Raw genomic sequence first — 113518 nt, forward strand, 5'->3', positions numbered from 1 at the left:
TGCTCCAGCGCCGCCTTCAGGTTTTTCTCTTGCTGCCCACCCTGCTGGCGTTGGCTTTCCTGCTCTTTTTGCAACTGCGTCAGCTGCTGTTGCAGTGCCCCTAGCGCCTTGGCGGCTTCGGCCTTCTGCTGTTCCAGTTCAGCGGCGGCCGCTTTTCGGTCCTGTTCATAACGCTGGCGCGCTTTATCGTTGGCAGCTTGCGCCGCCGCCAGTTTCTCCTGCCAAACCTGTTGCTGCGCGTTATCAGACTGTTTTGGCAACGCCGCCAACCGTTGCTCCAGCGATGCGATGCGTCGATCCCGCTCCTCGGTTTGCTGCTTTTGCCGCGCTAACGCCGCTTGCGCCTCGGCGATTTGCGCCTGAGCCTTACGCTCCTGCGGCGTCAGGTTCAGCGCCTGTCGCACGCCGCTGGCAAAGTCGCTCAACGCGCTCAGATCGGGCGCCGGAGCCGGTTTATCGGCAGCCGCCAGGGAAGACGCGACGCGCAACGCGGTCAGCTCCTGCTGCAGTGATTGAATGGAAGCCTGCTGTTGCTCCAGTCGGGCATCTTTCTCGCGCAGCGCCTTTTGCCACTGCGCCAGCTGCTGCTTCTTCGCCGTCGCCTCACGCGTTTGAACCTGGCGGGATGCCGACTTCTGGGGGGCCTGGGGTTGCGTGACGGCGGCATCAGCCTCCGCGGCCGGTGCATCCTGCCGCTGGTAGCGCTCGGCAAACTGCAATAACGCCGGCACATCGTCATCCGCAGCGGCCACCGCCGGCGCAAACGCCAACGGTATCATCAGGCTCAGTAACGCCTTTCTCGCACGCGGGGTCATTGGGTGCGCTCTCCACGCTCAGCCAGACCGGTCATCATGGCAGAACTGATGTCTGCGCACAGACGGCTGGTGCGATAACGATACAGGGCGTCAACGGTTTCCTGCGTCCCCGTGTTGACCCGCTGACGCACCCCGGCATACTGCGCGGCGCCGCCCATCAAAGCATCGAATTCGCGTTTGAATTTTTGGTATTTTTCGTTATCCATGCCGCGCATGGCATCCAGCTCGCGCTGGCACTGCTGCATGCGTTCGGCCTCACGTTGCCGTTTGTCTTGCTCCGCAATTTCTTCTGCGCTGGGGGGCTTACTTAAGGTAGAAACAGGCCGCTTGGTGGTCTGGCAGCCGGTCAGGGCCAAGGTCAGCAAAAGCGCAGCGGTCAAACAGTGTGCCGTTCGGGTCATTATCGTTATCTCCTTGTAAAGTCCGCCGTCGACGTGCTCTGTGGCTGCGCCGACGGCTCTCCTCATTGGTGCTGTGATGTTCCGGCCATAAAAACCGGCGGTGAATAGGTATAGAAATGCAGACGCGGTGATGAACGGCAGAGCGCAAATCATTCACCACGCCAATACATACCAAAAAAATCATTTAATATTATGATATTTAAAGGATTTTAACTCATAAACTTATCAGCAGGGCATGACGAGCGCAAGAGAAGAGATGGCGCCTGACCGACCGATAAACAGCGCAGGAACGGGCGCGGTGTCTTTACAAAGTAACAAGCTAATCCATGCTCCGAACACCGCAGCCTGACCTTCATACTGTATCAGCGCCCAACAAACCTCATCGGCTTTTTAAAACGTCCACCCTGATTGAGAATCATGTTGCCAATCAACAGGAGAGATATCATGGGCAATATGATTAGTGTGAATAACATCAGTGAATTGCGTAATCTGACACCCGCGACAGACGATCAGATTGTCTTTTTAGTTTCTCACTCCGCCGGACGTTTCGCCGGCGGCGGCGAATTCTATTATGCGAAAACGGATACAACCAGTACGGACAATAACGGTACCGTAGTGGTTACTGCAGACGGAGCCCGCTGGAAACGACTGGACACTAAGCTTACCTTCGATCACTTCGGCGCCGATCCCAGTGGCACTTTCGCCTCTGACGCGGCAATCAGCGCGACATTAAACTATGCCGCGAGTTTAAAAAACAAAGTGGTCTATGCTTCGGAAAATGCTCAATATCTGCTGACCAGCACTCAACCTATCAACGTCGCAAATGGCGTCACAGTCAGAGGATCCCGCCGCGGTATTGCTCAAGGCCCTGCAAGTCTTACAAACAATGGCCCTAATCGGGCAGGCCTTGCTGACGATAGTGCTTTCATCATCAAAAAGCCGGCAGGTACGGTTTGTTTCGCCTGCGATAAGAACGTTGTCTTTGATGGTTGGTCGTTCCTCTATCCAGATCAGAAATATACTGCCACCCAGCCGGAGGCGTTTGTTCCATACGGAGCCACCATTACCGCAACCGGCGCTCTGTCAGTCGCCAACTGCCGTTATGTAGGCGCCTATGATTTTGTTGAAGCTCGTGGAGAAGCCAACAGCTTTGAGAATATCTACGGTTGGGCAGTACGCTGCGACTACAGGGTTTATGAAAGCAGGGACATCAACAGATTTACCAATGTTCACGTCAATGCCAACGTCGTGCGCCCGACAGAAAACGCGGTGACTGCCTCTATCGCCGTAGCCGGTTCTTGTGCTTTCAATCTCGATCGCCACGACAATACGTTTATGGTGAATGTGTTCTCTTATGGCAAAAAGATCTTTATCAAAACTACAACACAAGGAACCTCCTATTTAGGCGGCCTTAGCCTGAGCAATTTCATGGCAGACAGAAATGGTACCGGAATTGATATCGACTCGGATTCCTCCGCCAATATTCAAATCTCCAACGGTTCTTATATTAATGACTATGGTGATATCGTTGGAGGGTTCCTGGTATTAAGAAAGTCTACTGGCCAATCAAATATCACCCCAGTGCAAATCAGCAATGTTAACTTCGCTACCGCTAATGGACCGAAGGGTTCACTCTCCCCTCAGGCCATTCGCTTCGAAGCGAACGGCGGGTATCAACTTTCATTCAGCAACACCGTCATGCCAATGTGGACGAACGGCAGTCTGAACAATGAAGCGGGTTACAACATTCTTAGAGGCACACTGAGCATTGCGCAACGCAGCTATCAGCTACATGCGGCTCCGCTAAATTGTTTGACGAACAGCAATATGATCGCCATCGGTGCTGACAAACAGCCTGTAGGCTGGTTTATTGATGGAAATCTGACGGCGGATAGCAATACCCTGACGGCCAATGGCGACAACCCGGCTTATAAAGGTTTGGGCCAGCGCATCCATCGGAGCATGGGATTAAGGACATTCTGGGCCATCGCATCCTATATCGGTGAACAATCTACCGCACAAGCCTCGACCGGTATCTGGGCCCGTTCATTCAACGATGACTACACTGACACGATCGAGAGCAATAATGCCATCCCCTGGATGCGCATCGGGAACCTCTATTATGCGCGGTTTGTCATGAATAATAACCGCACCATCCACGATATCCTGATCAATCCCGGTAACGGCAATAATACAGTGCGCATTTTAGCCTGCGGCATTAGCCCGGGTGAAATCTTTGACTTCTCGCCTGACACGTTGCAATAGTCTCTCGCGGCATAAAAAAGCCCCGGCAAAACGCCGGGGCCTGGTACTTGCGTGATCGCCGAAGGCTCAGTGACACGCAAAGGGGTCTTACGGCCCGGAAACCGGTTTTCAAACGCGGTTAGCTGCGTGTTTATGCGCTTTGCGCCAAGGGGTCAACCAAGGCCAGCGCGTTTTTCATCGCCTCCACCATTTCGCCATCCACGCAATAATGGCTAAATTCGTCAAACTCGTTATCGGAACACATGGTGACCCCCGCCTTGCGATAACGCATGGTCGATGGCACCAGATGGCCGGAAGAGCTGTGCAATTCATGCAGGCCGATATCGACAAACTTGTGCAAATTGCTCAGACGCACGCCGGCGCCCGCCATGATCACCGGGCCCTGGCTGGCCTGACGCAAATCACGCAACAGCGGCAGGCCCAGTTCGGCGCTCTGCTGTTGACCGGAAGTCAGAATGCGCGCCACGCCCAGGTCGGTCAGTTGCTCCAGCGCCACCATCGGGTTTTGGCACATGTCGAATGCGCGATGGAACGTGACGGCCATCCCCTCGCACAACGCCATTACCTCGCGCATGCGCGGCAGATCGATATGCCCTTCTTCGTCCAGCATGCCGACGACCACGCCGGGGAATCCCAACTCACGGATCTGGCGGATATCCTGCTTGATCACCTCGAAATCCACCGCGCCATAACAGAAATCGCCACCGCGAGGGCGTACGATCGGATGAACCGGAATCGAAACCCGTTCCCGCGCCAAACGCAGCGTGCCATAACTCGGCGTCAATCCGCCCTCGCTCTGGCTGGCGCATAACTCGATACGATCGGCGCCCGCCCGTTCGGCCGTTAGCGCGCAGTCGACGCTAAAGCAACAAACTTCCAGTTTTATCATTGTCACCCCCAGATAACGGCCAACATACGGCGGCAATTGTTCATTTCTTCATTTCTCACGTAGGCTCATGCTTAGGCATAAACCGGCTCAGGGTTGTAACTATGGCATTCAATTTTGATCAATGGGTAGACCGCAGTCACAGTGACAGCGTTAAGTGGGATAAATATCGCGACCGCGACATCATTCCGCTGTGGGTCGCCGACAGCGACTTCGCCTCCCCGCCGGCGGTCATCGACGCCTTGCAGCGGCGCGTGGCGCACGGCGTGTTCGGCTACACGCACCCATCCCCCGATCTTCTTGAGGTTTTTACCCGCCGCATGGTAGAGCGCTACCGCTGGCACATCAAGCCTGAATGGATCCTTTTCCTGCCCGGCCTGGTGTGCGGCCTGAACCTGTGCGTGCGCGCCTTCACCGAAGAACATCAGAGCACGCTCGCGCCCAGCCCCATTTATCCGCCATTTCGCAAAGCGGCCAAATTCGCCGGGCGCAAGCACCTCTCGGTACCGCTGGCGGCAGCAGGCCAACGTTGGGTGCTGGATTTTTCCGCGCTGCATGGGCAGCTCAGCGGCAATGAGAAGCTCCTGCTGCTGTGCAACCCGCAAAATCCCGGTGGCACCGTTTATCGTCGAGAAGAGCTGTCGCGGCACCATCAGTTCGCCCGCGAGCACGATTTAATCGTCTGTTCGGATGAAATCCACTGCGAATTGCTGCTTGAACCCGGCGCACGGCATATTCCTTTCGCCACCCTGAACGAAGACGCGGCCCAACGCAGCGTGACGCTGATGTCGCCGTCAAAGGCGTTTAATCTCGCCGGGCTGGGCGCCTCGATAGCGATCGTCCCTAATGAGGCGCTGCGACAAAAGCTGAAACGCGCGCGCAGCGGCATCGTGCCGGAGGTCAATCTGCTGGCGCTGGTCGCCGCCCAAGCGGCCTATCAATACGGGCAACCCTGGCTGGACGAGCAGTTGATTTATCTGCGCGCCAATCGCGATCGGGTGACAGAGCGCATCAACGCCATGCCGGGATTGAAGTTGTTGCCGATTGAAGCCACCTATTTGGCCTGGATCGACTGCGGTGCGTTGCCGGTGGACAATCCGCATCAGTTCTTCGAGCGCGCGGGCGTTGGATTAAGCGCCGGTTTGGATTTCGGCGATCGGCGCTTTGTACGACTGAACTTCGGTTGCCGGCGGGCTCTGCTCGATGAAGCGCTCGATCGCATGGCGCGGGCCTGCGCCACGCTGTTCGACTAGTCTTGCTCGCTGGCGACAATGTCCCGAATGGAGTAAGGATGAAACTTGATCGTGACCGTTCCATCGGTGATGGCCAGCGTCGGGTTCGGCAACCGCTCGCCCTCGCCTTTTGGCGAGCTTTGCTTCAGTTTGATCCCCGGCGCCAGCAACGCTTCATCAGCGAGATGGCTCAGCGCGCGGGCGTGCAACGTCTGCGGATCGCCGCTCAGCACTAGCTCGACATGTTCCCACCCTTCATGCGGATACCGTTTCTCCCCGGGATACGGCAGCTCGACGCAATCTATCCGCCACGGCCCCACGGCCAGCGGCTGCTGTAAATCAAACAGACAGATAGGCCGCCCGTTGATCATCGATTCGGACAACAGTGTCCCGCATTGCATCAATCCCTGGCGCCAGCGTTCGGCGGTAGCGTTCTGGTGACAGCGCAAGGAAATGTGATCGGCGGTAAACGAGGACAGGTCAAGCTGCAATCTGGCGGCGAATTGTTGCAACGCCTGCTCGAAACGCGGCAGGTCGAGCCTCAGATCGTCAAGCTCGGCAATGGCCTGCAAGGGATTGGTCATAGAAACCTCAAAACAACGAGCGCAAAGTTAAAGGCCGTAATTTACACGGTGGCGACGGCGCTCGCCAGAGTGGCGAGATTTTTCAGCGGCAGTACAGCATAATTTTCGGTTCTGGATGGGGGACGAAAAACCCAGCGCTTATTGAGATGGCAGCTTATTAATTCGGCAATTAAATAAAAAATAGGATTTTTCGCAGGAAATTATATCATTTCCTTATGACAGTAAGATTTAAGTTATTTTGCACAAAACCCTCCGCCACCTGCGGGCTAAATCGATTGATATTTTTCGCTTAATCAAACCTCACCCACTTATATAAGTCACACAAAACATGAAGTTTAACCAATTGTAAACAAAGAGAATGCCGCGCAAAAAATGATGGAAAACTAAGGATTATCTTAATTTAATGCCGGGCAATTGATTCACTCACTCAACTCGGCTACTTTGGGGGAAATTTAAATTAGAGATGATCATTATGTTATTGCTGACGATATCCTTGGTGTTGATAATTATCGCCGTATACGCCATCTACCGTCATTTTAAATCTCGCAGCACCAATACGCTGGATTCCGGTCGCCGCAATAAAAAACGCTAGCCCCTCATTTTTTCCACCGTATATCTTCTCTCGGTTGTCCATCTTTTATCCCCACGGCAATAACGTGCGCCTCCGCAACTGTTTCATCGCTGCGGTCGCGCCAACTGCTGACGGGCTCCCTCAGATCGGTTACAATTGCAGGCTGTTTTGTGGAGGTCGCCGCCGCCCGCGCGCCGTTGGCCACCACCGTTGAATCCCTCGGGGGCTGGTTTCGGCCCCTCGTTCGTCATTAAGGTAACCCGGTGAATATTCAGGTTCTTCTTTCAGATAAAGTCAGCCAGGCGCTGATCGCCGCTGGCGCGCCAGCCGATTGCGAAGCGCAGGTCCGCCCATCCGCCAAGGCGCAGTTTGGTGATTACCAGGCCAACGGCGTGATGTCAGTCGCCAAAAAGCTGGGCATGCCGCCCCGTCAGCTGGCGGAAAAAGTGGTGCAACTGCTGGATCTCGGCGACGTCGCCAGTAAAGTGGAAATCGCCGGCCCCGGCTTTATCAATATCTTCCTGAACAGCGACTGGGTCGCCCGCCAGGCCGACCAGGTGCTGAACGCACCGAAATTGGGCATTGCGCCGGTTGAACCGCAAACCATCGTTATCGACTATTCCGCGCCGAACGTGGCGAAAGAAATGCACGTCGGCCACCTGCGCTCCACCATCATCGGCGACGCCGCAGCGCGTACTCAGGAGTTTCTGGGCCATAAAGTGATCCGCGCCAACCACGTCGGCGACTGGGGCACCCAGTTCGGTATGCTGATTGCCTACCTGGAAAAAATGCAGAATGAAAACGCCAGCGATATGGGCTTGTCCGATCTCGAGCAGTTCTACCGCGAAGCCAAGAAGCATTACGATGAAGACGCCGAGTTCGCCGAGCGCGCACGCGCTTACGTCGTGAAGCTGCAGGGCGGCGATCAATACTGCCTGAAAATGTGGCGCAAGCTGGTCGACATCACCATGGCGCAAAACCAGCTGACCTATAACCGCCTGAACGTCACGCTGACCGAAGACGACGTGATGGGCGAAAGCCTGTATAACGCGATGCTGCCGGGCATCGTCGCCGATCTGAAAGCCAAAGGGCTGGCGGTGGAAAGCGAAGGCGCCACCGTGGTGTTCCTCGACGAATACCAGAACAAGGACGGCGACCCGATGGGCGTCATCATCCAGAAAAAGGATGGCGGCTACCTCTATACCACCACCGATATCGCCTGCGCCAAGTATCGCTACGAGACCCTGGGCGCCAATCGCGTGCTGTATTACATCGATTCCCGCCAGCATCAGCACCTGATGCAGGCCTGGACCATCGTGCGCAAAGCCGGTTATGTGCCGGAGTCCGTCTCGCTGGAACATCACATGTTCGGCATGATGCTGGGCAAAGACGGCAAGCCGTTCAAAACCCGCTCAGGCGGCACCGTGAAGCTCTCCGACCTGCTGGATGAAGCCATCGAACGCGCCGAGCAGTTGATCGCCGGCAAAAACCCGGACATGCCGGAAGACGAAATGAAGACCATCGCTCGCGTGGTCGGTATCGGCGCGGTGAAATACGCCGATCTGTCGAAAAGCCGCACCACCGACTATGTTTTCGACTGGGATAACATGCTGGCCTTCGAAGGCAATACCGCGCCTTACATGCAATACGCCTATACCCGTGTGGCATCGGTATTCAAACGCGCCGGGATCGACGAAAGCAGCCTGACGCTGCCGCTGACCCTGACCGAAGAGCGTGAAATTGCGCTGGCCACTCGCCTGCTGCAGTTCGAAGAGGTGCTCACCGCCGTCGCGCGTGAAGGCACGCCGCACGTCATGTGCAGCTACCTGTACGATCTGGCCGGCTTGTTCTCCGGCTTCTACGAGCACTGCCAGATCCTCAACGCCGACAGCGAAGAAGCCCGTCAGAGCCGCCTGAAGCTGGCGCTGCTGACCGCCAAAACGCTGAAAACCGGCCTGGATACGCTGGGCATCGAAACCGTCGAGCGCATGTAAACCGCGCCGCGCGGAAAAGCAAAAAGGTCGCCGTGGCGACCTTTTTTTTTTACGCTTTCACTCGGCTCAGACGACCCGGCGCGCGAAATCACGCGGGCGGAAACCCAACCCGGCCAGCACGCCGAAGTAGGCTACCACACCAGCCACCACCACCGCCGCCAAGCGCAGCAAACGCTCCAGCATGTTGCCCTGATCCCAGGCCGGCATCAGCCACATCAAGCCAATCAGCACGGCCGACATCACCAGTACGGCAATCACCAGCTTGGTGAGGAACAGCGCCCAACCCGGCTGTGGCTGGAAGATTTTCTGCTTGCGCAGCTGCCAATACAGCAGCGCGGCGTTCAGGCAGGCCGCCAAACCGATCGACAGCGCCAGGCCGGCATGCTTCAGCGGACCGATAAACGCCAGGTTCATCACCTGCGTCATGATCAGCGTAATGATGGCGATCTTGACCGGCGTTTTGATGTCCTGACGCGAATAAAAGCCCGGCGCCAGCACCTTAACCACGATCAGCCCCATCAGCCCCACCGAGTAAGCCACCAGCGCGCGTTGCGTCATCGCCGCGTCAAAGGCGCTGAACTTGCCGTACTGGAACAGCGAGACGGTCAACGGTTTGGCCAAAATACCCAGCGCGATGGCGCTCGGCAGCGCCAGCAGAAAGCACAGGCGCAGCCCCCAATCCATCAGGCGCGAGTACTCGTCGTGGTTGCCGCTCGAGAAGCTTTTGGCCAGCGACGGCAGCAGGATGGTGCCCAATGCCACGCCCAGCACGCCGGAAGGAAACTCCATCAGGCGGTCGGCATAGTACATCCAGGACACCGAGCCGGACACCAGGAACGATGCGAAGATCGTGTTGATGATCAGCGAGATTTGGCTGACCGACACCCCAAGGATCGCCGGCCCCATCTGGCGCATCACCCGCCAGACCCCGGCGTCGCCCAATTTGATGCGCGGCAGCACCAGCATGCCGATCTTGCGCAGGTGCGGCAGCTGATAGCCCAGTTGCAGCACGCCGCCGACCACCACCGCCCACGCCAGCGCCAGCACCGGCGGGTGGAAATACGGCGCGGCGAACAGCGCGAAGCCGATCATGCTGACGTTAAGCAGCGTTGGCGCAAAGGCCGGGATCGAGAAACGGTTCCAGGTATTGAGGATCGCCCCCACCAGCGAGGCCAGCGAAATCAATAGAATATAGGGGAAGGTAATGCGCAGCAGCGCCGACGTCAGCGCAAACTTGTCGGGCGTATCGGTAAAGCCCGGCGCAGTGATATAGATCACCCAGGGCGCGGCCAGCATCCCCAGCACCGTCACCACCGCCAGCACCAACGTCAACAGCCCGGAGACATAGGCGATAAAGGTGCGCGTCGCTTCCTCGCCCTGCTGGCTCTTATATTCCGCCAGGATCGGCACGAAAGCCTGCGAAAATGCGCCTTCGGCAAAGATACGACGCAGCAGGTTAGGAAGTTTGAACGCCACGAAGAAGGCGTCCGTTGCCATGCCGGCCCCGAACACGCGCGCGACGATCGCATCGCGGGCAAAGCCCAACACCCGCGAAAACATCGTCATCGAGCTGACGGCAGCCAATGATTTGAGTAGGTTCATGTGGTTGTCTGATAGGTACCGTAAATATCAACGCCTGCAACAGCAGGCGTCAGTGAAACAATCGGCTCAGTTTACGCATCCGGAAAAGAATAGCTACCGCCATATGTTACATAGAGTTATCGCGTAACAAACGCTCGACCACCCGCTGCGCAACCAGCGCCTGCTCGCCGCCGGTTTCCGGCGCGCTCTGATTGGCGACGGCGCAGAGGAAATGCCGCACAGCCCCGTCGAAACCGCGTTGCACCAGCGTGCTTTGCCAACCCGGCACCGGCTGTTCCAACTCGCCCTGCGCATCTTCGCGCAGCCAGTGGCGCATATCGGTCAACTGATACCGCGCGCCGTCTGTCACCGCCTGCACGCTTTCGCGCTGGCTGCCGCCGCGGCGATGCATACTGGTCGTCACCAGCGTATCGCCACAGGCGAAGTGGTGCTCGGCGTACAGCATCTCGCCTGCAGCGTTGGCGCGCACGCTGCCGCTCAGCAGTTGCTCGCCTCCGCCCGCCAGCCACAGGGCGGTGTCCACCACGTGCAGGTAATCATCCAACAGGGTAAAACGCAGATCGTGAGGGCCGACGCTGTCCGCCCGATGTTTATCCATGCGAATGGAGGCGGGCTGATTCATTTGCTGCTTGAGTTGGCGGTAAAGCGGCGCGAAACGGCGGTTGAACCCCACCATCAGCGTTTTGCCCCGCCGCTCGGCCAGCTCAAGCAACTGCTCGCCCTGCTCCAGCGTTTCCGCCAGCGGCTTATCGACGTAAACATGTACGCCACGGTTAAGCAGCTCGCCAATGACCGAAAAATGGCTGGCGGTGCTGCTGTGGACAAAGACCGCATCGCACTGTTCGGCCAAGCTGTCCAGCCGAGGGAAACAGGCCATGCGGTAGCTGTCGCACAGCGGCTGCGCTTTCTGTTGATTAGGCGAGAAGCCGCCCACCAGCGTCCAGTCCGCCGCCTGACTGAGGATCGGCAGGTAGGCCTTCTGCGCGATGCTGCCCAGCCCCACCACGCCCACGCGCAATTTAGTCATGCGTTTCCCTCGCCAACAGTTGCTGCACCTGCCGTTTCAGCTCCGCCACGTCGTTTTCCAACGCGCTGACCCTGGCGCTCAATTCACCGTCGATCTCCGACTCGAGCGCCGGCGGCGCCTCATCGATTGGCCCGCTGAACAGATGCATGAAGCGGCTTTCGCGCTTGCCCGGCTCGCGCGCCAGGCGCACCACGAACGGGCCGTCTTCGCGCGTGGTCAACTGCTGCAGCACCTGTTCGACCTCGCTGACATCGCTGAACTCGTGCATTCGGTTGGTGCGCGTGCGCAGCTCGCCCGGCGTTTGCGCGCCGCGCAGCAGTAAGGTGGCGATCACCGCCAGTTCGGCGGGAGAGAGCTTCAGCTGGCCAAACTCGGAATTGCAAAACCGCTGCTCGTATTTCACGACCCGATTGCCGAACCCGCTGAGGGTGCGCAGGAAATGTTTGCGCAGCAACAGATCGAGGAGTTGCTGCACCTCGCTTTCGCTCAGATCCATCACCGGCTCGCGGTTGGTCTTTTGGTTACAGGCCAGGGTAATGGCGTTAAGCGAAAGCGGGTATTGGTCCGGCGTCGTCACCTGTTTTTCCAACAGGCAGCCGATGACCCGGGCCTCTTTGGCGTTCAATTCATATTTCATCGTTTGGCCTCAACGTGGGGGTAGCCACTCTTTATTGGTGTATGCCGTCAAAACGTGGTCTTGCCACTTGCCGTCGATCAGCAGGTAATCTTTGGCGTAACCTTCGCGTTCGAATCCCAGACGCGTCAGCAATGCGCCGCTGCGCTGGTTATGCGGCATATAGTTGGCCATGATGCGGTGCATGCGCTGTTGGCGCAGCATATAGCGGATGGCGGACTGCAAGGCTTCGAACATCAACCCCTGCCCCTGCCATTTCTCCCCCAGCGAATAACCGAGGAAGCAGGCGTGAAACGAACCGCGCAACACGTTGCTGAAGTTCGCCACGCCGCGGACTTCCTGCTCTTCCGGATCGAGCAGGATAAAATAGTAGGCGCTGCCCTGCTTTTGCATTTCAGCGATCATCCCCAGGCGCGCCTGCCAGCCGGACGGATAACAATGGCTTTCATCGCGCACCGGCTCCCAGGGTTTGAGAAAGGTCCGGTTCTCGGCATAATAGTCCGCCAGACGATAGGCGTCCCGTTCATGCACTAAACGGACCACCATCCGGTCGGTAGTAAGACGTACTTTTGGCGATGCAGAGCGGTAGCCGAACATCATTTCCCCCGCGGTCAAAACGGTTCGATAAGAAGTATTTATTAGGAAGCCTCGTGGATAATTATCCGACGCCAATCTGAGGCCATGACTTTATGTTGCCAATAGCGCCTCAGAACCGCGCTCCCTTGCATTCAATATAACCGTAGGCCGCCCCCGAGGTAAAATACCGGCCGCTCAGTAAATCGCCGAATACGCGTTTTACGGCGTTTTTCCGCCAATTTTGCAGTTCAGGTAACACCTTGACGATAAAAAAATATTATCTACTCCGCCCCTGTCGCCGTCCGCCAATTGGGTAGAGAATGGTGGGGTTGCCTTCCCCCTCTCTCTTAATTGCTCATGGTGATGCATGTCTCTGGTGTCGCAAGCGCGCAGCTTGGGTAAATATTTTCTGTTGCTCGACAACCTGCTGGTGGTTTTAGGCTTCTTTGTCGTGTTCCCGCTTATTTCGATCCGCTTCGTCGATCAGCTGGGATGGGCGGCGCTGATCGTCGGCATCGCGCTGGGTTTGCGTCAGTTGCTGCAACAAGGGCTCGGCATCTTTGGCGGCGCGGTCGCCGATCGCTTTGGCGCCAAGCCGATGATCGTCACCGGCATGCTGCTGCGCGCCGCCGGTTTCGCCACCATGGCGATGGCCGATGCGCCGTGGATCCTGTGGTTCTCCTGCGCGCTGTCGGCCCTCGGCGGCACGCTGTTCGATCCGCCGCGTACCGCTTTGGTGATCAAACTGACCCGTCCGCACGAACGCGGCCGCTTTTTCTCGCTGTTGATAATGCAGGACAGCGCCGGCGCGGTAGTCGGCGCGCTGATCGGCAGTTGGCTGCTGCAATACGATTTCCACTTTGTCTGCTGGGTCGGGGCGGCGATCTTCGTGCTGGCCGCCGGCTGGAACGCCTGGTTACTGCCGGCTTATCGCATCTCCACCGTGCGCGTGCCGATGAAAGAAGGCATGTTGCGGGTCGTGCGCGATCGCCGCTTCCTCACCTATGTCCTGACGCTGACCGGCTACTATATGCTGGCGGTACAGGTGATGCTGATGCTGCCGATCGTGGTCAATGAAATTGCCGGCTCACCGGCGGCGGTGAAATGGATGTACGCGATCGAAGCGGCGCTGTCGCTGTCGCTGCTCTATCCGCTGGCGCGTTGGGGTGAAAAACATTTTCGGCTTGAACAACGCCTGATGGCGGGCCTGCTGCTGATGACGCTCAGCCTGCTGCCGATCGGCCTTGCCAGCAGCCTGCAAGGCGTGTTCACGCTGATCTGCTGTTTCTATCTGGGTTCGATCATCGCCGAGCCGGCGCGCGAAACGCTCAGCGCGTCGCTGGCCGATCCGCGGGCGCGCGGCAGCTACATGGGCTTCAGCCGCCTCGGGCTGGCGTTGGGCGGTGCGTTGGGATATACCGGCGGCGGTTGGATGTACGATACCGGGCGGATGATGAACATGCCGGAGCTGCCCTGGCTGCTGCTCGGCGCCGTAGGCTTCGCCACGCTGCTGGCGCTGTACTGGCAATTCAGCCCGCGGCGCAACGCGTCGGTGATACTGCGCGGCGGCTAACGCCATAGAAATCCGGCCGAATCGGCAACAGCTGCTATCCTGTTAGTAAAAACACCCACAGGAGCCCGTCGGCATGAGCGAAGAAGCCAAATTACCGCAACTACTCGAACATATGATACTGAACTTGCGCATGATTTATGCGCGCTCCACTCTGGTGGAAAAGGCGCTGGCGCATATCCTCGCCAGCGACGCCGGCCTGAAAAACGATATTATCAAACAGCTGCAAGTCGTCACCGCCGCCAACGAACGCGATCAGATCGATTTGGAACAAGCCCGCATTCACCTGATCGATGTGCTCAACTCGGTACCGGTCAAGAAATAGCACTCCTCGCCCGCGCCTGTTGCGCGGGCAATATCGCAATAACGCACCATCCAACACACGCGTTTCAAGACAGCCTCGATAAGCTGTGGTAACTATTGCTGTTAAAACCTGACAACCCGGAGCAAGCATGAAACTGTTCATTTACGATCATTGCCCATTCTGCGTTAAAGCCCGCATGATTTTCGGCCTGAAACATCTGCCGATTCGCCTGGTCACGTTGCTCAACGACGATGAGACGACCCCGTTCAATCTGATTGGCAAAAAAATGGTGCCGATCCTGATCAAAGACGACGGCGAAGCGATGCCGGAAAGCCTGGATATCGTGCGCTATGTCGATGGCTTGGACGGCAAACCGGTGCTGACCGGCCGCACCACCCCGGCCATCGCCGAGTGGTTGCGCCGGGTCGACAGTTATGCGGCCAAATTGCTGTTGCCGCGTATTGCGCATGCCGATTTCGAAGAATTTGCCACCGACAGCGCCCGCCGTTACTTTATCGATAAAAAGCAGGCGTCAATCGGTAATTTCGCCGAGCATCTCGCCAACAGCGCCGATTTGATCGCCGAACTGGAGGCCGACCTGCAAACGCTGTCACCGCTGATCGTCTCCGCCGACGCCGTGAACGGCGAGCTTTCTGAGGACGATATTCATCTGTTCCCGCTGCTGCGCTCATTGTCGATCGTCGCCGGGGTTGCCCTGCCGGACAACGTGGAAGCCTACCGCAACCGCATGGCGCAGCGCAGCGAAGTGCCGTTGCTGCTGGATATGGAACAATAACGTTCGACAGTCACAAAAAGGATATGGCGTACTGATGCTGAAAATGGTGCTCGCCACCGCTCGCGATCGGGCGCGGCTGAAGGAAATTACTTCCGTTCTGATTCGTTATGGTTTGCAAGACGTTCTGCGCCTGCTGGGCCTGGGGGCGTTGCTGCGTGGCGCCCGCAGTGAGCCCGCACGGCAGAGCGCGCAGCCCCTTCCTCAGCGGCTGCGCGAAGCGCTCGAGGCGCTCGGCCCAACCTTCGTCAAATTCGGCCAGATCCTGGCCACGCGTTCTGACCTGCTGGATCCGGCCTGGACCGACGAACTGGATCGTCTGCACAGCCAGGCGGCGGTGTTGCCATGGGAAATGCTGGCGCCGCAGATCATCGCCGATCTCGGGGATGATCCCGAGCAGCTGTTTGCCGAATTCGATCGCACACCGCTGGCCGCGGCGTCGATGGCGCAAATTTACCGCGCGCGCCTGCACAGCGGCGAACAGGTAGTGGTGAAAGTGCTGCGCCCCGGCCTGGCAAAAACCATTCACGCCGATCTGCGGCTGCTGGCCTCGCTGGCGGAAACCGTGGAGCAGCAGAGTCAGGCGCTGGCGCGCTATCGACCACGGCAGATGGTCAGAGCGCTGGCGACGGCGCTCAATCATGAACTGGATTTGACCCATGAAGGGCATAACTGCGATCGCGTCGCCGGCATGTTTGCGCGTGAACCCGACGTGGTCGTGCCGAAAATCTATTGGCAATGGTCTTCTCCGCGTCTGTTAGTGCAGGAATACTTGCCCGGCACCGCGCCGGAGAACCCCCGGCAGTTGGCGGAAGCGGGATTTGACGGCCCGCTGCTGGCGCGGCGCGGCGCCCGCGCCTTTATGAGCATGGTGCTGGAGCACCGGCTGTATCACGCCGATCCGCACCCCGGCAACGTGATGGCGCTGAGCGGCGATCGCGTCGGCTTCATCGACTTCGGCATGGTGGGCCAGCTGTCCGAACGGCGGCGCAACCAGTTGCTCCTGCTGCTGCAGGCCATCGCCGATCGTCAGTCCGAAGGCATCGTCAACACGCTGATCGCCTGGTCGGACAGCGAACCGCTGGATCTGATGGACCTGGAGCTGGCGGCGCAAAACTTTCTCGACAAGCAGGCCGCCGCCTCCCTAACGCTCGGCAAAGCCCTCACTGACCTGTTGGTGATGGCGCGTGAGCACCAGCTGGCGCTGCCGCCGGATCTGGTGCTGCTGTTCAAGGCCTTAATCACCGCCGACGGCGTGCTGCACCGGCTGGATCCGGCCTTTGACATCGTCGCCACGCTCAAACCGATGCTGCAACAAACGGTGCTGCAACGCTATGCCCCTGACGCCGTGCGCCAACGACTCTTGGCCCTGGGCGGGGAAGCGCTCGACGCCGGAGAGGAGCTGCCGCAAACCCTGCGGCTGTTGGTGCGCCGCCTGAAACGCGGGCAGCTCAATGCCGACATTAACGTCAAGAACCTCGGTCAGTTGAGCAAAGCGCTGGAGCGCAGCGCCGTTACCCTGGCCATCGCCATCGTCACCGCCGCTTTTGCCCTGGGGCTGGCGCCTTATCTGATGCATTCGTCGCTGCGGCTGTGGGGCATTCCGCTGTTCCCGCTGTTGGGAGGCGCAGCCTGCCTGGCCGGCGTGATCCTCTTGGCGCTGCGATTACGGCGCTGACGCTTTCGGCGTTATCCGATAGGTCTCGCCCTGTTTTACGCGCACTATTCCCGCCATACCGCCGCCTGCCGTTTTCACGCGCAGGCGGAGCGTTTATAATGATTAATCAATTATCTGCAGCACTTTTCGCCAGCAGTCGCAATGAGGCATTAATGAAGAAGATCCTGATGGGCGCAGCCGCCCTGCTGTTCGCCGGCGTATTGGCCGGTTGCAATCAACTGACCCAGTACACCCTGAGTGAGCAGGAAGTGAATGACTACCTGCAGAAACATAACGACTATCAGAAGCAAATCGGCGTGCCCGGCCTGCTGGACGCCAACATCGTGCTGACTCAGTTGCAAAGCCAGATCGGCCGCAGCGAACCGGGTAAAGTCACCCTTTCCGGCGACGCCAAGGTCAACATCACGTCGATTCTCGGCCCGCAGACCGCTGATCTGAAGCTGACGCTGAAGGCGCAGCCGGTTTATGACCGGGCGCAGGGCGCCATTTTCCTGAAGGACATGGAGCTGACCGATTACAGCGTGCAACCGGAAAAAATGCAGACGGTGATGAAAGCGCTGACGCCGTATCTGAACCAGTCGCTGAAATCCTACTTCGACCAAAAGCCGGCTTATGTGCTGAATCCTGACAACAGCAAAACCGAAGCGCTGGCGAAAAAACTGGCGAAAGGGTTGGAAGTGAAACCGGGGGAATTGGTGATCCCGTTCAGCGACTGACGCCGCCTGAGAACATCAAGCCCGCCGCTCGGCGGGCTTTTTACTGCCGGGAAAGCGTTACTGTGGGGCGCTGTAGGCGATTTCGCCGGTGTTGCAGTTGAGCGTCACGTTGTAGGTTTTATCTGCCTTGGTGCCACGCACCGTCAACGGCACCTGCCATACCTGATCCTTGCCGCTGATGGCATCCGGGCTAACCCAGGCAATCGGCGTTGCGGTACCCAGCAGCTTTTTGTCCGACTCCCAGCGCGTAATGCGGTTCTGCAAGAAGTCGCGCTTGACCTGGGCGGCGATATCCGCCGGCTGCAGGCCCGCACACTGCCCCACCTTGGCGGCGCGCTGTTCGTGATCCTGCGCCCACACCGTCGTCGATGCTCCCATCATGGCCAACAAGGCGATAGCCAAACCCGTTTTTTTCATATGTCCTCCCGTTGTGATTAGCGCTATCCGGGCGCCCATCCCTGGCTCACAACAGGGCTTCGGCAAAGGGTTACCGTTTGACGAACTCAATGACAAACAGCGCATCCAGGCCCGGATAGATTTCCTTGATCACCTGCTTCAGTTCGCCGAGCGACATGTTCTCCTGCTGTGCGTGGCGTTCGGTCAGCGCATCCAGGCGCACCGGCGTTACCGACAGCACTTCGATAAAGCAGAAAAATACGCCGTCCTCATTGCGGCTAACGCGCAATACCTCGCCCGGTTCAAAATGCGATTCACTGGCATCCCGAATGGTGATGGTTTTACGCCCGGCCAGAATGTCTTGCTCAAAGCGGCTGAAGAAAGTTATTTCACGGCTCATTTTAGATCCTTTTTCATCACAACACCGCAACATAAGTCATTATGCCGCCTGCTTTTCTGACGCAGATCCCTCTTTTGGGGTAGAGTCCGCTTTTTTCGCTTTGCTTTCCGCCGGTTTCTTGAGGGTTTCCGCCGGCGATGCGCCGCGCAGAATCAGGCCCAGCGCATCCTTGTTTTCCGCCAGGAAGAAGCTCAGCCCTTCGCGCTGTTCGTCATCCAGGTTCAGCGGCGCCTGCTGCAGCCACTCCCCAAGGTTGTCCGCCAGATCCAGCATTTTGTCGTAGGCGTCGGCTTCTTTCTTGCTCGCGAAAGTCATTTTTTCCTCACCGTTTCTCACCACCACATATTTAACTTCAACCGCCATGCGTGCGTCCTCAAATACTCAAATTACTGTTATTATATACAGTATAAATAGATCGTGGCGGGAAGGCAAACCGCCGCCCGCCTTCGGCTTATTTCAGCAGCCGCACCTTGCAGCTTTTGCCTTTGATTTTGCCCTGCTGCAACTGTTGCAGCGCCTTGCGCGCGCTGGCTTTGCGGATCGCGACATAGGCATGCACCGGGAACATATCGATCTTGCCCACTTCCGCCGCCGTCAGCCCGGCATCACCGGTCAGCGCCCCGAGAATATCGCCGGGACGGATCTTCGCCTTGCGGCCGCCGTCGATGCACAGCGTCACCATTTCCGCCTCCAGCGAGCCGTTGGCCGCCCCGCTCAGCTCGGACACCGGCGACCAGTCGACGTTCATATGCAGATAGTCTTCAATCGCGTGCGCACGCGCCATTTCCTGCGGCGTGCACAGGCTGATCGCCAACCCGCTCATGCCGGCGCGGCCGGTACGGCCAATACGGTGCACATGCACTTCGGGATCGAACGCCAGCTCGTAGTTGACCACCAGCTCCAGCTCTTTAATATCCAGCCCGCGTGCGGCGACGTCGGTCGCCACCAATACCCGGCAACTGCGGTTGGCGAAACGCACCAACACCTGGTCGCGGTCGCGCTGTTCCAGATCGCCATGCAGCGCCAGCGCACTGATGCCGCGGGCCTCCAGGGCCTCAAGCACCGTCTGACAGTCGCGCTTGGTATTGCAGAACACCACGCAGGACGCGGGTTGATGATAGCGAATGGCCGACACCAGCAGCGCTGGGCGCTGATCGCGCGTGGTCTCATAAAAGCGTTGTTCGATGGAGGTCTGCGCTTCGCCATCGCCCACCTCGACGCTCAGCGGCTGGCGTTGAACGCGCGCGCTGATGCGCTCGATGCCTGCCGGGTACGTGGCGGAAAACAGCAGCGTCTGACGTTGCGGCGGCGTATAGCTGATCACATCGTCGATGTCGTCGGCGAACCCCATGTCCAGCATGCGATCGGCCTCATCCAGCACCAGCACCTTCAGCTCGTCCAGCTGCAGCGTTTTCTTGCGCAGGTGTTCCTGGATACGGCCCGGCGTCCCCACCACGATGTGCGGCGCATGCACCAGCGAATCGAGCTGCGGCCCCATCGGCTGGCCGCCGCACAGCGTCAGGATCTTGATGTTTTGCGTAAAACGCGCCAGGCGACGCAGCTCTTTGCTCACCTGATCGGCCAGCTCGCGGGTGGGACAGAGCACCAGCGCCTGCGTGGCGACCTGACCGACGACGATACTGTTCAGCAGACCAATGCCGAAGGCCGCCGTTTTACCGCTGCCGGTTTTCGCCTTGGCGCGCACGTCCCGCCCTTGCAGGATGGCGGGCAATGCGGCGGCCTGTACCGGCGTCATTTCGGCGTACCCCAGTTCGTTGAGGTTGGCCAACTGTTCGGCTGGCAGCGGCAGGGAAGAAAAAGAAACTGTGCTCACGGCGATAACTCTTATGTGACGAATGGAATGGCGGCGCGCCCGCAGGTAAGCGCCGAATCAGCGGTAAATGATAACAGAGATGGGCGGCGTTACGGGGTGCGGGCATAAAAAAACCCGCCGGCGGCGGGTTTCTTGGCAACGCAGTCGTTAAATCGCAACGACGTTGGCTGCGGCTGGGCCACGTTGGCTGTCCTGGATGGAGAACTCAACCTGCTGGCCTTCAGCCAGGGTCTTGAAACCATCGCTGACGATAGCGGAGAAATGAACGAAAACGTCTTTAGAGCCGTCGGCAGGGGTGATAAAGCCGAAACCTTTGCTTTCGTTGAACCATTTAACGTGACCAGTGATCTTGCTCATTTGTGTTTCCTTTACTTGATAAACCTGCCTTGACGGCACGAGACGCGAAAACCTTTAAATAAGTAGGCCTTCTTTCGCCGTCGGTTATTAACGCACAATCGCTCATACAGGGCAAATATTTCTGTTTGTTATAAAAACAGCCAGTTAGCAACAAAACCGGCGCGGCGGCTGCGCGCGCAATCGTTTTCGTATATACTGCCCGCCGATCATCAATCCGCTTACTTTCACCGATCCAGGTACGAAACTATGTTAACGATTGGAACCGCCCTGCGCCCTTCCGCCACCCGCGTCATGTTGCTCGGCTCCGGCGAGCTGGGTAAAGAAGTCGCCATTGAATGCCAGCGCCTCGGTCTGGAGGTGATCGCCGTCGATCGCTACGCCGATGCGCCGGCCATGCATGTGGCGCACCGCAGCCACGTCATCAATATGCTGGACGGTGACGCGTTGAAAGCCGTCATCGAACACGAGCGGCCGGACTATATCGTTCCCGAAATCGAAGCGATCGCCACCGCCATGCTGGTCGAGCTTGAACGCCACGGCCACCGCGTAGTGCCCTGCGCCGAAGCCACACGCCTGACCATGAACCGTGAAGGCATCCGCCGTCTGGCGGCGGAAGATCTCGGTCTTCCCACCTCCAGCTACCGCTTTGCCGACAGTGAAATCGCTTTCCGCCAGGCGGTTGAGCATATCGGCTACCCGTGCATCGTCAAACCGGTGATGAGCTCTTCCGGCAAAGGCCAGAGCCTGATCCGCACGCCCGAACAGCTGCAAAGCGCCTGGGATTACGCCCAACAGGGCGGCCGTGCCGGCGGTGGCCGGGTGATCGTCGAAGGGCTGGTAAGATTTGATTTTGAAATTACGCTGCTGACCATCAACGCCGTGGATGGCGTGCATTTCTGTGAGCCGATCGGGCACCGTCAGGAGGATGGGGATTACCGCGAGTCCTGGCAGCCGCAACGCATGTCGGCTACGGCGCTGAGCCGGGCCCAGGCTATCGCCGAGAAAGTGGTGAAGGCCCTGGGGGGCTTCGGGCTGTTCGGCGTGGAGCTGTTCGTCTGTGGCGACGACGTGATCTTCAGCGAAGTGTCGCCACGCCCACACGATACCGGCATGGTCACGTTGATTTCACAGGATCTGTCTGAGTTCGCCCTGCACGTGCGCGCGTTTCTCGGTTTGCCGATCGGCGCTATCCGCCAGTTCGGCCCTTCCGCTTCGGCGGTGATCCTGCCACAGCTCACCAGCACCGATGTGCGCTTCAGCGGATTGGAAAACGCGCTGAGCGGGCACAACCAGCTGCGTCTGTTCGGCAAGCCGGAAATCGCCGGCCAGCGCCGCCTGGGTGTAGCGCTGGCGACGGCGGACACCACGGAACTCGCGGTGGAGCTGGCGAAACAGGCCGCCGCCGCCGTAGCGGTCAACCGCTAAAACTGACGGGGCCGCTTGCGCGGCCCCGATAACATCAATAGTCTTCGTCTTCTTCAGCATCGTCATCCCGCGACGCCTCCGGCGCGGCATCCTGCTGTTCGTCTTCGTCATCGAACAGCACCGCGACATGAGCGCCCTGATGCTTCTCACGAATTTCCTGCGCAACGCGAGCAATGGCCTCACCGCTGCTCATGCCCTGTTCCATCAGCTGATGGATGCGATCCGCCGCTTCCTGCTGCTCCGCGTGGCTCAGTAATGGCATACCTGCATGCATGTGTCGTTCTCTCCGGCAAAAGGGAGAAGGAGTATACGCGCTAACGCGGCGGATCCCAACGTCTTGTGCCTCAGGCCGGCTGTGAACAGCCGTTATCGTTGCGCCACTGCTTTAAACGGTGCCGCCACAGCATGACATGCCACCCCTGCTTCACGCCGCGCGCATTGGCGAGCATCGCTCTGTCGATGCCACGTTGGTAAAACTCTTCGGTAATCTGATTCTGAGCGGCCGGATCCGGCTCACGGCGAATGCTGTGGCAAATCCCCAGCGCTTCACGGGTGATCTGCCAATGAAAAGCCGGCCGAATGGCGATGGTGCTCGCATAACGCAGGTTGAGCCGCTCCAGCATTTCGACGATTTTCATATAGTGGCGCTGATAATCCACGTTAGCCTTGCCGGTGCGGCGGCGATTGCTGATCGACTTGTCGTGCACCCGTTGGCGGTACAGCGGCGTGCTTAAATATTTGACCCGCTTGGCATTAAACATGACCTCCGTCGTCCAGGGAATATCCTGGTGATGTAAGCCCGGTTCAAAATAGAGCCGATGCTGGCGGATAAAATCGAGACGATATATTGCCAACCACACAACGTGAATAAACTTTCGCGATTTCAACGCGCGTTCGAACCATTGAACGCCAGTGATAACATCAGTGGTGCGTAAACGCTCCTGAGGAAAAATCGGCTGCAATTCGTCCTCGCTGGCAAAATAGCGTTCGCCATTGCATTGCATCACGTCTAATTGGTGCCGTTCGGCCTGCTCGAGCAGCGTGGAATACATTTCCGGCGCCAACAGATCGTCAGCGTCGGGAAACGCCACGTATTTTCCTCGGGCAACGGCGAGCCCGGCATTACGCGCATTGGAAACGCCGGCGTTCGCCTGATCGATAACCCGAATATGCGGATGCGCCGCCGCATAGCGGTGGGCGACCTCCCCCGAACCGTCGGTGGAACCATCGTTAACGATGATCACCTCCAACCGCTGTTCTCGTTGGGCAAGCAACGAAGCCAGGAAAGGTTCTAACAGTTCTCCCGCATTGTGCATCGGGACAATGACGCTCAGCATTAACGACATAGGCAGCTCTTCAATAATAATGTAACAAAATGATAATTTTATTTTTTTGAAAAATAGCAATCGCTTCAGCGCCCGAGCGAAATATGACGCGAACATTCACATTTCCGCCGCGAGCCAAATAAGATTCATCTTGTTTGTCTTTTCATGCTTTCTACAAGAAAAGCGTTCCACAACAAGGAATAACTTTCACAAGACGGCCACCTTAAAAAACACAGGCAAAACCGTTTCGCATCGCCCGCTTAATAAAAGCGAGCAACAATAAAAGTGTGAAATTAACGAGTTGTCTTTATATTTCTCGGGTCTTGCGCCCTCGGTGAAAAATGCTTCCAGTTATTTTGACGTTAAATTTTTAACATATCGAAGTATAAACAATGGCGCAAAAAATGCCTTATTTCAGGTTTATTGAACTGCCGTTTATGTGAGGTGTGCTGCATGTCTCGCCTGGCAAAACATGCATGCCATGGCCGTCTATGGCACACTAGCCGCCAGATATTGCCGTCTTCACAGCCAGGTTTATTGACGTTCATGAGCGTAACCGCCCCAAACATAAAGTCTTTGCCCTACCATCGCAGCGCCCTGATGACGCTTTTTGCCCCGCTTTCATCGCGGCCTTGGGCGATGCTGCTGCACTCAGGCTTTGCCGACCATTCGCACAACCGCTTCGATATTCTGGTCGCGCAGCCGCGCATTACTCTCACGACTCATGGCGCCACCACAGAAATCGCAAGTGACGACGTAACAATACGGTCGCAACAAGATCCGTTTGAGTTGTTGCAACAGCAGATGGTGGCGCAAGGTTGGCAACCGGCCTTTAATCCGGATCTGCCGTTTCAGGGCGGCGCCCTGGGGCTGTTCGGCTACGATCTTGGGCGGCGGGTGGAAAGCTTGCCGCAGTTGGCCGAAGCCGACCTCGCCTTACCGGACATGGCGGTGGGCATTTATGACTGGGCGCTGATCGCCGACCACCGGCTGCAAACGCTGACGCTGCTCAGCTATGGCGACGTGGAACAGCGCTGGCGCTGGCTCAATAGCCAAACCGCGCCTGCGGCACGCCCTTTCACACTGCTGAGCGATTGGCGCGCCAATATGAGCCGGCAGCAGTACGGCGAGAAGTTCCAACGCATTCAGCACTACCTGCGCAGCGGCGACTGTTACCAAATCAATCTGGCGCAGCGATTCTCCGCAGACTATCAGGGAGATGAATGGCAGGCGTTTTGCCAATTGAGCGCCAGCAACCGCGCGCCGTTCTCCGCGTTCTTGCGTCTGCCTCACAACAGCGTGTTGAGCGTTTCTCCCGAGCGCTTTCTGTGGCTGGAGCAGCAGCGCATCCAAACCCGCCCGATCAAGGGCACGCTGCCGCGGCTGGCGGACGCGGAACAAGACGCCGCACAGGCTCGTCGTTTGGCCGGTTCGCCCAAAGATCGCGCTGAAAACCTGATGATTGTCGATCTGCTGCGCAACGATATCGGCCGCGTCGCCCAGCCCGGCAGCGTGCGCGTGCCGGAACTGTTCATCGTGGAGCCGTTCCCGGCGGTGCACCACCTGGTGAGCACCATCACCGCAACCCTGCCGGACACCGCCTCGGCGACCGAACTGCTGCGCGCCTGCTTTCCCGGCGGCTCGATCACCGGCGCGCCCAAGGTGCGGGCGATGGAAATCATCGAAGAACTGGAGCCGCAGCGTCGCAACGCCTATTGCGGCAGCATCGGTTACCTGAGCGCCTGCGGCACCATGGACACCAACATCACTATTCGCACGCTCGTCACCGAAAACGGCCGCATCCATTGCTCCGCCGGCGGCGGCATCGTGGCGGACAGCCAGGAACAGGCGGAATATCAGGAGACCTTCGACAAGGTTGGCCGCATTCTGCCGCAGCTCGGGGAGTGCGCCCAATCGTGATCCCACCAAATGCACCGGCCTCACTGCACGCCTTTATCAGCCGTTTCCAACTGCAGCTGCCGCAGGCGGCGCAGATCTCGCACAATGTGCGCCCGGCCGCGGTGCTGATCCCGATCGTCTGTCGCGCCGAGCCAACGCTGCTGTTGACCCGCCGCGCCGACTCGCTGCGCAAACATGCCGGCCAGGTGGCCTTCCCCGGCGGTAAAACCGACGCTGAAGACGGGTCGGCGATCGTAACGGCGCTGCGAGAAGCGCAGGAAGAAGTGGCGATACCGCCGCAGGCGGTTACCATACTCGGCCAAATGGCGCCGCTCGACAGCAGCACCGGATTTCAGGTCACGCCTATCGTCGGCCTGGTCTCGCCGGACGTGCAGTTCCGCGCCAACGAAGGCGAAGTGGCTGACGTGTTTGAAATGCCTTTGCGGGAGGCGCTGACCCTGTCGCGTTACTACCCGCTGGACATTCATCGCGCCGGCCATACGCACCGGATTTACCTTTCCTGGTACCACAGCCAGTTTATCTGGGGGCTGACCGCCGCCATCATTCGCCGCCTGGCGCAGCAAGTCAGTATTTAGCCGGCATTGCGTGATCTGACTCGCAATCTGGCACGGTTGCCGGCCTCCGCTGCGGGTAAAGCGATCGAAATCACTTCATTTGATCGCTTTTTCAACTACCGTTCCGGTTGAATGGTTTTAAAAAAACTGTAAACCCTCTCTTAAACCTTACGAAATACCTGTAAAATACCACCGCCCGAGATAAACCACTGTAGAAACAGGGATTAAGCCGGCGGCGTTCAGCAAGGAAAGCTGGCGCGATTACCGTTAATGGAGCTTGGGCGAAAGCGGATGCCCCGCACAAGGGTTCGCCCCGGGTAATCAGTAAAAAAAGCGACACCACGGATTATTTAATTTCATGCGAAAAAGGCAGCCGAACCCGCACGGCCCTTTTACAATATCGCTGTTCCCTGCGCGGTTTTTAACCGCCGCAGCCATAACAATACGTCTCTTTAAGGAGTTTTAGCGTGATTAGCGTTTTCGACATGTTTAAGATCGGCATCGGCCCGTCCAGCTCTCATACGGTTGGACCGATGAAAGCCGGCAAACAGTTTGTCGACGATCTGGTAAATAAAGGCCTGATGCCTTCTATCACGCGTGTTGCCGTAGACGTTTACGGCTCACTCTCATTGACCGGCAAAGGTCACCATACCGATATCGCTATCATTCTCGGCCTGGCCGGCAACATGCCGGACACCGTCGATATCGATAGCATTCCGGGTTTTATTCGCGATGTAGAACAACGTCAACGCCTGATGCTGGCCAACGGCCTGCATGAAGTCGATTTCCCGCGCGACGGCGGCATGGTCTTCCGCAGCGACAACCTGCCGCTGCACGAAAACGGCATGCAGGTCCACGCCTTCGCCGGCGATAAAGAAGTGTACAGCAAGACCTATTACTCTATCGGCGGCGGCTTCATCGTCGATGAAGAGAACTTCGGCAAGGCCGCCGAGCAAGAACTGCAAATGCCTTATCCGTTCAATTCCGCGCGCGAAATGCTCGACCACTGTCGCGATACCGGGCTGTCGCTGTCCGGCATGGTGATGCAGAACGAACTGGCGCTGCACAGCAAGCAAGAGATCGACACCTACTTCGGTAACGTCTGGCAAACCATGCGCGCCTGCATCGATCGCGGTCTGAACACCGAAGGCGTGCTGCCGGGCCCGCTGCGCGTGCCGCGCCGTGCCTCCGCGCTGCGCCGCATGCTGGTGGCGTCGGACAAACTGTCCAACGATCCGATGAACGTGATCGACTGGGTCAACATGTTCGCGCTGGCGGTTAACGAAGAAAACGCCGCCGGCGGCCGCGTCGTCACCGCGCCGACCAACGGCGCCTGCGGCATCGTGCCTGCCGTGCTGGCTTACTACGATCACTTCATCGAGTCCGTCAGCCCGGACATCTATATCCGCTACTTTATGGCGGCGGGCGCCATCGGCGCGCTGTACAAGATGAACGCCTCCATTTCCGGCGCCGAAGTCGGCTGTCAGGGTGAAGTCGGCGTTGCCTGCTCCATGGCGGCGGCCGGCCTGGCCGAACTGCTGGGCGGCAGCCCTGAGCAGGTATGCGTGGCGGCGGAAATCGGCATGGAACACAACCTGGGTCTGACCTGCGATCCGGTCGCCGGCCAGGTGCAGGTGCCGTGCATTGAGCGCAACGCCATCGCCTCGGTCAAGGCGATCAATGCCGCCCGCATGGCCCTGCGCCGCACCAGCGAACCGCGCGTTTCGCTGGATAAGGTGATCGAGACCATGTATGAAACCGGCAAAGACATGAACGCCAAGTATCGAGAAACATCACGCGGCGGCCTGGCTATCAAGGTGCAATGCGACTGACCGACAACCCCGCCACCTGGCGGGGTTTTTTATGGGTAATCAATTCATTGAGCGTTTTTGTGACAATGTCACCAGAAAAAATCCTGCATTTTTCTCATCGATCCGGCGGTTAGCCTGCAAATTGACCTTCTGTTTTGCCAAATCGAAATAATTTACTGAGTTACCATCAATCTTGTATAACCTCAGGCTAGAATTAGCCGAGCGCAACTTAAGGATCTATGGCCTGACCGTGACTCGGAGCTGGATTACCGAACAAGGATTTACCGGATGTTGATGACCCACCTCGCCGCGTCCCAATATCGTTACTACCGTTGGCTGCTGGCCGGAGCGGTGGGCGCGGCTATTCTGTTGGTATCGCTGTATACCCGTTACTATCAAGAGGTCAAAAGCATCGAGCAGAGCCAGCAAACGTTGGCCACCCGCACCGTCGGCAAGATTGACCAGCTGCTGTCCCCCGCACAGCTGCAGGCGGAACGCAGTATGGACATGCTGGAACAACCCTGCGAGAACGTCTCATCGACCCTACGCTTTCGCGCTGCGCAAAATCAGGCGCTGCGCGCCATGCTGCTGGTAAAAAATGGCGTCATCTACTGCTCCAGCCTGTTTGGCGCCCGTCATTATCAGTTGGCCGCCGTGCTGCCGATTTTCGTCAACAGCAACGTCAAGCTGGCGCTGCGCCCTTCGTTGGCGGTGAGCAAAGGACTGCCCACGTTGGTGATGTGGACACCCTCCCCCGGCGATAGAACCAGCGGCGTTCTGCACGTCTTCAATATCGAGCTGTTATCGAACTTTTTACTCGAACCGCAGGAGCCTTATGTTCAGCGAATGGTGCTGAACGTAGCCGACAGCAGCCTGGAATACGGACGCCGTGAAATCCTGCGCCGCGACACCCTGACCAACGATCTGCGTTACACCGCCGGTTCCGAGCGGTACCCGTTCTCGATTTCGCTGTTCGGCCCGCAGGTCGGCATGCTGGCGTTTTCCGCACTGCCGCGCCATATTCCTCTGGCGCTGTTGATCAGCCTGCTGGCGGCCTATGTGGTCTACCTGCTCACCGCTAACCGTATGAGCCTGTCTTATCACATCGGCCATGCCATTACCCACCGGGAGTTCCGCGTTTACTGCCAACCGATCATTCACAGCGATACCGGCCGCTGCGCCGGCGTCGAGATGCTGCTGCGTTGGAAAAAGAAACGGCAGGGGTGGATCTCGCCCGACGTGTTTATCCCGCTGGCCGAGCAGCATGAGCTGATCATTCCGCTGACCCGCTATCTGATGAACACCGTGACGGAAAATCTGCAGCTATTCCCGCCGCGGCCGTCGTTCTATATCAGCATCAACGTCGCGGCCGAACATTTTAAAACGCTCAACATCATCGACGATATCCGCCAGATTTGGCTGCCGGCGCACCCAATGCCGTCACTGATGCTGGAGCTGACCGAGCGCACCGCGCTGTCGGCCATCCAGCATGACCAGATCCGGACGCTGAAAGACATGGGTATCATGCTGGCCATCGACGATTTCGGCACCGGCCACAGTTCGCTGAGCTACCTGAAAAACCTCAGCCCGGACGTGTTGAAGATCGACCGCGGGTTTACCGCGGCCATCGGCACCGACGCGGTAAACGCCACGGTGACCGACACCATCATTACGCTGGCGCAGCGGCTGAAGCTGAAGTTGGTGGCTGAAGGGGTAGAAACGGCGGAACAGGCTGACTATCTGCGCTCACGCGAGGTCAATGCCCTGCAGGGGTATTATTTCGCCAAACCGATGCCGATCCACGTTTTCCCGCTGTGGTTGCAGCAGTACGAATCGCGCGTCAGACATGCGCAAGAGGATCCGCCGGAGGCCTGAGCCTCCGGCGAACGGGTTACGACTGCGTCGGCTCGTCAAAGACGACGCGGGTGACACGCACCAGTTCGATGCGGTATTCGGAGACGTCGACGATATCGAAACGCAGGTGGTTCAGCTCGATAGTATCCCCCACCACCGGCATCTGGCCGTAGTGGGCCAACAGCAGCCCCGCCAGGGTGGCGTAGTCCGCGGTTGGGCTCACCAGGTCATCGCAGGCCAGCGCCTGTTCCAGCGAGTGCAGGTCGGTCCCGCCCTTCACCAGCCAGCCGTCGCCTTCCGCCACAATGTCCGGGGTTTCATCTTCGTCCGGGAATTCACCGGCAATCGCTTCCAGCACGTCCAGCGGCGTCACCAGCCCTTGCACGACGCCGAACTCGTTGGTGACCACCACCAGACGCCCTTTGGCGCGACGCAGCACCGCCAACAGCTTGATGACGTCCATGGTTTCCGGCACCACGATCGGCGGCGTGCGGGCGGCGAACTCGGCGATATCTTCACCCTGCTCCAGCGCCACCAGCAGATCCTTGGCGCGCACCACGCCGACAATCTCATCCACCGAATCGCGGCACACCGGGAACAGACTGTGCGGCGTGTCCAGCAGCTGTTCGCGCACCTCTTCACGAGAGCGCTCGCAATCGACCCAGGAAATCTCGGTGCGCGGCGTCATCACGCTGCGCAATGAGCGCGAGGCCAGCGTCAGCACGCCGCTGATCATATAACGCTCTTCCTCCGCAAAGGTTTCATCCCGCGGCAAGGCGACCGCATCGTCCGTCTGCTGCGCGCGCTGCTGCCCCATCAGGCGCATGATCGCTTCCGCGGTGCGCTCGCGCATCGGGCGACGCGCCTGATGCTTGATGAAGTTGCGACGCGCGATCTGGTTGAACAATTCAATCAGGATCGAGAAGCCGATCGCGGCGTACAGATAACCTTTAGGAATATGCAAGCCGAAGCCTTCGGCGATCAGGCTCAGGCCGATCATCAACAGGAAGCTCAGGCACAGCACCACAATGGTCGGGTGCGCGTTAACGAAGTTAGTCAACGGTTTGGACGCCAACAGCATCACCGCCATCGCGATCACCACCGCCGCCATCATCACCGGCAGATCGTTCACCATGCCCACTGCGGTAATCACCGCATCGAGCGAGAACACCGCGTCGAGGATGACGATCTGCACCACCACCGCCCAGAACTTGGCGTAACCGCGGTTGGCGCCGTCCTGGTGCGTCTGCCCTTCCAGCCGTTCATGCAGCTCCATGGTGGCTTTGAACAACAGGAACACCCCGCCGAACAGCAGGATAAGATCGCGGCCCGAGAAGCTGAAATCGCCGACGCTGAACAGCGGCGTGGTCAGCGTCACCATCCAGGAGATCACCGACAACAGGCCCAAACGCATCAGCAGTGCCAGCGACAGGCCGATGATGCGCGCTTTATCACGCTGCTTCGGCGGCAGCTTGTCGGCCAAAATGGCAATGAACACCAGGTTGTCGATGCCCAGCACGATTTCCAGCACCACCAGCGTAAGCAACCCCGCCCAAATAGAGGGGTCCATTAAAAATTCCATATCAGACTCCAGAGAAAAGTGGGAACGAGCGCAGGAGGCTCAGACGTGACGATGCCGCCGCTGCATGGGCGCAGTCGACAATAGCAAGGTGACGGGATGGGATTACCGGGTGGTGGCCGAGCGGCCGAACAGCATATGTAACGCCAGCAGGTGGCGGGTGAAACCTGGAAAAACAGTAACTTCGGTGACAGTCCATAGGGAGGGCTGAGGCCCTTCACTCCTTAGTGATGAAAGAGGAAATTACTGTATCAGGATTTTTCTGGCGGACAAAGCGGCTTTTTCAACGGCGGTTTAAGGTTGCGCCCTGTCATCTCGCCCACGACCGTTAAGATTTATCCGAGCATTCAATAGCGGAGCAGCGTCACAAAAAATATTTTTTCACTCACTAAAATAAATGACGCGTTCGTGAAGTATCGCGCACAGGCATTTGAAACTGCGTGAGAAATGTTAGGCGTGCGTTTCTTTTTTTCTACCATAATGTATCTGAACCGCGGAAGTGACTGCCAAGACGGCACGGAAGAACGATATACACCGTGCCTGGAGTTCAACGAGGAGGTAGCGAGTGGCAATAGCTATTATCATCGGCACACACGGGGCTGCAGCGGAACAACTGCTGAAAACGGCGGAGATGCTATTGGGCGAGCAGGACAACGTCGCCTTTATAGACTTCGTTCCCGGTGAGAATGCCGAAACGTTAATCGTCAAGTACAACGAAAAAATCAGTGGATTGGATACCAGCGGCGGCGTGCTGTTCCTGGTGGATACCTGGGGCGGCAGCCCGTTCAACGCCGCCAGCCGCATTGCGGTCGATAAAGACAACTATGAGGTCGTCACCGGGGTCAACATCCCGATGCTGGTGGAAACCTTCATGGCGCGGGACGATAACCCCGCTTTCGATGAACTGGTGGCGCTGGCGTTGGAAACCGGCCGTGAAGGCGTGAAAGCGCTGAAAAAACCGCAAGAAGAACCCGCAAAACCCGCAGCACCCGCCCCGAAAGCCGCTGCTCCTCAGGCGCCGTTGGGGCCGAACGATCACATGAAAATCGGCCTGGCGCGTATCGACGATCGCTTAATCCACGGCCAGGTCGCCACCCGCTGGACCAAAGAGACCAACGTCAGCCGCATCATCGTCGTCAGCGATGAGGTCGCCGCCGACCATGTGCGCAAGACCTTGTTGACCCAGGTTGCCCCGCCGGGCGTCACCGCCCACGTGGTGGACGTGGCGAAGGCCATCCGCGTCTGGAACAACCCGAAATACGCCAACGATCGCGTGATGCTGTTATTCACCAACCCGACCGACGTTTGGCGTCTGGTGGAAGGCGGCGTGGAGATTAAATCCGTCAATATCGGCGGCATGGCGTTCCGTCAGGGGAAAACCCAGGTGAACAACGCCGTTTCCGTCGATGAAAAAGATATCGAAGCGTTTAAGAAGCTGAACGACCGCGGTATCGAGCTGGAGGTGCGTAAGGTCTCGTCCGACAGCCGGCTAAAAATGATGGACCTGATTAACAAACTCAATTAGTGGCGCCAGCCGCTGATTATTTTACTCAGAGCTTTTTTGGTCATAGGAGAAGTGCAATGGAGATCACCACTCTTCAGATTGTGCTGATATTTATCGTTGCCTGTATCGCCGGGATGGGTTCCGTCCTCGACGAGTTCCAGTTCCATCGCCCGCTGGTCGCCTGTACCCTGATCGGCTTCATCCTCGGCGACATGAAAACCGGCATCATCATCGGCGGTACGCTGGAAATGATCGCCCTCGGCTGGATGAACATCGGTGCGGCGGTCGCGCCGGATGCCGCCTTGGCGTCCATCATCTCGACCATTCTGGTCATCGCCGGTGGGCAGAGCGTCGGCGCCGGTATCGCGCTGGCCATTCCGCTGGCGGCGGCCGGCCAGGTGCTGACCATCATCGTGCGCACCCTCACCGTGGCCTTCCAGCACGCGGCGGACAGCGCGGCGGAGCGCGGCAGCCTGCGCGCCATCACCTGGATCCATATCGGTGCCCTGCTGCTGCAGGCGATGCGTATCGCCATCCCTGCGGTCATCGTCGCCATCTCGGTCGGCACCGCCGGGGTACACGCCCTGCTCAACTCGATCCCGGAAGTGGTCACCAGCGGCCTGAACATCGCCGGCGGCATGATCGTCGTGGTCGGTTACGCAATGGTGATTAACATGATGCGCGCCGGCTACCTGATGCCGTTCTTCTATCTCGGTTTCGTTACCGCCGCCTTCACCAACTTCAACCTGGTGGCGCTCGGCGTCATCGGCGTGGTGATGGCCGTGCTGTATATCCAGCTCAGCCCGAAATACAACAAATCTCAGGTTGTCCAGGCCGGCCCGGCTAACGCGAACGATCTCGATAACGAACTCGACTAGGAATAGGTGAGAGAAATGGTTGATACAACTGCTCAAAAGAAACTCACGCCGGCCGACATTCGCGGCGTATTCCTGCGCTCTAACCTGTTCCAGGGGTCATGGAACTTCGAACGCATGCAGGCGCTGGGTTTTTGCTTCTCGATGGTGCCGGTGATCCGTCGCCTGTATCCGGAAAACAATGACGATCGCAAACAGGCGATCAAACGCCATCTCGAGTTCTTCAACACGCACCCTTACGTGGCGGCGCCGGTGCTCGGCGTGACCATGGCGATGGAAGAGCAACGCGCCAACGGCGCGCCGATCGACGACGGCGCGATCAACGGCATCAAGGTCGGTTTGATGGGGCCGTTGGCAGGCGTCGGTGATCCGATCTTCTGGGGCACCGTGCGGCCGGTGTTCGCCGCGCTCGGCGCCGGCATCGCCATGAGCGGCAGCCTGCTCGGACCGATCCTGTTCTTCGTGCTGTTCAACCTGGTGCGCCTGCTGACCCGCTACTACGGCGTGGCCTACGGTTACCGTAAAGGGGTGGATATCGTCAATGACATGGGCGGCGGTTTCCTGCAAAAACTGACGGAAGGAGCGTCCATTCTCGGCCTGTTTGTGATGGGGGCGCTGGTCAACAAGTGGACGCACGTGAATATCCCGCTGGTGGTGTCCAAGATAACCGACCAGACCGGGCATACCAACGTCACCACGGTGCAGACTATCCTCGACCAGCTGATGCCGGGCCTGGTGCCGTTGCTGCTGACCTTCGCCTGCATGTGGCTGCTGCGCAAGAAAGTCAACGCGCTGTGGATCATCATCGGCTTCTTCGTCATCGGTATCTTTGGCTATTGGATTGGCCTGCTGGGCCTGTAATCGTTCGAAACGGCCGGGGGGCAACCCCCGGCTTTTTTATGTGTGGAGCAAGAGATGTCACTGACCGACGCCGTACTGATGCTGTTCATCACCCTGCTGTTGCTGTATTCGCTGTATGACGAATTCGGCATGGATCTGCTGAAAGGCAAAACGCGGCTCAAAGTGCCGCTCAAACGCCGCAACCGGCTCGACAGCCTGATTTTCGTCGGCCTGATCGCCATTCTGATTTACCGCAACGTCACCACCAACGGCGCGGCATTAACCACTTACCTGCTTATTTCTTTGGCGCTGCTCGCCATCTATATCGCTTATATTCGCTCGCCCAAGATGGTGTTTAAAGCGCACGGTTTTTTCTTCGCCAATGTGTTTGTCGAATATAACCGCATTAAAGCCATGAATTTATCGGAGGATGGCATTCTGGCCATCGACCTGGAACAGCGCCGGCTGTTGGTTCAGGTAACTCACCTGGACGACCTGGAGAAGATTTATCACTTTTTCGTTGATAATCAATAAATAAAAATAAATCCATTCCGTTATCGCTCAAACCCCGCGCTGCTTGTGGACAATTAATCGGCAGCGCCATTTCCTTTCTGACTATTATTTCCGCAACATTGTTACCCCCGGCTACATTATATTCCCGCATGAACTCAGATTAATGAAAACGAGTCTCAATTAAGAGCCAATATTGCCAAAGAATAAGGTTGTCGATGGCTGAAATAATATGGTATGGTTGCGCCGTCATTGGGGAGTAGCCGGTTTCTGGAGAATAAAAACCAGAAACGCCCGTATCAACATACTCGTTTCGCCGTATGAAACGTGGTGCGGGCAGCCAGGTAAGGTTGGCGAGACCATAGACACGTAACTCCGTCGTTTGGTTGGGGGTGGGTTACGTGTATATGGAGCCACCCGGCCGAGGCTATTTCACATGAACCTTTCAGCAACGCTTATTCTCGCTTTCGGCATGTCCATGGATGCTTTCGCCGCTTCAATCGGCAAAGGCGCCAGCCTGCATCAACCCCGTTTTCGCGAAGCGATCCGCACCGGCCTGATCTTCGGCGTGGTGGAAGCGATCACCCCGCTCATCGGTTGGGCCATCGGCCTGTTCGCCAGCCAATACATCATGGAATGGGACCACTGGGTCGCCTTCTCGCTGCTGTTCATTCTCGGCATGCGCATGATCGTCGAAGGGGTGCGCAACAGGCCCGACGAAGAAGAGAAGGTCAAACGCCATGGTTTCTGGTTATTGGTCGCCACCGCCATCGCCACCAGCCTCGACGCCATGGCGATCGGCGTCGGCCTGGCCTTCCTGCAGGTGAATATCGTGCACACCGCGATGGCCATCGGCTGCGCCACCATGATCATGGCGACGCTGGGCATGATGATCGGCCGCTTTATCGGCCCGCTGCTCGGCAAACGCGCCGAGATCCTCGGCGGCGTGGTGCTGATAGGTATCGGCGTCAACATCCTGCTGGAACACCTCGGCTACCTGGCCTGAGGCGACCGAACTGCAAAAAAACCTGCCGCGGCAGGTTTTTTTGTTTCTGGACGCCGCGCCTTTTAAGCGCGACGTCGGTACAGCGCCAGGACGAAATCCGTCTCGCACACAAACTCCCCGCCCTCGGCCAACCGCTGTTGCACTTCCGGCGTGGCGCGCCAGGCGAACGGCGTCATCTGCAGCAGGTTGGCGGCCTGCGCGCCCGGCAAGGTCATCGTATAGGCCAGCGCCTCTTTGCGCTCGCAGTCGAACCCATCGAACTGTTCGTCCTGTTCGGCATGCAGCTGCACCTGCTGGTACACCCGCTCTTTCAGCTGGTACAGATGACGCGGGCCCGGCGAAACCGTCACTACCACGCCGCCCGGCTTCACCACCCGCGCCAGCTCCTGCGCCTTGCAAGGGGCGTAGATGCGCAAGACCGCATCCAGCGCCCCGTCGGCGAACGGCAAGCGGTGGCTGGAGGCGACGCAGAACGAGACCGCCGGATAACGTTTGGCGGCATAGCGGATCGCCACCTTCGCGACGTCCAACCCGTAGACCGCCATATTGCGCCCCTGGGCCAGCCGTGAGGCCACGGCGGCGGTGTAATACCCTTCCCCACAGCCTATGTCCAATAACGCGCCAGCATCGGCCGCCAGCGCCACATCCAGCCACTCGGCCACCTGCGCTTGCAACGGCTGATAATATCCACCGTCGAGAAACGCGCGCCGCGCCTGCATCATTTCCGCGCTGTCTCCCGGCTGTTTCGATCGCTTGTGCTGTACCGGCAGCAGATTGACGTAGCCCTCTTTGGCCTGATCGAACTGATGATTGCCGTCGCAACGCCATTGTTGAGATGTAAAATGCAGCGGCTGATGACACAGGGGACATTGATAAGACATGAATGGGCTTCCAGAGAGACAGGGCGCGGCTAGTCTAAAGAAGGCGCCGGTTTGATGCAAGGCGCATCCCCGCTCGCTTTCATCGCCAACAACACCTGGCCAAGCGGGGAAAAAGCTGGCTACACTGAGAGTCTGTTTTCTCACGCAGGTGAAAATAATTTATGAGCGATCGTTCCGCGCTGCTCGATGCGGTGCCCCACATTCAGCACGGCTTCGGCAACAAACTCGCGCTGCTGCCGGGGCATCTGCTGCCCTACAGCGCCACATTGCCGGAAAAGAAGCAGGTGCATGGCACCCGCATCGTCGATGTGCTGCAACCGGCGCAGACGTGCGGTGAGGCCGATGGCTTCTACACGCGCCAGCCCGGCATTCTGCTCAGCGTGCTGACGGCGGATTGCCTGCCGGTGCTGTTCAGCCGTCGTGACGGCGGCGCCATCGCGGCGGTGCACGCCGGCTGGCGCGGGTTGCTGGACGGTATTCTGGAACAGATGGCGGCCCGCATTCGCCAGGACGGCGACACCGCCGATTGGGTGGCCTCCATCGGTCCCGCCGCCGGCCCGTGCTGTTACGAAGTTGACGAAGCGCTGGTGGAAAACTTTAAACAGCGTCTGCCGCTGCCCGCTACGCTGATCAGCCCGCACTATCGGCATCTGGATCTGGCCGCGATCGCCGAATACAAGCTGACGGCACTCGGCTTCGCCGCCGTTGACCGCTCAGGCAGTTGCACTATCTGCACGCCGGACGTCGATCCGCAGCGGCCGCAGCGCTTCAAATACACCAGCTATCGCCGCAACAGCCATCGGCGCGCGCAGGATCCGACGCATCCGGGCATTAAAGGCCGCAACCAGTACGCCGGCATCGTCATCGTCGCCGAATGACGGAAACGAAAAAGCCCGCGCGAAGGCGGGCTTTTTGTACAGCTGACGCTGATTAGATAGCAGTAACGTTTACTGCAGATGGGCCTTTCTGGCCATCTTGGATTTCGAACTCAACGTTCTGGCCTTCAGCCAGGGTTTTGAAGCCGTTACCCTGGATTGCAGAGAAGTGTACGAACACGTCTTTGCTGCCGTCAGCCGGGGTGATGAAACCGAAACCTTTAGACTCGTTGAACCACTTAACTTGACCTTTGATCTTTGCCATCTTGAGTATTTCCTTTGGATTGTTTAAACCGCCCGTAGGCGTTACATAGACAAACTAGAGTCGTTACTGCTTGAGGCACTAAGATAAGGATCGGCAGAGAAGCGGTATTCAACGCTAACGTCTTTACTCAGAACTTCTTTACTGAAAATGCCACACATATACAGAACTGTACCTCGTTTTACCCAGATGCGTTATCACATACTCTGTATGCGATGGCAAGCCATTTTTAATCACTGAACGACATGTCGCACATATTTGAAACGGTCGAGAGCCACATTTGCTTAAATAGGCCAAAAGATGTTGAAGCATCGGCTATTTTCTGCTTGCTAAAATCACTGCGCCAGACCCCGCATTCTGCTGGCGTTTTAACAAAACTTTCATCGTATTGACGCCTATCTGTCTCGTCATTTCCGCTTTTTTGCCGCTTATAGCGTTAAAAAATTTGAATCTTTATGGAATTTGATATGCAACATTTGAATATCGATGAACGGGGGCCAATTTATTCATCGCTCCTCCGACCATTTACCGCCGGAAAGCCCATTCATCATCGGCTTTCAGCCCTGCCGCCAAACGGCGCGGGCGAGCACGGCGAACGGGCCAGCGGTGACGCATCCGCCCTGCACAACGGATGCATAAACATGCAAAGCGCCGACACCTCTCCCGCTTGCCGGTGGGTTCATCATAAATAATCCGAATATCATTAACCTCAATAGCCGGAATAGTCTTATCAATAACGAAAGTTCAACGTTGAATTAAATCCTGAAAACAAGGGGGTTATTTGAATCACCACCCGCGCTTATCAATTCGGCTAATTACAGCCGCGCTTTCAAACCGTTGGTTTTATTCATCCCGCAGCGCCGCCGGGTGGTGATGAGGTAACGCAGACGGTGAGTCCTGCAACGCGATGCGCTCGCCAATCTTCAGCGGATGGAATTGATGCTGCTCCAGCCCCGCTTCACTCAACGCCAGGTTCAACTGCTGCGGCGGCTCGTCCAGCGATTCATCCGCCAATTCGAACACCCCCCAATGAATGGGAATGGCGCGCGGCTGATTCAGTTGACGGTACAGCGTCACCGACTGCTGCGGATCCATATGCTGCTCCTGCATAAACCAGCGCGGCGCATAGGCGCCGATGGGCAGCGCCGCCACGTCGAACGGCCCCAGCCGTTGACCGATCTCCGCCAACCGTTCCGAATAGCCGCTGTCACCGGAAAAATAAAACCGTAGCGCCGGATGGTGGATCACCCAGCCGCACCACAGCGAGCGATTGCGATCCCACAGCGTGCGCATGCTCCAGTGCCGCGCCGGCGTGGCGTAGACCGTCAGCTCGCCCAACGGCAGACTCTGCCACCAGTCCAGCTCATGCACCTTCAGCCGATAACGGCGGAACCAGCGCTTCAAGCCGAGCGGCACGATGAACTCGGCCTGAGGGAAACGCCGCGCCAATTGCCGCACCGTGCGCCTGTCAAGGTGGTCATAATGGTTATGGGAGATCAGCACCGCATCCACCGCCGGCAGTTGCTCCACCGTCAGCGGCGGCGGCGTTCTGCGCTTCGGGCCGTAAAAGCTCAGTGGCGATGCGCGTTCGGACAACGCCGGATCGATCAGGATATAGCGCCCGCTCAACCGCAGCAGCATCGAGGCATGCCCCAACCACCAGACGCTGTCGCCACTGCCGCTGAGATCGGCTGGCTGCCACCAGCGTTCGGTAAATTGCGCGTAGCCCTGCTGCGGCGGCTTGGGCAACCCCTGGCGCTTGCGCTCATCTTGCCAACGTTGAAGATCCCCCTCCTGACGCCGCGAAGGTTCCGGGTTGCGAAATCCCTCCGGCGTGTGATGCGCCTTGGCCGCGTCGTAATAACGGTTGATTCTTTTCATCCAGCGTCTTCTCCCGACCCTCAGCGCCCTGCACGGGCATGACTTTCAGTGTAACAAACCCGATGAAGCTCGCACTTCGTCAGCCGTGCGCTGCATTGAGGGAGCTTTTGCCGTATGCTGTTGTCTCACTTCGGTGAGACAGCCAGGGCCGCCAAGAGCCCGTTAAGACTCTCTTAAGAACTTTGTGATTGACTTGTAGGGCATACAGAAAAGGAGAAGTTATGAGTCGTTCGACATCCCGCAAATCAGGCGCAGGCCTGGGGCGCCGTATTCGCAGCGCGCTGCTGGCGCAGAAGCAATACTGGAAAATGTATTTCGCCATGAAGCTGCGCCGCGTGCGCGTGCCTGCACCGCTGGTGCTGCTTGGCGGTTCGCTGCTCGGGTTCTTCATGCTGACCCTGCTGATGCTCAGCGTGGTGACCATCGACGTCATCAGCACCCTGCTGCTGCTGTGCCGGAAACTGCTGGGACGGGGTGACGGTGAGGGGCGCGCCTTTATGCCGCGCAGCTGACGAGAAGAGCGCGGAGGCGCAATACGCCTCCGCGCGCAGATTAACGCTTGGCGCCTTTGCGGCGCGTCAGCATGAATCCGCCCCACAGCACTGCAACCCACACCGGCATCAACAGCACCGAAATGCGGATCCCTTCGCTGAAATACATAATCACTAAAATCAGGCCGAGGAACGCCAGGCACAGATAGTTGCCGAACGGATACCACAGCGCCTTAAAGCTCGGAATGACACCCTGACGGTTCTTCGCCGCACGGAATTTCAGGTGCGCCAGGCAGATCATCACCCAGTTGATCACCAGGGTGGACACCACCAGCGCCATCAGCAGCTCAAACGCCTTGCCGGGCATCAGATAGTTGATCAGCACGCCGATCGAGGTAATCAGCGCCGACAGCGCGATGGACAGGACCGGCACGCCGCGCTTGTTGACGCGCGTCAGCGCTTTCGGCGCATTGCCCTGGCTGGCCAGCCCGAACAACATGCGGCTGTTGGCGTAAACGCCGCTGTTGTAGACCGACAATGCGGCGGTCAGCACCACCACGTTGAGCACCGTCGCCACCAGATTGCTGTTCAGCGCATGGAAGATCAGCACGAACGGGCTGCCGCCCTCCACCACTTGCCCCCACGGATAAAGCGAGAGCAGTACGGTCAGCGAACCGATATAGAAAATCAGAATACGGTACACCACCTGATTGGTCGCTTTAGGAATGCTGCGACGCGGATCCGCGGCTTCCGCCGCGGTGATGCCCACCATCTCCAGCCCGCCGAACGAGAACATGATCACCGCCATCGCCATCACCAGCCCCGAGAAGCCGTGCGGCATAAAGCCGCCCTGCTGCCACAGGTTGGTGATGCTGGCCTGTGGCCCACCGTTGCCGCTGGCCAACAGCCAGGCGCCAAACACGATCATGCCGACAATCGCCACCACCTTGATGATGGCGAACCAAAACTCGGTTTCGCCGTACAGGCGCACGTTCACCAGGTTGATCAGATTGATCAACACAAAGAACAGCGCGGCGGACGCCCAGGTGGGGATCTCTGGCCACCAGTACTGAATGTAGATGCCGACGGCGGTCAATTCCGCCATGCCGACCAGAATGAACATCGCCCAGTAGTTCCAGCCGGAAAGGAAACCGGCGAAATCACCCCAATATTTATAGGCAAAGTGACTGAAAGATCCGGCGACCGGCTCCTCCACCACCATTTCGCCCAGCTGGCGCATGATCAAAAACGCGATAAAACCGCCGATGGCGTAGCCCAACAGCACGGCGGGGCCGGCCATTTTAATGGTTTGCGCAATGCCGAGAAATAAACCGGTGCCGATGGCGCCCCCGAGGGCAATAAGCTGTATGTGTCTGTTTTTTAATCCGCGTTTTAGCGGGGTATCCTGATGCTGACCGCCCATCTTATCCTCATATGGCGTACCTCCTTGCCGTTATCGGCCAAGATTTCACCAATCAATAAATGTATCTGCGGGCGGCTTTTTAACACTTAACCCCGTGAGCATCAAGGAGTAGCGCCCCGAGACGGCAGACCGGAGCGCGATTTTTTAACCGAGGGAGAGCGGGTAACGGCGGCGTTCAGCCAGGCATACCGCACAGTTTGGTCAGGTTGCGCGCGCCGATCATCAGCGTGGCGACATAAGATTGGCGACGCGTAACCACTTCCACCGCCACGCGATCGTTTTGATATTTTATCAGATAGGTCGAGGGCCAGCCCTGACGGCGCTGGCCGAAGCTTTCGGCATGACGATCGATTGCCGCATGGGCAATCACCAGATGAGACAAGTTTTTATCACCTTTGATAATGCGCTTCATAAACAGCCTCCGCCAACGACAGCTCTGTTATTAGAAAAAGGAGAAACTCTTACCAATCACCGGTATTTTTGCGAATCAGTTAGCCTGTCGGCTCATCAGAAAACAGATCATCGCCGCGCGCAGCGGGCTGGCGCTGTCGGCCTGCCATTCACCGCCCTGGGTGCTCATGCGCGCCTGCCACTGTGGGCTGTCGCTGTGGTTGTCGGGGTTCAGACTGATTTTGTTGGCGCAAATGATCGGCCAGGCATCGGAGGGATTCTTGCAGTAATCTTTACCTTTTACGCCGCCGTAGGGATACCACTTGTCCGGGTTCTCCCCGGTCAGCAGCGCAATGCTGCGGTTCACTTCGGCATCGCTTTCTTCGTACCATTTAATCATCGGCTTTATCCATCTTTTGTAAGGTTGGCGCTACATTACGATGTCTGTAAGACAGTTTTATGACAGCGTCGCCGGTTTTCACATTATCTGCACTAATGTTTCGCCCCCTTTAACTTTTCTCCCCTTCTGCGTACACTTTTCGTCTGTTTAGCGCCCAGGAAACGCACGCATGTTGACCGGCCTCAACCACCTGACGCTCGCCGTCAGCGATCTCGATCGCAGCTTCGATTTTTACCGCCATCTGTTGGGGTTCACCCCTCACGCCCGCTGGCAAGGCGGCGCCTATCTGTCATTGGGGGCGTTGTGGCTGTGTCTGTCATTGGATGAGGCGCGCACGCAACCACGGGCGCGTGATTACACCCATTACGCCTTCAGCGTCGCGCCGGAACACATTGAACGGGTCAGCGAGCGGCTTCGCCAGAGCGGCGCAGAAGAGTGGAAAAGCAATCGCAGCGAGGGCGAGTCGCTCTATTTTCTCGATCCTGATGGGCATCAGTTGGAGATCCATGCCGGCGATCTGGCCAGCCGCCTGGCGGCATGCCGGGAAAAACCGTATCAGGGCATGGTATTTTACTGAAGCGCCCCGGCGGCGCAGCGCCAGCCGGAGCAAGGTGTTCAACGTTCGGGGATAAAACCTTTAAAATCCAGCGCGGGGCTGAGATCGTCGTCATCAGCATCGCCGCCGTCGGCGCGAGCGCTGTGCGCCAAACGCTTCAACAGCGCCGTTTGTTGACGTTGCTGCTCGGCAATTTCCTGCAGCAGGCGAATCTGCTCGTTGGCGCGCACGCTGGCGCGGTTCACAAGGAACCAAACCCAGAGCCCCACCAGCAACGCCACGGCGGCGAGAGCCAACGACAACAGGCCGTTCTGGCCAAAACCTAAATCGTACATGGACAACCCTATCTACTGCGAAATTCAGGCCGCCATCTTAACACTCGCGGCGGCCGGGCGAACATCCCTGCCAAAAATTGCTTACCAGGGTACGAAGCGCGTCACCGAACAGATGCCCAGCGCAAAATTTCCACCATCGTCGCAATAGCTGTCCAGCGCCAACAGGTAGAAAAACAGGCAGGCAGCGACGGCCGTCATTATCACGAGGATTTTTTTTCGCAACAAATTTAGCAGCCTCATTGTTATCTGGGTAATCTATCGCGCATGTTATCACAGCGAAGTTAAACGAAGTTTAACTTGTCGTTTAGATTTCTGGCTATCGCCCGGTTTTCAGACTGTTACCCTTGCCGTCATGCCGTTGTCGTGGCTAGATGGGCCCTCAGGGACAATGAGGAAGCACAATGAGCAGATTGATTAAGTGGGTACTGGTGTTGGCGGTCATTTACGGCGGCTTTTTGATCTCGGGTTACGGCGTGCTGATAGGCAGCAACAAGAACGTTGGCGGGTTGGGATTGCAGTGCAAATACCTGACGGCGCGCAACGTGGCGATCGCCCAGTACGTCAATGGCGACAACGGTTTCATCGGCGTAGCCGACTGCCCGCTGTTCAAGAAAATCGAAACGGTGGTGGATTAACCGCCACCGCCCGACGCCGCCGCCCTGCGGCGGCCCCGCCTCAGCTGCGGGTGAACTTCATCTCGATCAGCGCAATCGCCTTGTCAATCGCGCGACGAGTCACCGGATCGGCGCCTGCAGGATGCGTGGAGAAATCGATGCTTTTAAGCTGACCCGCCATCTTGTCACGCACTTCGGTAGGCGCAATCACGTCGATAACGTCCAGAATCTGTTTGATGACCAGTTGGCAAGCGACCAGATCGGAAGCCAGTTCCTGCTCGTTGCTCAGCATGTCAGACATAATAACTTTTCCTCTTGATTCAAACGCCGCACAGAATAGCACGCCGCCTGCACCATTGCCCGCCCTCACCGCCTTTTTCCCCATTCTGCGCACCGCCGGGCAAAAGCCCGCGGCAGATTAGCCTATACTTGCAGCATGACGGTGATAAAAACATCCGTAACCTAAGCCACAACCAACAGGAGATAGTTATGGCGAATCACAATGTGAAATCCTGGGCAACAGTGCGTGAAACTTCGGTGGAAATTGCCGAAGCTATTTTTGAACTGGCAGGGAACGATGAAGTGTTGGCGCAGAAAATCTGGGAAGAAGGCAGCGATGAAGCGCTGGAAAAGGCTTTTGCCAAAACCACCGCCGACCAGCTTTATTGGGGAGAGGAAACCGTCGAGCGTAAAAACGTTTAAGCCGCCAGGCAACAAAAAGCCCGGGTTTCTGGCCCAGGCTTTCCCGATTAGCGCTCACCCCGCTCAGCGGCGTGCATCTCTGCTTGCTCTCACGGTTCTTCACCTCCCACACCTTCCGCATTTTTCATGCTCATCACCGGCGTCGCCATAAAAGCGCCGACGCCCACGATTACAACCAGAGTAATAATCACTGTCATTAACATGCGATCACCCCATCAACGTTGAGTTGTTACGGCTGACTCTGTTTTGGCGGTTCTTGCTGCGGTCTGCTCCGCGTCACCCACCGCGGCGGCGACAGTCTCAGATTAGCCGTTTTTCCTTTCGGCTGACAAGCGGCGGTTCAACGGTTTTTCCGAATCATGCCCCGTCATCGGCGGCGTTTTTTGTCCGCGGCGGCAAGTTGTGTATACTTCACCGCTATGTAGATCTCACACTGACGCACTGATGATACAAGAACACCATCTCTCATTGGTCTGCGCCCTCAGCAAATGGGTCGAAACTCACCTCGGACGAGTGATCCATCTCGAAGAGCTGGCCGAGTACTCCGGCTACTCGCTGTGGCACATGCAGAAGCTGTTCAAAGAAGCGACAGGGATTTCGCTGGGCAAATACATTCGTGAACGCCGTCTGGCCGGCGCGGTCTATCAACTGCGCAGCAGTGAAGCGTCGATTTTCGATATCGCCCTGGACTTTGGCTTCGGCTCACAGTCCCACTTCACCTACATGTTCAGAAAGCGTTTTAATATCACGCCTTACGATTTCCGCCAGGATCTGAGCGTCGATCTGCACATCGATCCGCCGCTGCACGTCATTCACCAAAAATCCGCCTGATTTTCGCCCGCCGTCAACCGGCGGGTTAACGCGCGCCCGAGACCGCCAGCAGCGCGATCGCGGCCGGCAACGCCTGCACCCACAGGATCTTGCGGCTGGCGGTCAGCCCGCCGAACACGCCGGCCGCCAGCACGCAGCCGAGAAAGAACAGCTGCAGCGCCACATCTTCACGCCAATAGCCCCATACCAGGCCCAGCGCCAGAAAACCGTTGTACAGTCCCTGGTTGGCGGCCAAGACCCGCGTGGCCGCGGCGAACTCCGCCGTCGTCCCGAATGCTCGCCTGCCGATCGGCGCGCGCCACAGGAACATTTCCAATACCAGGATATAAAGGTGGAGCGCCGCGATAAGCAGCAGAACAATGTCAGCAATGAGCTTCATGATTATCCAAATAGCGAAATGGGGATGCCGTCAAGTATAAGTGATGGGTGAATATCGCTCACCATCCAAGATAAAAAAACCCGCCGAAGCGGGTTTATGCAGGAGTCATTTTTTGAGGTTAGTGTAATACGGCAACCAACAATGCCGCGACAGAGACCCAAAACAGCGCCGTGGCAACCACGACATGGGACAGTCTTGCACGATAAAGAACTTGGCTCATAATGACCTCACTGACATCAGACTAACGGGAGACAACCTGACTTCCTGAGGATTATCCTAATCTTCTTCCGTTTATCATTATATGCGCCAGATCACTATTTCGTTGAGAAACTTTATATTGTCGTGAAGCTGGAGCCGCGATCACATTTATTGCGCGTTATTAGAGCGAAATAAGTCGAATAATCTCGGCGATTATATCCTAACGCTATCAAACTTCGCTCCACGGCAGGCGTGGCGCGGCCATGCGCTCACCGGAATAACCGCTGACCGCCGGAAAACGATCCGTTTCCTGCTCCCAATCGCGCTGAGCCTGAATAATTTCCGCTTTGGTATGGCCAACGAAGTTCCACCAGATAAGGATCTCTTCATTTAACGGCGCTCCACCGATTAATAATCCCCGGCTGCCCTTCTCTGCATTTAACTCAATAGAGTTATTACCCATGCCTAAATAGGCGAATGCGTCAGGTGAAAATGTTTCACCATTAAGTTCAAATGCACCAATCAGGGGCAAAAAGCCGATTTCATAATCATCGCGCAGCGGCAATTGCGCCGTCGCCGCCTCTTGCCATTCCATATCAATGGCGATTAATGGCGAAAGAGTAAACACCGGTGAACGATAAGCGCCAAATTCCCCGACCAGCAAACGGTGATTCACGCCGTTATTCCGCCACTGCGGCAAATCGGGATAATGATCGAATCGCGGCGCCATGTCGGCATATTCGGCCGGCAACGCAATCCACAATTGTGCGGCGTGCAGCCGTCGGTCCTCGCCCACCGACTGTTCCGTATGCGCGATGCCATGCCCTGCGGTCATCAGATTGACCTGCCCCGGACGGATCAACTGTTCGCTGCCGAGGCTATCGCGGTGCAGCACCTCACCCTCGATCATCCAGGTAAAGGTTTGCAGACCGGTGTGCGGATGCGGCCCTACGTCCATGCCGGGCGCGGTGCCGTTGAATACCGTCGGGCCGGCGTGATCGAGAAAACACCAGGCGCCGACGGTGCGCCGCTCCCGGGTTGGCAACGCGCGGTTGATAGGAATGCCGCCCACTTCGGCATTGCGCACGGCAATGCGCTGGATCTGGCGCGCGCCGTCAATGACAGGGCACTCGCGTGAGGGTGAAAAGCGCGTAGGACGTGACTGACTCATCGCAAAGACCTCCTGAATGGCGCCGATTCGCCAAGGATAATCGCCCCAGCTTAGCACAGGACAACGCCCCCTGGAGAGCGACGACGCTCAGCCGCACTCACGCGGATTAAGGTGTTTTGATGTAGCAGCTTTTAATATCGATATCGTCGTGGGCATGCCTGAGATCGGAGAAATAAGTCACTCCGAAGAGAATCGACACGACCAGCAGTACAGAAACCAACAGGCCGATAATCGCCAACAGTTTGGTTTCATCGTGGAGATTGGGCTCCATTTTCTCTCCCCTAGTTAATGACGTCAGGTCAGCCACAGCGTAACCGCCAACGTAAAAATGATCAGTGAGCAGGACGCAATCGCCAAAACGACGATCGCAAATTGCGCATCACCCAAGGTTTCTCTGTAGTTTTTATCCGTCAAGGCGTTACGCTGCTGTTTCACTAAATCGGCTTTCACTCGTTCAACTGCTGCATTGCTGTTTGATGGGGCAAGACACCCCCTCAGAATGGGGGAGCGAAATCCCCCTTCGGCTGCTCAGTCCGCAACCGGGCCATGACGCTACCAACTTTCCCCCCCAGGGTCAACACCGCCGCCGCGGGCCGGCGAGCGCAGGCACACGGTATGTGTAACTTTTATTTAGAGGGAAGGGAAATAAGAGATGCTTATAGCGGAGGCAAAAAAAAGCCCGGCACATCGCCGGGCCAGGGGAGACAGAGGCGTTATTGCGGGATACGCAGCACCTGTCCCGTATAGATCTTGTCCGGGCTCGACAGCATCGGCTTGTTGGCTTCGAAAATTTTGTTGTAGAGATTGGCGTTACCGTACATCTCTTTGGAGATTGCGCTCAGCGTATCGCCCTTCTTCACGGTATAGAAGCGGCTCTCGGCGTCGGATTGCGCTACCGCCACCTTGTCTTCCACACCGCTGATGCCCGCTACGTTGCCGATCGCCACCAGAATCTTCTCTTTCAGCTCCTGGCTGACGGCATCGCCGGTCACCACCGCTTTCCCATCGACCACCTGCACATCGACTTTGTCGGTGCCCGGCAGGCCGCTCTTATCGAGATGCTCCTTGAGTTTGGCGCTTTGATCTTCGGCGGAGGCATTGCCGGTGACTGTGTCCCACAGTTTTTCGCCCGCTTCTTTGACAAAGTTAAACAAGCCCATAATCACTCCTTTTGATGGTTGCACTAATGCGTTTAAGTAAGGCTTGTTAAGCTTAGCATCGTCAAAAGGATATGCCATCCGCTCACGGCGCCAGAAACGGTTAGAGTATTCCGAAAGTGTCGTCAGCGGCGTTTCAACGGTGATTAATCGCGCAATGATGCTGAAAAATATTGCTTTTTTACCTACACTGTTGCAGACAAGGCGACTCGACGAAGGAGGCGTGCAACGATGTACGCATTGGTGATGTTTGTCTGTTATCTGGATGGTGGCTGCAGTGAAATGGTGGTCGACATATTGCGCGACGAGCCACAATGCCTGGTCGCGATGAAGGAACAGAACTTGCGACACGCCGGTTGTTATCCCATGGAAGAGTTTATCGACGGCTTCTGGTTGCCAGCCAGCGAATATTCGGATTTTTAATTCCCTTCCCGCGCGATGCTGAGGAATTTCTGATTTCATCAGAAACTTCGTCTTCCTCCGAGGCATAAGGCCGCTGTTTTGCTAAATTGCGGCTCCCGAAGAAGAGAGAGACAGAGAAAGGTCATGCCAGCATCAGCTCATTCCAACGAGCAATATGAAACTCTGCTGCGCGACGTCAGCCTGGCGTTAGGCGACGCAGTGTTGCAGTTAATCAAAAACCATAAAAAAGTATCCGGCGGCAATATTCTTTCACAGTTGGTGACCGAAATAGAGCGTGAGCAGGATCAGCAACGTTTCGCCGCGCTGCGTTCCGCCATTGAGCTGGTCGGGTTGGCGCCCAAAGGCTGAGCTCCCGATAAAACAAAGGCAGGGCTTACGCCCTGCCTGATTACCAATCCCGACACAGGATGAAGGTAATGGAATTGCCGCTTAGAAGCGATACGTCAAGCTGACGGCAACGATATCATCGTTGGCCAGTTTCAGTTTGTTATCGTCGCTCAGCTGGTTGATTTGATAATCAACGTAGGTGTACATATTTTTGTTGAAGTAGTAAGTCGCCCCCACTTCCACGTATTTCACCAGGTCGGCATCACCGATCCCTTCGATATCCTTGCCTTTGGACTGCACATAGGCCACGGAAGGGCGCAGGCCGTTCTCGAATTGATACTGGGCCACCACTTCGAAGTTTTGCGTTTTGTTGGCGAAGCCGGAAGTGCCATTGACGCTGATCGGCGTCATATTACGGGTTTCCGCATACATCGCAGCCAGGTAAACCTGGTTGGCATCGTATTTCACTGCGGTGGTCCATGCAGTGGCGCTGTCGCCCTTGCCATATTGCAGCTCTTTCTGCTTGCTGGTGCGGTTAGAATCAGAGAACGCCGCCGCTACGCCGATGCCGGAACCGCCGATGTCCTGGTAGTCCAGAGACAGGCCGTAACCGTCGCCGTTTTGCTTGGTCACGCTGCGACCGTCGCCGTCGTTTTTACCCTGATACTGCACCGCCAGGTTCAGACCTTCCACCAAACCGAAGAAGTCACGGTTACGGTAGGTGGCCAAACCGTTGGAACGGGCGGTCATAAAGTTATCGGTATAGCTGTAGGAGTCACCGCCGAATTCCGGCAGCATGTCGGTATATGCCTCGGCGTCGTACACCACGCCGTAGTTACGACCGTAGTCGAAAGAACCGTAGTTGCCGAATTTCAGCCCCGCAAAGCCCAGACGCGTTTTGGTGCCGGCGGTGCCCTGCGCTTCGTCGTGATTGGCCTGGACGTTGTATTCCCACTGACCGTAACCGGTCAACTGGTCATTGATTTGCGTTTCGCCTTTGAAGCCCAGGCGAACATAGGTCATATCGCCGTCATTGGACTTACTGTCGCTGAAATAATGCTTGGCGTTAACGCGGCCGTACAGGTCGAGTTTATTACCATCCTTATTGTAGATTTCAGCCGCGTTGGCGAAGGAGGTGATCGCCCCGAGGGCGACAGCTAAGGCTAATACACTGCGTTTCATCATTTATTTTCCTAGATATTATAATTAGAACCCTGCCCGTCACGCCCAATTTATAATTTGGGCTGTGATTTTATCTTTTGGTATTTTATGAGCTCCCCTAATGCTGGGGTGATGTGACATTAGCATCATGAATCAAAACTTAAAATCAAAAAGTTCATGAAACAACGAGGAGAAAGCATGTTTATTTGTAACCATATATTTCAAAAAAGAGAATGCATAACCCATTGAATATAAGAAATTTTTATCACATAACTTATAACCAAAACGGTGCAACGCACCAATTTAGTGCATTTTGGTTTCGTTTTGCGTGCTTTCTGCGCGATTCAAAAGTAACAACAAGATTAGCATGGTTATTAAAAACGTTACTTATTTCACATTTTTATCTTAACAAAGTCACCAGGCAATTAAGGCTTTCCGATAACGGCTGAATACGGCCTTTATTCATTCACGTAAAGAAATCCCTATAGGACGAATAAAATTCGATTTATGGCCATTTAAATAGCGGGAAATAGCAGATTAAAATAATGAAAGGAATAAACGGCAGCGCGCTGACGGCGCCGCCGAGGATAAATCAATACAACGTAGAACGGGAAACTTCGCTCAACAGCATGCCGGCGCGCAGGCCCAGCGCCACAGTGGGGTTAGGAAACAGTATCCACGCGCCCTCTTGGCCAACGCGATACTCCTCCTGCGGCTGCTCGCACAGCAACATCCCCGGTTTCAACTCGGTGAAGTTAGCGGTGTCATCATCCAGATGCAGCTTGAAATCCTCGCTGTGTTTGATCAACGAGTGCATCACACGGAATACCCGGATCGCCTCGCCCACGCGCTCCGGCAACGGCCCCTCGCTGACCGCCGCCCGCAGAGCGCGATCGATGGCGGCGAACTGTTGCAGATCGTTGCTGCCGAACGGCCGCGCCTTGCCCAGCTCGAGCGTACAGCTCGCCGCATTGAGATGCTCGCTGGAATAGTGGCTGAAAGTCCCGCCCGGCGCGCTGTGTACCACCAGCGCATCCAGATCGGCGGCATCCAGCAGCTTTAGCATCGGTTCGCTGTACGGGCGCTTCTGGAAGGGCAAAATGCCAAAGCGCGGCAAATGCGACTCGCGAATGGCGGTGTGCAGATCGTAATGGAAACGCGCCGCCTGTTCGCCATCAAAAAAGGCGGCGAGCGTGCGCTCCAACTGCTGGGCGCGCGCGGTTTCCCCGCTGGCGGCGAAGTTGCGGTAGCGGCCGCCGAACATGCGGTTCATGTCGCTGTGCAGATAGCGCTTGCCCGCCCGCATCGCCGCCGGGTTGCCCAGCACCACCAACAGCCGCACCGCCAGCGGCAAGCGGCCGCTCAACAGATCGCCGATTAACTGATTGAGCAGTTCAATCGGCGCGGTTTCGTTGCCGTGTACGCCCGCCGACACCACCAACGCCTGGCGATAACGCTGCCGCGGCGTGAGCTCCAACACCCCTTCCCCCAGCCAACGCCAGCGCAGCTGCGGCGTTTCGCCCTGCCATTCGGCGGGTTCTTTCCCCTCCAGCGTCAGGGGCAGTAGATCGATCATGCAGCCTCCCTTAACGTTGGAACGGATAGATGGACCCGAGACCGAGGATCGACGTCAGCGAATCCAACGCCTCGCGCCCTTCGCGCAGCAGCAGCGGATCGGCCAGGTCATCCTGCGTCAGGCGATCGCGGTAATGACGATCCACCCATTCGTTCAGCGTCGCGAACAGCCGATCGTTCATCATGACGCGTGGATTCACCGCCCGCAGCTCTTGATCGTTGAGCGCCACCCGCAGCCTCAGGCAGGCCGGGCCGCCGCCGTTGCGCATGCTTTCGCGCAGATCGAACACGCGGATTTCATCGATCGGGCCGCCGCTGCCGACCATCTCGTTCAGATAACGCCACACGCCGGCATGCTGGCGCGACTCTTCCGGCACCACGATCATCATCTTGCCGTTCGGCTTGGTGAGAATTTGGCTGTTGAACAGATAAGTCGCCACCGCGTCCGCCACCGAGACGCGCTCCGTCGGCACTTCGATCGCCACCAGCTCGCTGTCCAGCGTCGCCATCTTGCGGCGCACTTCATCCAGCGCCTGTTGCTGGCGGTAAAACGCCTGCTGGTGGTGGAACAGCACGTTCTGGTTGCTGACCGCAATCACGTCGTTATGGAACACGCCCTGGTCGATCACCGCCGGGTTTTGCTGCACGAAGACCGTATGCTGCTCGTCCAATTGGTGCAGGCGAGCGATCGCCTCACCGGCTTCGCGCGTCTGGCGCGCAGGATAACGCGCCGGCGCCGTTTCGCCGCCAAACTCCTGGCGACCGTAAACGAACACCTGCACGCTGCGCCTGGCGTAATCGCCGCCCAGCCGGTTATGGTTGGCCGCCCCTTCGTCCCCAAACAACGCCACCTGCGGCAGCGCTTCATGGTGGGCGAAATGCCGGTCGTCGTTAAACATCGCCCGCAAAACGTCGGTGGTCGTTTCCGCTTCAATGGCGCGGTGGAATTTATTGTTCAGGTTGGCGGCGGTGAAATGCACCTTGCCGTCTGCGCTGTCCGCCGAGGGGGACACCGTGGCCGCATTGGCGGTCCACATGCAGGACGCCGAACTGAGCGCCGACAGCAAACGCGGCGATTGACGCATCGCCTGCGCCAGCACCGCCTCATCGCTGCCGCTGAAGCCCAGGCGACGCAGCATCGGCAAATGCGGCCGCTCCTGCGGCGGCAATACCCCTTGCTGGAAACCGAGATCGGCCAGCGCCTTCATTTTCAGCAGCCCCTGCTTCGCCGCCAGCTGTGGGTTCGATACGCTGTTTTGATGCTGCGTAGAGGCCTCGTTACCGAACGACAGCCCGGCATAGTGGTGCGTCGGCCCCACCAAACCGTCGAAATTGACTTCATATCCTGACATGGCTATCCCCTGGGGATGGCCTGCGGCGACGCCATGACGCCGCCGCAGACGATTAACGGAACGACAAGCCCGGCGAGAGCGTCGCCGGCAGCGACAGGCTTTCGCTTTCCAGCGACGCCATCGGCCAGGCGCAATAGTCCGCCGCATAGAAGGCGCTTGGGCGATGGTTGCCGGAAGCCCCCACGCCGCCGAACGGCGCCGCGCTGGACGCCCCGGTCAACGGCTTGTTCCAGTTGACGATGCCGGCGCGCGCTTCCAGCAGCAGCCTCTCGAACAGCTCGCGCTGCGGCGAGACCAATCCCACCGACAGGCCGTAGCGCGTCTGGTTGGCGAGCCGCAGGGCCTCGTCGAAATCGCGGTAACGCACGATCGTGGTCAACGGCCCGAAGTACTCTTCGTCCGGCACGCCGGCCACGCCGGTCAGCTCGATGATGCCCGGGCTGAGCAGCGAACTGCCCGGCTCCAGCAGACGCATGGCCAGCAGCGATTTACCGCCCAGCGCCAGCAAGCGCTGCTGCGCTTTCAGCATGTTTTCCGCTGCGGCCGCCGACACTACGCCGCCCATGAACGGCTGCGGTTCGGCATCCCAACGGCCGACGCGCAGCTCGCCCGCCACCTGAACCAAACGCGCGATAAAGGCGTCGCCTTCCGCCCCCTGCTTAACCAAAATGCGGCGTGAACAGGTGCAGCGTTGGCCGGCGGAGATAAACGCCGACTGGATAGCCAGGTTGACCGCCGCGTCGCGATCCTCGAAACCATCGACGATCAGCGCGTTGTTGCCGCCCATCTCCAGCGCCAGGATCTTCTCCGGCTGCCCCGCCAATTGGCGATGCAGGTGGTAACCGGTGCCGGCGCTGCCGGTGAACAACAGGCCGTCGATATCTGCACTGGCGGCCAGCGCCTCGCCGGTTTCCCGGCCGCCCTGCACCAGATTGATCACCCCGTCCGGCAGACCGGCCTTCAGCCACAGCTTCAGGGTCTCCTCGGCGGTCAGCGGCGTCAGTTCGCTCGGCTTGAACACCACGCAGTTTCCGGCCAGCAGCGCCGGCACGATATGGCCGTTCGGCAGATGGCCGGGGAAGTTGTAAGGCCCGAACACCGCCAGCACGCCGTGCGGGCGATGGCGCAGCACCGAAGCGCCGTCGGCCATCGCCGTCTGGCTAAAACCGGTGCGCGCCTGATAGGCCTGCAGTGAAATGCCCACCTTGCCGATCATCGCCTGAATTTCGGTCAGGGTTTCCCAGCGCGGTTTGCCGGTCTCGCGGCTGATGGTTTCCGCCAGCGACTGTTTATGTTCTTCCAGCAAAGCGGCGAAGCGTTTCACCAGCTGTTCGCGCTGCTCGAACGGCGTACGTGCCCAGCCGGGGAATGCGGCGCGCGCGGCTTCGCAGGCGGCGGCGACGTCATCGGCGTCGGCGGCGTTGGCGCGCCACAGCGGCTGATTGCCGACCGGATCGGCCTTGCCGAACTCCGTGCCGCGGCCCTGCCGCCAGACGCCGTTAATCAACAGTGCAGGATGGGACATCATGCTTTCTCCTGTGCAATAAGGGGGAGTACCCGCACCGGGCTGCCCTGCTCGACGCCCAGCGCCGCAGCGGTGGCGGCGTTGATATGCAGGCGGTCGTCATACAGATCGGCATTGACCAGCAGTGCGCGGTAATTCTGATAGTTGTCGTTGGCGACCAGATGGACCGGCGCATCGGCGCGCATCGGCGTGTCATCCAGCACCACTTTGACCAGGCGGCTCTGCTTCACCGCACGGATGTGGTCGATTTCGGCTTCCAGCGTCGGGCCACCGTCGAAGATATCGACGTAGCCCTGATAGCTCAGGCCTTCCGCCTCCAGCAGGCGGCGCGCCGGCAGGGTTTGCGGGTGCACTTCACCGATCACCTTCTGCGCGTCTTCGGCCAGGAAATCGACATACAACGGGTGTTTCGGCATCAGTTCGGCGATAAACGCTTTTTGTCCGGTGCCGCTCAGGTAGTCCGCCTTGGCGAACTCGATGGAGAAGAAACGGTGGCCGACGCTCTCCCAGAACGGCGAACGGCCGTTTTCATCGGAGAAACCGCGCATCTCGGCGATCAGACGGCGGGAGAAGCGTTCACGGAACGCGGCGATAAACAGGAAACGCACCTTCGACAGCAGCTTGCCGTTCTCGCCGTGACGATAGTCCGGATCGAGGAACAGCGTGCACAGTTCCGAATGCCCGGTATGGTCGTTGCTGAGGAACAGCGTCGGCACCGATTTATAGACGTTCAGCTGTTTGGAAGCGTGCACCTGCGTGCCGACGCGGAAGCTGTACCAGGGTTCCGCCAGGCCGACGGCCACTTCGATCGCGCAGACCCCCACCGCCTGCCGGCGCTCGCTGTCTTCCAACACGAACAAATAACACTGGTCACTTTGCGGAAGTTCGCCTTGCCAGGTTTTTAACGCCCGCTCAATGCGTGCCGACAGGGTATCTTCATTTTGCGGCAGCGACGTGAGACCGATACCGGATTTGCCGGCAAGCGTCAGCAAATCCGCCAAATCGCGGCGCTCTATAGGGCGAATAATCATCATAATGCGAACCTCTTCTGAATCAGGCTGCGCCGATGAAGGCGCAGCCCGCTGATTAGCTGCAAATGCGCGCCACGGCGCGCGCGAATCGCGCCAGCCCCTCTTTCACATCCTGCTCAGGGATGATCAGCGATGGCGTGAAACGCACCACGTCCGGGCCGGCGATCAGCGCGATAACGCCTTCTTCGTTGGCCAGTTGGGTGATCTGCTTCGCTTTGCCGGCATAGTCTTTCTTCAGTTGGCAGCCGATCAGCAAACCGCCGCCGCGGATCTCGGCGAAGATCGGATACTGACGGTTGATGTCGTTCAACCCGTCGATGAACCACTGGTGGCGCTGCTTGACGCCTTCCAGCACTTCCGGGGTATTGATGATGGAGAACACTTCCCCCGCCACCGCCGTCGCCAGCGGGTTGCCGCCGTAGGTGGTGCCGTGAGTGCCGACGCCCAGCGTTTTCGCCAGCGCATCGGTGGTCAGCATGGCGCCGATCGGGAAGCCGCCGCCCAGCGCTTTCGCGGTGGTCAGCACGTCCGGCACCACGCCGTACTGCATATAGGCATACAGATGGCCGGTGCGGCCGACGCCGGTCTGCACTTCGTCGAAGATCAGCAGCGCGTTATGGCGATCGCACAGTTCACGCAGCCCCTGCAGGAAACTGGCTTCCGCCGGCAGCACGCCGCCTTCGCCCTGGATAGGCTCGACGATCACCGCGCAGGTGCGATCGTTGATAAGCTCGGCCGCTGCGGCCAGATCGTTATACGGCGTATGGGTGATACCGCCCGGCAGCGGCGCAAAGTCCTGCGAATATTTTGGCTGGCCGCCGGCGGACACGGTAAACAGCGTACGGCCGTGGAACGCGTTGTTGAACGCCACAATCTGATCTTTACCGGCGCCGTGCTGGTCGTGCGCATGTTTGCGCGCCAGTTTCAGCGCCGCTTCGTTGGCTTCTGCGCCCGAGTTACAGAAAAACACCTTGTCGGCGAACGTGGCGTCGATCAGTTTTTTGGCCAGGCGCAGCACCGGTTCGTTGGTATAGCCATTGCCCAGATGCCACAGTTTGCCCGCCTGCTCCACCAGCGCCGCCTTGACCGCCGGGTGCGCATGGCCCAACGCGTTAACCGCGATGCCGCCGGCGAAATCGATGTAAGACTTACCCTGTTGATCCCACACCTGCGATCCTTCACCCCGCACCAGAATAAAATCGGCAGGGGCATAGACCGGGACCATCCAGTCATCAAAAGACTGGCGGGTAACTGCGATTGGCTGTTCCATAGTGACCTCATAATCTCAGCAAAGGCTGAATTTTGACTGTAAGGACCGCGCAAGCCCGGCTAGGCCGCCACAATGCAAAAAAACCGCTGTTCAAAACCGACTTTCCCGGCGGAGAAAATGCTGTCTCTCACCGCTGATTTAGAAACAAATATGTTACATAAAATCGGTTTTTCACTATTTATGGCGCTTATCCGGTCCCTGAGCGGGGAGTAAATGTTAACGAGCAGTTAAAATACATGTCGTTTGATAAAGAGTGTAGAGCAGCTATCGTGCCAAAACGGGATTTTTGCCGGATTTTGCTATTTTTTACGTTAAAACAACGGCTTATAATGAATATTTATTCATTTTATATGCATTTGCAATGCATAATTTAAAAAATAAGGCCTAAAATCATCATTGCTCGCGAAATCCTATTCAATTGCGAAAAACTTCAGGATTTCTGATCGCGCTCGCAAAAATAATTTCATCCGATTTGCTCGCCATCACACTTTTTGCCCCAACCCGGTGCAGCGCTGCGCCAGGATCGGGCAATGCGGCGACGAAGCGCCTATTCCATCGGCAGCACCCCGGAAAACGAACCGCGCCGATCGCCGCCAGCCGCGGCTCCCGCTTTATGCGCCAACGACTACACTGTGATTCTGACCGCACTTTTTCTTCTGCGCACAAGGAGTCACCATGCCCAAACGAACCGTCGATCTCAGCCGGCCTCTCCTCCAGCACGACATCCGCACGTTTCTCGAGACGCTGAATGCCGCCGGCGGTAAACCTATGGAACAAATGAAGCCCAAAGAGGCGCGCAGAGTTTTGGAAGCAGCGCAGCGCAGCGTAGACGTGCCGCTGCGCGAGGTGGAGATCAGCGAGAAAACCATTCACGTAGAGGGCCAGGATATTCTGCTGCAGCTGGTGCGGCCGGCCAGGGTCAAGGAGACATTGCCGGTATTCATGTTCTTTCACGGCGGCGGCTGGGTGCTGGGCGATTTTCCCACCCATGAACGGCTGGTGCGCGATCTGGTTTACAGCTCCGGCGCGGCGGCGGTATTCGTCAACTACCCCCGTTCACCGGAAGCGCACTATCCGCAGGCGATCAATCTGGCTTACGCCGCCACGGAATGGGTGGCCGAATATGGCGAAAAAATCAACGTCGACGGTTCACGGCTGGCGGTGGTCGGCAACAGCGTCGGCGGCAATATGGCGGCGGTGGTCAGCCTGATGGCCAAAGAAAAAGGCCTACCGGCATTGCGTTGCCAGATCCTGCTGTGGCCCGTTACGCACGCCCATTTTGATACCGATTCCTACCATCAGTTCGCCGAAGGCCATTTCCTGACCCGCAATATGATGAAGTGGTTTTGGGACAGCTATGCGCCCGATAAAGCGCAGCGCAAAGACATCTACGCCTCGCCGCTCAACGCTACGCCGGAACAGCTGCGGGGCTTGCCGCCGGCGCTGGTGCAGACCGCCGAGCTGGACGTGCTGCGCGATGAGGGCGAAGCCTACGCGCGTCTGCTCGACGCCGCCGGCGTCGAGGTCACCTCCACCCGCTACAACGGGCTAATCCACGACTACGGCCTGTTGAACCCGCTCGCCCACGTCCCGGCGGTGCATTCGGCGATCCACCAGGCCGGGCGCGCGTTGAAACACTACCTGTCCTGACGCTAACCGACCAGGTGGCAAGCCACCTGATGACCGGGCGCCACGCTGCGCAGCTGCGGCGCCTGTTCGCGGCACTGCGCCGTGGCCAGCGGGCAGCGGGGATGGAAACGGCAGCCGCGCGGCGGGTTGGCGGGGTTCGGCGGCTCGCCGCCGGCCACCCACGCCGGCGCGCGTTGCGCATCCAGCGTCGGCACCGCCGCCAACAAGGCCTGCGTGTAAGGATGCAGCGGTTGTCGGAACAGCGCATCGCGATCGGCGCTCTCAACGATCTGCCCCAAATACATCACTGCCACATCCTGGCACAGATGCTCCACCACGCCGAGATCGTGCGAGATAAACAGCAGCGTCACCCCCTGCCGCTCCTGTAAATCGGAAAACAGATTGATGATCTGCGCCTGAATCGACACGTCGAGCGCCGATATCGGCTCATCGGCGACGATAAATTCCGGTTGCAGGATCAACGCGCGCGCAATGCCGATACGCTGCCGCTGGCCGCCGGAAAACTCATGCGGAAACCGCCCGTAATGCTGTGAGGACAACCCGCAGATCGTCAGGGTATCGAGCACCCGTTCGCGCAGTTCCGCCTTGCTCGCCAGGCCGTGTTGCAACAGCGCTTCCCCAATGGCGTCGCCCACTCGCAGACGCGGATTCAGCGAGCTGTAAGGATCCTGAAACACCAGCTGCATTTTCGGCCGCAGGGCGCGCAACGCGTCCTTGCTCAGACCGTCCAACGCCTGCCCTTTGAACAGCACCTCACCGGCGGTTTTGTCGTGCAGGCCGAGCAGCGTGCGGCCAACGGTGGTTTTGCCGCTGCCGGACTCGCCCACCAGCCCGAAAACGCGCCCCTTGCGAATGCTGAAGCTGACGTCGTCCACCGCCTTCAGTTGACCGGTGGTGCGCCCGAACAGCCCGTCGCGCAGCGGAAAATATTTCTTTAATCCTTTCACTTCCACCAAAGGTTCAGTCGACATGCGGGCGCCCTCCGGCGTTAAGGAAACAGGCGGACTGGCGCTGACGGGAGCCGTACAGCGGCGGAATGCCGTCGCGGCAGCGAGCGGAGGCCTGCGCGCAGCGCTCGGCGAAAGCGCAATGCTCCGGCAGCCGCGCCAGATCCGGCACCTGACCGGGAATGGAGTACAAGCGGCGTCGCCGCTGCCCCGGCACCGGCCGCGAGGCGATCAGCCCCTGCGTATAGGGATGTCGCGGCTCGTCCAGCACTTCCCGGGTCGTTCCCTGCTCGACGACGCGCCCGGCGTACATCACCGCCAGCCGATCGGCCATCTGGGCGATCACCCCGAGATCGTGGGTGATCAAGATCATCGCCATGTTGTGTCGCCGGCTCTGCTCGCGCAGCAACGCCAGGATCTGCGCCTGCACCGTAACGTCGAGCGCCGTGGTCGGTTCGTCGGCGATCAGCAGCGCCGGCCGGCACCCGATCGCCATGGCGATCATCACGCGCTGCAGCATGCCGCCGGAAAGCTGATGCGGATAGCAGCGCATCAGCGCCTCCGCGCGCGCCAACCCCACTTCCGTCAAGAGTTGAATCGCCTGGCGCCAGGCCGCTTTCGGCGACAGGGTCAGGTGGCGAATCAGCGGCTCCACCAGCTGTTCGCCAAGGGTCAACACCGGATTCAGCGCGCTCATCGGCTCTTGAAAGATCATCGCCAGCCGGTTGCCGCGCAGATCCGCCATCTTGGATGCCCGCAGCGACAGCAGGTTTTGCCCTTCAAAGCGAATCTCACCGCCGTCTATCTGCGCCAGCGGCTGCGGCAACAGCCCCATCAGCGCCATGGCGGTCACGCTTTTGCCGCAGCCCGATTCGCCGACGATCCCCAGCGTTTGCCCTGCCTGCAGTTCAAGACTGACCTGCTGCACCGCCCGCACCGGCCCCTGCTCGCCATGAAACGACACCGACAGCCGGTCGAACGCCACCAGCGGTTGACTCATCGTTTTACCCCGCTCATTTTCGGATCGAGCGCGTCCCGCAGGCCGTCGCCCAAGATATTGATCGCCACCACGGTGACGAAGATCGCCAGCCCCGGCGGCATCCACAGCCAGGGGCGGCGCTGAAAGTCGATCAGGCTATTGGCGGCGTCCATCATGTTGCCCCACGACGGCGTCGGCGGCACCACGCCCAGCCCAAGGTAGCTCAACGCCGACTCGCTGAGGATGGCATTGGCCACCGCCATGGTGGCGACCACCACCAAAATCGGCACGGTATTGGGCAACAGATGGCCGAAGAGGCGCCGCCGAGTGGAGAGCCCCAGCACTTCGGTGGCCAACATGAAATCCCGCTCGCGCAGCGACAGGATCTGGCCGCGCACCAGCCGCGCCAGCGACGGCCAGCCCAGCAGGCTCAGCATGATCATCACCATGTAGATACGGTAGTCCGGCGACACGTCGAGTTCGGTCAGCATCGCCCCCATGATGATCAGCAGCGGCAGGCCGGGAATGGTCATCAACAGATCGGCGAAGCGCATGATCAACCGATCCGCCACGCCCCCCAGATAACCGGCGAACGCCCCCAGCACATAACCCAGCGTCACCGACAGCAGCATCGACACCAGGCCGATGGTCAGCGATATTCGCCCCGCCAGCAGCAGCCGGGTGCAAATATCGCGGCCGAGAAAGTCGGTGCCCAACCAATGCGCGCCGCTCGGCGCCTGATTGATGTTCAGCACATCGCCGGCATCGTCAGGCCACGGCGACAGCGACGGCCCAATCAGGCACAGCAGCGCCAACAGCACCAGCAGCGCCAGCGAGATCATCGCCGGTCGGTGGCGACGCAGACGGCGCCATGCCTGCGCGGCGGGCGGCGGAGACAGCTGCGCCAGCGCCGGCAACTGCGCCTGGCGCCAGCGGCGACGGCGCCCGAAAAACAGCGTTACCCACATCGTGTTACCTCAAGCGAATGCGTGGATCGGCGTAGGCGTACAGAATGTCCGCCAGCAGATTGCCGAGAATGGTCAACGCCGCCAGAAACAGCGTGAACCCCATCAATACCGGATAATCGCGCGCCGCCAGCGAATCGATATGGATATGCCCGGCGCCCGGCCAGTTGAAGATTTTTTCGGTGATCAGCGCGCCGGAGAACAATCCCGGCAGCTCGAACCCCAGCAGGGTGATGATCGGCAACAGCGCATTGCGCAGCGCGTGTTTGAGGATCACCGTTTTCTCCCTGAGCCCTTTGGCGCGCGCGGTGCGGATATAGTCCATGCGGATCACCTCCAGCATGCTGGCGCGAAAATAGCGCGTCAGGCTGCCGGCCTGCAGCATCACCAGCGCCAGCACCGGCAACAGCAGGTGCGCCGCCACCTCCAGCGCCCAGGCCAGCCCGCTCGCTTCGCTGCCGGTGCGCAACATGCCGCCCGCCGGCAACCAGTGCAGATCGACGGCGAACCATTTGATCAGCAATAGGCAAAGGAAAAACGTCGGAAACGACATGGCGGCGAACACCGCCACGGTGATCAGATGATCGAACAGCGAATAGGGTTTCATCGCCGAGATCACTCCCACCGCCAGCGCGATGCCCCAATACAGCACCATCGCCACCGCCGCCAGCAGGAACGAGTTCCAGATGTATTGGTTCAGCAGCGTGCTGACCGGGATCTGATACTGCAGCGAGAAGCCGAGATCGCCCTGCAACAGCCGGCCAAGCCAATGCAGGTAACGGCTGAACAAGGGCTGATCCAACCCATACAGCGCCCGCAGCTCGGCGGCGCGTTGCGCGGTCAGGTTGATATTGCCGTCGATAAAGTCGCCGGGCGCCAGGGCGAAGATGCAAAAAATCAGCAATGAAGCCAGCAACAGCATCGGGATAGTCTGCAACAAACGGCGCAGGATAAAATTTCTCATCGCGAATTCCATCGCCGCCGCCCGGAATGGCGCGGCGGCATCGGGGCGTTACGGCGCCGGTTTGACGTTCGGCAGGCTGCCGACCAGTCCGTTGTAGATATCCGGTTTAAAGCCGGTGACGCGCGCGCTGCTGGCGCTCAAGATTTCGCGGTTGCCGAGCAGGATCACCGGCGGATCGTCCGCCAGCACCTGATACAGCTGATGGTACAGCGGCTTACGCTGCGCGATATCCAGCGTGGCATTGGCTTTGGCGATCAGCGCGTCCACCTGCGGGTTGTGGTAGCCGGTCTCGCTCTCGCGGCTGATGAAGTCGCGTACGCCGTCGTGCGGATCGTTCAGCGTGCTGGTGCTGAGAGACGCCAGGTCGTAATTGCCCGCCTTGCGCTGCGCCAGCAGCGCGTTGAAATCCAATACCTGCGGTTTCAGCACCACGCCGAGCCGGCGGTAGTTATCCTTGGCGATCGGCACCAGCGCGTCGTTGATCAGCTTTTTGGTCACCAGTAGCGTCAGCTCCAGCTTTTTACCGTCTTTCTGCCGGATGCCGTCAGCGCCCACCTGCCAGCCTGCCTCGTCCAACAGCTTTTTGGCCTTATCGAGATCGTAAGCGTAAGGATTGATGCCGTTGGCGTCGTAAGCCCAGGAGATCGGCGAAATCGGCTGGTTGGCGACCTTGCCGTACCCTTGGTACACCACGGCGATCAGTTTTTGCCGATCGAGGCCGTAGATCAGCGCCTGACGCACCCGCTTGTCCTGCAGCGCCGGGCGTCTGAGGTTGAAATCAACCCGGCTGTAATCGCTCGAGCTGTAAAGGTTGATATTGGCGAAACCGAGCAGCTTGAGCTGTTCGATATCGTCCGGCTTGGCGGTAAAGGCGTCGTAGTCGGTCTCACCGGTCTGGAACAGCTGGAAGTTGGTGGCCGGGTTGGTGACGCGATAGATAAAGCGCGCCATCGGCGGCGGGCCGAGGTAGAAGTTCGGGTTGGCGTGGAAGCGGATTTCCTGCCCCGGCACGTACTTGTCGTAAATGTAGGGGCCGTTGCCGAGCGGCTTGCCGTTCAAGGCGCGCACGCCGTCGAGCTTGCCGCGCTGATAGTCTTTGCCGTAGTAAGCCCGCGACAATACCGGCCCGCCAATCAGTTGCAACGTGGTCGCGCCCGGTTGGGTGGTGACGATCTGAATGGTGCGATCGTCGATCACCTTCAGCCCGCTGATGCCGGCCGCGGTGCCGTTTTTATACTCGGCGCCGCCCTGAATGTGCGCTGGCGTGATATCGGTATCGCCGTCATAGGCCGGGTCATGCAGCAGCGTCAGGGTAAAGGCGATATCGTCGGCCTTCAGCGGCGAGCCGTCGCTGTAGACCAGATTCGGCCGCAGCTTGATGGTGTAGGTCAGATTATCGGGGCTGACCTGCCAGGACTCCGCCAGGCGCCCTTCCGGTTTGCCCTGGCTGTCCAGGCCGATCAGCCGGCTGAAGATTACGTCGGTCACGTTCTCGTCCCAGCCGTTGGTGAACAGATACGGGTTGAAAATCCCCTGCGGCTCCGAGATGCCCGCCACGACGGTATCTTTGCGCAGTTTGGCGGCGGCCGGCACCCGAGCGGCGTCGCTGGCCGGCGTAATGCCTTCGGCCAGCGTTTCCGCCTGCGCGGCGGTGCTCAATCCCAGCGCGCAGACCAACGCCAGCGGCGTCAGCCGATAGCGCAACAGTTTGTTTAGCTTATTTTTTATTCCACTCACCCACTGCCCCTCGTCTACCCGTTGATAAAAATGTGACAAAATTTATCGCAGAGTAATGGGCGGCTGGAGGGCTGTCTAACAACGAAACCGGCATTCCATTGCCGAAAAAAGCATTATGAATTTTTCTGGGGCGAAGCGGCGGGAAAAACGCGATTCAGCCGGCCGCCGCCAGCCCCCGGATAAGTTTGGCTAAGGTTTTTATCGCCTCTTCAAAGCGGTCATTCCATTCAAACGAGGCGTTGAGACGGAAGCAGTGGTTGAAATGGTCGCCGGTGGTAAACATGCGCCCCGGCGCAATGCTGATGCCCCGTGCGAGTGCGCGCCGGTACAGCTCCATCGACGACAGCGCCGGGTCGAGTTCCAGCCACAGGAAATACCCGCCGTCGGGCTGACTGACTTTCACCGTCGGCGGAAAATGGTGGGCGATCGCCTGACGCATTGCGCTTTGGCGCTGGGCCAGCAGGCGTCGCAGCCGCCGCAGATGGGTGTCGTAGCCGCCGTGCAGCAGATAATCCGCCAGCGCCATCTGGGTCGGCACGCTGGTGGAAACGGTGCTCATCAGCTGCAAACGCTGGATCTGTTGCGCATAACGCCCCGCCGCCACCCAGCCGACGCGAAAGCCCGGCGCCAGACATTTGGAAAATGACGAGCAGTGCAGGATCTGGCCGCCGCTGTCGAGCGCCTTCGCCGGCAACGGCCGTTCGGCGCTGAAGTACAGCTCGCCATAGACATCGTCTTCGATCAGCGAGATCTGCCGTTCGCGCAGCAGCGCCACCAGACGCTGCTTGTTGGCCTCCGGCAGGGTGGCGCCCTGCGGGTTCTGGAAGTGGGTCATCAGCCAGCAGGCTTTGATCGGATACTGCTCCACCGCCTGCTGCAACGCGTCCAGATCGATACCGTCCTGCGGATGCGTGGCGATCGCCACCGCCTTCAGCCGCAGCCGTTCCAGCGCCTGCAGCGCGCCGTAAAACGCCGGCGACTCGATCGCCACATAGTCGCCCGGTTGGGTCACCGCCTGCAGGCTGAGGCTGAGCGACTCCATCGCCCCGGCGGTGATGACGATCTCGTCCGGCGCGACCTGCATGCCGCTCAGCGCATAGCGTTGGGCAATGTGCCGCCGCAGCGCGTCGTTGCCCGGCGGCAGGTTGACCAGCGAACTGTGCGGCGTGAACTTGCGCGCTACGCTGCTCAGCGCCCGCGCCAGCTTCGGCTGGGCGAACAGCGTGGCGTCGGGAAACGCCGAACCGAAAGGCACGATGTCCGGATCCTTGCAGGCCTGCAGCACGTCGAAAATAAAGGCGTTGATGTCCACCTGCTCGCTCAGCAGCAGTTTCTCGCCGCGCGAAGGCTGCGGCAGCGGCTGCGGACGCGCCGCCACATAGTAGCCCGACTGCGGCCGGGCGACGATCCACCCTTGGCTCTCCAGCAGTTGATAAGACTGCACCACCGTCATCAGGCTCAATCCGGCGCGTTTGCCGCTCTCGCGCAGCGAAGGCAGCTTGTCGCCCGCCCGCCACACCCGGTTCTGGATCTGTTCTCTAATCTGCTGCGCAAGCTGCTCGTATCGGGTCATAACCATTAACTGTTATATGAAAAAGTAAAATAACTGTCACTATTATAGGCACTGTACTCCGTGCTTAACTTAACGCCAAGCATTTCACATAAAAATGACAGCTATACTCAAGAGGTTAATTTATGTTCAACCCTAGGAGGCGCCATGCTGGGTCTTGATGCACTGGAACTTGCCAGAATACAGTTCGCCTTCACCGTGTCTTTCCATATCATTTTCCCCGCCATCACCATCGGTTTAGCCAGTTATCTGGCGGTGCTGGAAGGATTATGGTTGAAAACGCACAATGAAGCCTATCGTGAGCTTTATCACTTCTGGTCAAAGATTTTCGCCGTTAACTTCGGCATGGGCGTGGTATCCGGGCTGGTGATGGCTTACCAGTTCGGCACCAACTGGAGCTTCTTCTCCGAGTTCGCCGGCAGCATTACCGGGCCGCTGCTGACTTATGAAGTGCTGACCGCCTTCTTCCTCGAAGCCGGTTTCCTCGGCGTGATGCTGTTCGGCTGGAACCGCGTCGGCCCCGGCCTGCACTTCTTCGCCACCTGCATGGTGGCGCTCGGCACGCTGATCTCCACCTTCTGGATCCTGGCCTCCAACAGCTGGATGCAGACCCCGCAAGGGCATGAAATCATCAATGGCCAGGTGGTGCCGGTTGACTGGCTGAAGGTCATCTTCAACCCGTCCTTCCCGTACCGCCTGCTGCACATGTCCACCGCCGCCTTCCTCTCCTCGGCGTTCTTCGTCGGCGCGTCCGCCGCCTGGCACCTGCTGCGCGGCCGCGACACGCCGGCGATGCGCAAGATGCTGTCGATGGCGATGTGGATGGCGCTGATCGTCGCGCCGGTGCAGGCGATGATCGGCGATGCACACGGCCTGAATACGCTGAAACACCAGCCGGCGAAGATCGCCGCCATCGAAGGCCACTGGGAAAATCCGCCGGGCGAAGCCACGCCGCTGATCCTGGTCGGTTGGCCGGACATGCAGCGCGAAGAAACCCGCTTCAAGCTGGAGGTGCCCTACCTCGGCAGCCTGATCCTGACGCACAGCCTGACCGAGCAGGTGCCGGCGCTCAAATCGTTCCCGCCGGAAGATCGCCCCAACTCCACCGTGGTGTTCTGGTCGTTCCGCATCATGGTCGGGCTGGGCATGTTGATGATCCTGGCCGGGGTGTGGAGCCTGTGGCTGCGCTGGCGCGGCGGGCTCTATCAGTCGCGTCCGTTCCTGTACTTCATCCTGTGGATGGGCCCTTCCGGGCTGCTGGCGCTGCTGGCGGGCTGGTTCACCACCGAGATCGGCCGCCAGCCGTGGGTGGTGTACGGCCTGCTGCGCACCAAGGATGCGGTATCCGCGCACGGCGATCTGCACATGAGCATCAGCCTGCTGGCGTTCATCATCGTCTACTGCTCGGTGTTCGGCGTGGGCTACTCCTATATGATGCGCCTGATCCGCAAAGGGCCGCAGCCGCATGAACACCAAGAAGACAATACCGAGGGCCGCCCGGCGCGTCCGCTGTCCGCGGTCAACGACACTCTGGACGACAGGAGCTGAACATGGGTATCGATCTTCCGCTGATTTGGTTTGTCATCATCGTGTTCAGCACCATGATGTACGTGGTGATGGACGGTTTCGATTTGGGCATCGGCATTCTGTTTCCGTGGGTGAAGGCGAGCGGCGACCGCGATCTGATGATGAACACCGTCGCCCCGGTGTGGGACGGCAATGAGACCTGGCTGGTGCTGGGCGGCGCGGCGCTGTTCGGCGCCTTCCCGCTGGCCTACTCGGTGATCCTCGACGCGCTGGCGATCCCGCTGACGCTGATGCTGATCGGGCTGATTTTCCGCGGCGTGGCCTTCGAGTTTCGCTTCAAGGCGACGCCGGAGAAGCGCCATATCTGGGATAAAGCGTTCATCTGGGGCTCTCTCTTCGCCACCTTCAGCCAGGGTGTGGTGGTGGGCGCCGTGATCAACGGCTTCCCGGTAGAAGGCCGCACCTACGCCGGCGGCGCACTGGACTGGCTGACGCCGTTCGCGCTGTTCTGCGGGCTGGGGCTGGTGGTGACCTACGCCCTGCTCGGCTGTACCTGGCTGGTGATGAAAACCGCCGGTGACCTGCAGGCGCGCATGTATCACCTGGCGACGCCGCTGCTGGCGATCCTGCTGCTGGTGCTGGCTGCGGTCAGCATCTGGACGCCGATCGCGCATCCCGAAATCGCCGCGCGCTGGTTTACGCTGCCGAACCTGTTCTGGCTGCTGCCGGTGCCGGTACTGGTGCTGCTCAGCGCCTGGGGGATCCGGCATGGGGTGAAACGCGGCGCGCACTACTCGCCGTTCATGCTGACGCTGCTGCTGGTGTTCCTCGGCCTGAGCGGGCTTGGCATCAGCATCTGGCCGCACCTGATCCCGCCGGCCATCAGCCTGTGGGACGCCGCCGCGCCGCCGCAGAGCCTCGGCTTTATGCTGGTCGGCGCGCTGTTCATCATCCCAATCATTCTGGTCTACACCTTCTGGAGCTACTACGTGTTCCGCGGCAAGATCAGCCATGAACACGGCTATCACTGAGGAAGGAGGACGCTATGCAAGATAAAACGGCAGCCGCCGCTCCGGCGCCCTGGTGGAAACGCATCGGTTGGCTGGTGATCATCTGGAGCGCCAGCGTGCTTGGGCTGTTCGTGGTTGCCTCGCTGTTCCGCCTGCTGATGACCGCGGCGGGCATGAAGTCGCATTGACGTGACGCCTTATCTGGACGCGCTGTTGGGAAAGTAAAAAGAGACCACCAGCGTGACCAGCGGCAAGGCGCCGATCTTGACCCGTTCGAATGCTTGTCCGAGCGCTTCGTTTTTGTCCCAATACGCGTGGGCGGCGAATACGCCCACGCTGACCGCGAATATCCCGCACAGCACCTGGCGTGCCAGGCGCAGCCGCTCCATTTCGTCGAAGACCAAGACCTGCTCCAGATAAACCTGGCTGGCCTCATCGCGCAGATTACGGCTTTCGATGTTCATGGGAAGATCTCCACGACCCGCCCCACCGCTTCAAGCTGTTCACCCTTCTCCCGTACAATGCCAAGAGAAGTACCATCCTGTTTCATCCAGTACTTATCGGCAAGGGTAATCAGTGCAAACGCCATTTTGATTACCTCGGTTTTTTCCATCCCGTGACGCCGGGCGATATCGTTCAGATCATCATCAATTTTGTTCGATAACCGAATCGGCAAGCTGCGCATAGTCCACCTCCCGTGGCCGTTGATTCACAGAGGGAAAGTCTACTGGAAGGACAAATATCGTTCAATTAGTGAACTGCGTAACGCCTCGCACAATTCGCATGCAACGCTAGTGCGGCTTGCGGCCCATCGCGCTGAGGAAGCGTTGCTGCAGACGCAACAGCTCCTCCAGCTCCAGCAGGCGGTAGTCGATGCCGAAGCGCGGCGCCACCTCGCCGATGATGCGGCTGAGCGCCGGGTAATGGCGGTGGCTCCAGTGCGGAAACAGATGATGCGTCAAATGCAGATTCGCCCCGCCCAGCCAATAGCCCAGCCAGCGCGGCCGGGTCTGCCAGTCGAACGTGGTGGCGAACACGTGGTGATACCAACCGTGCGGCATCGCGCCCTGCGCCGGCGCCTGATAAAAGTTGGCCTTGGCCCAGTGGGTGCCGATGATCAACATCACGAACAGCAATGAAGAAAGCATCTGGCTCAGCAAATAGACCAGCAGAATTTGCCCGATGCCGATAGCCGGCGGCAACAGCCAACATGGGATCGCCAGCGCCAGCAGCAGGTGCGCCGCCTTCCCCGCCAGAAACCCGATCCAGCCGCGTACGCCCTGCTGCGCCATGCGCGCCGCCACGCGGGTGCGGCCCGCCCTGTCCAACCAATCGAACAGCCAGATGTAGTACGGAAAAGTCAGCGCCGCCACCAACGGCCAATAGTAACGCTGCGCGCGCATAAAGGGCCGCCAGCGCTGGAACGGCGTTTGCCGCAGCACGCCGTTGGCGTCGATATCGGGATCGTAATGTTCGATGTTGTTATGGGCATGGTGGAACAACACATGCCGCACGCGCCAACAGTCGGGATCCAGCCCCAGCGGCACGCTCACCAGTGCGTTCAGCCAGCGGTTGGCCCAGGGGCGGCGGAAAAACGCGTTGTGCGAGGCGTCGTGCACCACGTTCACCGTCAGGAACATGCCGATAAAGATAAAGCCGAAATAACAAGCGAAAAACGCCCAGCCGTTTTGCTGCTGCAGGCTCAACCCGTAACACAGGCCGCACAGCGCCAGCAGCAGCGCCACCTTCGCCAGCATGCCGCCGTCGGCGAAGCGGTGATCGCCGTGGGCCGCCAGATAATGCTGTGCAGCCTGCATCAGCGCGCGGTGCAACCCATTGTCGTCGCGCCGATAGGCTAACGGACGCAGCGGTTTCATGGCTGTCCCATCCGGCGTAAGAAGCGCTGTTGTTGCGCCAGCAGTTCACGATAGCCAATGCAGCGGTACGCCATGCCGTGCCGCTGCGCGACCTCCGCCACCGCGGCAGCCAGGGCCGGATAGTGGCGATGATTCCAGCCGGGAAACAGGTGATGGGTCAGGTGATAGTTTAGCCCGCCGGTCAGATGCTCCAGCCAGCGCGGTTCGGGCTGCCAGTCGCAGGCGGTGGCGAAATTGTGCCGATACCAGCCTTGCGGCATGCTGTCGCCCGTCGGCGCCGGGTAAAACTCGGCCTGCGCCCAATGGGTGCCCAGCAGCAAGAACACCACCAGCAGCGAGGCGCACATCTGGCTGAGCGCGTAAGCCAGCAACACCCAGCCCCAGCCGATGCCGTGCAAGTGGCCCACGACCAGCGGCGCCACCAGCACCAGCGCCAGATGCGCGAGCTTGCACAGCACGAACAGCGCCCAACCGCCGCGCCCCGCCAGCACGCGTTTTTCCCGCAGCGGCGTTTTATCGAGCCGATCGGACCAATCGAAAATCCAGGCGATATAGGGCAGCGAGAGCGCGGCGATCAGCGGCCAGTACAGATGCTGATAGCGCATATGGGGCCGCCAGCGCTGGAACGGTGTCTGGCGGAAAAAGCCGTTCTCTTCGGTATCCAGATCGTAATGTTCGACGTTGGCGTAAACGTGGTGGTAATCCACATGCCGCGTGCGCCAGTAGTCCGGATCGACGCCCAGCGGCAGCGTCACCAACCGCCCCACCAGCCGATTGGCCCAGGGCGCACGCAGGAAAGCGTTATGCGAAGCATCGTGGTTGACGTTGACATTGAGCAGCATGCCCATGGTCACGAACAGGAAATAGCAGAGGAAAAACGCCCAGGGCTGATGCTGCAGCAGGCTCAGCGCGTAAAACCCGACGCACAACGCCAGCAACAGCGTGGCCTTGGCCAATCGCGCGGCATCGGCATAGCGATGATCGCCCGCCAGACAGGCGTGGGCCGCGCGCTTAAGATCGCGGTGGAAGGCCTGTTCGCCATCGGCGGGAAAACGCAGCGGCGGCAATGATTCAGCCATGCGGTTCCTCCACGGCGGCCGGTGCGGCTACTCTTCCCCAGCCCAACGCGACGCACAGGGCATGCAACGCCACGGCGGCCATGGCGATATGCCAATAGCGCTGCGGCCAACCGAGATAGCCGATAAACAGCAGCGGCATGCCCAGCGCGATCAGCAGCCAGACGGCGCTCGCCCACCGCCGCCCTTCCGTCATGCCGCCCAGCGCCACCGATCCCAACGCCAGCAGCGCCAACAGCGCCATTTGCGGCCAGCTGATGTCGCTATAGCCGTAACCGTATTGGTAGACGTAACCGACCACCAGCGAGAACAACAGCATGGCGCCGCTGAAAACGCTGAGCGCCGAACGGCGGTCGCGTGGCCGGCACGGCGCCGGGCGCCATGCCAGGCGCAAATAGCGCAGGAACGGCAGATTGCTCGCCCAGAATGGGTTGGCGGACGGCCTGTCGCCGCCGACGCCATAGCTGAACGGCGTGCTCGGCAATGCCGGGCAAAAGGTGCCGAACAGCTTGTCCCAGAAGATAAAGCTACCGCCGAAGTTCTTATTGGAATACGCCATGTCCTTGACGTGATGCACCCGGTGATGCGCCGGCGTGACCAGGATGTTTTCCAGCACGCCGAGCTTCGGCGTCAGCGCATTGTGGTTAAACAGCTGAATGCTGTAATGAAAAATAGAGACCGCAACGAACACCGACAGCGGCACCCCCGCCAGCGCCAGCAGCAAAAAGAACGGGATCGACGTCAGCGACGAATACCAGGAGTTGCGCACCCCCAGCGACAGATTAAAGTGCTCGCCCTGATGGTGCACCACGTGCACCGCCCACAGCAGGCGGAAACGGTGGTGCAGACGGTGCAGCCAGTAGAAACCGAAGTCCCACGCCAGCAGGGCGAACAGCCACATCAGCAGTGGCGGCCAGGCATCCAGCAACCCCAGGCTGAAATGCGCGGCCACATAGCCGTAGCAGGTGATCTCCAACCCGCGGAACAGCCACAGCATGATATGGCCGGAATTCAGGTTGAACACCAGATCGTGCCAGTTGACCGGCTCGCGACGCCCCCACTGCAGCGCCACCGCCTCGGCCACCACGATGAACAGCATGAACACTATCGGCAATGCCAGATCGCTCATCCCATTTCTCCTTTAACGACGCGCCTGCGCAGGGTTTTCATGCGCAGGGCCACCCAGCCGGCGAACAGCGCCAGCAGCGCGCCGCCGGCCAAATCGACAAACAAATGCCGACGCAGTTGCAGAATCGAGAACGCGATCGCCACGCCCCACAGCATCCACAGCGCCGTGCGCACTTTGCGCTCGCCGTCGCTCAGCGCCCACACCGCCAGCACCGTCAGCGCCATATGCAACGAAGGCAGGCAGTTTTGCGGCGAGTCCACCCGGGTTAACGCCGCCAGCAGTTGCGCGCTGATCCCGACGCCATCGTTCTGCGGATAGGCCATGGTGGTCGGCCACAGCAGATAAACCGCCCCGGCGCCCAGCGCGGTCAGCTGCATCGCCAGCGTCAGCCATTTGACTCGCTGCAGCGGCGCCAGCAGATAGCCCGCCGGGACGATGAGGAAGAACGACAGATAGAGCCAGATGGCCGTGGGGCTGAACGGGATCGCCCGATCAAGCGCCGACGGCGGCAACAGGGTTCCCGCCCCCTGCAGGCGATCGGTCAGGCTATACACCACGCCGACCGTGCCCCATCCCAGCAGCATGTGCCATAGCCTGAACAGTGCGCTTTTCATGCCGCCTCCGCCCGGCGCACGATGCGCCGCCGCTTGCGATCGAACTGCGGCAGCACCGCTTGCGCCGTCAACCGCCATTCGAGGCGGTCGGTGGCGATGCCCTGACGAGCGAACAGCGCCATCAGCTGCGCCTGACAGTGCGCCAACGCCGCCGGGCTGCAATCGGCAATCAGCTCCAACCGCCGTTCGCCATGCTGGATCAAGCGGTAATCGCTGGTCAGCGGCAACGCATTGGCGATCGTTCGGCTACAGGCATCGGCGAACACCGCCTGCGGTTGCCGCTGCGCATCGGGCAGCATCAGCTGATCGTCGCGCCGCCCCTCGATACGGGCTATCGCCCGCGTCGGTTGCCCGCATGGGCAGGGTTCCCTGCGCAGCACCAATACATCGTCCAGCCGATAGCGCACGATCGGCTGCGTACTGCGGGTAAAATCGGTGATCAGCGGCGTGAAGCGCAGTTCGTCGATCCACTGCGGCTCGATATGCAAAAACTCTTCGTTCAGATGCAGCGTACCGTGCGCGCAGGTCGCGGCAAGAAATCCTTCGGTGGCCTGATACACTTCGCCGACCGCCGGAAATACCTGCAGCAGCAGGCGGCGATCCTGTTCTTCAAGCACCTCGGCCACCGAGATCACTTTTTTGACCGACAGCGTCACCTGCCCGGCCAGCACCGCCAGCGCCAAGGCGCGCAGCACCTGCGCCGGGGCCACGATGATGCTGGGCGCCTGCCGTTCCAATGCCGGCAAGTGGCCGCTGAACGGCGCGAGCAAATCGTAAAACGCCAGGCTCAGCCAACGGTTGTTCACGCTGTGATAGAGATTATTGTCCGCGCGCAGAAACAGTGCGACGCGCTCGCCCGCCGACAGCCCGTCCGGCAGCATTTTCGCCAGCATGCCGCCGGCCCACACCTGCTGTTCCCGCGGGCTGACGACAAACACGCCGCGCTGCCCGGAAGTGCCGGACGACAATCCGACGCTGTAGCGCCCGATCTTCGGCGTGAAATCGCGATCCGCCTCGCTGCGCTGCGCGCAGGCCAGCACCGCATCGCGCCGCAGCCCGGCGGTGTTCATGCGGTCGAACTGCGCCATCATCAGCGCCTTGTCCATCTGCGGCCATTCGGCGAACGGCCGGCGGCTGAAGCCTTGAAAATAGGGACTCTTGCTCAGCACCCGGCGAGCAAACCCCTCAAGCTGTCGGGCCTGATGCGCCTCCAGCGCCGCACGATCGCCAAAGCGCAGGCGCCGGGCGCGGAAATAGTGCCAAAGGGTCATGAAGGGGATCACAGGTCCCCCTCGTGGCACAGCAAAATGTTGACCTGGCCGCCCGCCCACAGCTGGTTGAGCCGCTCCAGGGTGCGGGTGTAAGCCGCCGCGTCGTCCATCACCAGATTGGCCAGGCGCGAAGGCCCGCGCAGCGTCTGGTAACTCTGCGGCGACCAGGCGGCGTCGCTGGCCAGCAGCGTCCAGCCGGCGTCGGTGAGAATAAAGGCGCCGATATGGCCGGCCGCATGCCCCGGCAACGGCACCAGCACGATCTGCCCTTCACTGCCCGGCAGCGCGTAACCGCGATCGAACGGCGCCAACAGCGCGGGCAACGCCACCGCAGGAAAAGACTCCATAAACTGCAGACGGCTCTCGAAATCCGCCGGGATCAGGCCGGGAATAAAGGCGCGCTTCAGCGCCGCGAAACCGCGCAGCCCACGGGTTTGCTGCCAGCCCTCGCCGGAGCAAATAAAGTCGAGTTGGCTGAAATCCTGCAGCCCGGCGATGTGATCGGCGTGAAAATGCGAGACGATCAGCGCCTGAATATCCCCCTCGGCATAACCGGCTTCGCGCAGCTGATGCGCCAACGACTCGGCCGGATCGAAATAGACCGGCGTCATGCGGCGGTAAAGGCTGAACAGCCCCGACTGCGTGTGCTGCTGAAAATAACGCGCGTAGCCGGTATCCCACAGCCAGCGGCGCTCCCCCACCTCCAGCAGATAGGCGCGCGCCGGGAATTTGCACACCCGGAATCCGGCGCCGCGCAGCGCCATGCAGCCGATATGCGTGCAATAGCCCACTTCAAACACGGTGACCTTAGCCATGCTGTCCGCCTCCTTGCCGCCGCAGCCACTCGCCGGTCAGACGAATGCCCTCTTCCATCGAATAACGCGGCCGGTAACCCAGCTCTTCGATCGCACGGGTCTGGCTCAGCGTCATGTCAAAATGCACCGCCGCCACGCTGTAGCGCGTCAACAGCGGTTCCTTGCCGCTCAGCGTCGCCCACAGCTCCATGCCGCCGGCCAGCGTATGCAGCAGCGGATAGGACACGGCCTGCAGCCGGTAACTCAGCCCCAGTTCCTGACGCAGCAACGCATCCAGCATCTCCGCCAGCCGCTGCGGTTGGTGGTTGGTGATGTTGTACACGGCGCCGGACGGCAATCCGCGCTGCCGGCTGGCCAGATCCATCGCGTGCACCACGTTGGGGGCGAAGGTCAGATCCAGCAGCGCTTGTCCGCCGCCGGGCAATCGCAATACCCCGCGGTCGCGTTCGAGCTGCTGCAACAGCCGCGGCACGATCACCCGATCGTGCGGGCCAAACAGGCCGCGCGGCCGCAGCATAATATAGGTGGTTTGTGGATAGATCTTCGCCTGCGCCAACAGGCGCTGCTCGGCCGCATACTTGCTGGCGGCATAGTGATTGGCGAAGCGCCGGGCGCGGTAACCCTCGTCAAGATCGTAATGCGGCTGAAAATCGAAGTAGATTGCCGGCGTGGAGATATGCACGAAGCGCCGCACGCCGCAGCGCCCGGCCGCCTCCGCCAGCTTCTCCGTCGCCGTGGCGTTGATGCGGTGAAACTCCGCTTTGCCGCCCCAGGGCGAAGACTTGGCCGCGCAGTGCCAGACCCATTCGCAGTCGGTCACCAGCTCCCGACACTGCTGCGGCGTGGCCTGCGCCAGATCGAGCGCGCAAAACTCGGCGCCCAGCCGACGCAGCGTTGCGCCGGCCCGTTCATCGCGGCCGGTGGCGCGCACCTGATGTCCGGCCTCCAGCAACCACTGCGCCGCGTTGCGTCCCAGCCCGCTGGTCGCCCCGGTGACCAGCACCCTCATGGCAGCAACACCATGCCGGCCAGCGCCAGCCCGGCGGCGGTGCCGATCAGCATCACCGGCTGACCGGGATTGAAGCGCCCGGTGGTCACGGCGGCATGCAGCGCCGTCGGGATAGACGCCGCCACCTGATTACCATGATGGCGGTAGATATCGACCAGCGCCTCGCTGGAGACGTGCAGCCGTTTGCGCATATGTTCGAGCGACAGATGGCTGGCCTGATGCGGCACCACGGTGGCGATCTGCGCCAGGTTCAGGCCGCTGGCGCTCAACAGCCGATCGAGGTAACCCTCAATCAGCGCCGACGCCTGGCGGAACAGCGGCTTGCCCTGCATATGAAACAGGAAGTCTTGCTCACACATGCCGGCGCGCGGGTTGCGACGCGTGCCGCCGGCCCGGATCTCGCACAGTTCGCTGCCGGCGGGGTAGGTTTCCACCAGGCTGGCGAGGATGCCGCTGGCGCCGTCGCCGCGCTCCACGATGGCACAGGCCGCGCCGTCGCCGAAGATCAGCGACGACTCTTCGTGCTGCCAGTCGATGCCGCGTGAAGCGAGATCCGCCGAGACGATGGCGATGCGTCGATACGTCCCGGCGTTCAGCAGCCCCGCCGCCACTTGCAGCGCAGAGATAAAGCTGACGCAACTGCTGTTGATGTCGAAGCCCGGCGTGCCCGGCGCCAGCCCCGCCACCTTGAGAATGTGCGCGGCGGTGCACGGCAGCGCCTGCACCGAAATCGCCGAGGCGGAGATCAGCAGATCGATCGAGTCCGCCGGAATGGCGCGGCGAACCAGCGCATCTTGCAGCGCGGCGGCGGCGAGTTCGGCCTGGCTGGCATCGTCGGCGGCGTGATAGCGGTAAACGATGCCCGAGCGTTTTTCAACGTAGCCGGCCGGTTTCCCCAGCCGAGCGTCGAGCGCAGAGGACGCCACGCGGTTAGGCGGCAACGCGGCCCCGGTGGCGATGATTTTCAGAGGCAGCAGCTCGGGTGAACGTAATTGTGTGGTCATTATTGTTATTGATTAACCTGACTATCCATAAAGCGATTCTCCCGTACGGCGCGAAGGCCACACGGATCATCCCCGGTTTTTATGTCCCAAAATGCCTTTCATCAAGGCGGTATCTCTTGTTATCGGCTACCACAGGCCGACGTCCGTCGGCGGAAGCATAAACGTAACATAACTGAGATAGTGAGTTTACGACAAGGCGACGAGAATGGGCAGACGGCGGGGGAATTATCGGAATAGCGCCGCCGCTGGCGATCGGCGGCGGCGGCGGGGTCAGGCTCAGCGGCGGTTGCGCACCAGCTGGTAACGGCGGGTCAGGTACTCTACCGGCGCACTCCAGATATGCACCAGGCGGCAGAACGGGAACAGCACGAACAGCGTCATGCCCAGCACCATATGCAGCTTGAAGATCAGCGCCACGCCTTCCAGGTGCGCAGAGGCGCCGGCGTGGAAGGTCACGACCGCCTGCGCCCAGGCCACCAGCTTCATCATTTCGCTGCCGTCCATATGCTGGGCGGAGAACGGAATGGTCAGCAACCCCAGGCACACCTGCACCACCAGCAATGTCAGGATCAGGATGTCGGCGACGCTGCTGGTGGCGCGCACCCGCGGGTTGGTCAACCGGCGCTTCAGCAGCAGCGCGCCGCCGATCAGCGTCATCAGGCCGCAGGCGCCGCCGGCGATCATCGCCAGCTTCTGCTTCACGTCGATCGGCAGGAAGGCCTCATACATCCAGTGCGGCGTCAGCATGCCGAGGAAGTGGCCCGCGAAGATGCCGATAATGCCGATGTGGAACAGGTTGGACGCCAGCCGCATGCCCTTTTTATCCAGCATCTGGCTGGAGCCGGCACGCCAGCTGTACTGCCCGTAGTCGTAGCGCAGCCAGCTGCCGATCAGGAACACCGCGCCGGCCAGATAAGGGTAGATGTCGAAGAAGAACTGATTCAAAAATTGCATAATTAGCGTCCTTTGGTTCCGGTTAACGCATCCGTCAGGTCCAGATACTGTGGCGCCACCGCGCCGGCGAATCGCCGCTGGTGCGCCGTCTGCTGGGCGGAGGCGCAGCCCTGCTCGCCGAGAAATTTGACCTGCTCCTCTTCCCATACCGCATCCAGCGCCTGCGGCGTATCGTCGCGCGCCTCTTGCGCCACCTGCGTCTTCAGCGCCTGCGCCTGCGCATCGCTGCCGGACAGCGCCAACAGCAGATCGAACAGCACCGCGTACGGGCTTTCGCGCTGCTGCAAGCGCGCGCCCAGCAGCGCCAGGATCGGCGCAATGTCCTGCAGCCCTTCCCGCGCCTGTGCCGCGCTGCGGCTGGCCAAATACTCCAGGTACAGCGGCAGGAAATCAGGCAGCTCGCGGCTGTCGATCTCCAGCCCGGCGGCGCGGTACTGCGCCATCAGGTCAACCATCGCCTGGCCGCGATCGCGCGACTCACCGTGCACGTGCTCAAACAGCAGCAGCGAGGTGGCGCGGCCGCGATCGAACAGCTCGCAATAGTCGGCCTGCGCGTCCAGCAACGGGCGCGCGCACAGGCGGCGGATAAACAGAATCAGCAGCGCGCTGTGGTGCAGATCCAGCTCGCTGCCCGGTTCCAGCGCTTCAATCAGCGCCTGCTGATGGTCAAACAGCGCCTGCTCCGGGTAATCCAGCAGGCGGGCGATCACTTTCAGGCTGATCATGAGGCATCCTCCGGCCGCGCGGTTTTCGCGGTCACGTCGATGGCGTCGATACGACGGCTGTTGAACAGATTGAACTTGCCGTCGCTGCCGTGGCAGCCGTCGCCGAAGCTGAAACCGCAGCCTTTGCTTTCGGGGAAGGCTTCGCGCGCCAGCTCGCGGTGGCTCGACGGCACCACGAAGCGATCTTCATAGTTGGCGATCGCTAGGTAGCGATACATCTCCTGCGCCTGCGCTTCGCTCAGACCGACCTGCTCCAGCGCGCTGATGTCCACCACGCCGTCGACGGTTTCCGCCCGTTTGTAGTGGCGCATCGCCAGCATGCGTTTCAGCGCCAGCAGCACCGGCTCGGTATCGCCGGCGGTCAGCAGGTTCGCCAGATACTGCACCGGAATGCGCAGGCTCTCGACGTCCGGCAATACGCCACTGTGCGCCAGCTCGCCGGCGTCGGCGGCCGACTGAATCGGCGACAACGGCGGCACGTACCACACCATCGGCAGCGTGCGGTATTCCGGATGCAGCGGCAGCGCCAGCTTCCAGTCCATCGCCATTTTGTACACCGGCGATTGCTGAGCGGCTTCAATGACGCCCTGCGGCACGCCGTCCGCCAGCGCCTGAGCAATCACCTTCGGGTCATGCGGATCGAGGAAAATATCGAGCTGGCTCTGGTACAGATCCTTGTCGTTTTCCACCGCCGCCGCCTGCTCGATGCGATCGGCGTCGTACAACAGCACGCCGAGATAGCGGATGCGGCCGACGCAGGTTTCCGAACAGACCGTCGGCTGCCCGGCTTCGATGCGCGGGTAACAGAAGATGCACTTCTCGGACTTGCCGCTCTTCCAGTTGAAGTAGATTTTCTTGTACGGGCAACCGGTCAGACACATGCGCCAACCGCGACACTTGTCCTGATCGATCAGCACGATGCCGTCTTCGCCGCGCTTGTAGATCGCCCCGCTCGGGCAGGTGGCGACGCAGGCCGGGTTGAGGCAGTGCTCGCACAGGCGCGGCAAATACATCATGAAGGTGTTTTCGAACTGGCCGTACATCGCCTTCTGCAGGTTATCGAAGTTCTTGTCCTGCGAGCGCTTTTCAAATTCCCCGCCGAGGATCTCTTCCCAGTTCGGGCCGCTTTCGATCTTGTTCATGCGCCGGCCGGTGATCAGCGAGCGCGGGCGCGCCACCGGCTGGTGTTTGCCCTGTTTGGCGGTGTGCAGATGCTGGTAGTCGTAATCGAACGGCTCGTAGTAGTCGTCCAGCGCCGGCACGTCCGGGTTGGCGAAGATTTTCGCCAGCACGCCGACGCGGCTGCCCATGCGCGGCTCCAGCTTGCCGTTGATTTTACGGATCCAGCCGCCCTTCCACTTCTCCTGATCTTCCCAGGCGTGCGGATACCCGACGCCGGGCTTGCTTTCCACGTTGTTGAACCAGGCGTATTCCATCCCCTCGCGGCTGGTCCAGACGTTCTTGCAGGTGACCGAACAGGTGTGGCAACCGATGCACTTGTCCAGATTCAGCACCATGCCGACTTGCGAACGAATTTTCATTTGTTGTTCTCCTGCTGACTGCCCTGCGCGTAGTCGTTGCCTTCATCGTCCAACCAATCAATACGGTTCATTTTGCGCACCACCACGAACTCGTCGCGGTTGGAGCCGACGGTGCCGTAGTAGTTGAAGCCGTAGGCCAGCTGCGCATAGCCGCCGATCATGTGGGTCGGTTTCGGGCAAGCGCGGGTCACCGAGTTATGGATGCCGCCGCGTTGGCGAGTGATCTCCGAGCCGGGCAGATTCACGATGCGCTCCTGCGCGTGGTACATCATGGTCATCCCCGCCGGGATACGCTGGCTGACCACCGCGCGCGCCGTCAGCGCGCCGTTGGCGTTGAAGGCCTCGATCCAGTCGTTGTCCGCGATGCCCAGATCTTTGGCGTCGTCTTCGCTCAGCCAGACGATCGGGCCGCCGCGCGACAGCGTCAGCATCAGCAGGTTGTCGCTGTAGGTGGAGTGGATGCCCCACTTCTGGTGCGGCGTCAGGAAGTTCAGCGCCTTCTCCTTGTTGCCGTTCGGTTTGCTGTTGAGCAGCGGCTGCGCGGCGCGGGTGTCGATCGGCGGCCTATACGCCAGCAGGCTTTCGCCGAAGGCGCGCATCCACTCGTGATCCTGATACAGCTGCTGACGGCCGCTGAGGGTGCGCCACGGGATCAGCTCGTGCACGTTGGTGTAGCAGGCGTTATAGGAAACGTGCTCGTCTTCCAGGCCGGACCAGGTTGGGCTGGAGATGATTTTGCGCGGCTGCGCCTGAATGTCGCGGAAGCGAATTTTCTCGTCTTCCTTGTTCAGCGCCAGATGCCGGTGATCGCGTCCGGTGACGTTGCTCAGCGCTTCCCAGGCTTTCACCGCCACCTGGCCGTTGGTTTCCGGCGCCAGCGACAGGATCACTTCCGCCGCGTCTATCGCGCTCTCGATCTTCGGCCGCCCCGCCGCCGGGCCATCGGCCTTGACGTAGTTAAGCTGCTTGAGGAAATCGACCTCGGTCTGGGTGTTCCAGCTGATGCCCTTGCCGCCGTTGCCCAGTTTGTCCATCAACGGCCCCAAGGAGGTAAAGCGCTCGTAGGTGGCCGGATAATCGCGCTCCACCGCGATGATGTGCGGCGCGGTTTTGCCGGGGATCAGTTCGCACTCGCCTTTCTTCCAGTCCTGCACGCCGTAAGGCTGCGCCAGCTCGGCGGCGGAGTCGTGCTGAATAGGCAAGGTCACCACGTCGGTTTCCTGGCCCAGATGGCCGACGCACACCTCGGAGAAGGCTTTGGCGATGCCCTTGTAGATTTCCCAGTCGCTCTTCGAATCCCAGGCCGGATCGACCGCCGCCGACAGCGGGTGAATGAACGGGTGCATGTCGGAGGTGTTCATGTCGTCTTTTTCGTACCAGGTGGCGGTCGGCAGCACCACGTCGGAATACAGGCAGGTGCTCGACATGCGGAAATCGAGCGTCACCACCAGATCCAGTTTGCCTTCACCGCCCTGCTCGCGCCATTCCACTTCCTGCGGCTTCACGCCGCCCTGCTGGCCGAGATCTTTCCCCTGGATACCGTTCTCGGTGCCCAACAGGTATTTGAGCATGTATTCATGGCCCTTGCCGGAAGAACCCAGCAGGTTGGAGCGCCAGACGAACAGGTTGCGCGGGAAGTTCTGCGGATTGTCCGGCTGCTCGGCGGCAAAGCCCAGCGCGCCGCTCTTCAGGCTGTCGACGGTGAACTCAACCGGCGACTGGCCGGCAGCACGGGCCTGCTCCGCCAGGCGCAGCGGATTGGCGCCCAGCTGCGGCGCCGACGGCAGCCAGCCCATGCGCTCCGCGCGCACGTTGAAGTCGATCAGGCTGCCGCCGAAACGCGATTTGTCCGCCAGCGGCGACAGCAGCTCATCGGCGCCGACGGTTTCATAGCGCCATTGGCTGGAATGGTTGTAGAAGAACGAGGTGCTGTTCATGTGGCGCGGCGGGCGCTGCCAGTCAAGGCCGAACGCCAGCGGCAGCCAGCCGGTTTGCGGCCGCAGTTTTTCCTGGCCGACGTAGTGCGCCCAGCCGCCGCCGCTCTGGCCGACGCAACCGCAGAAGATCAACATATTGATCAGGCCGCGGTAGGTCATGTCCATGTGATACCAGTGGTTGACGCCGGCGCCGACGATGATCATCGAACGGCCGTGGGTCTTCTCGGCGTTTTCCGCGAACTCGCGGGCAATGCGGATGATGTTGTGGCGCGACACGCCGGTGATCTGCTCGGCCCAGGCCGGGCTGTAAGCCTTGACCTCGTCATAGTCGGCGGCGCAGTTGGCGTCGCCCAGCCCGCGCTCCAGGCCGTAGTTGGCCAGCGTCAGGTCATACACGCTGGTCACCAGCGCTTCACTGCCGTCCGCCAGCCGCAGGCGTTTCACCGGCAGCTTGTGCAGCAGGATTTCGTCCAGCGCCACGCTGTTGAAATGCTCGCTGTCGGCGCCGCCGAAGTACGGGAAGCCCACCTCGGCAACGTCGTCATGCATGCCCAGCAGACTGAGCTGCAGCTCGACTTCCTGTTGCGACTTGCCTTCGCGCTGCTCCAGGTTCCACTTGCCCTTCTCGCCCCAGCGGAAACCGATGGAGCCCTGCGGCGCCACCAGCTCGCCGCTGCGGCTGTCGATAGCGACGGTTTTCCACTCGGGATTGTTTTCCTGGCCCAGTCCGTCCACCAGATCGGCGGCGCGCAGCAGGCGGCCGGCGGCGTAGTGGCCGCCTTCACGCGGCTCCAGCAGCACCAGCATCGGCATGTCGGTATAGCGGCGCACGTAGTCGCGGAAGTAGCCGACTTCGCGATCGAGATGGAACTCTTTCAGCATCACATGGCCCATCGCCAGCGCCATCGCGCTGTCGGTGCCCTGCTTCGGATTCAGCCAGTGGTCGCACAGCTTGGCGACTTCGGCGTAGTCCGGCGTCACCGCCACGGTTTTGGTGCCCTTGTAGCGCACTTCGGTAAAGAAGTGGGCGTCCGGGGTGCGCGTCTGCGGCACGTTGGAGCCCCAGGCGATGATGTAGGAGGAGTTGTACCAGTCGGCGGACTCCGGCACGTCGGTCTGCTCGCCCCAGGTCATCGGCGAAGCCGGCGGCAAATCGCAATACCAGTCGTAGAAGCTCAGGCAGGCGCCGCCGATCAGCGACAGGTACCGAGCGCCGGCGGCGTAGGACACCATCGACATCGCCGGGATCGGCGAGAAGCCGATAATGCGGTCAGGGCCGAAGGTTTTGGCGGTATAGACGTTGGCAGCGGCGATCAGTTCATTGACCTCTTGCCAGCTGGAGCGGACGAAACCGCCGCGGCCGCGCGCCACCTTGTAGCTTTTGGCTTTTTCCGCATCGCCGACGATCGATCCCCAGGCCTCGACCGGATCGCTGTGCTGCACTTTCGCCTCGCGCCACAGTTTGAGCAGCCGCTTGCGCATCAGCGGGTATTTCAGCCGGTTGGCGCTGTACAGGTACCAGGAGTAGCTGGCGCCGCGCGGGCAGCCGCGCGGTTCATGGTTGGGCAGATCGGGGCGGGTGCGCGGATAGTCGGTTTGCTGGGTTTCCCAGGTCACCAGACCATTCTTCACGTAGATCTTCCAACTGCAGGAACCGGTGCAGTTCACGCCATGGGTGGAACGCACCACTTTGTCATGCTGCCAACGGCTGCGGTAGCCGTCTTCCCAGTCGCGGTTGGTGTTCAAGGTCTGGCCGTGATCGCCAGAAAAAGGCTCCGCCAACTGCTTGAAATAGCGGAAACGGTCTAAAAATTTGCTCATCCGGAATGCTCCTGAAGGCTCTTGTCGTTATAAGAAGACATGCTCAATCTGCCGCCAGCCTACTGACGGCCAACCGGCGGCAAATTGATTGCGATCAAGAGAAAGCGGCGGGCGACGCGTGCGCCGGGCGGGAAATACCACCAAAGTATAGGGGTGAGAAATAGGATTAATTGTTTGAATTAAAATGAATAAATCAGAATATCAAGATGAAGGCGAACGGGCGGGAGGCAAGACGGGGTATTTGGGGGTAGGACGCGGGGGAAAACCCCGCGTCGGGTTTCAGAAAGGGACGCCGCGGAAGAAGACGTTGCGCAGAATGTTCTTCATGTAAACGCCGGCCATAACTCCGCTGTTGACGTAGATGATGCCCTTCATGCCGTGCAGCACGCCGCCGAGACGGCTTCGGCTGTCGGTGATGATGCGCGACGTGATACAGGTGTGGCGCAGCCGCATCACCTTGCGCGCCCGCGGCGAAATCTGCGGCATCAACCGGCGCTCGAACTGCATTTTGTTGTGATAGCCGATGATGCCTTTCGGGCTGGAGGTAATACGCTCACCGTCGTGATCGTTATGCACCGCCAGGCGCTCGTGCAACGTGCCGACGCGCATGCCCGCCGCCAGCAGGCGATAAATGAAGATATGATCCTGATAACGCGGGGTATTGAAGAACCCGCGCACCGCGATCGCCGCCTCCCGGCGCAGCATGATCATCGGCGTGTAAGCGACGCCGGCCAGCATGAAGTCCTCCAGCCCGTCGCAGCGGGCGCGGTAATAGCGCTCGGCGCTGATTTGGCCATCCTGCAGAATATCCATATCGCACAGGCTGACGGGGTAATCGCCGCGCTGCATAAAGGCCAGCTGACGGGCGATCTTCTCCGGGTGGTAGTAATCGTCGTCGTCCAGAAAAGTGAGGTATTCCCCGGTGGCGCGCAGGATGCCGCTGTTGCGCGCCCGCGCCCCGCCGCCGTTGCGCGCGCGCGGGCAATAGACGATCTGCCCGGCGGCAATATAGCCGGCCAGCCGTTCGCGGGTGGCCTGGCGCTGCGGATGGTCCGGCGGATTATCGTCCACCACCACGATCTCCACCGGCTGATGGGTTTGCGCCAGGACGCTGTCGATGGCGCGCGCCAGCAGTTCGCTGCGGCCATAGGTCGGAATAATGACGCTGACTTTGATACTCATAATGGGCTTCCACACGGGTTTATCGTCGTTCGGGCACGGTCAGATTCACCCGAAACGGTTGTAGAGACTGGCCATCAGGTAGTAGACCAGCGGACTGCGGTAGAACAGGCGGTTCTTGCGGCTCAGCATTTGCCGCTCCTCCGCCCGCAGCCGGGCATAGCGCCGTTTCAGCTCGGCGGTTTCCCGCAGCGCGTCACGCAGGCCGAAGAAGTCCAGCCCGACCAGCAGACGCGCCTTCAGCGTGGTGACGAACAGCACCGAGTGGAATCCCTTCCCCCCCTCGCGGCGACGCCCGCTGTCAGCGCGCTCGATGGCATAATCGAGATCGTCCAAATCCCGCCGCTTCGGCGCGCGCGTGATGCCGTTGGGGTTAGCGCGGTATCCTACCAACGGCGTGTCGCACACCACGATGCGGTTCGCTTTCAGATACAGCTGCGGGATCAGCTGGATATCCTCGAAGTTGCGCCCCGCCGGAAACGCGGCGTCGTTGAACAGCGAACGGTGATAAATCCGCGCCCAGGCGTACCACAGGCTGCGGTTAAAACTGTCCGCCAGCAGCGCCATATGCGGCTCGCGCTCCTGTGGCGCGGCGTTGCCGGGCACGATCGCCATCAGGCCATCCGGTTCTATCTTGCCGTTTTTCAGCCGCGAGAAACGCTGGGCGTTGAACGCCACGATCTCCACCTGCGGGTTATCCGCCAGCAGGCGCCCCAAAATGCTGAAATAGCCCGGCAGCAGCACGTCGTCGGAGTCCAGAAAACCGAGATATTCGCCTTCGGCATGGGCGATCCCGGCGTTGCGCGCGGCGCTCAACCCCTGGTTATCCTGGCGCAGGATGCTGACCTGCGTTTTCAATGCCGGATAACGGCACAGCACCTCTTGCGCGACGGCGATGGAGCCGTCCGGGCTGCCGTCATCGACGAGGATCACTTCCGCCCAGTCGGGCAATTGACTCAGCACCGAGTCCAGGCACGCTTCGATGTAGGCTTCCACCTTATACACCGGGACGATCAGGCTTAGCGTGATAGTCATGAACGGGTATCCTTATTGATTGCTAGTGTCTCGTTGCACCCACAGCGCGCTGCTGCCCACCGCGGGCAATTTGGCGTCGATCTGCGGCTGCCCCTGCCAGCGCCAGCCGGGCGGCAGGTCAAAACGGGCGGCCATCGGCCGATAGTACGGGTTGGCGATCAGCACCAGGCCGCGCTCGCCGTCGATAAACAGCCGCGCCGGTACGGCGGTGTTGTTGCCGGACAGCGTCGCACTTTCGCCCGAGAGCAGGTACGGCGTGAAGCTGTCGATCTGTTGCGCCACGCGGGTAACCCCTTGCCAAATACCGTCGAATTCCTGTTGGTTGAAATCACCGCTGCGGCGCTTGTAGAACAGGTCGGTATAGGAGTAGAACAGCAGCCCTTTGACGCCGCCGATCAGCCCCAGCCAGGCCTGGTTGCGGATCTCCGCTTCGCTCGGTTGGCGCGGCTTGCGGTGCGGCTCATAGGCGGCGTGATCCATGATCTGCATCACCAGCCAGGCGCCCTTCGCCTGACGCGCCACCTGCACCGTCAGGCGCGAGTATTCCAGCGTGCGCGTCATATCGGCATCGCGTCCGACCGGATAAGGATCGCTGGCCAACACGTCGGAACTGTTGAAATAGGCGTTGAGCGCGCCGGTCTGATTCAGCGCCTGAAAGGTCAGATGGTCAGGATCTTGTTGCTTCACCTGCAGATGCATCTGCTCTATCTGCGGCGCGTACTTCGGCGCCAGCTCATCGTTGATGTACCAGGCGAGCAGGTTCGGCTGAGTTTTAAACTTCTCCACATAAGACGCCGTCAACTGCGGGTAGCTCAGGCGCGTTTTCGGCGCAGAGTCGAGGCCGGGGTAGAAATCCTTCAGCGAGAAAATCACCTGCAGCCCGTACTGCTGCGTTTTGCGGAAATAGGCGTACGGGTCGCGCCCTGCGCCGTAGTTGTAATTCAGCACGGTGTTGAAACCGGCGTCGCGGATGCGCGCCAGATGTTCATCGGTCGCCATGTTGCCGTACATGTAGATGCCCAGCGGAAAGAAGCGCTTGCCCTGCCGCAGCGTATAGCCCTGCTCGTCCAGCGCCACTTTCGGCGGCGCCTCGCCGATGCTGACCGGCATTTCGCTGCTCCGGCTGTGCTTCGACGCCACGTCCGTCACCTGCTGCTGCAGGCGGTACTCACCGGCGGCCAGGTTGGCCGGCAACGAGAACTCTACGCGCTGACGCTCGGCGACATGGTAGCGGCGGCTCTCCTGCCGCACGGCGGTGCGTTGGCTATCGAGCAGCGTACTTTCCACCTGCACTTCCTGAGGCTGCTGCACTTCAATCAGGCTGGAGGCCGATTGCCCACCGGCGCGCATCTGATACAACGCCGGCGCCGTCGGCTGGCTGCAAACGTAGGCATCGTCGAACCAGGCGTTGCCGGTCGTGCCCTTGCGCATATACAGCCCCAGTACGGTGGTAGTGGCCTCTGCCGGTACGGTGAAGCTGCCCTCCACCGGCTGCCAACCGCTGCTGCCCAGCAGGCCTTGCGGGTAGCTGCCGGCCAGGTGGCGCCCCTTGGCGTCATAGCTTTCGACGTACACTCCGGCGCCCGGCTGATCGCCTTTGCCGCGCAGGTTATCGCCGCGCACCCACACGCCGAACGCGATCGTCTGCCCTGCTTTCACCTGCAGCGTTTGCAGCATCTGGTGATACTCCGCCGGGTCAGGATTGCTGTAGTACAGGCTGGCGCGGCCGCTGCGGCCGCCGGAGATCACCTTGGCCGGCGGCAGCGACCAGCCCGTCTGTCCCTGCTCAAAGCCGGGGTTGGTCAGCAGATTGGTCTCGCAGCCCGCCGCCCCGGCCTGAGCCGCCAGCCCGCATCCGATCAGCACGCAGGCTGCGTTCAAGATTTTGCTGGTCATTGTCTTTTCATCACCGCGCTGTACAGGTAGGAGAAGAACAGGTAGCAGGATTTTTGATAAGAGAGCCCCAGATGACGACGGTAGATCTGCCACTGCCAGTCCGCCGCGCGGATCTTGTTGCCGGACAGCGAATTGGCGGACAGCCGGTAAAACGCCAGCGGCTCCGGAATGCAGTACGCCAGGCGATTGCGCGCGCGCTCCAGAATAGACAGCCACATCACGTAGTCTTCGTGCCCGACCTTGCGCTGGTAGACCTTGCCGACCCGGCGCTGGTTGTACATGCCGGTCAGGTTGCCGATCCAGTTGCTTTTCAACATGTCGCGGTAGGCGATGATCTCCCCGGCGCCGCGGTAATTTTTCACCTGCGCCAGGTCATTCTCGAAGGTGTAATAGTGCGAGCAGACCACGTCGTAACGCTGGGTTTTAAGGATGCCGACCTGGCGAGCCAGCTTATTCGGGTGCCAAACATCGTCGCTGTCGCAAAACGCGATGTAGTCGCCCCGCGCCGCCTCGATGGCGATGTTGCGCGTTTCGGCCACCCCCTGATTGGCGTTGTTGCGGATGTAGGTCAGCCGATCGTGAATGAACGGCTTGACCACCTCAGCGGTGTTGTCGGTGGAGGCGTCGTCAATCACATACAGGTGATAGTCCTGATAAGTTTGATTCAATACGCCAAGGATCGACTCGCGGATAAAACCGGCGGCGTTATAAGCCGGCATAATGACGGACACTTTTTCCATGATGATTACCTCAGACGATAAGCTCTTGCCACTGGGGGTAAATACGTTCAGGCACAAACCGCTGCGCCTTTTCCAACGCACGGTGGGAGAAGCGGCGACGCAGTTCGCCGTCGCCGATCAGCGCCAGGACGCGCTGACTGAAGGTGTCGACGTCGCCGTCCGTCACCAGATAACCGTTTTCGCGATCGTCGATCAGCTCCGCCGGGCCGGTCAGACAGTCAAAAGCCACCAGCGGCAGGCCGAAGCTCATGGCTTCGATCAGCACCATCGGCAGACCTTCGTAGCGAGAGGTCATCAGCAACAGGCTCGCCTGCCGGTAATGCCCGGCGATATCGGCGGTGGCCGGCAGCAGCTGCACCCGGTCGTCGAGCCCGTAATCGGCGATCTGCCGTTGCAACGCCGCCCGATCCGGGCCATCGCCGACGATGTGCAGCCGCCACTCCGGCGCCTGCTGCGCCACCTGCCGCCAGGCGGCGATCAGCCGGTCGAAGCCTTTCTGGTGGCACAGTCGGCCGACCGCCAGCGCCACCGGCTGTTGCTGTTCCGGATGCGGCGCCCGCAGCGGAAACGGCGACACGTTCTCAATCACCCGACATTTGCGGGCGGGCACCCAGCGGCCGATATTCGCCAGATCTTTTTGCGTCAGCAGCACGGTGCGATCGCCCAGCCGGTAGATCAGCACCTTCAGCCACTTCATCGGCCACGGATACTGGTGGAAACTGACATGTTCACTCAGCACCAAGCGGCTGCCGGGACACAACAGCCGCAGGTAAGGCACCATGATCACCGAGAGTTTCCCCATCGAGACGGTGATGATGGCGTCATAGCGGCCGCGGCGTAAGAACAGCGCCAGGCGCCACGGCCAGAGCAGCGTCTTGCCGCGCATGAAGCGCAGCGTCACCGCCGGCTCCAGCGGATAGAACGCCCGATCCCCGCAGATGGATATCAGTTCGACCTGGTGGCCGAAGCGGGTGGTCAGCGCATTGGCCAGGCTGCTGGCCACCCGTTCGGTGCCGCCTTTGCCGCCGATGTCTTCGATTACAATTGCGATTTTCCGCGGTTGCATGTCACCTCCGTAATCCCTCGCGGGCCGTGCGCAGCAGCCTCCCCCCCAATGGAAACAGTCCCAGCCTGGCCAGACAGTCGCCATACAGCTTGATCGCCTTGAATTTGCCGCTCAGGGTGTGGCGCTCCATGCGCGATGAGTAGTAGTTGAAAGCCTGCAGATCTTCGCTGTACAGCGAAGCCAGCAGGTGTTTACAGGCAAAGCCGCTGATATAACGGCCGCTGGCCTGCAGATAGGTATCGATAAAGCGTTCGCTGGCGTCGATGTTCAATCGGCAGCGGTTCAGATCCTCGTCGCCGCAGCGGATGAACACCCCACCGCCCTGATCGTGAACCACCCGGGCGCCCAGGTTGGTGGCGTTGACCAAAAACCCCCAGTCCTGGTAACGGGCCAAAAACTCCGGAAATAAAAACCGCCGGTCTTGTTTCTTGCGCACGCTGATGGTCGAGGTGCGAATATCCCCCATCTCGATAAATAAGAAATCTTCCCCGGCCACGCCCTCTTGGTAATTAAACACGTAGCTGCGCACATTCTTGTCGTTGACCGTGGTGTAATTGCCGAACACGATATCGATCCGCGTGTCCTCATGCCGTCTCAAGCGCCGGATGATATAATTGGTGCCAAACATATCTTCCGGTTCCAGAAAAAAAACCACCTCAGAACGCGCCAGGCGAAAACCGATATTGCAGGCGACGGCGATATTGCCGCGCACCCGGCTTTCATGCAGTCTGGCGCGATGATTCGCCGCCAACAGTCCGTGTATCTTTTCCGACTCACCGGCTTCCGATGAATAATCGACCACGATAATTTCATAATCAAAACCGGCGCAATAATGGGTCATGCGCGCCAGCGTGGCGGCGAGATGGTTTGAATTATTAAAAGCGGGAATAACAATTGATAAGTCCATTTAATACCTCAAAAGCTATTATCAACTGGCGAGTGCAGCCTGATGCCAGAGAAAAAGTTTGTTATCGCAGCATATCCCTGCCCGGTTATCCCCCCGCCTCGGGTCGAGTACGCGCAGCCAACGGCCTGTTTCAGCTACGTATGAAAATACCCTCCCCATTCTTGTTCAATCGTTTCTGGCATCAGCCGTTGTAATCCGGCCCCCGGGGTGAAAGTCAGCTCGCCAAAATAAATGCGATCCTGCACCTGATAAAAATCGACGCGTACGTACGAGAATTGTTCCGCCACCTGGCGCGCCAGCCGCAGCATCTCCTTTAGCCCGCTGGGGCGCGACATCGGCACGTCGCTGTTCGGCACGCCCATGCGGATCTCGGTGCGGTTCCAGTCCGCATCAAAGAAATCGCGGCGATGATCGATAAAGCGCTGATAATCGATCTGAATAAAGAAGCGCACCTCACCGTCAAGATTAAAACAGTGGATCTTGATGTCGTTCGGTATTTGCCCTTCGTCGATCAGCATTCTTTCCACCATGATGCAAGGTGGAATATCTTTATAATGCCGCTCGCGATAAACCTGATAAAAACTTTGCCGCAGCCAACTGTTGGTCAACACCCGCAGTTCGTTATAACCGGTTTGGCTTTTATCAAATACCAGCTTGTTATATCCGCTGCCATGGTTGGCTTTAATCACAAACGACTCGGGCAGCTGCTGATACATCTCTTCCGTAAATTCGTTGCCGTGCGCGTAAAGATCGATCAAATACTCTTTACCCCATAGCTGTTCGATATACTCTCTCACCCGATATTTATCAGATAGCTGCGTATATATCGCCAGTGGATAAACTTTCCTACGCATCAGTTTTTCGCTGTACCCCACCGGATGGGCCAGATGCGGCACCTTGCGGAAAAACATTGCGTATTTTAACTGATGATATATTGCATCGGGCATACGTCGGTATAACCCTTTCACCAGATTATTTAACATATATTTCTCGTACCTTCCCTATTAATTGCGGAAAACACCGATAGCAAGTCACCTGCAAACGCGTAATTTTTCCTCCTCTGAAAAAGCTGTTGAGCACAAAGAATGAAATAAACTCCGTGATCAACGTCGATATCGCCGCGCCCATGATCCCGTAGCGCGGGATCAGGATGAAATTCATCACCACGTTGGCCAACGCCGCCAGCGGCATTTTGATGGCGATGAATCGATAGCCGCTGAACAGCACGATGGCGCGGTAAGACACCGTTCCCATCACCGAGAACAGCGACGTCACCGAGCACAGCGCCAAAATGGTCGCCGTTTGCCGGTAACTTTCGCCGAACATCAGCGCGACTATCTGCTGCGGAAACAGCGACAGCACCGCTATCACTGGCATCGAAAGCACCAGCACCATCAGATACAGCTGGCGAATGCGCGCCTCTTGTTCCTGCTCCGAACCGGCGTTCGCCACGCCTGGCATCATCGACATGATCAGCGCGATGGGCACGAATACCCACCCCTGGCTCAGCGTGATGGCGGCGCTGTAAAGCCCGACGCTGTGTTCTCCCAAATAGTTGCCCAGCATGATCTGATCGATGCGCGTATAAATGACGATCGACAGGCTGGAGATCGCCAGCGGCAAGCCGACGCTGAACAGGTAGCGGCCGTAGCGCCGTTTGTGTCTGCCGCTGATCGCCGGCATCTGCGCCTGCTCGCGACGGAACAGCACCCAGCGCACCGCATAAGGCAGCAGGCTGCTCAGCACATAGGGCAGCGCAAACCACACCAGCGGCAATTGCGCGTACACCAGGCCGAGCCGCATCACGATCGACAGCAACAGCGCGACGTTGTTGATCAACGTGTTCAACTTCGACTTCAGCAGCGCGTCGTAATAGATTTTGTAGACGTCCTGCACGGAGAAATACGCGCTGATCAACATCAGCAGCATCATGATTTGGTTGGTGCGATCCTGCGTCAACAGCGTCCAGGCCATCAGCGGCAGCGCGATCAGCGCAAACAGCTGGCGGCGGATGCGCATCGAAGCCAGCATCAGCCGCATGCCGCTCCGGCGCCGTTTGGCGACGCGGTTGAACAGCACCGCGTCCGCCCCCAGCTGCACCAGCGGCACGGCGATGGCGATCACCGACAGCAAGTAGTTAATCAAACCGTATTGCGCCGGCCCGAGATAGCGCGCGACGTACACCGAAACGAAAATCCCCGACAGACTCAGCGATACCCGCTCCAGCATTAACCACAAAGAGTTCATCAGCATCGCTTTCATGCGCTTACGGCACCTTTTCTTCCTGATGGCTCGGATAGGCGAAGGCGTAGTAACCCGCATCGGCGGCGGATTTTTTCACCATGCCGTTGAGGATCACGCCTTTGATCGCCACGCCATTCTGTTCGAAACGGCGCATGCTGGTTTCGATCTGCTTGACGGTGTTCACTTCAAAACGCACCACCAGCAGCGAGGTGCCGGCGTGATGACCGACGATCGCCGCATCCGTCACCGCCAGAATCGGTGGCGTATCGATCAGCACCAGATCGTAGTGTTGCCCGGCCCAGCGCAGGAAGTCGGCGAAGCGGCGATGCATCAGCAGTTCGGATGGATTCGGCGGCACCTGGCCGCGCGGCACGAAGTCCAGGTTGGCGATGGCGGTTTTCCGCACCGCCTGTTCCGCCATCACGTCGCCCACCAGCATGTCGGACAAACCGCGATGTCCATCCTCGGCCAGCCAGCGATGCAGGAAGCCTTTGCGCATATCCGCGTCGATCAGCAACACCCGCTGCCCGGCCTGCGCCACTACCACCGCCAGGTTGGTGCTGGTGAAGCTCTTGCCGCTTTCCGGGCTGGCGCCGGAGACCATCAGAATATTGTTTTTGGCTTCCAGCATGGCGAAATGCAGGCTGGTACGCAGGCTGCGGATTGCCTCCACCGACAGATCCGTCGGCTCGGCCACCGCCAGGATCGGCAGGCGCCGGCCGCCGGATTTGGGCAACAGATGACGCTGCTCGCGGTTGCGCTTCACCTGCCACGGCGACAGCGGCACGGTGGCGTAGACGTTGATGCCCCGCTTCTCCAGCGTATCGATATCATTGATGCCGCGGTGGAAGGCCGCGCGCAACAGCACCACCGCGGCGGCGCCCCCGGCGCCCAGCAGCAGCGCCAACAACACGATCAGCATCTTTTGCGGCTGGATCGGCCGAATGGCAGTTTCCGCTTCATCGATGATGCGCACGTTGCCTACCGTGCCGGCCTTGCTGATGCTCAGCTCCTGCTGCTTGTTCATCAGCTGCATGTAAACCTGCTGATCCACCTGCACGTCTCGGGTGAGACGCAGGATCTCCTGCTGCATTTTCGGCAGCGTCTGCACCTGTTTGCCCAGCCGCGCCTTTTCCGCTTCCAGCGTGGCGCGCTTTTCCAGCAGCGCCCGGTAAGCCGGGTGCGCGCGGGTATAGAGCTTGGAGATCTCCGCTTCCTTGAAGGTCAGTTCATTGAGCTGCGCTTCGAGCTGCACCTGCGTGTCCAACACCGATTTGGCTTCCAGCGACAGATCCACCGAGTCGTTTTGCTGACGGAACTGATTGAGCTGGGTTTCGGCGTTGTTGAGCGAGGTTTGCGTTTGCGGCAGTTGCTCTTGCAGGAACGCCAGCATTCGCTGCGCCTCTTCCGTTTTGCGATCCACGTTCTGCTGCAGGTAGTTGTCGGTGATGTTCTTCAGCACCGCCTCGGCGCGCTGCGGATCTTCACTCGGCAGCGTAAAGGTCATGATGCCGCTGTCTTTACCGCCCGGCACTACGTCAAGATTTTTGCGCAGATCGTCCACCGCTTTCTGGCGCGCGACTTTGACCACCGTGAAGCTGGCGCCCGGCGCCGCGTCCAGCGCCGAGACGGCCATGTTCCATCCGCCCTGCGCCACCGGCTGCCCGACCGCGCCGCTGAACAGTTTGGCGCCGTCATGGCTCAGCTCGTAATGCTGCCCATCGCGCACCGTCAGCGTCAGCGCTTCGCCCTCCATTTCCGGCGGCGTCGTCAACGTGGTGATGTCCAGCACCGGCGCCTTTTCGCCGCTCAGTCGGGCAAAACCTTTACCGAATACCGGGAAATAGTCCGGCTCGACGCGCACCGTCAGGCCAAGGGCATCCACCGTTTTGCCGAGCACGTAGCGCGACTTGGCCAGCGTCACTTCATCCTGCGTCGCCGAATTCTGCCCCATCGAGCTGTCCAGCGTTTCGCGCAGCAGCGAGTCGCCGGACAGCTGTTTCTCCACCTGCACCACCGCCGTGGCCTGATACACCGGGGTCGCCAACAGGGCATAGGCGACGCCCAGCGCGCCGGCCACGCCGGTTACGACGGCGATCCGCCAGCGGTTATCCCAAAGCGGCCCTACCAGACGCTCCCACTCCAGCTTTTCATCTTGTTCGGCCACCATCACGGACAGCGCATTGTTCTTCATCTTCTGTTCCTTATTCATCCTGCGGATTTACCAGTTGCGCACGCGCAAGGTAGCCTCGCTGAGATCGTTAAAGCTGCTGATGGTCGGCACCAGCTGGCTGATCAAACGGTTCCAGCGCGCGACCGGCGCCGCAGTGACGTACACGACGTCGTAAGGTTGCAGCTGAAATTCAGCGCCCATCGTCAGCGCGCTGGCGTCGGAAAGATCGAACTGATACAGCGTCGCCAGCCGCTGCGGCGTTTTGCCGCCGCTCGGCCGGATCACAAATACCCCGGTCGCATCCGCGACCGTCTGGCTGATCCCTTCGGAAGAGCCGAGGGCCTCGGTCAACGTCATGCCGCTGCGATCCATCTTCAGCGTCGCTTGCTTGCCCACTTCGCCCATCACGAACACTTTCAGTTCGTCATTGCGCGGGACGTAAAGGATGTCACCCGGCTGCAGCAACGCGTTCTGACTGATGTCGCCGCGCTGCATCAGCGCCTGCAGCGAGATGGCCCGATCCTTGCCCTGATGGGTCAGCACCACGTTGCGCCAGTCGGCGTTCTCCGTCAGGCCGCCGGCGGCGTTGATCGCATCCAGGATGGTCAGCGGCACGTTGGTGATCGCCTGCTGGCCGGAGGTTTTCACCTCACCGGTCACATAAGCCTTCTGCGAACGGAAAGCGGCGATGCTGACATCCACCTGCGGGCTTTCCACATACTGCGCCAGACGGCCGGCGATCAGGCTGCGCACTTCGGTGACGGTTTTGCCCACCACCGCCACTCGCCCGATATAGGGATAAAAAATCGTGCCATCGGCATGGACCCAGTTACCGGTGTCGCTGGCGCTGCGGTACTGCCCGGCCGGCGTAGTCAGCTCAGGGTGATCCCAGACAGTGACGTTCAACACGTCGCCGACGCCGATACGGTATTGATAGTTCTGCAGCCGCTGATCCAGCGCCGGGTTCGGCCGGGCGACCGGTTCTACGCGCCGCATTTTCTGCAGCAACATCGGCGACATGCGGTAGACCTGCACCTGGTTATTCAAATCAAAACCGTCGTCTTGCTGCACGACGACGGCTTTTCCGCTGGTAGGTAAATGTGAGCCGGGAATCACCGTACACCCGCTCAACAGCGCGGAGGTAAAGGCCAACGGCATCAAAAGAGGCAAATGAAAATTCATGGAAGTACCGTGATAAACGGGCTGCCGCCGCAGCCCGTGAGGGGATTAACGGCCGACGGTCGGATTATCGCTGAACACCGTCGCCTGACGCGGCTCGCGCAACAGGGCGAAATAGCCGCAAAAACAGAGCAGAAACGCCACCAGCATCAAACTCTCTTGCAGTTTCAGCACTTCGCTGCAGATGCCGATGCAGGCCAGCGTCACCGCCAGCATGGTGCTCATCGCCAGCGCCTGGCGCGCATTCAGTCCGCGACGCATCAGAATATGGTGCAAATGATCGCGCCCCGCTTTGAATGGGCTTTGGCGGCGCAGCAGGCGGCGCACCATCACCGTCACCATGTCCATCAGAGGAATGGCGATCAGCCACAGCGCGGTCACCGGGCGCATCACCGCCTGCGGTCCCTGGGTCGCCAGCAACACCAGCCACAGCACGCTGAAGCCGATCACCATGCTGCCGGCGTCCCCCATAAAGATCTTGCTGCGCGCACCGAACAGACTCAGGTTGAACAGCAGATAAGCCGCCAGAGCGGCGATCAGGCCCAGACACCACAGCGCCAGGTCTTCCCGGCCGCCCAGCCCGAACACGATGGCCAGCGCGACGAAGGTGACGCAGGACAATGCGCCCAACTGCCCATCGATGCCATCCACCATGTTGTAGGCATTGATCGCTCCCCATACCGCCAGCGGCGTGAGCAGCAACGCGCCATAGCCGAGCATCACTTCCTGATGCCCCCAGACATAACCCAGCGAGGAGAGTTGCATCCCTGCCGCCAGCATCATCGCCAGCGCGATCCCTCCCTGCACCATGACGCGCGGCGCCACGGGCAGATCAAAGCGGTCATCCAGCACGCCCAACACCACCAGCGCCGTTATGCACAGCAGGTAGATCGTGCTTTCGGGCAGCCAGGCGGGTTGCCACAGCGTCATCAGCATCAGCGTCAGGTACACGGCGATGCCGCCGACCAGCGGAATGTGCCCCAGATGTTGCTTGCGCGCATTGGGCTTATCCACTAACCCCACCACCAAGGCGGCGCGGCGGGCAATAAGCACCCACGCCACCGCCAGCACAAATATCACGCTCAGTTGATATAACATCGTTCCTCCAGCGAATAAGCACGCTACCGCCCTTGAGTTACAGCTCCCAATGCGCTATTAACAAAAACAAAATTGATCCGGCCAGGATATAAGTCAGCATGCGCTAATCCTGAAAATGCAGATTTATCCGCTTGTCAGCGAAAATATCGAAATAACGTCAGCGTGCGATTAAGTTATCTATCAGAAAACTCATGTTTAATGGTTCTTTCGATTGCCGAATCAAGTTCGACCGGCGCCACGAAATTATTCTGCACATTGCTTTTAAATTGCGTTCTGGCGCAGAATTTCTGCACTCTGACGCGACTGATTGGAAATTTCTTGCGACTTATTTTACTCACGACATCCAATGCGGTTGCGCCGCATATTCCCAAGGCGTAAGGAATGCGAATCGTCTTATTTTCTCTGCCCAATGAAGAGGAAATAACGTCGACCAGCTGATTCATCGTAAAGTCCGGTTTATCGACATAGTTGCTGACCTGATAACTGGACTGCTGATCCAACGCATGCTCCAGCCGTGCAGCAATATTCTCGACGTAAGCCATCGACTTCATATTATTGCCGCTGCCAATCATCACGAAACGGCCGCTGGCGATCTGGCGGAACAGGTTATACACGTTGCCGCGGTTGCCTTCGCCGAACACCACCGTCGGACGGATGATGGTCAATTTATTTGCGGCGTCTGCCTTGCGCCAGGCCTCATAAACATATTCCGCCTCGAGCTTGGACTTGCCGTAATGGTTGAAAGGTTCGAAACGCCCTTCTTCGCCGGTTTCCTGCTTGACGAACCCGTAAACGGCGACCGAGGAGGTGAAAATGATTTGGCGGATATTCAATGCAGAGGCGGTCATGCAGACATGACGTGCGCCTTCGACATTGACCTGATAATAGAGCGAAATGGGATCGACATTGTCCTGATGCTCCGCCGCCAGATTAATGATGGCGTCACAGCCCGCCAGCGGTTCTTGCAAAGTCTGAGGTTGAGTCACATCGCCATACTGATAAAGGGATGGAAAATGTGCACTGGGTTGCTTATCGACGATGACCAATGTCAGATCATCGCGCTTACTGAGACGTTTCGCCAGGCGTGTTCCGATAAAACCGGAACCCCCGATAATAGCTACTTTACGCTTATCCATAATTTGTCACTCAGCAGGTTCTCATTATTCCCGTCACCCGATTGGGACAGGCGCTAATACGCGTTAGGTAATGAGTTCCAGACTGGACAAATCGAACCTGGCTTTCAAATAACAAATAATGAAATAAAAGATTTCATCAAATGTAAAATTATCGCTATAGATAAAACCTCATTCAGCGCTAATTTTTAACATCGTAAGCAACTTGATATTGCAAGGTTTTATTCGGCAATATGAGATTAATCCGACCTTTACCGGTGGAGGAAGAGGTCTCATATTTTACCGGCAATTTCAGCTGGCCTTGTTTAGGATCGACACATTCGATGGTGGCCTGATCCATGTTCTCTCCCTGGTACAGACAGAACAGCGTTTGCGGGCTGTTGGTATGGGGATTATTCAGCGTCAGCGTCAACACCACGCGCGTGTTGTTCTGAATATCATTGATTACCGGCGGACGGGTTTGGTTGCCCAGGACATATGAAAAATGTGAAATAACCAGTAACGAGGCGAACACCGTCAGGTATTTCACCACGCGACTGGCAGGCACGCTGAAAAAGCGGCGCACGGATAGCGACTTCTTTTCATGCGCCGGATCTTGAGAGGAATCCATCGCCGCAACAGGCGCAGAAACGAGGGTCGATTTACGCGGCTTAACTATTTTCTCGTCGTTGGCTACAGGCGATTCATTTTCACTTTCAGAAAGTTCCGCTTGAATATCAACGTCAATATCATCGTTACTGTTTAATATATCATCATCGGCGTAGTCTTCATCTTCAGATATAAAGTGAAAAGCCGCTTGATTTTCCACCTTGTAACCCAAGCGTGGAATGGTTCTGATAAGCGTGTGTTCCGAATCGCTAATTTTCTGACGAATGGATTTAATTGTTTGATTTATCGTTGAATCTGAACAATAGGTTCCTTTCCAGATATTTTCTATAATTTCCGTTCGGGTAACCAGCTCGGGGGATCTGGCGACAAGCAGCGAAAGAATTTGATACTCCTTCCAACGCAGACGGAATTTCCCCCCGGCAGGAGTCAGAACATCGAGATTCCTAATCTTTATTCTTTTATCAAGATTCACTTTTAATTTCCTTAGCGTGCCTGTCCTGCACACTTTGTATAGAAATATCAAAAAATGTTCAAGAAATTAAATGTAAACTCAACAGGTTGCATTCATCGGATATTGGCTTTTATAAAAATTTTCTGATTTCATTTTTTACATTAAGCCTGATTCAGGATGTTCCGTTTATCCAAACGACTCTATTTCCCTGTTGGTAACATGGATTTCTTTCCTGGCTACCGTAAAATTCAAACTAGCACCTCTTTGATTTAGAAAGAAAAAACTAACGGCGTTGCTTGATTGTTAATCGAATGAAATTGTGAAATTTCATTCTTCGCCCTGAGTTCATTCTGTTTTTCCACCTAATCTGAACGTCAGATAGACTACAAAAAGACGGAAAAAACAGAATGAGAGTTATCTGATTTAACTCCGGCGTTCATTCCATCCAACGGGCGCAGCATCTAAGACAAAACCCTATTGCTGATTTTATAATACGCACATCAATTAGGTATTCTCCTAAGCAATTTCATTTAAACGCAGGAAAAAGCATTAATTGTTTAATAGTAAGAACACGCTCAACAAAACGAAAAAACCGCGTGAATAATATAAACCTTTTGTGAGAAAGGATTCATACATTGAGAGATATAACTATAAAAAAAGAAAAAAACGGCAAGCGGGGGTGAGAATTTTACCTAAAGGCAGAAAATTTCACTGAGGAGGAGAAGAGAGAAGTTTCGGTATGAACGAAATATCCCTCCCCTGTCGGGAGGGATAGAGAAAGTCGTTTGACACTCAGGCTTTTTTCTTGCGGCCATACACCGCCCAGGTGATCACGACGCACAAAATGTAAAACACCAGGAACACTTTCATCGCGCCCGCAGGTGAACCGGTCAGCGCCAGTGAGGTGCCAAAGGCCTGCGGAATGAAGAAGCCGCCGGCGGCGCCAATCGCCGAGATAAAGCCCAATGCGGCGGCGGAATCGGTTACCGCCTCACGCTGCGCGCTTTCATCGCTGCCGCCGGCCGCTTTAACGCGATCGACGGTGATTTTGCGGAAAATAACGGCGATCATTTGGAAAGTCGATCCGCTGCCCAGCCCCGCAGTGAGGAACAGCACCATAAAGATACCGTAGAAGGCGATGAACGACCCGCCCTCGCCCGCACTCGGCAAGGTCAGGAACAACAGCGCGGCAAAAACGGCCATGACCACAAAGTTGATCAACGTCACCCGCACACCGCCGAAACGGTCAGACAACGCGCCGCCGACCGGCCGCGCCAGCGCCCCCAGGAACGGCCCGAAAAACGCGTAATGCAAGATCACCACGTCGGGGAACTGCGTCTTCGACAGCATGGCGAAGCCGGCGGAGAAACCGATGAAAGAGCCAAAGGTCGCGAGATACAGCAGACTCAGCATCCACAGATGCCCACGCTTGAGCACCGGCAGTTGCTGACGCAGTGATGCCTTGGCCGCCGCCAGATCGTTCATGCCGAACCAGGCCGCCAACGTGCCGACCAGCAGGAACGGCACCCAGATCCAGGCGGCGTTTTCCAGCCACAGCTGGCCCCCCTCCACCTGGTTTTGCGCCGTGCCGCCAAACAGGCCGAACAGGCTGAAGGAAATCGCCAGCGGCGCGACCAGCTGCATGACGCTGACGCCCAGATTGCCCAACCCGCCGTTGAGCCCCAACGCCCCGCCCTGACGCGCTTTCGGGAAGAAGAAGCTGATGTTGGCCATGCTGGAGGCAAAGTTGGCGCCGGCGAAACCGCACAGCAGGGAAATAATGACGAACACGCTGTACGGCGTACTGCTGTCCTGCACCGCAAACCCGAGCCACAGGCAGGGCACCAGCAGGAAGCAGGTGCTGATGGCGGTCCAGCGACGGCCGCCAAACAGCGGGATCACGAAGGAATACGGTACGCGCAAAATGGCGCCCGAGACCGACGGCAGCGCCGTCAGGAGAAACAGCTGGTCGGTGGTAAAATTGAAGCCGACCTTGTTCAGGTTGACCGCGACGGCGCTGAACAGCATCCAGACGCAGAATGCCAGCAGCAGACACGGAATGGAAATCCACAGGTTGCGGGTGGCGATGCGCTGGCCACGCTGCTGCCAAAAAGCGCTGTCTTCAGGGCGCCAGTCCTGAATCAGCGCACCGGTTTTCTTTGATGAAGGCGTTGCAAGTTGCGACATAAAAACCTCAGACACGGGGGATCATTCCGCACACCCTAGGGGGCGGCCCCGGCGGCAAAGTTGATGTATATCAACCCGCATGCAAGTAGTTGGCGGCGGAAATGGCGCCTTCATCCCCTTAGGGGTACGCCCTAACCAAAAATTAAATCCATTTAAATCAATCAACTAATCACTATCACTTTCGTTTTCTTGCCGTCTCGACGCGCCCCTGGAAACTAATGGGTACTTCATTCGAGGTATGGGGTTATGCGCAGGGATAATCAAAAATACGGCTGAATCGTGACTTGTTTAGCCCCATCGCCGCCTTCGCCCCTGAGCTTCAGCGGCGCCAAACGCCAGGAATCCGCACTTATGAAACGCCTGTTGGCCCCGCTTTCGATCGTGAATCAGGTCGCCCTGCTGATGTTGCTGTCGGGCATGCTGGGCGTGGCCGGCATGGGGATTTCCGCCTGGATGTCGCAAAGCATTCAGGGCAACGCGCACGCCATCAACAAGGCCGGCTCGCTGCGCATGCAAAGCTACCGGCTGCTGGCGCAGGTGCCGCTGGATGAACGGCACGAAGCGCTGATCCGGGAACTGGAGCGCGACGAAAACAGCCCCGACCTGCAGCGTTCGGTGGAGCAGGAAGGGTTGACGCAGCCTTTCAACGCCCTGCGCGACTATTGGCAACAGACGCTGCAACCTCGCCTGCGCAGCGCGCAGCAGCCGGCCGACGCCGCGCCCCAGGTCGCGCACTTCGTGCGGTTGTTGGACAAGCTGGTGTCGGATATCGACAGGCAAACCGAACGCCGCCTGCTGATGGTGACGCTGGTGCAGGCCGGCTTTATTGCGCTGACGCTGCTGCTGTTGATCGGCACCACCTGCTACCTGCGGCGCCGGTTGCTGCATCCCTGGCGGCAACTGGTGGAGATGGCCCTGGCGGTAGGCCGCGGTGATTTTAGCCGCCGCTTTGCGCAGCGCGGCCATCAGGATGAAATGGCGTCGCTCGGCGGCGCGTTGAACACCATGTCCGACGAGCTGTCGGCCACCTACAGCGGGCTGGAGCAGCGCGTGGCCGAGAAGACCGCCGACCTGCAGCAGAAAAATCAGGTGCTGAGCTTCCTCTATCGCGCCAGCCGCCAGCTGCACGCCAGCGAGCCGCTGTGCAGTCGCCTGACGCCGCTGCTCAACCAATTGCAAACCCTGACGCCGCTGCGCGCCATTCAGGTGCGGCTGTATGAAAACGACAGCCGGGAACCGCTGCTGCAGCTGAGCGGCAACCAACCGCTAAGGCCGGAGCATTGCCATAACCCGGTGTGCAGCGCCTGCCTGAACGACAGCGACCGCCAGTATCCCAACAATCCGTCGCTGAGCTGGAGCCTGAGCGACAAGCTCGGCGACTACGGCGTGATCGTGGCGCAACATGCGCCGCAGCAACCGCTGAACGATGAACATCGCCAACTGATCAATACCCTGGTGGAACAGCTGACCAGCGTGCTGGCCATCGAACGTCAGGTCGACCACCAGCAGCAGCTGATGCTGATGGAGGAACGGGCGGCGATCGCCCGCGAGCTGCACGACTCCATCGCCCAATCGCTCTCCTGCCTGAAAATGCAGATCGCCTGTCTGCAGATGCAGGGGGAAACGCTCTCTGCCGCCAGCCAGGCGCTGGTGCAACAGATGCGTGAAGAGCTGAACGGCGCCTATCGCCAACTGCGCGAACTGCTGACCACCTTCCGTCTGCAGTTGACCGAACCGGGTCTGCTGGCGGCGCTGCAATCGACGGTCGCGGAGTTCAACCCCAAACTGGGCCTGACCATCAGCCTCGATTATCAGCTGGGGCCGCGCACGGTGCCGGCCTATCAGGCCATACACCTGCTGCAGATCGCCCGCGAGGCGCTCAGCAACATCCTTAAGCATGCCGCCGCCAGCGAGGTAAGCATTCAGGTCATCAATAAACGCGGCGAAGTGACCCTGAGCGTATGCGACAACGGACGCGGCCTGCCGGCCGAGACCTCTCGCCCCGACCATTACGGCTTGATCATCATGCGCGATCGCGCCAAGAGCCTGCACGGCCGCTGCGACATTTTACCGCGCAGCGGCGGCGGCACCGAGGTGCGGGTCAGCTTCACGCCGGATAACCACGCCATCGACTAACGGAGACACCATGACGACAGAAACCGCCGCCACCATCTTACTGATCGACGACCACCCCATGCTGCGCAACGGCGTAAAACAGCTGATCGGCATGGACGCTCGCCTGCAGGTCATCGCCGAGGCCAGCAACGGTGAACAAGGGGTCGCGCTGGCGGAGCAGCACGATCCGGATCTGATCCTGCTCGACCTGAACATGCCCGGCATCAACGGGCTGGAAACGCTGGATCGCCTGCGCCAGACCGATCTGTCGGGGCGCATCGTGGTGTTCAGCGTATCCAACCATGAAGACGACGTCGTCAGCGCGCTCAAGCGGGGCGCCGATGGCTATCTGCTGAAAGACATGGAGCCGGAGGATCTGCTGAAGGCACTGCATCAGGCGGCGGCCGGGCAGATGGTGCTCAGCGAAACGCTGACGCCGATCCTCGCCGCCAGCCTGCGGGAAAACCGCCCAAGCGCCGAGCGCGATATTCAGCAACTGACGCCGCGCGAACGGGATATCCTGAAGCTGATCGCCCAGGGGCTGCCGAACAAGCTGATCGCCCGCCGCCTGACCATCACGGAAAGCACCGTCAAGGTACACGTCAAACACCTGCTGAAAAAGATGAAGCTGAAATCCCGCGTCGAGGCCGCCGTGTGGGTGTTGCAGGGTAAAAACGGTTAATCGTCGCCGTACAGCGGCCCGGTTTGCGCCGGGATCGGCGGCGGCGTCAGGGTTTGGATCGGCGGCTGATCCGCTTCATCACCGGCGGTCGCCGTCAGCGGCGGCGCCACTTTCAGTTCTATCCAGTTAGACGTCACGCGCTGCTGTTTGTCGTCCTCCAGCGTGACCGACAGCCGATAGCTGTTGGCGGCGCCCGGGGCGTCATCCCACGGCGGCACGATCGCCGTCCAGCCCTGCGGGTCGTTGGCATTGTGCGGCGGCGTCAGGCTCAGCGCCTGCGTATCCCCCTGCCAGCTGACGTGAGAAATCCCGTGCAACGCCTTGATTTCCAACACCAGCGGCACGGTTTCCCCCGCCTGCAGGCTCCACGGCGGCGTGGCCAGGAACACCTGCAGCGTCTTGCGCTGGCGGAACTCCAGCACCGGCACGTTTTTACGTTCGACAGGATCGTAGCGGCTGCCGCGCAGCGACTTGGCCTGCGCCACATACTCCGGCGAAATCTGCTTGACCAGCGGCACCCCGAGACGGTAGCTCAGCGCCAATTCCACCTGATCCTGGCTCTGCCCGCCCGCACCAATCTTATGCAACGCCTTCATCGTCACCAGCGGCACCGGGGTATAGTTGAGCCCCAGCTGCATCGCGCGCGGATCGTTCTGTTTCTTGCCGCTGCCGAACAGATCGACATTCTCGCCCAGGTACTGTTCATAGCTGAGCGAACCGCCGATTTGGCGATAGAACGGCAAATAGCCCTGCGTCGTGATGTCGTAACCGCGCGCCGGACGGTTGAAAAATACCCCATCGCCGGGCTGTTGCGACAGCGCCGACAGCGGATAGTAATAGTTGGTGGAGAAACGCAGGTAGTCCCCCCAGGCTTCCGCCCCCACGCTGCCGCGATTGCGCTGCCGGGCGAAATCGCTGTCGAGCGCCGTGTTGTAACCCAGCAGCCAGTCACCGGCGATCCAGCGTTGCCCCAGCGCGACATTGCCGAGCGCCCCGGTGCTTTGCTGCAGCCAGCCGATTTGGCTGTAGGTCAACAACCCATCGACGTCGTACAACGGGCTGAAGAGCTGGCCGTTGCTGCCGGTAAAATCGCCCTCGCCGTTCATCTTCAGCGACAGCCGGGCGGTTCCCAACGGAGACAGCAGTTCTTGCGCCTGTTGCTGCAGCGCGCCGGTCGCCTGCCCCAGCAAATAATCTTCAGCGCGGCTGCGCATCTGCTGACGTGAAACGTTGTTCAGATCTTTTTCGCCGAGCTGTTTGGCCATCTCGGCCCACTGCTTCTCGCGCGCGGCGTCGTCGGGCGCACCGCCCAGTTCGGGCAAGTTCGCCGCCGGATCTGCGCCGGCCTGTTCGGAAGAGATAACGCTGTCCGGCGCCGGTGGGGATTCGGCGCACGCGGGCGCCGCGCCGGCCAGCCACACCAGCGGCCCGGCCAGCCACGCCGTCTGGCGTCGGCGCCAGAATCGTTTTTTAGTCTTGATGAGTACTGCCTGAATGACGTCTTTCATGACACCGTTGGCTTCCCTCCTTCCTGGAGCACGCCAACCCACTGCTTTGCCGCCGCCATTCCCGCGACAGCGCTGAAAAACCTCACGCCCCCCAGCCCGGCGGGGGCGCCTATGTCCTCATAGCCTAACGGCTTGACGAGCAGAAACAATAGGATAAACCCCAATCGCTCCCCAGTGACGTCGTCACTTGTACCCTTTACCGATCCATTCCGGCCGCCAGGTGAATTCACCGCATTTTAGCGCCGATTTTGCCGATAAAAAGCACAGTACCCCGTGGCTGCGCGCCACCGCGCAGGGCAGTGTACACCCCTGCAATACGCAGCGTGGCGATGCGAACGCCTGCGCATTCCTCACAACCAACCGCGTTTTCCCCTGATGAAATACGCATTTTGCCGTTATTTTAGCCGTCTGTTCTACGACTGGCGGAGTCCGGATGTTGCTTTCTTTACTGTGGCACGCGCTGTTTTTCACCGCGCTGCTGTCGGCGGGCCTGATCGCCTTCGCGCTCATCACGTGGCTGGAACGCGTGGAGGGCGTCAACGGTCGCCCACAGAGGTTGCGCCTTCAGGGGCCGCTGCTGACGGCACTGGGGCTTGCGTTGGCGACGCTGCCCCTGAGCCTGGCTGCAGCGCCTCGATGGGGGTTAGTGCCAGCCGCGGCGCTCCTGATCGCCCTGGTCTGGCTGGACTGGCGCCATCGGTGGCTGCCGGATCGACTGACTCAGCCGCTGCTGTGGGGCGGGCTACTGTGCAACCTTGACGCTCGCTGGGCGCCGCTGGAAGACGCCGTGCTGGGTGCCGTCGCCGGTTACGGCGCGTTATGGCTGCTCAATGCGCTCTACCGGCTGACGCGGCGGCGTGACGGCATCGGCCAAGGCGATTTCAAACTGCTGGCGGCGCTGGGCGCCTGGCTTGGCTGGACGATGTTGCCGCTGCTGGTCTTTCTGGCGGCGGCGTTCGGATTGGGCGTCGCGTTGGCGCGTGGCCTGCACAACCGCCGAGCCTGGCGAACGCCGCAACCTTTCGGTATCGGGTTAGCGGCGGCCGGCTGGCTATGCCTGCTGCCCGGTCCCGGCTCACCTGGCCCGCAGTGGAATTTCATTTATTTCACAGCATCAGCCCCACATGAAATCGAGGCAGAACGCGGTTCTGCGCATTTCGCACCGTTTTTACCCAGCCTCGCCGACGGCCATTTTTCCGCTGCCGGCAAGGGATGATAACCCGGTGAAATTTTGCCTATTTCACCAAAACTCACTGTGTCCCTTTAGACCCCGGTGTTATGTTCCCCAGCTGGATCACGCCATGGAGCATCCCATGCAAAACCCGGTCAGGCCACTCGCCGCCCTTCCCGACAGCGAACAGGCGCATTCTTCCGTGCAATGGCTGCTGCTGGGCGCCGTCGCCATCACAGGCGTTTGGTTCGCCCCCTATTTATCGTTGGTGATTTGCAGCGGCTTGATCGCCGCCTTTATGCTGCTGCGCCAGCAACCCGATCGCGTGCTGAATCTCACCGCCTTCCTGCTGCTGACCGTGATATCCGCGGTGCCGCTGGCGACGAAGAACCTCGAGCCGGTGATGAACGACAAGGTGAACTACTACCTTGAGATGCAGCAGTACAGCGGCTACGGCCTGATGGACTGGTTGGCGCAGTTTTCCGGCACCGACTTTGTCTCGCACCTGTTGTTTAAACTGACTGCCACCTGGTTTGGCGTCGGTAATGGCGCATTCGCCGCCTTCTTCCTTATCAGCTTTTCGCTGCTGGCGCTGGGCGTTTACCGCCTGTCGCGCACTTACTTTGCCGTGATCCTGTTTTTGTTCTGCTGCCAGTACAATTTCCAGGGGCTGTACGGCAACCTGTTGCGGCAGGGGCTGGCGCTCTCTTTCCTGGTGCTGGCCGTGTCGGAACAGCACCGCGGCCGCATGCTGCTCTGGATCGTGATGGCGTCCTTCAGCCATTTTTCCGCTTTCCTGTTTCTGCCCTATCTGCTGCTGCCCGCGCGCTGGCGCACCGTGGGCACTCTGCCGGTGCTGGCGCTGTTCGCCGCCTGTTACCTCGGCGGCGCGGTGCTGATGCCTAAACTGATTGCCGTCGTCGGCAACGACTTTCTGGCCTCGCGCGCCGAAGCCTACGTCAGCGGCGACTTCGGTAATAACCCGGTGCGCAAAATCCAAATCACGCTGCTGTACGTCGGCGTGGTGGAGGCGCTGTATCAATTCGCCCGCTACAAGTTCCGCACGCCATCGCCTCAGTTTGTACAAGCCGCCTATGCCGTGCGCCTGATGTTCCTTTATAACTGCGCGGTGTTCTTCGCCACCATCAGCTTTGAAGAGGTGGCCAACCGTTATTCATTCAACATGATGATCTTCGTGCTGATCTTTATGGTGATGGTATGCGGCAATCTGAAAGACGCGATAAGCCGGGTGCTGCTAACGTTGCTGTGCTTCTCGCTGGGCATCGCGTCCTATCTGTATATCAACCAGGTCGGCGTGCAGCAGTTTTGGTACGGCGATCTGCAGGCGCTGGTGACCGACAGCCTGCCGACAATCCTCAATAAGCTGAATCTCGCCGGCACGCCGTGGTGAGCTCGCCGCGTTAACACCGGCCAGGCCCCCTCTCCTCTCGGCGGCGAGGGGGCATTTTTCGTTCACGGCTGCGTTTTATTCACCCGATCCAAATACAGCATGCTGTTGGCGATATCCACCCGGGCATCTTCAACATTGTCCCGTAATGCCACCAGCGTTTGCCCCTGCAGCGCCAGCACATAAGGCGAACTGGCCTGCAGTTCCCGTTGCAGCGCGGCGTAACGTGCGCTGCGCGCTGCGCTGTCGCCTTCCGCAGCCGCCGCACGCGTTTCCGCGCTGATGGCGGGAATGCTCCACTGGGTGCGCCAGGCCAGGGTCTTCGGCCCGCCCGGCACATTGTAGGCAAAGGCGCTGGCGTTGGTGTTCGGATCCAGATAGTCGGCGCCCCAATAGGTGAAGATCGCCTGGAAATCGCGGCCGCGCATCTTGCCCCACAGATCGCTCTCCACCACCGGATGAATGTCCAGCCGCAGCCCAGCCTGCGCAAAGCTGGCCTGCAGCGCCTGCGCGATGTCGGTATACGGCGGCTGGTTGATGACGATCAGGCTGATGCTTGTGCCCTCGTTGATGCCGGCATCGCGCAGGATCTGTTTGGCCTTGTCCACATCGAGCTTAAACGGCCGCTCGTCGAGCGCACCGTCCAAGCCCTGCGGCAAGAAGGCCTGATGCACGCGATATTGCCCTTTCAGCAACCGTTCGGCGATGCTCTGATAATCCACCAACCAGCGCGCCGCCTGCCACAGCGCCGGATTGCCCAGCGCCGGGTTGTCTTTGCTGCCGGTATTGAAACCGAGGTAATACACCTTGGGCGCATCGGCCTGCTCAATGCGCACGCCCGGCGCTTTGCGCAGCGAGTCGAACTGGTCAGCGCCCAGATCGTAGGCCACGTCGGCATCCCCCTTCAGCAACAGTAAACGGCGGGTGCCGGCATCGCTGACGTTCTTGAATAACACCGTTTTCAACCGGGCCGGCGACGGCGCGTAATCGTTGCGGCCAAACAGCAGTGCCTCATGCGGCACATAGTTATTCACCCGATACGGGCCGCCGCCGGCCGAATGGTTGCGCAGCCAGGCGTTCCCGAAGTCCCCCTGCTGCGCGTGTTCGCTCAACAGCTTCTCATCCACGATCGAAGCCACGTTCGCCGTCAGCAGCCGCAGCGCCAGCTCGCTGCCGATGTTGGCCGACCAACTGAGCTGCACCTGGTTATCCCCGATCTTCTTCAGCTGCTGCTCGACGTTATCCGGCGTCCAGCCAAACTCAGCGAGAATAAAGGACGGCGCCTTGTTCAGCTTCACCGCACGCACCAGTGAGTAAATCACGTCCTCGGGACGCAGCGGATTGCCGGAAGCGAAACGTTGTTGCGGCTTCAGGGTAAAGATCAGGCTGCGCCCATCGGCGCCCGCTTGCCAACGGGCGGCGGCGTCCGGCACCAACTTTTGCGGCGCACCGCGATCCGGCGCCACCAGGCGCTGATAGAGATTGACCAGATTGGCCGAGCTGACGGTTTCAAAGCTCTCCGCCGGATCGAGGCTGATGATGCCCTCGAGCGAACTGACCACCACCAAGGTATCCGGCGGGGTGGCGGCCTGCGCGCCGAAAGCGGTCGCCAGCGCGCCATATAATAAGGTTGGGATTAACCGTTTCATCGATACACTCTCCACAATCACGCGGTTGCGTTGTTTTTCGAGTGTAGGGGGTAAGAATTAACAGAAGAACGACGATAAATTGCTTTATTTATTACCAAGATGGATATGCCCGCCGCATTGACGGGCATTGGCTCAGGCAAGGAGACGGCCGTGCGCCATCGCCACCGCGCGATCGCACATATGGTCGATCACATCCGCATCGTGACTGACCAGCACCAGAGTCAGATCGCCCGCCTGTTTCAGCTCGTTGAGCAAGTTGAGGATCTCCGCCTGCACCGACATGTCCAATGCCGAGGTCGGCTCATCCAGCAGCAGCAGCTTCGGCCGCAACAGCAAGGCGCGCACGATCGCCACGCGCTGCCGTTGGCCGCCCGACAGCTGATGCGGATAGCGATCCAGCAGGCGCGGATCCAATCCTACCTGGCGAAAGCCCGCGCTGATTTTGCGTTCGATGTCGCTTTCTTGCAGCAGTTTGAGCGGTTCCGACAACGTGCGCAACAGCCGGTGCTTGGGGTGTAGCGAAGCATAAGGATCCTGAAACACCATCTGCACTTCACGCCGCAGTTCGCCGGTGAACGCCTGCCCCGGCTGCAGCCGCCGCCCGAGCAGTTCAAAACCGCCGCGCCAGCTGTCGTTCAGCCCGGCCAACACCCACAGCAGCGAGGACTTGCCGCAGCCGGAAGGCCCCACCAGGCCGAAGCACTCGCCCGGTTCGATACGCAGGTTAACGTCGTGCACCACGGTGCGCTGTTCATAGCCCTGGCGATGGCTGACGCTGAGGTTCTCCAGTGCAATCACGCTCATTTCAATGCCTCCAGCAGCGCGCGATCCAGCACCGGCAGCGGCTTGCCGCGCGTCTCGCGGCTCGGCCGACACGCCCACAGCGTGCGAGTATAAGGGTGCGTGGCCTGCGCCAGCTCTGCTGCCGGCAGCTGATCCAACAGCTCGCCTTTGTACATCACCAGTACCCGCTCGCAGTGGTGCGCCACCTGCTGCAGATCGTGGCTGATCAGGATCAGCCCCATATTACGTTGCGCCACCAGATTTTCTATCAGCTGCAGCACCTGATCGCGCATCTGGTGATCCAGCGCCGATGTGGGTTCGTCGGCAATCAGCAGCTGCGGATCGTTGATCAGGGCGATGGCCAGCATCACCCGCTGCCCCATCCCGCCGGAGAGCTGATGCGGATAGCGGCGACACAGCGCCACCGGATCGGGCAAGCCCACCGCCGCCAGCATCTCCAGCACTTTTTCACGCCGCTCGGCGCGGCTCAGCTTGGCATGCAACACCAGCGGCTCCTCCACCTGACGGCCAATCGGCTGATTGGGATTCAACGCATGCTTGGGATCTTGCATCACCATCGCCACCCGGTCGCCGCGCAGTCGGCTCCACTGGCGCTCGCTCAGGCGCGTCAAGTCTTCGTCGCCCAGCGTCAGGCGCTGCGCCCGCAGCTGCAACGGCGGCGGCAATAGCCCCATCAGCGCACGCGCGGTCAACGATTTGCCGGAGCCGGACTCACCGACCAGCGCCAGCCGCTCCCGCCCCATGCTGAACGAAATATTCTTCACCAGCGCCGCCGGCTGCGGCCCCGGCACGCCGATCGCCAAACGTTCAACGGTCAATAAGGTGTTATCAGTGCCCATGACGAGGATCCATTTTATCGCGCAGGCCATCGCCCAGCAGGTTAAAGGCCAGGCTGGCGAACAGGATCGCCCCGCCCGGTGCGGCGGCGACCCACCATTGATCGAAAATCACTTTACTGCCTTCGGCCACCATCGAGCCCCATTCGGCGGTCGGCGGCGCGACGCCCATGCCGAGGAACCCCAGACCGGCGGCGGACAGGATGATGCCGCCCAGGCTCAGCGCCGCGCGCACCACCGCGCTGGGCAGGCATAAAGGTAAAATGTGGCCGACCATCAGCCGCAGCCCGTTGATGCCCTGCATGCGCGCCGCCGCCAGATAATCGCTGCGGCGCAGCGCCAGCGTTTCGGCCCGCGCCTGACGGGCAAAGGCTGGCCAGCTGGTCAGCGCCAGCGCCAGCGCGCCGTTCATCAGCCCCGGCCCCATCACCGCCACGAACGCCAGCGCGATCACCAGGCTCGGCAACGACAGGAAAATATCGGTCAGACGCATCAAGATGCGTTCTGCCCAGCCGCCGAGATAACCGGCACAGATGCCCACCAGCAGACCGATAGGAATGGTCAGCACCAGAATCAGCGACACCAGAATCAGCGTCGGCCGCGCGCCGTAAATCACGCGGGAGAGCAAGTCGCGGCCGAAACCGTCGGTGCCCAACCAATGCGTGGCGGAAGGCGGCAGCAGCCGCAGCTCGATATGCTGCAAATTGGGATCGAAAGGCGCCAACCACGGGGCCAGCAGTGCGGTGACGATCAGGATCGCCACCAGCGCTGCGCCGAGCGTCAGCGTGGTCAGCCGCTGACCGGTGCGATAGCCGACGGCCGGCTCGCTTTGAGGTTCGTGTTCAGAGAGATATTGGCTCATCGGGTTCGCGGATCCACTAGATAGGTCAAGGCATCGGCCAGGGTATTCAACAGCACGAAACAGGTGCCGATCAGCAGCGTGGCGCCGAGGATCGCCGGGGTGTCGGCGGCAAACAGCGCCGAGGTCAGATAGCGCCCGACGCCGGGCCAGGCGAACACTGTTTCGGTCAATACCGCGCCCTCCAACAGGCTGGCATAGGAGAGAGACAGTACGGTGATCAGCGTGCCCAGCACGTTGGGAAACACATGGCGCAGCAGAATGCGCAGGCGGCCGGCCCCCTTGGAACGCGCCAGCGTCACGTATTCCTTGTTGCATTCTTCCAGCATCGCCGCCCGCAGCAATCGGGTAATGCCGGCCATCGACAGCAGCGCCAACGCCACTACCGGCAGCCACAGGTGGCCGATGGCGTTGTAGAA

Annotated in this window: 111 protein-coding genes, 1 pseudogene and 1 riboswitch (1 of these 113 cut by a window edge); of the genes and pseudogenes, 34 read left to right on the top strand and 78 right to left on the bottom strand. The window is 59.5% G+C overall.

Annotation, left to right across the window (positions count from 1 at the left end):
* Positions 1-815, bottom strand: a pseudogene (locus HWW83_RS03365) (FKBP-type peptidyl-prolyl cis-trans isomerase N-terminal domain-containing protein); the annotation flags it as partial.
* Entirely contained in the window at positions 812-1216 is a 405-nt protein-coding gene (locus HWW83_RS03370; RefSeq protein WP_033643360.1) for a YuaE family lipoprotein, read from the bottom strand. The pseudogene HWW83_RS03365 and the gene HWW83_RS03370, both read right to left, overlap by 4 nt.
* Positions 1217-1660: 444 nt before the next feature.
* Here HWW83_RS03370 and HWW83_RS03375 point away from each other — a divergent pair, with 444 nt between their 5' ends.
* Positions 1661-3481 carry a putative phage tail protein gene (locus HWW83_RS03375; RefSeq protein ID WP_176588987.1) on the top strand — a complete coding sequence of 607 codons (1821 nt, stop codon included), beginning with the start codon at positions 1661-1663 and terminating at the stop codon, positions 3479-3481.
* A gap of 130 nt (positions 3482-3611) precedes the next feature.
* On the opposite strand, the gene cutC is transcribed toward HWW83_RS03375, so the two are convergent.
* Positions 3612-4370: a copper homeostasis protein CutC gene (gene cutC, locus HWW83_RS03380; RefSeq protein ID WP_060660624.1), complete on the bottom strand. Its 759-nt coding sequence runs from the start codon at positions 4368-4370 to the stop codon at positions 3612-3614.
* A gap of 101 nt (positions 4371-4471) precedes the next feature.
* On the opposite strand from cutC, the gene HWW83_RS03385 reads away from it, so the two are divergent.
* A complete protein-coding gene (locus tag HWW83_RS03385) occupies positions 4472-5620 on the top strand; it encodes a MalY/PatB family protein (protein WP_101452904.1) in 1149 nt (382 codons plus the stop codon).
* On the opposite strand, the gene HWW83_RS03390 is transcribed toward HWW83_RS03385, so the two are convergent.
* A complete protein-coding gene (locus HWW83_RS03390; RefSeq protein WP_164057242.1) occupies positions 5617-6183 on the bottom strand; it encodes a VOC family protein in 567 nt (188 codons plus the stop codon). The genes HWW83_RS03385 and HWW83_RS03390 overlap by 4 nt on opposite strands.
* Before the next feature lie 475 nt (positions 6184-6658).
* Positions 6659-6817, bottom strand: a complete 159-nt coding sequence (locus tag HWW83_RS03395; protein WP_154219869.1) for a hypothetical protein — start codon at positions 6815-6817, stop codon at positions 6659-6661.
* Positions 6818-7017: 200 nt separating this feature from the next.
* Between HWW83_RS03395 and argS the strand changes: the two genes are divergently transcribed.
* The gene (argS, locus tag HWW83_RS03400) at positions 7018-8748 is read left to right on the top strand and encodes an arginine--tRNA ligase (RefSeq protein WP_033650942.1); all 1731 of its coding nucleotides are present in this window, start codon (positions 7018-7020) and stop codon (positions 8746-8748) included.
* A 66-nt stretch (positions 8749-8814) separates the two neighbouring features.
* Here argS and murJ read toward each other — a convergent pair whose 3' ends face one another.
* The 4 genes from murJ to rimJ form a co-directional block, all read right to left on the bottom strand.
* Positions 8815-10350, bottom strand: coding sequence for a murein biosynthesis integral membrane protein MurJ (gene murJ, locus HWW83_RS03405; RefSeq protein WP_033643367.1), 1536 nt, complete (start codon positions 10348-10350; stop codon positions 8815-8817).
* A gap of 106 nt (positions 10351-10456) precedes the next feature.
* On the bottom strand, positions 10457-11377 hold the full coding sequence (locus HWW83_RS03410; protein WP_033643368.1) for a Gfo/Idh/MocA family protein: 921 nt from the start codon (positions 11375-11377) through the stop codon (positions 10457-10459).
* Positions 11370-12014 (bottom strand): YceH family protein, encoded by a 645-nt coding sequence (locus HWW83_RS03415; protein ID WP_042784746.1) that lies wholly within the window; start codon positions 12012-12014, stop codon positions 11370-11372. Before HWW83_RS03415 ends, HWW83_RS03410 begins: the two co-directional genes overlap by 8 nt.
* Positions 12015-12023: 9 nt before the next feature.
* Positions 12024-12608, bottom strand: coding sequence for a ribosomal protein S5-alanine N-acetyltransferase (rimJ, locus tag HWW83_RS03420; protein WP_033644290.1), 585 nt, complete (start codon positions 12606-12608; stop codon positions 12024-12026).
* 346 nt (positions 12609-12954) lie between these two features.
* Between rimJ and mdtH the strand changes: the two genes are divergently transcribed.
* The 5 genes from mdtH (at position 12955) to HWW83_RS03445 (ending at position 17648) form a co-directional block, all read left to right on the top strand.
* A complete protein-coding gene (gene mdtH / locus HWW83_RS03425; RefSeq protein WP_176588988.1) occupies positions 12955-14160 on the top strand; it encodes a multidrug efflux MFS transporter MdtH in 1206 nt (401 codons plus the stop codon).
* A 73-nt stretch (positions 14161-14233) separates the two neighbouring features.
* On the top strand, positions 14234-14482 hold the full coding sequence (locus HWW83_RS03430; protein WP_033643371.1) for a hypothetical protein: 249 nt from the start codon (positions 14234-14236) through the stop codon (positions 14480-14482).
* A 127-nt stretch (positions 14483-14609) separates the two neighbouring features.
* On the top strand, positions 14610-15257 hold the full coding sequence (grxB, locus tag HWW83_RS03435) for a glutaredoxin 2 (protein ID WP_096242321.1): 648 nt from the start codon (positions 14610-14612) through the stop codon (positions 15255-15257).
* A gap of 34 nt (positions 15258-15291) precedes the next feature.
* Positions 15292-16932, top strand: a complete 1641-nt coding sequence (locus HWW83_RS03440) for an ABC1 kinase family protein (RefSeq protein ID WP_060660621.1) — start codon at positions 15292-15294, stop codon at positions 16930-16932.
* 152 nt (positions 16933-17084) lie between these two features.
* Positions 17085-17648, top strand: a complete 564-nt coding sequence (locus HWW83_RS03445) for a lipoprotein (RefSeq protein WP_016927416.1) — start codon at positions 17085-17087, stop codon at positions 17646-17648.
* A gap of 57 nt (positions 17649-17705) precedes the next feature.
* Here HWW83_RS03445 and yebF read toward each other — a convergent pair whose 3' ends face one another.
* The 5 genes from yebF to cspE (HWW83_RS03470) form a co-directional block, all read right to left on the bottom strand.
* Positions 17706-18065 (bottom strand): protein YebF, encoded by a 360-nt coding sequence (gene yebF, locus HWW83_RS03450; RefSeq protein WP_033643374.1) that lies wholly within the window; start codon positions 18063-18065, stop codon positions 17706-17708.
* Positions 18066-18135: 70 nt separating this feature from the next.
* Positions 18136-18444, bottom strand: a complete 309-nt coding sequence (gene yqfB, locus HWW83_RS03455; protein ID WP_004927562.1) for a N(4)-acetylcytidine aminohydrolase — start codon at positions 18442-18444, stop codon at positions 18136-18138.
* Between the two features lie 39 nt (positions 18445-18483).
* Positions 18484-18807, bottom strand: a complete 324-nt coding sequence (locus tag HWW83_RS03460) for a YebG family protein (protein WP_060660620.1) — start codon at positions 18805-18807, stop codon at positions 18484-18486.
* An 88-nt stretch (positions 18808-18895) separates the two neighbouring features.
* Positions 18896-20278: an ATP-dependent RNA helicase DbpA gene (dbpA, locus tag HWW83_RS03465; protein ID WP_060660619.1), complete on the bottom strand. Its 1383-nt coding sequence runs from the start codon at positions 20276-20278 to the stop codon at positions 18896-18898.
* 147 nt (positions 20279-20425) lie between these two features.
* Positions 20426-20635 (bottom strand): transcription antiterminator/RNA stability regulator CspE, encoded by a 210-nt coding sequence (gene cspE, locus HWW83_RS03470; RefSeq protein WP_004927572.1) that lies wholly within the window; start codon positions 20633-20635, stop codon positions 20426-20428.
* Between the two features lie 246 nt (positions 20636-20881).
* Here cspE (HWW83_RS03470) and purT point away from each other — a divergent pair, with 246 nt between their 5' ends.
* Entirely contained in the window at positions 20882-22060 is a 1179-nt protein-coding gene (purT, locus tag HWW83_RS03475; RefSeq protein WP_176588989.1) for a formate-dependent phosphoribosylglycinamide formyltransferase, read from the top strand.
* A gap of 34 nt (positions 22061-22094) precedes the next feature.
* On the opposite strand, the gene HWW83_RS03480 is transcribed toward purT, so the two are convergent.
* Positions 22095-22334 carry a YoaH family protein gene (locus tag HWW83_RS03480; RefSeq protein ID WP_033643378.1) on the bottom strand — a complete coding sequence of 80 codons (240 nt, stop codon included), beginning with the start codon at positions 22332-22334 and terminating at the stop codon, positions 22095-22097.
* A gap of 70 nt (positions 22335-22404) precedes the next feature.
* Positions 22405-23406 (bottom strand): glycosyltransferase, encoded by a 1002-nt coding sequence (locus HWW83_RS03485; RefSeq protein WP_042785721.1) that lies wholly within the window; start codon positions 23404-23406, stop codon positions 22405-22407.
* A gap of 525 nt (positions 23407-23931) precedes the next feature.
* On the opposite strand from HWW83_RS03485, the gene pabB reads away from it, so the two are divergent.
* The 4 genes from pabB to HWW83_RS03505 all read left to right on the top strand — a co-directional run bounded on the left by pabB (position 23932) and on the right by HWW83_RS03505 (position 29545).
* Positions 23932-25305 (top strand): aminodeoxychorismate synthase component 1, encoded by a 1374-nt coding sequence (pabB, locus tag HWW83_RS03490; protein WP_069100685.1) that lies wholly within the window; start codon positions 23932-23934, stop codon positions 25303-25305.
* Positions 25302-25880: a CoA pyrophosphatase gene (locus tag HWW83_RS03495; protein WP_033644292.1), complete on the top strand. Its 579-nt coding sequence runs from the start codon at positions 25302-25304 to the stop codon at positions 25878-25880. Before pabB ends, HWW83_RS03495 begins: the two co-directional genes overlap by 4 nt.
* A gap of 446 nt (positions 25881-26326) precedes the next feature.
* Complete coding sequence (sdaA, locus tag HWW83_RS03500) at positions 26327-27691, top strand: L-serine ammonia-lyase (RefSeq protein WP_033650934.1); 1365 nt, start codon at positions 26327-26329, stop codon at positions 27689-27691.
* A gap of 267 nt (positions 27692-27958) precedes the next feature.
* The gene (locus HWW83_RS03505) at positions 27959-29545 is read left to right on the top strand and encodes an EAL domain-containing protein (protein WP_033643382.1); all 1587 of its coding nucleotides are present in this window, start codon (positions 27959-27961) and stop codon (positions 29543-29545) included.
* A 16-nt stretch (positions 29546-29561) separates the two neighbouring features.
* Here HWW83_RS03505 and HWW83_RS03510 read toward each other — a convergent pair whose 3' ends face one another.
* Positions 29562-31106 (bottom strand): TerC family protein, encoded by a 1545-nt coding sequence (locus HWW83_RS03510; RefSeq protein WP_033643383.1) that lies wholly within the window; start codon positions 31104-31106, stop codon positions 29562-29564.
* Between the two features lie 562 nt (positions 31107-31668).
* Here HWW83_RS03510 and manX point away from each other — a divergent pair.
* The 5 genes from manX to mntP all read left to right on the top strand — a co-directional run bounded on the left by manX (position 31669) and on the right by mntP (position 35838).
* Positions 31669-32628, top strand: a complete 960-nt coding sequence (gene manX / locus HWW83_RS03515) for a PTS mannose transporter subunit IIAB (protein ID WP_089194865.1) — start codon at positions 31669-31671, stop codon at positions 32626-32628.
* A gap of 56 nt (positions 32629-32684) precedes the next feature.
* Positions 32685-33485 carry a PTS mannose/fructose/sorbose transporter subunit IIC gene (locus HWW83_RS03520; RefSeq protein ID WP_033634888.1) on the top strand — a complete coding sequence of 267 codons (801 nt, stop codon included), beginning with the start codon at positions 32685-32687 and terminating at the stop codon, positions 33483-33485.
* Between the two features lie 15 nt (positions 33486-33500).
* Positions 33501-34343, top strand: a complete 843-nt coding sequence (locus tag HWW83_RS03525) for a PTS mannose transporter subunit IID (protein WP_033634889.1) — start codon at positions 33501-33503, stop codon at positions 34341-34343.
* A gap of 54 nt (positions 34344-34397) precedes the next feature.
* The gene (locus tag HWW83_RS03530) at positions 34398-34856 is read left to right on the top strand and encodes a DUF986 family protein (RefSeq protein ID WP_046687256.1); all 459 of its coding nucleotides are present in this window, start codon (positions 34398-34400) and stop codon (positions 34854-34856) included.
* Positions 34857-35074: 218 nt separating this feature from the next.
* Positions 35075-35257: riboswitch (yybP-ykoY riboswitch) on the top strand.
* 11 nt (positions 35258-35268) lie between these two features.
* Positions 35269-35838, top strand: a complete 570-nt coding sequence (mntP, locus tag HWW83_RS03535; protein ID WP_025159822.1) for a manganese efflux pump MntP — start codon at positions 35269-35271, stop codon at positions 35836-35838.
* Between the two features lie 62 nt (positions 35839-35900).
* On the opposite strand, the gene rlmA is transcribed toward mntP, so the two are convergent.
* A complete protein-coding gene (gene rlmA, locus HWW83_RS03540) occupies positions 35901-36719 on the bottom strand; it encodes a 23S rRNA (guanine(745)-N(1))-methyltransferase (protein WP_046687257.1) in 819 nt (272 codons plus the stop codon).
* Between the two features lie 161 nt (positions 36720-36880).
* Between rlmA and pgeF the strand changes: the two genes are divergently transcribed.
* Positions 36881-37597, top strand: a complete 717-nt coding sequence (pgeF, locus tag HWW83_RS03545; RefSeq protein WP_089194866.1) for a peptidoglycan editing factor PgeF — start codon at positions 36881-36883, stop codon at positions 37595-37597.
* 52 nt (positions 37598-37649) lie between these two features.
* Here the strand turns inward: pgeF and cspE (HWW83_RS03550) are convergent, their stop codons facing one another.
* From cspE (HWW83_RS03550) to HWW83_RS03560, 3 genes are all read right to left on the bottom strand, one after another.
* Positions 37650-37859 carry a transcription antiterminator/RNA stability regulator CspE gene (cspE, locus tag HWW83_RS03550; protein ID WP_002221949.1) on the bottom strand — a complete coding sequence of 70 codons (210 nt, stop codon included), beginning with the start codon at positions 37857-37859 and terminating at the stop codon, positions 37650-37652.
* A 41-nt stretch (positions 37860-37900) separates the two neighbouring features.
* A complete protein-coding gene (locus HWW83_RS03555) occupies positions 37901-38017 on the bottom strand; it encodes a DUF2627 domain-containing protein (protein WP_002211058.1) in 117 nt (38 codons plus the stop codon).
* 682 nt (positions 38018-38699) lie between these two features.
* Positions 38700-39737: an MBL fold metallo-hydrolase gene (locus HWW83_RS03560; protein ID WP_033643388.1), complete on the bottom strand. Its 1038-nt coding sequence runs from the start codon at positions 39735-39737 to the stop codon at positions 38700-38702.
* A 221-nt stretch (positions 39738-39958) separates the two neighbouring features.
* Here HWW83_RS03560 and HWW83_RS03565 point away from each other — a divergent pair, with 221 nt between their 5' ends.
* Complete coding sequence (locus HWW83_RS03565) at positions 39959-40249, top strand: hypothetical protein (protein ID WP_033643389.1); 291 nt, start codon at positions 39959-39961, stop codon at positions 40247-40249.
* A gap of 40 nt (positions 40250-40289) precedes the next feature.
* Here the strand turns inward: HWW83_RS03565 and HWW83_RS03570 are convergent, their stop codons facing one another.
* The 3 genes from HWW83_RS03570 to HWW83_RS03580 all read right to left on the bottom strand — a co-directional run bounded on the left by HWW83_RS03570 (position 40290) and on the right by HWW83_RS03580 (position 42441).
* Entirely contained in the window at positions 40290-41651 is a 1362-nt protein-coding gene (locus HWW83_RS03570; RefSeq protein ID WP_033643390.1) for an amino acid permease, read from the bottom strand.
* A gap of 175 nt (positions 41652-41826) precedes the next feature.
* Positions 41827-42063: a DUF4060 family protein gene (locus tag HWW83_RS03575; RefSeq protein ID WP_025303167.1), complete on the bottom strand. Its 237-nt coding sequence runs from the start codon at positions 42061-42063 to the stop codon at positions 41827-41829.
* Positions 42064-42138: 75 nt separating this feature from the next.
* The gene (locus tag HWW83_RS03580; RefSeq protein WP_033643391.1) at positions 42139-42441 is read right to left on the bottom strand and encodes a phage protein NinX family protein; all 303 of its coding nucleotides are present in this window, start codon (positions 42439-42441) and stop codon (positions 42139-42141) included.
* Positions 42442-42610: 169 nt separating this feature from the next.
* On the opposite strand from HWW83_RS03580, the gene fos reads away from it, so the two are divergent.
* Positions 42611-43018 carry a fosfomycin resistance glutathione transferase gene (gene fos / locus HWW83_RS03585; RefSeq protein WP_033643393.1) on the top strand — a complete coding sequence of 136 codons (408 nt, stop codon included), beginning with the start codon at positions 42611-42613 and terminating at the stop codon, positions 43016-43018.
* Positions 43019-43056: 38 nt separating this feature from the next.
* Here the strand turns inward: fos and HWW83_RS03590 are convergent, their stop codons facing one another.
* Together HWW83_RS03590 and mgrB are read right to left on the bottom strand one after the other, a co-directional pair.
* Positions 43057-43332, bottom strand: coding sequence for a YebO family protein (locus HWW83_RS03590; protein WP_033643394.1), 276 nt, complete (start codon positions 43330-43332; stop codon positions 43057-43059).
* A gap of 81 nt (positions 43333-43413) precedes the next feature.
* Entirely contained in the window at positions 43414-43557 is a 144-nt protein-coding gene (gene mgrB, locus HWW83_RS03595) for a PhoP/PhoQ regulatory lipoprotein MgrB (RefSeq protein WP_016927395.1), read from the bottom strand.
* 176 nt (positions 43558-43733) lie between these two features.
* Here mgrB and HWW83_RS03600 point away from each other — a divergent pair, with 176 nt between their 5' ends.
* Positions 43734-43967, top strand: coding sequence for a YobH family protein (locus tag HWW83_RS03600; protein WP_038877047.1), 234 nt, complete (start codon positions 43734-43736; stop codon positions 43965-43967).
* Between the two features lie 40 nt (positions 43968-44007).
* Here the strand turns inward: HWW83_RS03600 and HWW83_RS03605 are convergent, their stop codons facing one another.
* A complete protein-coding gene (locus HWW83_RS03605) occupies positions 44008-44247 on the bottom strand; it encodes a DUF2766 family protein (RefSeq protein WP_025303170.1) in 240 nt (79 codons plus the stop codon).
* A gap of 188 nt (positions 44248-44435) precedes the next feature.
* Between HWW83_RS03605 and HWW83_RS03610 the strand changes: the two genes are divergently transcribed.
* Both HWW83_RS03610 and HWW83_RS03615 read left to right on the top strand, forming a co-directional pair.
* Positions 44436-44648, top strand: coding sequence for a YccJ family protein (locus tag HWW83_RS03610; protein ID WP_004927694.1), 213 nt, complete (start codon positions 44436-44438; stop codon positions 44646-44648).
* Positions 44649-45092: 444 nt separating this feature from the next.
* Complete coding sequence (locus HWW83_RS03615) at positions 45093-45479, top strand: helix-turn-helix domain-containing protein (RefSeq protein WP_004927697.1); 387 nt, start codon at positions 45093-45095, stop codon at positions 45477-45479.
* Between the two features lie 25 nt (positions 45480-45504).
* On the opposite strand, the gene HWW83_RS03620 is transcribed toward HWW83_RS03615, so the two are convergent.
* From HWW83_RS03620 to lysM, 5 genes are all read right to left on the bottom strand, one after another.
* Positions 45505-45858 (bottom strand): DUF1304 domain-containing protein, encoded by a 354-nt coding sequence (locus tag HWW83_RS03620; protein WP_047574842.1) that lies wholly within the window; start codon positions 45856-45858, stop codon positions 45505-45507.
* A 427-nt stretch (positions 45859-46285) separates the two neighbouring features.
* The gene (locus tag HWW83_RS03625) at positions 46286-47227 is read right to left on the bottom strand and encodes a pirin family protein (protein WP_122016314.1); all 942 of its coding nucleotides are present in this window, start codon (positions 47225-47227) and stop codon (positions 46286-46288) included.
* Positions 47228-47333: 106 nt separating this feature from the next.
* Positions 47334-47498: a hypothetical protein gene (locus HWW83_RS03630; protein ID WP_162837199.1), complete on the bottom strand. Its 165-nt coding sequence runs from the start codon at positions 47496-47498 to the stop codon at positions 47334-47336.
* Between the two features lie 23 nt (positions 47499-47521).
* Positions 47522-47677: a hypothetical protein gene (locus HWW83_RS03635; RefSeq protein ID WP_162882310.1), complete on the bottom strand. Its 156-nt coding sequence runs from the start codon at positions 47675-47677 to the stop codon at positions 47522-47524.
* A gap of 263 nt (positions 47678-47940) precedes the next feature.
* Entirely contained in the window at positions 47941-48387 is a 447-nt protein-coding gene (gene lysM / locus HWW83_RS03640; RefSeq protein WP_033643402.1) for a peptidoglycan-binding protein LysM, read from the bottom strand.
* Positions 48388-48615: 228 nt separating this feature from the next.
* Here lysM and HWW83_RS03645 point away from each other — a divergent pair, with 228 nt between their 5' ends.
* Together HWW83_RS03645 and HWW83_RS03650 are read left to right on the top strand one after the other, a co-directional pair.
* Positions 48616-48807: a YdfD/YebW family protein gene (locus HWW83_RS03645; protein WP_004934567.1), complete on the top strand. Its 192-nt coding sequence runs from the start codon at positions 48616-48618 to the stop codon at positions 48805-48807.
* 123 nt (positions 48808-48930) lie between these two features.
* Positions 48931-49155, top strand: a complete 225-nt coding sequence (locus tag HWW83_RS03650) for a biofilm development regulator YmgB/AriR family protein (protein ID WP_016927388.1) — start codon at positions 48931-48933, stop codon at positions 49153-49155.
* 81 nt (positions 49156-49236) lie between these two features.
* On the opposite strand, the gene ompC is transcribed toward HWW83_RS03650, so the two are convergent.
* The 6 genes from ompC to HWW83_RS03680 all read right to left on the bottom strand — a co-directional run bounded on the left by ompC (position 49237) and on the right by HWW83_RS03680 (position 57048).
* Entirely contained in the window at positions 49237-50319 is a 1083-nt protein-coding gene (gene ompC, locus HWW83_RS03655) for a porin OmpC (protein WP_046687263.1), read from the bottom strand.
* Between the two features lie 568 nt (positions 50320-50887).
* Positions 50888-51871: a succinylglutamate desuccinylase gene (astE, locus tag HWW83_RS03660; RefSeq protein WP_069100979.1), complete on the bottom strand. Its 984-nt coding sequence runs from the start codon at positions 51869-51871 to the stop codon at positions 50888-50890.
* A 10-nt stretch (positions 51872-51881) separates the two neighbouring features.
* Entirely contained in the window at positions 51882-53222 is a 1341-nt protein-coding gene (astB, locus tag HWW83_RS03665; protein ID WP_033643406.1) for an N-succinylarginine dihydrolase, read from the bottom strand.
* 52 nt (positions 53223-53274) lie between these two features.
* On the bottom strand, positions 53275-54747 hold the full coding sequence (astD, locus tag HWW83_RS03670; RefSeq protein ID WP_176589130.1) for a succinylglutamate-semialdehyde dehydrogenase: 1473 nt from the start codon (positions 54745-54747) through the stop codon (positions 53275-53277).
* Positions 54747-55781, bottom strand: a complete 1035-nt coding sequence (gene astA, locus HWW83_RS03675) for an arginine N-succinyltransferase (RefSeq protein ID WP_004934585.1) — start codon at positions 55779-55781, stop codon at positions 54747-54749. Before astA ends, astD begins: the two co-directional genes overlap by 1 nt.
* 52 nt (positions 55782-55833) lie before the next feature.
* Complete coding sequence (locus HWW83_RS03680; protein WP_015378175.1) at positions 55834-57048, bottom strand: aspartate aminotransferase family protein; 1215 nt, start codon at positions 57046-57048, stop codon at positions 55834-55836.
* 675 nt (positions 57049-57723) lie between these two features.
* Here HWW83_RS03680 and HWW83_RS03685 point away from each other — a divergent pair.
* Positions 57724-58698 (top strand): alpha/beta hydrolase, encoded by a 975-nt coding sequence (locus HWW83_RS03685; protein ID WP_033650922.1) that lies wholly within the window; start codon positions 57724-57726, stop codon positions 58696-58698.
* Between the two features lie 2 nt (positions 58699-58700).
* Here HWW83_RS03685 and HWW83_RS03690 read toward each other — a convergent pair whose 3' ends face one another.
* From HWW83_RS03690 to HWW83_RS03715, 6 genes are all read right to left on the bottom strand, one after another.
* Complete coding sequence (locus HWW83_RS03690; protein ID WP_122003910.1) at positions 58701-59669, bottom strand: ABC transporter ATP-binding protein; 969 nt, start codon at positions 59667-59669, stop codon at positions 58701-58703.
* Complete coding sequence (locus HWW83_RS03695) at positions 59659-60645, bottom strand: ABC transporter ATP-binding protein (RefSeq protein ID WP_122003911.1); 987 nt, start codon at positions 60643-60645, stop codon at positions 59659-59661. The genes HWW83_RS03690 and HWW83_RS03695 overlap by 11 nt, the downstream gene beginning before the upstream one ends.
* Positions 60642-61592, bottom strand: coding sequence for an oligopeptide ABC transporter permease (gene opp4C, locus HWW83_RS03700; RefSeq protein ID WP_046687269.1), 951 nt, complete (start codon positions 61590-61592; stop codon positions 60642-60644). The genes HWW83_RS03695 and opp4C overlap by 4 nt, the downstream gene beginning before the upstream one ends.
* Positions 61593-61596: 4 nt before the next feature.
* Positions 61597-62553 carry an ABC transporter permease gene (locus HWW83_RS03705; protein WP_004934604.1) on the bottom strand — a complete coding sequence of 319 codons (957 nt, stop codon included), beginning with the start codon at positions 62551-62553 and terminating at the stop codon, positions 61597-61599.
* Between the two features lie 48 nt (positions 62554-62601).
* Complete coding sequence (locus HWW83_RS03710) at positions 62602-64290, bottom strand: ABC transporter substrate-binding protein (RefSeq protein ID WP_033643412.1); 1689 nt, start codon at positions 64288-64290, stop codon at positions 62602-62604.
* A gap of 154 nt (positions 64291-64444) precedes the next feature.
* Positions 64445-65863 carry an aminotransferase-like domain-containing protein gene (locus HWW83_RS03715; RefSeq protein WP_042784770.1) on the bottom strand — a complete coding sequence of 473 codons (1419 nt, stop codon included), beginning with the start codon at positions 65861-65863 and terminating at the stop codon, positions 64445-64447.
* A 144-nt stretch (positions 65864-66007) separates the two neighbouring features.
* Here HWW83_RS03715 and HWW83_RS03720 point away from each other — a divergent pair, with 144 nt between their 5' ends.
* The 3 genes from HWW83_RS03720 to HWW83_RS03730 are packed head-to-tail and all read left to right on the top strand — an operon-like array spanning position 66008 to position 68585.
* Positions 66008-67408, top strand: a complete 1401-nt coding sequence (locus HWW83_RS03720) for a cytochrome ubiquinol oxidase subunit I (RefSeq protein WP_016927376.1) — start codon at positions 66008-66010, stop codon at positions 67406-67408.
* Positions 67409-67410: 2 nt separating this feature from the next.
* Positions 67411-68418 carry a cytochrome d ubiquinol oxidase subunit II gene (gene cydB / locus HWW83_RS03725; protein ID WP_033650915.1) on the top strand — a complete coding sequence of 336 codons (1008 nt, stop codon included), beginning with the start codon at positions 67411-67413 and terminating at the stop codon, positions 68416-68418.
* A 14-nt stretch (positions 68419-68432) separates the two neighbouring features.
* On the top strand, positions 68433-68585 hold the full coding sequence (locus HWW83_RS03730; RefSeq protein ID WP_004934619.1) for a DUF2474 domain-containing protein: 153 nt from the start codon (positions 68433-68435) through the stop codon (positions 68583-68585).
* Positions 68586-68594: 9 nt separating this feature from the next.
* On the opposite strand, the gene HWW83_RS03735 is transcribed toward HWW83_RS03730, so the two are convergent.
* From HWW83_RS03735 to HWW83_RS03870, 28 genes are all read right to left on the bottom strand, one after another.
* Positions 68595-68861, bottom strand: a complete 267-nt coding sequence (locus HWW83_RS03735; RefSeq protein ID WP_129992995.1) for a hypothetical protein — start codon at positions 68859-68861, stop codon at positions 68595-68597.
* Positions 68858-69082, bottom strand: coding sequence for a hypothetical protein (locus HWW83_RS03740; RefSeq protein ID WP_025303190.1), 225 nt, complete (start codon positions 69080-69082; stop codon positions 68858-68860). The genes HWW83_RS03735 and HWW83_RS03740 overlap by 4 nt, the downstream gene beginning before the upstream one ends.
* A gap of 106 nt (positions 69083-69188) precedes the next feature.
* Positions 69189-70274, bottom strand: coding sequence for an acyl-CoA desaturase (locus HWW83_RS03745; protein ID WP_103101051.1), 1086 nt, complete (start codon positions 70272-70274; stop codon positions 69189-69191).
* A complete protein-coding gene (locus tag HWW83_RS03750; protein ID WP_103101050.1) occupies positions 70271-71353 on the bottom strand; it encodes a fatty acid desaturase family protein in 1083 nt (360 codons plus the stop codon). The genes HWW83_RS03745 and HWW83_RS03750 overlap by 4 nt, the downstream gene beginning before the upstream one ends.
* The gene (locus tag HWW83_RS03755) at positions 71346-72479 is read right to left on the bottom strand and encodes a sterol desaturase family protein (RefSeq protein WP_103101049.1); all 1134 of its coding nucleotides are present in this window, start codon (positions 72477-72479) and stop codon (positions 71346-71348) included. Before HWW83_RS03755 ends, HWW83_RS03750 begins: the two co-directional genes overlap by 8 nt.
* A complete protein-coding gene (locus tag HWW83_RS03760; RefSeq protein WP_176588990.1) occupies positions 72476-73093 on the bottom strand; it encodes a phosphatase PAP2 family protein in 618 nt (205 codons plus the stop codon). Before HWW83_RS03760 ends, HWW83_RS03755 begins: the two co-directional genes overlap by 4 nt.
* Positions 73090-74376, bottom strand: coding sequence for a F390 synthetase-related protein (locus tag HWW83_RS03765; RefSeq protein WP_176588991.1), 1287 nt, complete (start codon positions 74374-74376; stop codon positions 73090-73092). Before HWW83_RS03765 ends, HWW83_RS03760 begins: the two co-directional genes overlap by 4 nt.
* Positions 74373-75179, bottom strand: coding sequence for an MBL fold metallo-hydrolase (locus tag HWW83_RS03770; RefSeq protein WP_033643422.1), 807 nt, complete (start codon positions 75177-75179; stop codon positions 74373-74375). Before HWW83_RS03770 ends, HWW83_RS03765 begins: the two co-directional genes overlap by 4 nt.
* A complete protein-coding gene (locus HWW83_RS03775) occupies positions 75172-76188 on the bottom strand; it encodes an NAD-dependent epimerase/dehydratase family protein (protein ID WP_176588992.1) in 1017 nt (338 codons plus the stop codon). The genes HWW83_RS03770 and HWW83_RS03775 overlap by 8 nt, the downstream gene beginning before the upstream one ends.
* A complete protein-coding gene (locus HWW83_RS03780) occupies positions 76185-77192 on the bottom strand; it encodes a 3-oxoacyl-[acyl-carrier-protein] synthase III C-terminal domain-containing protein (RefSeq protein WP_176588993.1) in 1008 nt (335 codons plus the stop codon). Before HWW83_RS03780 ends, HWW83_RS03775 begins: the two co-directional genes overlap by 4 nt.
* 276 nt (positions 77193-77468) lie before the next feature.
* On the bottom strand, positions 77469-78146 hold the full coding sequence (gene narI / locus HWW83_RS03785) for a respiratory nitrate reductase subunit gamma (RefSeq protein WP_033643426.1): 678 nt from the start codon (positions 78144-78146) through the stop codon (positions 77469-77471).
* Positions 78147-78148: 2 nt separating this feature from the next.
* Positions 78149-78871 carry a nitrate reductase molybdenum cofactor assembly chaperone gene (gene narJ / locus HWW83_RS03790; protein ID WP_176588994.1) on the bottom strand — a complete coding sequence of 241 codons (723 nt, stop codon included), beginning with the start codon at positions 78869-78871 and terminating at the stop codon, positions 78149-78151.
* Positions 78868-80412 carry a nitrate reductase subunit beta gene (narH, locus tag HWW83_RS03795; RefSeq protein WP_096242332.1) on the bottom strand — a complete coding sequence of 515 codons (1545 nt, stop codon included), beginning with the start codon at positions 80410-80412 and terminating at the stop codon, positions 78868-78870. Before narH ends, narJ begins: the two co-directional genes overlap by 4 nt.
* On the bottom strand, positions 80409-84170 hold the full coding sequence (locus HWW83_RS03800; RefSeq protein WP_176588995.1) for a nitrate reductase subunit alpha: 3762 nt from the start codon (positions 84168-84170) through the stop codon (positions 80409-80411). Before HWW83_RS03800 ends, narH begins: the two co-directional genes overlap by 4 nt.
* A gap of 279 nt (positions 84171-84449) precedes the next feature.
* Positions 84450-85352, bottom strand: a complete 903-nt coding sequence (locus tag HWW83_RS03805; RefSeq protein WP_176588996.1) for a glycosyltransferase family 2 protein — start codon at positions 85350-85352, stop codon at positions 84450-84452.
* A 45-nt stretch (positions 85353-85397) separates the two neighbouring features.
* Positions 85398-86384, bottom strand: a complete 987-nt coding sequence (locus HWW83_RS03810; protein WP_033643431.1) for a glycosyltransferase family 2 protein — start codon at positions 86382-86384, stop codon at positions 85398-85400.
* A 12-nt stretch (positions 86385-86396) separates the two neighbouring features.
* Positions 86397-88280 (bottom strand): carbohydrate binding domain-containing protein, encoded by a 1884-nt coding sequence (locus HWW83_RS03815; RefSeq protein ID WP_176588997.1) that lies wholly within the window; start codon positions 88278-88280, stop codon positions 86397-86399.
* Positions 88277-89020, bottom strand: coding sequence for a glycosyltransferase family 2 protein (locus HWW83_RS03820; RefSeq protein WP_033643433.1), 744 nt, complete (start codon positions 89018-89020; stop codon positions 88277-88279). Before HWW83_RS03820 ends, HWW83_RS03815 begins: the two co-directional genes overlap by 4 nt.
* Positions 89021-89030: 10 nt before the next feature.
* Positions 89031-90086, bottom strand: a complete 1056-nt coding sequence (locus HWW83_RS03825; RefSeq protein ID WP_047574805.1) for a glycosyltransferase family 4 protein — start codon at positions 90084-90086, stop codon at positions 89031-89033.
* A 1-nt stretch (position 90087) separates the two neighbouring features.
* Complete coding sequence (locus HWW83_RS03830) at positions 90088-90993, bottom strand: glycosyltransferase family 2 protein (RefSeq protein WP_033643435.1); 906 nt, start codon at positions 90991-90993, stop codon at positions 90088-90090.
* Between the two features lie 134 nt (positions 90994-91127).
* Positions 91128-91976 (bottom strand): ATP-grasp fold amidoligase family protein, encoded by an 849-nt coding sequence (locus HWW83_RS03835; protein ID WP_033643436.1) that lies wholly within the window; start codon positions 91974-91976, stop codon positions 91128-91130.
* Positions 91966-93255, bottom strand: coding sequence for a flippase (locus HWW83_RS03840; RefSeq protein ID WP_033643437.1), 1290 nt, complete (start codon positions 93253-93255; stop codon positions 91966-91968). Before HWW83_RS03840 ends, HWW83_RS03835 begins: the two co-directional genes overlap by 11 nt.
* Before the next feature lie 4 nt (positions 93256-93259).
* Complete coding sequence (locus tag HWW83_RS03845) at positions 93260-95431, bottom strand: polysaccharide biosynthesis tyrosine autokinase (protein WP_108680961.1); 2172 nt, start codon at positions 95429-95431, stop codon at positions 93260-93262.
* A 27-nt stretch (positions 95432-95458) separates the two neighbouring features.
* Positions 95459-96592 carry a polysaccharide export protein gene (locus HWW83_RS03850; RefSeq protein ID WP_176588998.1) on the bottom strand — a complete coding sequence of 378 codons (1134 nt, stop codon included), beginning with the start codon at positions 96590-96592 and terminating at the stop codon, positions 95459-95461.
* A 45-nt stretch (positions 96593-96637) separates the two neighbouring features.
* Positions 96638-97687, bottom strand: coding sequence for a UDP-N-acetylglucosamine--undecaprenyl-phosphate N-acetylglucosaminephosphotransferase (gene wecA, locus HWW83_RS03855; protein WP_033643441.1), 1050 nt, complete (start codon positions 97685-97687; stop codon positions 96638-96640).
* A 173-nt stretch (positions 97688-97860) separates the two neighbouring features.
* Positions 97861-98823: an NAD-dependent epimerase/dehydratase family protein gene (locus HWW83_RS03860; protein ID WP_033643442.1), complete on the bottom strand. Its 963-nt coding sequence runs from the start codon at positions 98821-98823 to the stop codon at positions 97861-97863.
* 178 nt (positions 98824-99001) lie between these two features.
* On the bottom strand, positions 99002-99901 hold the full coding sequence (locus HWW83_RS03865; protein ID WP_176588999.1) for a transcriptional regulator: 900 nt from the start codon (positions 99899-99901) through the stop codon (positions 99002-99004).
* A gap of 771 nt (positions 99902-100672) precedes the next feature.
* On the bottom strand, positions 100673-102067 hold the full coding sequence (locus tag HWW83_RS03870; protein WP_033650893.1) for a NarK family nitrate/nitrite MFS transporter: 1395 nt from the start codon (positions 102065-102067) through the stop codon (positions 100673-100675).
* 351 nt (positions 102068-102418) lie between these two features.
* Here HWW83_RS03870 and narX point away from each other — a divergent pair, with 351 nt between their 5' ends.
* Positions 102419-104203: a nitrate/nitrite two-component system sensor histidine kinase NarX gene (gene narX, locus HWW83_RS03875; RefSeq protein ID WP_033643445.1), complete on the top strand. Its 1785-nt coding sequence runs from the start codon at positions 102419-102421 to the stop codon at positions 104201-104203.
* Between the two features lie 10 nt (positions 104204-104213).
* A complete protein-coding gene (narL, locus tag HWW83_RS03880) occupies positions 104214-104864 on the top strand; it encodes a two-component system response regulator NarL (RefSeq protein WP_033643446.1) in 651 nt (216 codons plus the stop codon).
* Here the strand turns inward: narL and HWW83_RS03885 are convergent.
* A complete protein-coding gene (locus tag HWW83_RS03885; protein WP_033643447.1) occupies positions 104861-106372 on the bottom strand; it encodes a YchO/YchP family invasin in 1512 nt (503 codons plus the stop codon). The two genes, narL and HWW83_RS03885, sit on opposite strands and share 4 nt — an antisense overlap.
* A 433-nt stretch (positions 106373-106805) precedes the next feature.
* Here HWW83_RS03885 and HWW83_RS03890 point away from each other — a divergent pair, with 433 nt between their 5' ends.
* Both HWW83_RS03890 and HWW83_RS03895 read left to right on the top strand, forming a co-directional pair.
* The gene (locus HWW83_RS03890) at positions 106806-107588 is read left to right on the top strand and encodes a prepilin peptidase (RefSeq protein WP_122003922.1); all 783 of its coding nucleotides are present in this window, start codon (positions 106806-106808) and stop codon (positions 107586-107588) included.
* A gap of 97 nt (positions 107589-107685) precedes the next feature.
* Positions 107686-108954: an EpsG family protein gene (locus tag HWW83_RS03895; protein WP_158234561.1), complete on the top strand. Its 1269-nt coding sequence runs from the start codon at positions 107686-107688 to the stop codon at positions 108952-108954.
* A gap of 62 nt (positions 108955-109016) precedes the next feature.
* Here the strand turns inward: HWW83_RS03895 and HWW83_RS03900 are convergent, their stop codons facing one another.
* The 5 genes from HWW83_RS03900 to HWW83_RS03920 form a co-directional block, all read right to left on the bottom strand.
* Positions 109017-110600, bottom strand: coding sequence for an ABC transporter substrate-binding protein (locus HWW83_RS03900; RefSeq protein WP_089197166.1), 1584 nt, complete (start codon positions 110598-110600; stop codon positions 109017-109019).
* Positions 110601-110732: 132 nt separating this feature from the next.
* Positions 110733-111404, bottom strand: a complete 672-nt coding sequence (locus HWW83_RS03905; RefSeq protein ID WP_069100013.1) for an ABC transporter ATP-binding protein — start codon at positions 111402-111404, stop codon at positions 110733-110735.
* Positions 111401-112243, bottom strand: a complete 843-nt coding sequence (locus HWW83_RS03910) for an ABC transporter ATP-binding protein (RefSeq protein WP_033643451.1) — start codon at positions 112241-112243, stop codon at positions 111401-111403. Before HWW83_RS03910 ends, HWW83_RS03905 begins: the two co-directional genes overlap by 4 nt.
* Positions 112233-113102 (bottom strand): ABC transporter permease, encoded by an 870-nt coding sequence (locus tag HWW83_RS03915; protein WP_046687287.1) that lies wholly within the window; start codon positions 113100-113102, stop codon positions 112233-112235. The genes HWW83_RS03910 and HWW83_RS03915 overlap by 11 nt, the downstream gene beginning before the upstream one ends.
* A protein-coding gene (locus HWW83_RS03920) for an ABC transporter permease (protein ID WP_129992984.1) crosses the window boundary here: on the bottom strand, positions 113099-113518 show its 3' portion. 636 nt of this gene lie beyond the right edge of the window; the window shows 420 of its 1056 coding nt (coding positions 637-1056); its start codon lies beyond the right edge, outside the window; the stop codon is at positions 113099-113101. Before HWW83_RS03920 ends, HWW83_RS03915 begins: the two co-directional genes overlap by 4 nt.

Origin of the sequence: Serratia ureilytica (genome assembly GCF_013375155.1) — a bacterium.
In the GTDB taxonomy this organism is placed as follows: domain Bacteria; phylum Pseudomonadota; class Gammaproteobacteria; order Enterobacterales; family Enterobacteriaceae; genus Serratia; species Serratia ureilytica.

Excerpts from the sequence above, each read along its gene's own strand:
- HWW83_RS03565 (WP_033643389.1), top strand. The coding sequence starts at position 39,959 with ATGAGTCGTTCGACATCCCGCAAATCAGGCGCAGGCCTGGGGCGCCGT.
- HWW83_RS03755 (WP_103101049.1), bottom strand. The coding sequence starts at position 72,479 with ATGAGCGATCTGGCATTGCCGATAGTGTTCATGCTGTTCATCGTGGTG.
- HWW83_RS03750 (WP_103101050.1), bottom strand. The coding sequence starts at position 71,353 with ATGGCTGAATCATTGCCGCCGCTGCGTTTTCCCGCCGATGGCGAACAG.
- HWW83_RS03760 (WP_176588990.1), bottom strand. The coding sequence starts at position 73,093 with ATGAAAAGCGCACTGTTCAGGCTATGGCACATGCTGCTGGGATGGGGC.
- HWW83_RS03735 (WP_129992995.1), bottom strand. The coding sequence starts at position 68,861 with ATGAACATCGAAAGCCGTAATCTGCGCGATGAGGCCAGCCAGGTTTAT.
- rlmA (WP_046687257.1), bottom strand. The coding sequence starts at position 36,719 with ATGTCTTATCAATGTCCCCTGTGTCATCAGCCGCTGCATTTTACATCT.
- mdtH (WP_176588988.1), top strand. The coding sequence starts at position 12,955 with ATGTCTCTGGTGTCGCAAGCGCGCAGCTTGGGTAAATATTTTCTGTTG.
- HWW83_RS03505 (WP_033643382.1), top strand. The coding sequence starts at position 27,959 with ATGTTGATGACCCACCTCGCCGCGTCCCAATATCGTTACTACCGTTGG.
- yebF (WP_033643374.1), bottom strand. The coding sequence starts at position 18,065 with ATGAAAAAAACGGGTTTGGCTATCGCCTTGTTGGCCATGATGGGAGCA.
- HWW83_RS03895 (WP_158234561.1), top strand. The coding sequence starts at position 107,686 with ATGCAAAACCCGGTCAGGCCACTCGCCGCCCTTCCCGACAGCGAACAG.
- pabB (WP_069100685.1), top strand. The coding sequence starts at position 23,932 with ATGAGCGTAACCGCCCCAAACATAAAGTCTTTGCCCTACCATCGCAGC.
- HWW83_RS03480 (WP_033643378.1), bottom strand. The coding sequence starts at position 22,334 with ATGCATGCAGGTATGCCATTACTGAGCCACGCGGAGCAGCAGGAAGCG.
- cspE (WP_004927572.1), bottom strand. The coding sequence starts at position 20,635 with ATGAGCAAGATCACTGGTCACGTTAAATGGTTCAACGAAAGCAAAGGT.
- rimJ (WP_033644290.1), bottom strand. The coding sequence starts at position 12,608 with ATGTTCGGCTACCGCTCTGCATCGCCAAAAGTACGTCTTACTACCGAC.
- HWW83_RS03905 (WP_069100013.1), bottom strand. The coding sequence starts at position 111,404 with ATGAGCGTGATTGCACTGGAGAACCTCAGCGTCAGCCATCGCCAGGGC.
- HWW83_RS03630 (WP_162837199.1), bottom strand. The coding sequence starts at position 47,498 with ATGGAGCCCAATCTCCACGATGAAACCAAACTGTTGGCGATTATCGGC.
- wecA (WP_033643441.1), bottom strand. The coding sequence starts at position 97,687 with ATGTTATATCAACTGAGCGTGATATTTGTGCTGGCGGTGGCGTGGGTG.
- HWW83_RS03860 (WP_033643442.1), bottom strand. The coding sequence starts at position 98,823 with ATGGATAAGCGTAAAGTAGCTATTATCGGGGGTTCCGGTTTTATCGGA.
- HWW83_RS03570 (WP_033643390.1), bottom strand. The coding sequence starts at position 41,651 with ATGGGCGGTCAGCATCAGGATACCCCGCTAAAACGCGGATTAAAAAAC.
- HWW83_RS03815 (WP_176588997.1), bottom strand. The coding sequence starts at position 88,280 with ATGACCAGCAAAATCTTGAACGCAGCCTGCGTGCTGATCGGATGCGGG.
- HWW83_RS03705 (WP_004934604.1), bottom strand. The coding sequence starts at position 62,553 with ATGAGAAATTTTATCCTGCGCCGTTTGTTGCAGACTATCCCGATGCTG.
- astD (WP_176589130.1), bottom strand. The coding sequence starts at position 54,747 with ATGTCCCATCCTGCACTGTTGATTAACGGCGTCTGGCGGCAGGGCCGC.
- HWW83_RS03890 (WP_122003922.1), top strand. The coding sequence starts at position 106,806 with ATGTTGCTTTCTTTACTGTGGCACGCGCTGTTTTTCACCGCGCTGCTG.
- HWW83_RS03560 (WP_033643388.1), bottom strand. The coding sequence starts at position 39,737 with ATGAAAAGAATCAACCGTTATTACGACGCGGCCAAGGCGCATCACACG.
- purT (WP_176588989.1), top strand. The coding sequence starts at position 20,882 with ATGTTAACGATTGGAACCGCCCTGCGCCCTTCCGCCACCCGCGTCATG.
- HWW83_RS03485 (WP_042785721.1), bottom strand. The coding sequence starts at position 23,406 with ATGTCGTTAATGCTGAGCGTCATTGTCCCGATGCACAATGCGGGAGAA.
- pgeF (WP_089194866.1), top strand. The coding sequence starts at position 36,881 with ATGAGCGATCGTTCCGCGCTGCTCGATGCGGTGCCCCACATTCAGCAC.
- HWW83_RS03775 (WP_176588992.1), bottom strand. The coding sequence starts at position 76,188 with ATGAGGGTGCTGGTCACCGGGGCGACCAGCGGGCTGGGACGCAACGCG.
- HWW83_RS03780 (WP_176588993.1), bottom strand. The coding sequence starts at position 77,192 with ATGACCACACAATTACGTTCACCCGAGCTGCTGCCTCTGAAAATCATC.
- HWW83_RS03385 (WP_101452904.1), top strand. The coding sequence starts at position 4,472 with ATGGCATTCAATTTTGATCAATGGGTAGACCGCAGTCACAGTGACAGC.
- narL (WP_033643446.1), top strand. The coding sequence starts at position 104,214 with ATGACGACAGAAACCGCCGCCACCATCTTACTGATCGACGACCACCCC.
- HWW83_RS03740 (WP_025303190.1), bottom strand. The coding sequence starts at position 69,082 with ATGCGCAGCTTGCCGATTCGGTTATCGAACAAAATTGATGATGATCTG.
- HWW83_RS03410 (WP_033643368.1), bottom strand. The coding sequence starts at position 11,377 with ATGACTAAATTGCGCGTGGGCGTGGTGGGGCTGGGCAGCATCGCGCAG.
- HWW83_RS03730 (WP_004934619.1), top strand. The coding sequence starts at position 68,433 with ATGCAAGATAAAACGGCAGCCGCCGCTCCGGCGCCCTGGTGGAAACGC.
- HWW83_RS03370 (WP_033643360.1), bottom strand. The coding sequence starts at position 1,216 with ATGACCCGAACGGCACACTGTTTGACCGCTGCGCTTTTGCTGACCTTG.
- HWW83_RS03685 (WP_033650922.1), top strand. The coding sequence starts at position 57,724 with ATGCCCAAACGAACCGTCGATCTCAGCCGGCCTCTCCTCCAGCACGAC.
- HWW83_RS03715 (WP_042784770.1), bottom strand. The coding sequence starts at position 65,863 with ATGACCCGATACGAGCAGCTTGCGCAGCAGATTAGAGAACAGATCCAG.
- HWW83_RS03870 (WP_033650893.1), bottom strand. The coding sequence starts at position 102,067 with ATGTCGCAACTTGCAACGCCTTCATCAAAGAAAACCGGTGCGCTGATT.
- HWW83_RS03530 (WP_046687256.1), top strand. The coding sequence starts at position 34,398 with ATGTCACTGACCGACGCCGTACTGATGCTGTTCATCACCCTGCTGTTG.
- HWW83_RS03445 (WP_016927416.1), top strand. The coding sequence starts at position 17,085 with ATGAAGAAGATCCTGATGGGCGCAGCCGCCCTGCTGTTCGCCGGCGTA.
- HWW83_RS03885 (WP_033643447.1), bottom strand. The coding sequence starts at position 106,372 with ATGAAAGACGTCATTCAGGCAGTACTCATCAAGACTAAAAAACGATTC.
- HWW83_RS03745 (WP_103101051.1), bottom strand. The coding sequence starts at position 70,274 with ATGAAACCGCTGCGTCCGTTAGCCTATCGGCGCGACGACAATGGGTTG.
- HWW83_RS03850 (WP_176588998.1), bottom strand. The coding sequence starts at position 96,592 with ATGAATTTTCATTTGCCTCTTTTGATGCCGTTGGCCTTTACCTCCGCG.
- HWW83_RS03375 (WP_176588987.1), top strand. The coding sequence starts at position 1,661 with ATGGGCAATATGATTAGTGTGAATAACATCAGTGAATTGCGTAATCTG.
- HWW83_RS03525 (WP_033634889.1), top strand. The coding sequence starts at position 33,501 with ATGGTTGATACAACTGCTCAAAAGAAACTCACGCCGGCCGACATTCGC.
- astE (WP_069100979.1), bottom strand. The coding sequence starts at position 51,871 with ATGATCGATCTACTGCCCCTGACGCTGGAGGGGAAAGAACCCGCCGAA.
- HWW83_RS03830 (WP_033643435.1), bottom strand. The coding sequence starts at position 90,993 with ATGGACTTATCAATTGTTATTCCCGCTTTTAATAATTCAAACCATCTC.
- HWW83_RS03845 (WP_108680961.1), bottom strand. The coding sequence starts at position 95,431 with ATGAAGAACAATGCGCTGTCCGTGATGGTGGCCGAACAAGATGAAAAG.
- narJ (WP_176588994.1), bottom strand. The coding sequence starts at position 78,871 with ATGATCAGCCTGAAAGTGATCGCCCGCCTGCTGGATTACCCGGAGCAG.
- HWW83_RS03520 (WP_033634888.1), top strand. The coding sequence starts at position 32,685 with ATGGAGATCACCACTCTTCAGATTGTGCTGATATTTATCGTTGCCTGT.
- HWW83_RS03820 (WP_033643433.1), bottom strand. The coding sequence starts at position 89,020 with ATGGAAAAAGTGTCCGTCATTATGCCGGCTTATAACGCCGCCGGTTTT.
- HWW83_RS03680 (WP_015378175.1), bottom strand. The coding sequence starts at position 57,048 with ATGGAACAGCCAATCGCAGTTACCCGCCAGTCTTTTGATGACTGGATG.
- HWW83_RS03555 (WP_002211058.1), bottom strand. The coding sequence starts at position 38,017 with ATGTGTGGCATTTTCAGTAAAGAAGTTCTGAGTAAAGACGTTAGCGTT.
- HWW83_RS03825 (WP_047574805.1), bottom strand. The coding sequence starts at position 90,086 with ATGCAACCGCGGAAAATCGCAATTGTAATCGAAGACATCGGCGGCAAA.
- HWW83_RS03835 (WP_033643436.1), bottom strand. The coding sequence starts at position 91,976 with ATGTTAAATAATCTGGTGAAAGGGTTATACCGACGTATGCCCGATGCA.
- narX (WP_033643445.1), top strand. The coding sequence starts at position 102,419 with ATGAAACGCCTGTTGGCCCCGCTTTCGATCGTGAATCAGGTCGCCCTG.
- HWW83_RS03650 (WP_016927388.1), top strand. The coding sequence starts at position 48,931 with ATGCCAGCATCAGCTCATTCCAACGAGCAATATGAAACTCTGCTGCGC.
- HWW83_RS03810 (WP_033643431.1), bottom strand. The coding sequence starts at position 86,384 with ATGACTATCACGCTAAGCCTGATCGTCCCGGTGTATAAGGTGGAAGCC.
- HWW83_RS03615 (WP_004927697.1), top strand. The coding sequence starts at position 45,093 with ATGATACAAGAACACCATCTCTCATTGGTCTGCGCCCTCAGCAAATGG.
- HWW83_RS03605 (WP_025303170.1), bottom strand. The coding sequence starts at position 44,247 with ATGTCTGACATGCTGAGCAACGAGCAGGAACTGGCTTCCGATCTGGTC.
- cutC (WP_060660624.1), bottom strand. The coding sequence starts at position 4,370 with ATGATAAAACTGGAAGTTTGTTGCTTTAGCGTCGACTGCGCGCTAACG.
- HWW83_RS03690 (WP_122003910.1), bottom strand. The coding sequence starts at position 59,669 with ATGTCGACTGAACCTTTGGTGGAAGTGAAAGGATTAAAGAAATATTTT.
- astA (WP_004934585.1), bottom strand. The coding sequence starts at position 55,781 with ATGATGATTATTCGCCCTATAGAGCGCCGCGATTTGGCGGATTTGCTG.
- HWW83_RS03575 (WP_025303167.1), bottom strand. The coding sequence starts at position 42,063 with ATGAAGCGCATTATCAAAGGTGATAAAAACTTGTCTCATCTGGTGATT.
- mntP (WP_025159822.1), top strand. The coding sequence starts at position 35,269 with ATGAACCTTTCAGCAACGCTTATTCTCGCTTTCGGCATGTCCATGGAT.
- opp4C (WP_046687269.1), bottom strand. The coding sequence starts at position 61,592 with ATGTGGGTAACGCTGTTTTTCGGGCGCCGTCGCCGCTGGCGCCAGGCG.
- HWW83_RS03610 (WP_004927694.1), top strand. The coding sequence starts at position 44,436 with ATGGCGAATCACAATGTGAAATCCTGGGCAACAGTGCGTGAAACTTCG.
- narH (WP_096242332.1), bottom strand. The coding sequence starts at position 80,412 with ATGAAAATTCGTTCGCAAGTCGGCATGGTGCTGAATCTGGACAAGTGC.
- HWW83_RS03460 (WP_060660620.1), bottom strand. The coding sequence starts at position 18,807 with ATGGCGGTTGAAGTTAAATATGTGGTGGTGAGAAACGGTGAGGAAAAA.
- HWW83_RS03415 (WP_042784746.1), bottom strand. The coding sequence starts at position 12,014 with ATGAAATATGAATTGAACGCCAAAGAGGCCCGGGTCATCGGCTGCCTG.
- HWW83_RS03580 (WP_033643391.1), bottom strand. The coding sequence starts at position 42,441 with ATGATTAAATGGTACGAAGAAAGCGATGCCGAAGTGAACCGCAGCATT.
- HWW83_RS03645 (WP_004934567.1), top strand. The coding sequence starts at position 48,616 with ATGTACGCATTGGTGATGTTTGTCTGTTATCTGGATGGTGGCTGCAGT.
- HWW83_RS03625 (WP_122016314.1), bottom strand. The coding sequence starts at position 47,227 with ATGAGTCAGTCACGTCCTACGCGCTTTTCACCCTCACGCGAGTGCCCT.
- HWW83_RS03910 (WP_033643451.1), bottom strand. The coding sequence starts at position 112,243 with ATGGGCACTGATAACACCTTATTGACCGTTGAACGTTTGGCGATCGGC.
- astB (WP_033643406.1), bottom strand. The coding sequence starts at position 53,222 with ATGTCAGGATATGAAGTCAATTTCGACGGTTTGGTGGGGCCGACGCAC.
- HWW83_RS03590 (WP_033643394.1), bottom strand. The coding sequence starts at position 43,332 with ATGTACGATTTAGGTTTTGGCCAGAACGGCCTGTTGTCGTTGGCTCTC.
- HWW83_RS03720 (WP_016927376.1), top strand. The coding sequence starts at position 66,008 with ATGCTGGGTCTTGATGCACTGGAACTTGCCAGAATACAGTTCGCCTTC.
- HWW83_RS03915 (WP_046687287.1), bottom strand. The coding sequence starts at position 113,102 with ATGAGCCAATATCTCTCTGAACACGAACCTCAAAGCGAGCCGGCCGTC.
- yqfB (WP_004927562.1), bottom strand. The coding sequence starts at position 18,444 with ATGAGCCGTGAAATAACTTTCTTCAGCCGCTTTGAGCAAGACATTCTG.
- HWW83_RS03805 (WP_176588996.1), bottom strand. The coding sequence starts at position 85,352 with ATGAGTATCAAAGTCAGCGTCATTATTCCGACCTATGGCCGCAGCGAA.
- HWW83_RS03395 (WP_154219869.1), bottom strand. The coding sequence starts at position 6,817 with ATGGACAACCGAGAGAAGATATACGGTGGAAAAAATGAGGGGCTAGCG.
- cspE (WP_002221949.1), bottom strand. The coding sequence starts at position 37,859 with ATGGCAAAGATCAAAGGTCAAGTTAAGTGGTTCAACGAGTCTAAAGGT.
- HWW83_RS03510 (WP_033643383.1), bottom strand. The coding sequence starts at position 31,106 with ATGGAATTTTTAATGGACCCCTCTATTTGGGCGGGGTTGCTTACGCTG.
- HWW83_RS03770 (WP_033643422.1), bottom strand. The coding sequence starts at position 75,179 with ATGGCTAAGGTCACCGTGTTTGAAGTGGGCTATTGCACGCATATCGGC.
- HWW83_RS03695 (WP_122003911.1), bottom strand. The coding sequence starts at position 60,645 with ATGAGTCAACCGCTGGTGGCGTTCGACCGGCTGTCGGTGTCGTTTCAT.
- fos (WP_033643393.1), top strand. The coding sequence starts at position 42,611 with ATGTTGACCGGCCTCAACCACCTGACGCTCGCCGTCAGCGATCTCGAT.
- ompC (WP_046687263.1), bottom strand. The coding sequence starts at position 50,319 with ATGATGAAACGCAGTGTATTAGCCTTAGCTGTCGCCCTCGGGGCGATC.
- lysM (WP_033643402.1), bottom strand. The coding sequence starts at position 48,387 with ATGGGCTTGTTTAACTTTGTCAAAGAAGCGGGCGAAAAACTGTGGGAC.
- HWW83_RS03430 (WP_033643371.1), top strand. The coding sequence starts at position 14,234 with ATGAGCGAAGAAGCCAAATTACCGCAACTACTCGAACATATGATACTG.
- HWW83_RS03390 (WP_164057242.1), bottom strand. The coding sequence starts at position 6,183 with ATGACCAATCCCTTGCAGGCCATTGCCGAGCTTGACGATCTGAGGCTC.
- murJ (WP_033643367.1), bottom strand. The coding sequence starts at position 10,350 with ATGAACCTACTCAAATCATTGGCTGCCGTCAGCTCGATGACGATGTTT.
- HWW83_RS03800 (WP_176588995.1), bottom strand. The coding sequence starts at position 84,170 with ATGAGCAAATTTTTAGACCGTTTCCGCTATTTCAAGCAGTTGGCGGAG.
- HWW83_RS03620 (WP_047574842.1), bottom strand. The coding sequence starts at position 45,858 with ATGAAGCTCATTGCTGACATTGTTCTGCTGCTTATCGCGGCGCTCCAC.
- cydB (WP_033650915.1), top strand. The coding sequence starts at position 67,411 with ATGGGTATCGATCTTCCGCTGATTTGGTTTGTCATCATCGTGTTCAGC.
- HWW83_RS03840 (WP_033643437.1), bottom strand. The coding sequence starts at position 93,255 with ATGAAAGCGATGCTGATGAACTCTTTGTGGTTAATGCTGGAGCGGGTA.
- grxB (WP_096242321.1), top strand. The coding sequence starts at position 14,610 with ATGAAACTGTTCATTTACGATCATTGCCCATTCTGCGTTAAAGCCCGC.
- HWW83_RS03440 (WP_060660621.1), top strand. The coding sequence starts at position 15,292 with ATGCTGAAAATGGTGCTCGCCACCGCTCGCGATCGGGCGCGGCTGAAG.
- HWW83_RS03900 (WP_089197166.1), bottom strand. The coding sequence starts at position 110,600 with ATGAAACGGTTAATCCCAACCTTATTATATGGCGCGCTGGCGACCGCT.
- narI (WP_033643426.1), bottom strand. The coding sequence starts at position 78,146 with ATGCAATTTTTGAATCAGTTCTTCTTCGACATCTACCCTTATCTGGCC.
- HWW83_RS03600 (WP_038877047.1), top strand. The coding sequence starts at position 43,734 with ATGAGCAGATTGATTAAGTGGGTACTGGTGTTGGCGGTCATTTACGGC.